Genomic DNA, 113531 nt, shown 5'->3' on the forward strand with positions numbered 1-113531 from the left:
TCGGCAGCTTTGCCATCGGCTGGGCCGGATATCTCGGTGTCGTCCTGATGGTGGTGGTGATCGGTGCGCTGACGGCCGCCACGTCCCATGCCACGGTGATCGCCTATCTCAGCGATCTCGATACGCGCCAGACCGACGGTGGCTGACGGGGGCGGCGATGACGCAGTGCGGCCCTGAAATCAGTTCGCGGGAGGGTGCTTTCTCCTACCAAAGGCCGCAATTCCGCACTAATCATGGAGGCATGAAAAGTCGCGATTCTGCCGATATGGCCGAAGCCGCGCCGGACACGTTCCGCGTGTCGCGCGGCGCGTCCCGGCTGCGGCGCGTGCTGCGCAACATCGGCCTGCTCGCGCTGGTCGCAATCGTCGTCTATCTCCTGGGTTTCGGCTGGTTTGCAAGCCATGTCAGCCGGCTGACCACGCCGGCTGATCCTGAGCCGGCGGACGCCATCATAGTGCTGACCGGTGGCCAATCGCGGCTCGATGCGGCCATCAGCCTTCTGGAAACCGGCAAGGGCGCGCGTCTCCTGATCAGCGGGGTGCATCCGACGGCCAGCCGCAAGCAACTGCAGAGAGCGACCAAGGGCGACACCCAGCTGTTTTCCTGCTGCATCGACATCGATCGCGCGGCGCTCGACACGATCGGCAATGCCGAAGAAAGCGCCAAATGGGTCCAGACCCATGGTTACAGCCGCATCATCCTTGTCACCAACAACTACCACATGCCGCGCAGCCTGCTGGAGATGGGCCGATTGCTGCAGGGTGCCAGGCTGGTGCCCTATCCGGTGGTCAACAGCAATCTCGACAATGGCGGCTGGCTGATCAAGCCGGGTGCCTTCCGCGTGCTCTTCACCGAATACAACAAGTACCTGCTGGCGCTTGGCCGTGTCGTCCTGCCGATCCGGCCGGCTTTCGCCAGCCATGCGGGCGATTGACGCCTGCAATCTCCCGGCAGACCGGCTGAGGGAATACTAGCCCGGGGTTCCCGCGCGCAATCCGGCGATTTCCGCTTCCAGCACAGCAATGCGCTTGTCGCGCTCGCCCAGGATCGCCGCCACGTCGGCCGCGTCGAAGCGCTGGGGAATGTGCTGCGGGCAGTTCGCGTCCCAGGTCGACACGGTGAACAGGATGACCTGTTCGGGGCGTGCCTTGTAGTCTGGCGGCATCAGCCGGGTCAGAAGTTCGGGATCATTCTCGATGACACGTGCCTCGCCCCAGATCTTGATGCGCTGCCGCATCATGTAATCGATGAGGAAAAGGAAAGCCTTGCCGTTGTCGGCCAGGTTGCCCTGTGAAATGAACTGCCGGTTGCCCGAGAAGTCGGCGAAGCCGATGGTGCGATGGTCCAGCACATGCAGGAAGCCCGCCGGGCCACCGCGATGCTGGATGTAGGGTTGGCCTTCACCATTGGCCGTCGCGAAGAAGATGCTGGTCTGGGCCGCGATGAAGGCGGCGAGATCGGGCGTGATATCCTGGTTCCAGCCGCGTTCCTCCGATCGGGCATAGGCTTGCCGTGACCCCTTGCGGGCCTGGATTGCCTTTACCGCGGGAGTGAAGGCGACATCGCTTGCATAGGTGCGCGAACCGGCCATCGCAGGTCTCCTCTTCGTCTCTTGCCAGAGCAAGCACAACGCCTCCGCGAACGGCATGCCGACAGCAAATCCCGCCGAAGGTGGTATCTTTCGCAATCCAGAAGTAGATAAGGTTTCCGGAAAGCATTGTTCCGGATATTGGAAGAATGATGGATCGACTGGGTTCGATGGCACTGTTCGTGACCGTGGCCGAAGCCGGCAGCCTGTCGGCGGCTGGCCGCGGTCTCGGCATGCCTCTGGCGACCGTGAGCCGCAGGCTTTCCGATCTCGAAAGACACCTTGGAACACGGCTGTTCAATCGCTCCACCCGCAGGCTCGAGCTGACCGAAGCGGGACGCTCCTATCTCGCCGCCTGCCGCCGCATCCTGGAAGAGATCGAGGAGGCCGAACAGTCCGCCGCCGGAGAATACAGCCAGGCGCGCGGTGAACTTGTGGTGACCGCGCCCATCGTGTTCGGCCGCCTTCATGTGCTGCCGGTGGTGGTGGATTTCCTTGCCGCCTACCCGGAGGTGGATGTCAGGCTGACGCAGTCCGATACGTTGCGGCGGCTCGTCGAGGAGCATATCGACCTTGCCGTGCGTATCGGACACCTGCCGGATTCCAGCATGGTCGCGACGAGGGTGGGGTCGATCCGGCGCGTGGCTTGTGCCAGCCCGGCCTATCTCGAAGCTCATGGCGAACCGAAGACGCTGCAGGAGCTCAGCGCCCATCACTGCGTGACCGTGGAGCGTCTGGCGTTGCCGGCGGCATGGACGTTCATGGAAGGGCAACGGGAGATCGCCGTGCCGGTGCGATCAAGGCTGACGATCAACACCGCCGAAGCCGCCATCGATGCGGCGGTCGCCGGCGTGGGCATCGCCAGGGTTCTGTCCTACCAGGTCGCGGATGCTGTGCGCTCCGGCGTGCTGAGGCTGATCCTGGAGGATTTCGAACCCGAACCCTGGCCGGTCAGCCTTGTCCACACCGGACGTGGCCTGCTGCCACTCAAACTGCGCGCCTTCCTGGATTTCGCGGCGCCGCGACTGAAGGCCCGGCTGGCTGGGCTCGGCATCTGAAGATCGACAAGCGTCGTTTCATCGGCATGGTCATTGTTCACGAAAGCCCGCAGCTTCCAGCTTCGCCGACGTTTGGCTTGTGCTCACGCCGGGCAAATCGTGCCGTCATTCCTTTTTGCCCGTTCATGGTGTAACGAACACGCGCTTCCTCATCAGGCTTCCCGAATGCTCTATATCCGCTCGCTGGCGTTCAACTTCGTCTTCTATCTCAGCCTCATCGTTCAGATGATTCTGTGGACACCCTATTATTTCCTGTCGCCGCGCGATCGCGCATGGTTCGTGCCGAAGTTCTGGTCGCGCACCAGCATGTGGCTCTACAAGGTCATTGGCGGGACTGACAGCGAGATCACAGGCACGGAAAACCTGCCCGAAGGCTCCTTCATCCTGGCGCCGAAGCACCAGTCCTTCTGGGACACGATAGCGTTCTTTCCATATCTCAGCGATCCGCTCTACATCCTGAAGCGTGAGCTGACCTGGATACCCTTCTTCGGCTGGTACATCATGAAGATGCGCATGATCCCGGTCGATCGCGGCAGCCGCTCGAAAGCGCTGAAGGCCGTGATTGCCGCCACCAAGGCGGAACTGGCCCGCAATCCGCGCCAGCTGATCATCTATCCCGAAGGCACGCGCCGCGCGCCCGGGGATGAACCCGCTTACAAATACGGTATCGTCGAGCTTTATTCACAGCTCGGCGTGCCGGTGGTGCCGGTAGCCCACGTAGCCGGCCTCTATTGGCCGCGCCGCAAGTTTCTGCGCTTTCCGGGCACAATCAAGGCACGCTTCCTGCCTGCGATCCCGCCGGGCCTGGACAGGGAGGAGTTCATGCAGCGGCTGATCGGCGAAACGGAAGCGGCCTGTGACGAATTCCTGATCGAAGCAGCGAAGTCGGACAACGCGCCACCACTACCGCCAACCGCTGCCAAACGGCTGGCCGAGCTGGGCGTCACCACCAAAGGCTGATCCCTCGGCCACTGGCCGAGGTTGCACTTATTTGAGGTTGAGCAACCGCTCCAGATAGCTGCGCTCGATGTCGGGGCTCAGTGCGTTGCCGAGGCGTTTGCGGATCGCGTCCAGTATCTCGCGGGCGCGTTGCATGTCGATCTGGTCGGGAACCTTGACCGAACTGTTTTCGTCAGGGCCGTCGGACCTCGTCGGCCTGTCGAGCGGATCGCGGCTGCCGCCGCGATCCCGGCGACCCTGGGTGTTGCCGTCATCGCCCTGCATCGCCTGCAATTGCTGCATCATATCCTTGGCGCCACGTCGCAAAGCTTCCAGAGCGCGACCTTGCTGCCCGACGGCGGCGCCGCTTTCGCCGCCGCCCAGGGATTGTTCGGCGTCGCCCATGGACCGGCCGGCTTCGCCGAAGCCTTCATTCGGCTCCATGCCCATGCCTTCCAGATCCTTCTTCAGCTTCTCCAGATCGCTCTTGAGCTTGCCCTGGCCTTCCTGCAATTGCTTCAGCGCATCGGCGAATTCTTCCGGTGTCATCGGCTTGTCGCCACCGGCACCATTCTGCTGGCCTTCGTTGCTGTCCGGCCGCTGCTGGCCTTGCTGGCCGGGCATATCCTGGTCGGTCCCTTCCTCACCGTTCTGCCTGCGCTGCTGCCGGTCGGTACGGTAGGTCTCGTTCATCATCTCCTGCTGGCGGCGCATGATATCGCCAAGCTTGTCCATCTGCTGGCGCATCTCGCTGTTCTGCTGGTTCTGGTTCTGCCGGCGGGCGGTGCGCAGATTGTTCATCATGTCCTGCAGCTCGGACAGCAATTGCTGCGCCTTGTCGCGATCGCCGGATTTCGCCAGATCCTCGATCTGGTCCATCATGCGCTTGAGGTCGTTTTCACTGAGGACGCGGGCGTCGTCCGGCAGAGGCTGTTCCTTGCCCTGCGGATTGCGCTGCGCCAGCTCGCGCATGAAATCGGCCATCGCCTGGCGCAGCTCCTTCATGAGCTTGTCGATTTCCTCGTCGCTGGCGCCATTCTGCAGCGCATCCTGCAGGGCCTGCTGGGCCTGACGCAATCGTTTCTCGGCGTTCGACAGGCTGCCATTCTCAATGCCGAGCGCGAGATCCCACAGATAGGAGACGACGCCACGTAGCTCGTCGTCGGTGCTGGCAAGTTTCAGCCGGCTGCGGGCGCTCGTCAGTCCAAGGTAGTTCGACATCGAATCGAACGTGTCCTCAGGACGGAGCGTGATCGCATCCATCAGGTCGAGGACGCGCGGCCTGGCGTTGGCGTCGAGCGCAAGCAGCCGGCGCTGCTCGATGACGGCCCGTGCCAGCGGATTGGCAAAGGGCCTTTCCGGCAGTGTCCAGGTCTTGGTTTCGCTGCGGGCGGTCTGGCCGGCGCCGTCTGTCGCCTCCAGCGTCACCTTCACGCTGGCACCCGCCCAGACATGGTCCGTCAGGTCCTTGGTGGTGCGTGCCGCGTTGTTCTTGGCGCCGCGCCGCGGCAACGCCAGCGACATCTCGGGTGCACCGTAGAGCGGGCGTGCATCCGGTGCCTGCTGCTCGGCCAGCTTGAACTCCGCAAGCGCCTTTGCCGGACCATAGTCGTCGTCGATCTGGTAGTTGATTTCCGCGGTGCCGTTCGCGGCACGCCGCGGCTCGCCAGCGAAGCGGATCTGCGGCGCAATGTCCGGAGTCACCGCGAATGCCCAGCGCCCGAGCTCGTCATTGCCGGATTTCAGCACAAGCGCGCCATCCGTGATGAGCTTGCCGTTGAACTGGTGCACCGCATTTGCCGGTGCGGGACCGTTGGCAGCGGTGTCGGTCTTGGCCGGAGCATCGGGCTTGATCTCACGGCTGTTACCATTCGTCTCGGCATAGACGACCGTTTCGTCATTCGCTCCACCGGTAATGCGCACAGTGACGTCGCTGCCTTGCGGCACCGTGAAAGTCCCGTCCTTGCGGGTGGCGTCGGTGCTCAGGAAGATCGGCGGCTTGCCCGTATAGCCGGGAGGTGTCACCCAGGCGTCGATGCGCGGTGGCACGGCATCGCGCGTGCCGGCCGCGCTGAAGGCATCGCCGATGCGGCCGCCTTGCGGGCCATAGGAAAACGCCAGGGAAACCACAAGCAGCAGGGCGACAACCGCGCGCACAGCCCAAGGGTCGCGTCGGGCTACACCGGTGGCAGGGAGGTCGGTGCCCAGCGAATCCAGTCTGGCAGCCATGCGTTTCTGATGCTCGCGCCACAGCGCCTGCGCAAACTCACCGGCTTCGCCGCCGGGCCGATCCGTCTGGACGCGCAACGGGCTGTGAAGGAGCGCGTTGGCGGCCTCGATACGAGTGTCGATTTCGGATGCCGTCGGCAGGCTGAAGAAACGCAACGGATAAAGTGCGGCAAGCGCTGCGGCACCGAACAGGGCGACAACGGCAAAACGGGCTATGTCCGGCAGCCGCGCGAACAGGCCGAGCCAGGTCACGGACAGGAACAATGCGACAACGAGCAGGAGGGGCAGGAGCAGCGGCCAGGCGCGCTCCACCACCATGACGGCACGCGTCGCCAGCCTGCTGGCGGCCAGCCGCACCGCCAGGTTGCGCTCGGTGCCGGATGTGGGTCGCTCTGTCATCGGCTCTCCGGAAAGCCGGCCGGAATGGCGCGGCCTCACGATTCAAAATCATAGCAGCAAACACGGCAAAGGCGAGGCGGCATCGCGAAAAGCCGGTTCACGTTGTCGTCGCCTCCGGCATCGGCCGTGGCGTTATCGCAACACGACAAAAATGCGATCGCAAAATTCGTCGATCATACTTGACTCAAATAGTCATATTTGTGAGGCGAGGCTGCACTCAAAAAAGGAGACAAGCATGGGGTCGCAGTCACTGGTTCGCCGGTTCGAGATTTTAGCGCTCGGAGGCGCACTTGGGCTTGTGTCCCTACCGGCTGCGAAAGCCCAGGAAGGCAATGCCACCCTGCTTGAGAAAATCACCCTCGAATCCGAGAGCGGCGACACGCTGAAACAGAATGGCTACGTCGCCAAACAGGACCGCGACGGCACCAAGGTCGACACGCCGATCGTGCAGATCCCGCAAGCGATCACCGTCATCACGCAAGACCAGATCGAAGACCAGAAGCCGCGTTCACTGAACGAAGCGCTTAACTATACCGCCAGCGCCAACCCCAACGCCTATGGTTCTGACAGCCGTTATGACGCCTTTTTCCTGCGCGGCTTCCAAGCCTACTACAACGGCATGTTCCGCGATGGGCTGCGCCAGTACAACGGCCCTTCGGCCTGGTTCAAAACCGAGCCCTATGGCATCGAGGGTGTCACCATCCTGAAGGGGCCTGCCTCGTCACTTTATGGCGTCAGCGGCCCAGGTGGCATCGTCAACGTCATCACCAAGCGTCCCAAGGACGAGAATTTCCGCGAGATTGAAGTGCTTGGCGGCGAATACAACCGCTACCAAGGCGCTTTCGACATCACCGGCCCGGCGAACGAGGACAAGACCCTGCTGTATCGCTTCACCGGCCTTGCCCGCAAAAGCGGGACGGAACTGCCGGGATACCCAGACGACAAGGCCTATTTCGCACCGGCGTTCACCTTCAAGCCGGACGAAGACACCAAACTCACCATCCTTGGCGAACTGTCGCGCTCGGTCACCGGCGGCACGGCCTCCTTCTACAATCCGTCCTATGGCGTGCGTTCCGATCTCTATGAAGGCGATCCTGCCTGGAACGACTTCCGCCAAAACCAGGGCCGTGTCGGCTACGAATTCGAACACCGCTTCAGCGATCTGCTGACGGTGCGGCAGAACCTTCGCTACAACGCCGTCGACACCGACATGGAATACAGCCTCCACTACGCGCCGGCGCCGAACCAGCCCCTGAAACGGTACTGGGGGCACTACCGCGAGGACATGAAGAACTTCGTCGTCGACAACATGGCGCAGTTCACCTTCGACACCGGGGCAGTCAAACACACCGCTGTTGCCGGCCTCGACTACAGCTGGGCGCGTTATGGCTCGCACAGCGCAGTGTCTTACATTTCAGCTGCGGACGTTGCCGCGCAACCGGTCCCCTTCACGCGCGGCCAGGAACTCAACCAGACCGGTGCCTATCTGCATGACCAGATGGAGTGGAACAATTTCACTTTGTTCGCGTCGGGCCGCTATGACTGGGTCGACACCGCGTCAAGGGATGCCGAATACAACAAGAGCAAGCAACGCGACCGCGACTTCTCCTGGCGGCTCGGTCTTTCCTACCGCACCGACTGGGGCATCATTCCCTACGCCAACTACTCGACCTCGTTCTCGCCCAACATCGGTTACGTCTATGACCCTGTGAGCAACATCCGTCGTGTGGCGCGTGCGACCACGGCCGAGCAGATGGAAGTCGGCGTCAAATATGAGATCCCCGACACCAACGCGGTGCTCAGTGCCGCCTATTTCGACATCAGCCAGAAGGACGGCCTCGTCTATGACGGCACCTTCGACGAGCAGGGCAACCAGCGTCAGCGCCAGCTCGATCTCAATTCGCGTGGCATCGAGCTGGAGGCGAATGCGTCCTTCGACAATGGTTTCGGCCTGATCGCCTCCTATACGCATCTGCGCATGAAGATCGAAAAGGGTGCCGCCGGCACGATCGGCAAGGAATTGTCGGCGACGCCAAACGACGTGCTGGCTCTTTGGGGCAACTACAAGTTCGAGGCCGATGCCCTGGCCGGGCTCGGGCTCGGCGCAGGCGTCCGCTATTCCAGCGAAAGCTATGGCGACGACACCAACAGCTTCAGGAACGCCGCGCGCACCTATGTGGACGCCGCGCTTTCCTATGACTTCGGCTATCGCAACCCCGATATGCAGGGGCTGACGCTGCAGGTGAACGCCAAGAACCTGTTCAACAAGCAGGGCACCGTCTGCCAGGCCGGCAACTGCTATCGCGACGAAGGTCGGTCCGTGTTCGGCAGCCTGAGGTATCGGTTCTGATGCACGGCAACGTCTCAAGGAAAGGGGCATCGCCGTTTGCGGTGCTGACAGCGGTTGGCGGGCTCTACATCGCCCAGAGCGTCATCGGCGGGGTTACCTGGATCGGCCTTCCCGCCATCATGCGCAGCGAAGGCGTGCCGCTCGATCGAATCGGTCTGGTGTCGCTGATCGTGCTGCCCTGGGCGTTGAAATTCCTGTGGTCGCCGGCGGTGGAGCGTTACCGCCTGCCTGCGAACGGCGGCAATCGCACAGCCACGATCGTGCTGGTCGGTGGCCTCATTTCGGCGATCGGCCTGTTTGCAGTCGGCGCGATCGGCCCGGCCGCCGTTCTGCCGGTGCTTGCCTTGCTCACCATCGTCGCGTTCGCAGCCTCCACGGTCGACATTGCCTGCGACGGTTATGCGGTGCAGAGCCTTGCCAAGGAATATCACGGCTGGGGCAATGCCGCACAGGTCGGCGGCGCCTATTTGGGTTCGGCGCTGGGCGGCGGGCTCTTCCTGATGCTGGTCGGTGCCTCCGGCTGGCAGATCGGTATCTGGGCGATGGCAGCGCTGCTGCTGCTGCTCGGCCTGCCATTCCTGTTTGCGCCGACGCCGGTCCTGCCGGACGACGCGCGCGGGCACGTGCCGTCGCTGCTCACCGCGCTCAAACGGCCGGAGATCCGTCGGGGTCTCGCAGCCGCGGCAATCTATGTGATCGCCCAGAAAGTGGCGCTCGGCATGCTGGGTCCTTTCCTCATCGATGCCGGGCTCGACCTGACCGCCGTCGGTCTCGTCAACGGCATAGGGTCGATGTTCGTCGGCGTTGCTGCGGCCCTTTTCGGCGGCGCCCTGGTGAAATCCTGGGGCATGCGCAACGTACTGGTGCTGGCGCTGGCGCTGCAGGCGGCGGGGCTGTTCTTCTTCGCCTGCTACAATCTGGTCGGCGGCATCCCGCAGCCCGTGCTGATCGTCGTGGCCATCTTTGCTTCGTCGGGTGTCATGGCGCTCGGCTTCGTCGCACTTTATGCGCAGTTCATGCGCTGGTCGGATCCGAAGCAGGCCGGCGTGGATTTCACCCTGTTCCAGTGCATGGATGCACTGGTCGGCATGGCTGGCGGTGTCATTGCCGGCTATGCCGCGCAACATTTCGGCTACGGCATCTTCTTTGCCGCCGCCGGTGTCATTGCGCTGGCCGCGATCCCGGCGATTTCCATGGTCGCTGACCGGCGCTGAGGCGAGGCTGGAGCGATTCCAGCAAAGAATGCGTGGCAGTTTCGCGACCGGAATTGCCTTGAAAACAAAGAGCTGGAGGTTTCCGTGAAAGACGGAAACGCTCTAGTCCTCGCTTCTCACGCCTTCCTCGCCCGACGTTCCACGCCGCCAGTAGGCGACGATCAGCTGCCGGTCTTTCTTCAGGCCCCATTCCTTGCGCACGATCCGGCGCAGTTCGCGGAAATCGCCGAACTCGCAGCCGGCCCAGACGAAGACGTCATCGGCCAGTGATGCCCGGTCTATACCCCGCAACGCCTGCGAAAGCAGATTGGCGGTGCCGGGTTCGCCGCCGTGCCGGTAAAGCCAGGTGATGCTGATGTTGTCGCCTTCGGCCAGCGGCAAGGTATCTGCGGGGCTGTCGACCTCGACGAAGACGTCTGCCCGGCTTTCCGGAGCGAGACTGTCCAGCATACGCCCGATCGCTGGCAGCGCAGTGTCATCGCCGAAAAGCAGCAGGTTGCGTTGGTCGGACGCGTCTCCGCCGCCCGGGCCGATCAAGCCGATGATTTCGCCGGGTCTGGCGTTGGCAGCGAAGGTCGCGGCCGGTGTGTTCTCGCCCTCATGAAGGACAAAGTCGACGTCGAACCATCCGGCCACGGGGTCGATGGCGCGGATCGTGTAGACCCGAACGGTCAGCGCATCGTCACCCGATGGCCAGACCATCAGGCCGTCGGCACCCAGCGTCGGCCAGACCGGCTTGCGGCCTCTGGGGGGTAAGAGCAGTCGCATGTGCAGTCCACCGCTGGCGAAACGAGCGAGATTGTCGCCGGTGAAGCGCACCCTCTGCATATGCGTCGATATGCGGGTTGAAGACTGGACGGTGATTTCACGGAAGAACACCGGCGTGCCGGCTTCGGCCCCGTCGCCGTTCCAGCGCAGGCCGCGCGTGCTGCCGAGATACTCGGCGATGTGACCGGCAACGACCATCTTCATGTAGGACAGGCAGGTCTCATCTTCGGCGGAAACACGGATCGATACGCTGCGATCCGCCAGGACGGCGCTCAGCGAGCCGTAATGCGTCTCGAATTCCCATTGATGCTCGACACCGGTCTCGACGGCATATTCCTCGTGCTCGGCATGGAATTTTTCCATCGCCATGCGGATATTGTCGTCCTCGACGAGGGTTTCTGCGGTGAGTTGGCTCATGGGGCTGTCCATTCGAATGCGGCATGGATGTCGGGCTGCAGGCCTGCGCCTTCGCCCGATACGTCTCCCATGCCACAGTCGATGACAGGTTTCCAGTAAACTTGATGTTTTAAATCATGTTTATATGGCCGACGAACTTTACCGGCTGCCGGTCCGGCTAGAATTGCACCGCCGTGGTGTTGGCACCGCAGACCAGCACAGCCACGCGTTCACCCGGGGCCGGCTGGTACCTGCCCGAGAGCAAGGCGCTGAAGGCGGCGGCTCCGCCGGGTTCAGTTGCAACCCGCACCGCATCCCATAACGCTTTCTGCGCCGCCACGATGTCGTCGTCGCTGACCAGGATCGAACGCTCGATGTAGTTCTGTGCGATCGGGAACATCAGTGAGCCGACGCGCTTCGGCGCCAGCGAGTCCGCAGCGATGCCCTCTGTCGGGGCATCGACGGGCTGGCCGGCGGCAAAGGCGTTGTGCAATGTCGGTGAACCTTCGGGTTCGACGGCAACGATCCGCACGCGTCCGTCAAGCCAGGCAGCAATTCCACCAATCAGCCCGCCGCCACCGACCGCAACCAGCAGGGTGTCGATGTCAGGCAGATCCTGTTCGATCTCGAGCCCGAGCGTGCCTTGGCCGAGCATTGTTTCGACCTGCTCGAAAGCGTGCACGGACATGGCACCGGTCCTGGCGACATGGGCTTCGCTGGCCGCGAGCGCGTCGGCGTACCGGTCGCCGGCGATCACCAGCTCGGCGCCATAGCTGCGAATGCGATCGGTCTTGGCTTTTGGCGACACGCTGGGCACGAAGATCGTTGCAGGAACACCGAGACGCATGGCGGCGTAGGCAACGGCGGCGCCGTGATTGCCGCCGGAAGCCGCGGCGACGCCGGCCTTTGGAACATCACGCTGCAGCAGGTTGGAGAAAGCGCCGCGCGCCTTGAAGGAACCGGAATGCTGCAGGCATTCCAGTTTCAATCGCACCGGAAAGGCGGCGTGGCCAAAATCGACCATGTCGATGGACAACACCGGTGTGCGCCTGACATGCGGCCTGATCAGCGCCTCGGTCCGGCTGATGCGTTCGGGCGTGATCTGGGTTTCGGCTGACATTGCAAGGCTCCGACATTCTGCTGTTGACATGAATTAGTAACTTGGCAAAATGACTAAATGCAAGAGGCTGAAATTTTCAAGGCAATCGCCAATACCCGCCGGCTGCAGATCCTCGATTGGCTCAAGGATCCGGTGGCGCATTTCCCGCCACAGGTGGACGGCGATCTTGTCGCGGATGGCGTCTGCGCTTTGCTGATCGCCGACAAGCTCGGCATCACGCCGGCCACGCTCAGCGAGCACATGCGCGTGCTTTCGCAGTCAGGGCTGGTGCGCTCCAAGCGCATCAAGCAATGGATCTTCTACCAGCGCGACGAAGACAGGATCGGCGCGGTCAAGGCCATGGTGCTGGAGAGCCTGTGAGGACGGCAGCGCCAGCCGATCCCGGCCGACCAGGTCTTCTCAGAGTCCGGCGCGCGCATCCTCGGCGACGGCATCAGCGGTTCGATCCGCGTCCGAGTTTTCATCTGCATCTCCACCGAGAGAGTTCTCAGTCGGAAATCGACAGCGCACGGTCATGTTCGATTTTCGAAAGGGAATGAATCTTGAATATCGCGGGCCAGGAGCTCGGGCTGTTCAAGCGCGGCGAAATGCCCGCCCTTCGGCATATCTGTCCATCGACGCACATTAAATATGCGCTCGACCCATGAGCGCGGTGGAGTGGGCAGTTCCTTCGGGAAATGTGCGAACGACATCGGCACGTTTACGCTTGAGACGCCCGGAAACGAAAAAGGCTGCAGCCTGTTTTCCTTGTACATTCGAAGGGACGAGTCGATGGTGTTTCCAAACCAGTAGATCGAGACATTCGTCAGCAGCGCATCTGCAGATATCACCGTCTCGAGATCGCCGTCACAGTCGGACCAACTTGCAAATTTTTCGGCTATCCAGCCCAGCAAACCGATCGGGCTATCAGACAAGGCGAACGAAAGCGTCTGCGGTTTGGTCGCCTGCAGCAGCGAATAGGCACCTTCCACGCTTGCGAACATCGTGGCCCGATCCAGGAACTGCTGTTCTTCACTTGTAATGGCCGGGTAGTCCGCCCCCAATGGCGGTCGAAAACTTCCGGGAATGTAATTCAGGTGAACCCCTTCGACGGAGCCCGGATAGAGAGCAGCAAGCCAGGCCGATACGCCCGCCCCGATATCGCCACCCTGCGCAAAATATCGCTCATAGCCAAGTTGAAGCATCAGCTTCTGCCAAAGTCCGGCAACCCGTCGGGCACTAAATCCAGGTTGCCTTGGCGCTGCTGAGAAGCCGAAGCCAGGAAGCGAGGGCACCACGACGTCAAATGCATTGCGCGGGTCACCTCCGTGTGAGCCCGGGTCCGTCAGCAGTGGTATTATTCTTTCGAACTCTACGAAGGAGCCTGGCCAGCCGTGCGTCAATATAAGGGGGCGCGCATTCGGTCCCGCGCCCTTCTTGTGGATGAAATGAATGTCTTGCCCGTCGATATCGACGGTGAATTGGGGCAGCTCGTTCAATTGCGCTTCCCGCGCGCGCCAATCAAACTCGTCCGACCAACGTGTTGCGAGCTTTTGAACGAGTGCGAGGCTTACCCCATCCTCGTCTCCGCTCTGAAATATCGAACCGGGCCAGCGCGCTTGGCGCACTCGTTTTTTCAGGTCCTCGATCTGTTCATCGGCGATACTGATCTGGAAGGGCTTCATGCAGCAATTCCTTCAATAGCCTGCCCGGTACTTGCAAATTCTGCTACGTTTCGGCGACTGCGCGAAACGCTTGCCGCATCCTCAAGGAGTTGGTCTTCCATGGCCTGGTCTGGTTGGCGTGCACGTGGAATCTAAGCCGAACTCCGGCAGAAACGCCACTTGGGCTCCCTGTGAAGATCTTGCGAGCCACACTCGGCGAACATATGCGCGTGTTCGCAGTCAGGGCCGGTGCGCTCCAAGCATCAAGCAATGCATGTTCTATCAGCGCGACGAAGACAGGATCGGCGCCGTCAAGGCGATGTGCTGGCGAGCCTGTGAAGTTGGTTGGCGCGAAGACCCGATCCGACCTTCAGGCCGTTCAGGTCAGCCAATCCGGGATCGCATCCAGGCCGATCAGATCTTCATAAGTCCGGCGCGGGCGCACGACGGCGAAACGATCGCCGTCGACCAGCACCTCCGGCACCAGCAGGCGCGTGTTGTAGGTGCTGGACTGGGTCGCGCCATAGGCTCCGGCCGTACCAATCGCAATCAGGTCGCCGCTTTTTGGCTTCGGCAGGTCGCGGTCATGCCCCAGATAGTCGCCGGTTTCGCAGACCGGACCCACCACATCGCCGCGGATGCGCGGCCCGTCGGCCGGACCCAGACGAACCGGGCGAATGTCATGGTAGGCGTCATAAAGTGTCGGGCGGATCAGGTCATTCATCGCCGCGTCGATAATGACGAAATTCTTGGCTTCGCCCTCCTTGAGGTAGATCACCTCGGCCACCAGGATGCCGGCGTTGCCGACGATCAGGCGGCCCGGCTCGAAGATCACCTTCAGCCCCAGTCCGCCGACATGCTTCTTCACGATGCCTGCATAGGCATCCGGCAATGGCGGTGGGTTGTTGTCGGTCTTGTAAGGGATGCCCAGGCCGCCGCCGAGATCGATGTGCTCGATGGCATGACCATCGGCGCGCAGCGTCATGGCGAGTTCGGCGAGCAGCCGATAGGCATCGTCGAAAGGTTGCAGTTCGGTGATCTGGCTGCCGATATGGGTATCGATGCCGATTGCCTTGATGCCCGGCAACTCGGCCATACGCTTATAGACCTCGCGGGCCCGCTGCCAGGGCACGCCGAACTTGTTTTCGGCCTTGCCGGTGGAGATCTTCTTGTGTGTCCTGGCGTCGACATCCGGATTGACGCGCAGCGACACCGGCGCTGTCTTTCCCGCCGCCACGGCGCGCGCCGACAGCAGTTCGAGCTCCGGCTCGGATTCGACATTGAAGCAGTGAATGCCGGCGGCGAGTGCAAAGTCCATCTCGCGCGCCGTCTTGCCGACGCCGGAAAAGACTATTTTTTCGGCCGGGATGCCGGCTGCGAGCGCCCGGCGCAGTTCGCCTTCCGAAACCACGTCCGCGCCGGCACCGAGCTTGGCCAGCGTGCGCAGCACGGCCTGGTTGGAATTCGCCTTCGGCGAGTAGCAGACCAGCGCGTCGAGTTCGGCGAAGGCTTCGGAGAAGACCCGGAAATGGCGCGTCAGCGTCGCCGTCGAGTAGCAGTAGAACGGAGTGCCGACGCTTGCCGCGATCGCGGGTATCGCCACGTCCTCGGCATGCAGGATGCCGTCACGGTATTCGAAATGGTTCACGGGAAACTCGTCCGGAAGGCTACTGGATCAGCTTGTCGAGAATGAACGGCTTGTCCGTTTCCGGTTTGGTCGGCTCCGGTGGCAGCGGCTCCTTGGCCTTTGCGGCATCCTTGCGAGCCTGCACGGCGGCTTCGTAAGGCGTGTCGAGCCCGGCGCGGCGTCCGCAGGCCGTCACTGCCGTTACCGCTGCTAGAACCGTCAGCGTCACCAGTATCCTGCCTGCCGTCATCGTTGTTTCCGTCCGTGCGTTTCGAGCAGTCGCTTGTAGCGGAGTTTCTCGGGCATTGCATCCGGCATCACGCCTTGGCGAGGCGCTTTTTCCAGTAACGGATCTGTTTGCGCACCTCCGACGGCGCGGTGCCGCCGAACGAAGTGCGGCTCCTGACCGAGTTCTGCACGGACAGGACCGTGAAGATGTCCTCGGTGATGCCGTCGTGGATCGACCGCAGGTCTTCCAGCGTCAGTTTTTCGAGGCCGACCTTCCTGGCTTCGGCAAGCGCCACCGCGCGGCCGGTGACGTGATGTGCTTCCCGGAACGGCAGGCCGAGCGTGCGCACCAGCCAGTCGGCGAGGTCGGTGGCGGTCGAATAACCGGAGCCGGCTGCCTTTTTCATCGCCGTTACGTTGACCGTCATGTCGCCGACCATGCCGGTCATCGCGGCAAGCATCAGGTCGAGCGTCTCGGCAGCGTCGAAGACGGCTTCCTTGTCTTCCTGCATGTCCTTGGAATAGGTCAGCGGCAGACCCTTCATGACGGTGAGCAGGCCGACGAGATGGCCGTTGACACGGCCGGTCTTGGCGCGCACCAGCTCGGCCGCATCGGGGTTCTTCTTCTGCGGCATGATCGAAGAGCCGGTCGAGAAGGAATCCGACAGGCGTACGAAGCCGAACTGCGGGGTCGACCAGATGACTATTTCCTCGGCCAGCCGCGACAGATGCGTGGCCGAGATCGCCGCCACCGACAGGAATTCCAGCGCGTAGTCGCGGTCGGAGACGCTGTCGAGCGAATTGCGGGTCGGTTCGCGGAAGCCAAGAGCCTTGGCCGTCTTGTGGCGGTCGATCGGGAAGCCGGTGCCGGCCAGGGCGGCCGCGCCCAGCGGGCTTTCGTCCATGCGCTCGATAGCGTCGCGCACGCGCGACAGGTCGCGCGCGAACATTTCGACGTAGGCCAGGCAGTGATGGCCAAAGGTCACCGGCTGCGCGGTCTGCAGATGGGTGAAGCCAGGCATGACGGTGGCGGCATGTTCCTCGGCCCGCACCAGGAAGGCGGCGATCAGTCCCTTCAGGGCTTCCGCCACGCGATGAAACTCGTCCTTCACCCAGAGCCGGAAATCGAGCGCGACCTGGTCGTTGCGCGAACGCGCGGTGTGCAGTCGGCCGGCTGCAGGTCCGATCAGCTCGGCAAGACGCGCTTCGACATTCATGTGGATGTCTTCCAGCCGGGTCGAGAACTCGAAGTGGCCGGATTCGATCTCTTTCAAAATCGTGTTCAGGCCGTGAGCGATCTTCTGTTGATCGTCCGTCGAAATAATGCCTGTTTCGGCCAGCATCTCACTGTGGGCGAGCGAACCGCGGATGTCCTGTCCGTAAAGTTTGCGGTCGAACGAGATGGATGCGTTGATCGCTTCCATGATCGCGGCCGGGCCCGAGGCAAATCGTCCGCCCCACATCTGGTTGCTGGCCTTCTTGTCGCTCATCGCTATAACCCGTTTCCCGGAGACATCTTTAGACATGGCAGACGGCAAGAAACTCTTTCCCGCCCCACGGCTGATCCTGGCCGCAATCATCGCCGGCGTGCTGGCCGGTGCGGTCGCGGTATATGTCAGGCAGAGCGGGTCTGGCAACAATGAGCCGGGTTCGGCTGCAACGGCTTCTGCCGGCCAGGATGACACGGTCTGCACCGCCAAGGCCGACCGCGCCAAGAAGGTGGCTGCCGCGGCGACCGGCCAGGTCGCGGCCCTTCTGCCGGCCGATCCGCCGCAGTCCCTGAAGACACTCGCCTTCAACGGCCCTGACGGCAAGCCGATGACGCTGGCCGACCGCGCCGGTAAGACCGTGCTGGTCAATCTCTGGGCAACCTGGTGTGCGCCATGCCGTGCAGAGATGCCGGCGCTCGATGCGCTGCAGAAAGAAAAGGGCTCGGACAGGTTCGAGGTGATGACGGTCAATGTCGACACCGGTGATGATGCCAAGCCAAAGGCTTTCCTCGACGAGATCGGCGTGAAGTCGCTCGCGCATTACCGCGACGCCTCGATGGACGTGTTCAATGACCTGAAGAAACGCGGGCTGGCGCTCGGCCTGCCGGTTACGCTTCTGGTCGATGGCGAGGGCTGCCTGATCGGCCACATGAACGGTCCGGCCGAATGGGCGGGCGACGATGCCAAGCGGCTGATGGACGCAGCGCTGGCTAATTAAGCGCCCGATCCCGAGCGAACCGGCGGCAAGCGAGCAGGCCCGACATTTCGGATATCGGCCAAAAGCCGGCATGCGTGATGTCGGCTAAGGAATTTCTTGCAATTCGAAAGCCAGTCGCAAGCCAAACGCTACTACGATAGTCGCACTCGAAACAAAAACGTTGTCGGCTCATCGTATTCGACCCATACTCCTGTCTGCGGACGTTTGCGTTCGCCAATGGATAAGGGAGAGAGACATGACGTTTCGCGGTCTTGCGGCCGGGGTCGCCGCCACATTCGTCCTTGGCACCACCACAAGCTCGGCCTTTGCCGTCACGCAGATCAGCTGGTGGCATGCCATGACTGGCGCCAACGCCGAAGTCGTCGACAAGATCGCCAAGGACTTCAACGCTAGCCAGAAGGACTACGAGATCGTCCCGGTGTTCAAGGGCACCTATCCGGAAGCGCTGAATGCCGGCATTGCAGCTTTCCGCGCCAAGCAGGCTCCCGATATCCTGCAGGTGTTCGATGTCGGCACGGGCGTGATGATGGCCGCCGAAGGCGCGGTAAAGCCGGTCGCGGACGTGCTGACTGAGTCAGGCGCGCAATTCGACAAGGCCCAGTATCTGCCCGGCATCGTTGCCTACTATTCGAAGCCGGATGGCACCATGCTGTCTTTCCCCTACAATTCCTCCTCGCCGATCCTTTATTACAACAAGGATATTTTCCAGAAGGCGGGGCTGGACGTGAGCAAGCCGCCGAAAACCTGGAACGAGGTCTGGGAAGCCGCCAAGAAGATCAAGTCGAGCGGTGCCGCCGCATGCGGCTACACTTCGACCTGGCTGACCTGGATCCATACCGAGAATTTCGCGGCCTGGAACAATGTCTCGTGGGCGACGCAGCAGAATGGCCTCGCGGGCGGCGACGTCGAACTGAAGATCAACGCGCCGATCTATGTCAACCATTTCCAGGCGCTGGCTGATCTTGCCAAGGACGGCACCTTCAAATATGGGGGCCGCACCTCGGAAGCCAAGCAGCTCTTCCTTGCCGGCGAGTGCGGTATTCTCACCGAATCCTCCGGTGGCCTCGGCGACATCGTCAAATCGGGCATGAACTATGGCATCGGCCAGTTGCCTTATGACAGCGATGCACCGGGCGCACCGCAGAACACAACACCGGGCGGCGCAAGCCTGTGGGTCTTCGGCGGCAAGTCCGAGGAACAGTACAAGGGCGTGGCTGCCTTCTTCACCTATCTGTCGAAGACGGAAGTGCAGGAGTTCCTGCACCAGAAGTCCGGTTATCTGCCGGTAACGCTGGCTGCCTATGAGGCGACCAAGAAGTCAGGCTTCTACGAGAAGAACCCCGGCCGCGAAACGCCGATCCTGCAGATGATGGGCAAGGAGCCGACCGACAATTCCAAGGGTGTCCGCCTGCCCAACCTGCCGCAGGTCCGCGATATCCAGAACGAGGAATATGAGAAGATGCTTGCCGGTCAGCAGACTGCTCAGCAGGCGCTCGACAATGCGGTCTCGCGCGGCAATGCCGCCATCAAGGAAGCGCTCGGGAACTGACACGCTTGCAGCGCCCAGTCCTTCGTTCGCTGATCTCCACCGGCTCGCTTCTCCACCGCGCTTCCTGGCCGGCGGAGATACACGGGGCTTTTGAAGCGCGGGGTGGCGCATGACCCCCCGCGTCGTCTTTCCCAACAGGGTGCTGCCTTACCTTCTGGTGGCACCGCAGCTCGCGATCACGCTGGTGTTCTTCTATTGGCCGGCGGCGCAGGCGCTCTACCAGTCGATGCTGAAGGAAGATCCTTTCGGTCTGAAATCGAAATTCGTCTGGTTCGACAATTTCAAGAAGGTGCTGGCTGACCCGAACTATCTGCATTCCATCAAGGTCACCGTGGTCTTTTCGGTGGCCACGGCCGCGGTAGCCATGATCGCTGCTCTCCTTTTGGCGGTCATGGCTGAAAAGGTGGTGCGCAGCAAAGGTCTCTACCGCACGCTTCTGATCTGGCCCTACGCCGTGGCGCCTGCCATCGCCGGCATGCTGTTTCTTTTCCTGTTCAATCCGTCGATCGGTTCGCTGGCGATCCTGCTGCGCAAGATCGGCATTGCCTGGGACCCGGTGCTCAACGGCACCGATGCGATGATCCTGCTGGTGGCCGCCGCTGCCTGGAAACAGATCAGCTACAACTTCCTGTTCTTCGTCGCTGGGCTGCAGGCGATCCCCAAAACGTTGATCGAAGCCGCCGCGATCGACGGCGCAAGAGAGACGAAACGCTTCTGGACGATCGTTTTCCCGCTGCTTGCGCCGACCACTTTCTTCCTGCTGGTCATCAACACGACCTATGCCTTCTTCGACACGTTCGGCATCGTGCATGCCGTCACCGGCGGCGGGCCGGGCAAGGCGACGGAGACGCTGGTCTACAAGGTCTACAATGACGGCTTTGTAAACCTGCTCCTCGGCTCCTCCGCGGCACAGTCGGTCATCCTGATGATCATCGTCATTGCACTTACCGCCATCCAGTTCCGCTATGTGGAAAGGAAGGTGCATTATGGCTGAGCCGAAGGTGCCCGTCAGCGGGCATGACAAGCTGATGATCGGCCAGTCGGCGCGTGGCATCTATGTCGCCCACGCCATCCTGATCCTCGGCCTGGTGATCGTCGCCTTCCCGATCTACTACACCTTCGTCGCGTCCACGCAGACATTGCAGACGATCCTGAGGCCGCCGCTGCCGCTCGTGCCCGGCGGCGAATTCTGGAACAACTACAGTGAAGCGCTTTTCGGCGGCGCCGGGCGCCTGGGGGGTGTGGGCGCCGGTACCCTGCTGTGGAACACAACGGTGATGGCGCTGGGCATCGCGGTCGGCAAGATCGTGATCTCGATCCTGTCCGCTTACGCCATCGTGTTCTTCCGGTTTCCGTTCCGGATGGCGATCTTCTGGCTGATCTTCATCACGCTGATGCTGCCAGTCGAGGTCCGCATCCTGCCGACCTACAAGGTCATGGTCGACCTCGGCCTGATCGACACCTATGCCGGCTTGATCATTCCGCTGATCGCTTCAGCAACGGCAACGCTGCTGTTCCGTCAGTTCTTCATGACCATTCCGGGCGAACTGGTCGAGGCCGCGCGGGTCGATGGCGCCGGCCCCTGGCGTTTCTTCTTCGATATCCTCTTGCCGCTGTCGCGCACCAACATAGCGGCGCTGTTCGTCATCCTCTTCATCTACGGCTGGACGCAGTATCTGTGGCCGCTGCTGGTCACCAACCGCAATGACATGACCACCATCGTCATTGCGCTGAAGAAGATGGTGTCCTTTGCCGACGCCGATACGCAATGGCATCTGGTGATGGTGACGGCGATCCTTGCCATCGTGCCGCCGATCCTGGTCGTCGTGCTGATGCAGCGCTGGTTCGTGCGCGGTCTCGTCGATACGGAGAAATGAGAATAGATGGCGACAGTTGACCTGAAGGACGTGCGCAAGGTCTACCCCGGCGGGGTGGAGGCGGTGAAAGGCGTGTCGATCGCCATACCCGACAAGGAGCTTTGCGTGCTGGTCGGCCCATCCGGCTGCGGCAAGTCCACGCTGCTGCGCATGATCGCCGGCCTGGAGACCATCTCGTCAGGCACCTGCGCCATCGACGGCAAGGTGGTCAATGCCGTCGGGCCGACCGAGCGCGACATCGCCATGGTGTTCCAGAACTATGCGCTCTATCCGCACATGAAGGTCTACGACAACATGGCCTACGGCCTGCGCAACCGCGGTACGCCGAAGGACGAGATCGATTCGCGCGTGCGCTCGACCGCCAAAGTGCTGGAATTGTCGCATCTGCTCGACAGGCGGCCACGCGAGCTTTCCGGGGGCCAGCGCCAGCGCGTCGCCATGGGGCGCGCCATCGTGCGCAATCCGAAAGTGTTCCTGTTCGACGAGCCGCTTTCCAATCTGGACGCCAAGCTGCGCGGGCAGATGCGCGTGGAGATCAAGAACCTGCAGCGCTCGCTGGGCGTCACCTCGGTCTATGTCACGCATGACCAGCTGGAGGCGATGACACTGGCCGATATCCTTGTGGTGATGAATGCCGGGCTTGTCGAACAGATGGGTGCTCCCCTCGACATCTACGAGAAACCGGCCTCGACCTTCGTCGCTTCCTTCATCGGCGCGCCGCCGATGAACCTGCTCGCCGTATCGGCCAAGCCCGACAGCCCGGCCGATACGCCGGAGAAGTTCTTCGCCAATGGCGCAGGACTGGGGGTGACAGCGCCGGCGCATGCTGCGACGCTTGGTTTTCGCCCGGAAGATGCCGATGTCCTCGGGGAAGGAACGAAGCCGTCCGGTTCCCTCAAACTGTCAGCCATCGTCGAAGCGGTCGAGCCGGTGGGTGCCGAAAGCTTCCTTTATTGCGCCGCCGCCGGTGGCCGTATCGTCGTCAGGGTAGCGGGTCGTGCCGCCGCCAGGCCGGGTGACGGCCTCGAAGTCCTGGTTCCGGCCAGTAAGCTGCATTGGTTCGATGGCGCAGGGAAGCGAGTCTAGAGCGTCTCCGTGAGAGACGGAAGCGCTCCAGGGCTGGACAAGGGGCCTGGGTGAGCCGTTGTCAGCTGAACACGTGCGCCTTGCCGACGACGCTGATGCGCACGAGGTCCCCGACCGAGGGTGCATCGACGCCGGGCTTCTTCAGGATCAGCGGCGTCGAACCGATGGCGGCTGCTTCGGGCGGATCGGGACTGTTGAGCAGTTTGATGGCGACAGCGCATGCCGCGCCGCCGAATTCGGATTCGGTGACTTCACCGAAGAGTACGCCAGGCTTCGCAACAGCAAGTTCCGCGCGCGTCGCTGCGGCAAGCAGAACCTGCTCGGGCCGCAGCATGATGCGGGCGACCTCGCGCCGTTCCCGGCCGTCGACGGCAATGCGGCCGAGCGTGGATTCGGCATAACCGTTGGCGATCTTTGCCGACAGAACGATGGCGTCGCCGAGGAATTCGGCGATCATGCGGTCCTTGGGCCTGAGATAGAGGTCCCGGGGCGTGCCGATCTGCGAGAACCGGCCCTCGCGCATGACGGCGACCTGGTCGGCGAAAGAGAGTGCTTCGGCCTGGTCGTGTGTGACCAGGATGGTGGTGATGCCGGCGCTTTCCAGCATTTCAGCCACCGCCTTGCGCATGGAGGCGCGCAGGCCGGTGTCCAGCGCCGAAAAAGGCTCGTCGAGCAGCATCAGGCGCGGCTTCATCGCCATAGCGCGAGCCAGCGCCACGCGCTGCTGTTGGCCGCCCGAAAGCTGATGCGGCCGACGGGTGAGAACGCTTTTGTCCAGGCCGACGATGTAAGCCAGCTCAGCAATGCGTTCGTCGCGCCGGGGTTCCTTGCGGTCGAGGCCGAAGCCGATATTGCCGGCGATGGTCAGATGCGGGAACAGGGCGCCATCCTGCGCCACCAGGCCGATCCCGCGCAGGTGTGCGGGCACGCTGGTGCCGCCATTGGCGAGCAGCTTGCCGTCGAGCGTGATGTGGCCGCCGTCCGGCGCCTCGAAGCCGGCGATGAGGCGCAGCAACGTGGTCTTGCCGCAGCCGGAAGGACCGACGATGGCGGTGCGGCTGCCGGCTGCGACGGCAAGATCGATGCCGGCAACGGCAGCAACCGGGCCGTAGTTCTTCGACAGTGAGGCGATTTCCAGGAAACTCATTGGCCGGCCATTCGCTTCGACTGCACATACAGCAGCCAGGTAAGGGGCAGCGACATCAGCACCATGATCGCCGCATAGGGCGCAGCTGCCGCATAGTCGATCTCGCCGCTGTAGTTCCAGAAGGCCATGGCCAGCGTACGCGTGCCGTTGGGGGCCAGCATCTGGGTAGCGGTCAACTCGTTCATGATGCCAAGCGCCACCAGCGCCATGCCAGCGGCAGCACCCGGCGCCGACAGGCGGATGGTCGTTGCCCAGAGCGCTTTCAGCGGCGAACGGCCCAGGCTGCCCGCAGCACGTTCCAGTTCCACCGGCGCCTGCGCGATCGAGGCACGCAGCGACACCAGCGCGCGCGGCAGGAACATCAGCACATAGGCAAACAGGATGGTGGCAAGCGTCTGGTAAAGCGGCTGGACGACGCGCACCGCGATGGTGACCAGCGCCAGTGCAACCACAACGCCGGGTAATGCTCCGACCACATAGTTGCAGCCTTCCAGGATACGTTGCAGGCGGCCGGGGGCGCGGATCGACAGCCATGCCATCGGCGTCGCGGCGATGGTTGCCAGCACGCCCCCCGCTACGGCCAGGAACAGGGTCTGGCCGAGTGCCAGGCCGATCTCATCCATGCGCCAGACGTCACTGCCGCCGGCGATGAGCCAGCGGCCGATGGTCAGGAACGGCACGCCGATGGCCAGCAGCGTAACGACGACCGGCAACGCCAGGCAAGGCAAGGTAGCGCGGCCGAGTGCCGTACGCTGCTTCAGGCGAGCGGCACCGGAACCGACACGGGCATAGCGCTCCTCGCCTCGCACCAGTATCTCGAGCGTTAGCAGCACAAGACAGCAGGCAACCAGGACGCCGGCCAGCATGTTGGCGGCTGGGCCGTTGAAGGTCGACTGGAACTGGTCGACGATCGCGGTGGTGAAGGTGTCGAAGCGGACAAAGACGTAGAGGCCATATTCGGCAAGCAGGTGCAACCCGACCAGCAGCGCGCCGCCGCATAGTGCCAGGCGCAGTTGCGGCAGCACCACCCGGAAGAAAACACGCCAGGGGCTGAGGCCCAAAGAAGCGGCGGCATCTTCCAGAGCAGGATCGAGACGGCGGAAGGCGGCGGAAACCGGCAAATAGAGGAAGGGGAAATAGGCGATCACCGAAACCCAGGCACCGGCGAACAGGCCATTGAGATCCGGCCAGAAGGTGATCCAGGCGTAGGAATGCACAAAGGCCGGTACCGCCAGCGGTGCTACGGCAAGCCATGACCACAGCCGCGCACCAGGCAGATCGCTGCGCTCCGTCAACCAGGCAAGCGCCACCGACAGCACCGCGCAAATCGGCACCGCCAGTAGGACGAGAAGGACGGTGTTGACGAGCAGTTCGCCGACGCGTGGCCGGAACACCAGTTGCACAACTGTCGCCCAGCCGGTCTGGATGGCAATGAAGACCACGAAGGCAAGCGGCAGCAGCGCCAGGATGGAAATGACGATCGCCGTCAGCGTGATCAGCGGAAAGGCGCGGGCTGGAGCTCGCCGAAAGGGCATGCGAGCCGGCGCCTCGGTCTGCGCGAGTTCGCCCGAAGCCATCAAGTCACCCGCGCTGTCCCGCCATGCGGCGGGCCTGGATGAGGGGAAGGGCTATGGGCTGCTTGGCCATCTGGGGAGTTGGTCTCTGAAACGAAATGCTCCCGCGGGGACCGCGGGAGCGTTGTCTGTGCGGTCCTTATTAGGATGAATGCCGGCTAAAGCAAGCCAGCAGCCGTCATCAAATCGGTCACCTTCTTGGAGTTGAGCTTCTGCGGGTCGATCTTGGGAGCCTGCAGGTCGGTCAGCGGCACGAGTTTGGCGTTCGATTCCGCACCATTGCCGACGGCATATTCGAAAGAGGTGCCGGTTTTCAGGATGTCCTGGCCATCCTTGCCGGCGAGCCACTTCACGAAGGCCTGGGCGTCCTTGGCGTTCTTGGACGAGGCGAGTACGCCGGCACCGGAAACCGAGACGAAAGCGCCCGGATCCTGGTTCTTGAAGTAGTACTGCACGACGTTCTTGCTGTTCTCGCCGGTCTTATTCTGGTCGCCGAAATAGTAGTAGTGATAGATCACGCCGCCATCGACCTGGCCGGCATTCACCGCCTTCAGCACCGTGCTGTTGCCCTTGAACGGCTTGAAGTTCTCCTTCATGGCCTTGAGCCAGGTGGCTGTCGCCTCTTCGCCCTTGATCTCGAGCAGGGCTGAAACGATTGCCTGGAAGTCGGCGCCGGATGGCGATGCGCCCCAGCGGCCCTTCCAGTCGGCGTTGGCGAGGTCGAGCAGCGACTTCGGCAGCTGGTCTTCCTTGAGCTTTTCCTTGTTGTAGACGAAGACGGTGCTGCGCGCTGCGATGCCGACCCACTTGCCGTCGGACGGGCGATACTGTTCCGGCACCAGCGCCAGGGTGTCGGCGTCGATCGGCGCAAACAGGCCGGCCGCATCGACCAGCGCCATGGCCGGCGAATTCTCGGTGAGGAAGACGTCGGCCGGCGAAGCCTTGCCTTCCGCCACGATCTGGTTGGAGAACTCGCTGTCGCCGCCATTGCGCAGCGTCACCTTGATGCCGGTCTCCTTGGTGAAGGCTTCAGCCCATTCCTTGGCAAGGCTTTCATGCTGGGCGTTGTAGACGACAATGCCGTCGCCGTCCGCGGCCATGGCCGGGAACACGGCAACGCTGATCGTGAGTGCGGCAGCACCCGCCAGCATCGAAAGAATGGACTTCATCAAGGTCTCCTCGGTTGAGCGATCCAGTGTCGGGAGCAGCTATCGATACATGATCGGCCGAGTCAACATTTTGTCAAATGAAACGGCTGCGGCATGTCGCCCGGCGTGGCCGACACCCAAAATCACATGGGCGATCACATCATCCTGACACTTGCTGCCAGAATTTTTGGGCATTTGGTTCCAGCATGTCGCGGAGCGCGTCGGATTTTGGTTGCGCGATTGTCTGCTGACAGAAGCCGTACCCGCCCGGTGCAATCTGCCGCTTTGTTTTCGCGAAGAGATTGCCGAAACGGCGTCTGCGGATATGGCAGGGAAGAGACGCTACGCGGGTCAGTAGAAAATTCTGCATGACTTTCAAAGGATTACGAGCAAGGCAAGGGATCTGAAAAGCTGATCCGGCAGAGACGTCAGTGACGACTGATCGGTGTTAGGGCGCTTTGTTCGCCAGGCAAGGGTCCAGTGCGTCCCGACTGTCTGACGATGCTTGCTGCGCGCCGTCGGCAAGGTGGCGATGGGCATCGAAATTTCTTTTCGCGTCGCAGTAAAAGCCCAGCCGTTTTTTGCGAAAACCACGATCTGGTCGTGTCTAAACGACCCCTGACGAGCGTTCGTCCCTATTTTTACCACTGTCTAATAAGAGCGATTCATGTAGAAAGCGCGCTCCGCCGATCACGGTAAATTGAAGATCGCACCGCGCGTTCCCATATCGAGTTCGCGCCGACCGGAGACGCGGCGGGGGTTCACGTTTTGCCGGATGGACGACGATGCCGAAAATGAGGTTTCACAAGGTCGCAGCCATTGTGGTGCTTGTTGGCTTTGCGGCGTGGATGGGTACTGGACATTTCTCCTCCGTGGGCAGCGCCGCCGCGGAGCAGCCCAAAGCCGAGGTCAAGCCTGAACAGGCGGAGCAGAAGGCTTCACTGCGTATCGTCAAGGTGGTGACGCCGCCGCGCAGCGAACATGCGCGGGCGATCCGCATTTCCGGCGTCACCGAAGCCGACAAGCGTGCCGTGCTTGCCACGCGCGTGGCCGGTATCATCAGCGAGTTGCCGGTCAAGCAGGGCGATCACGTCAAGATCGGCGACATCGTACTGATGCTCGATGCCGAAGAGAAGATCTCCGCGGTCGAGAATGCTCGCCAGCTGAAAGGTCAGCGCCAGGCCGAACTCGATGCTGCCGAGCGGCTCGCCAAGACCGGTAATCTAGCCAAGCTGCAGCTCGACAGTGCGCGTTCAGCGCTCGCGCTGGCGACATCGCAGCTCTCCGCCGCAGAATCCGAACTCACCCGCAAGGAAGTAAAGGCGCCGTTCGATGGTGTCATCGACCGCGTGCCGGTCGAACTCGGCAGCGCCGTGCCATTGGGCGGCGAAGTGGCGACCATCCTCAGCCTTGACCCGGTGATCGCGCGCGGCGAAGTCAGCGAACGCGACCTCGGCTATCTCAAGATCGGCGACAAGGCCAATGTGCGCCTTGTCAGCGGCCAGGTCGCCGAAGGCACCGTGCGCTACATCAGCAGAGACGCTTCGGCGGCAACCCGCACCTTCCGTGTCGAGATCGCCATTCCGAATGCGGATAATGCCATCCCCGCCGGCATGACCGCCGAAATCACGCTGTCGGCCAAACCGACCGATGCGGTTATGCTGCCGCGTTCGGTGGTGACTCTGGGCAAGAAGGGCGACCTGGGTATTCGCGCTGTCGACAAGGACAACAAGGTCATGTTTTTCCCGATCGACCTGGTCGACGACATGCCAGGCGGCCTTGTGCTTGGCGGTATTCCTGCGGATGCGCGCATCATCGTCGCCGGCCAGGAACTGGTGACGGAAGGCGACGTCGTGCAGCCGGTCGCGGCTGATCCGCAGGAAATCAAGAAGCTGGTTGGCGACAACGCCATCGGTGGAACGCTCTAACTCTTTGTTTTCACGCAATTCCGAACGGAAAGCCGCTACGCACTTTTCCTGGAATTGCTTTAGCCGTCGTATCGAAATCCGATTTCGGGATCTGCCCCATGGATATCGTCAAGCTTGCCATTCAGAATGCGCGGCTGACCATTTCGGTGTTGCTGTTTCTGCTGCTTGCAGGCGCCATCGCGTATATGTCGGTGCCGAAGGAAGCCGAACCCGACGTACCGATCCCGATGATGTACGTCTCCCTGGTCTATCAGGGAATTTCGCCCGAGGATTCGGAGCGGCTGCTGCTCAGGCCGGTCGAGACCAAGCTCAAGAGCCTTAAGGGGCTGAAGGAAATGCGCTCGGCCGCCTATCAGGGTGGTGGCTATGTGCTGGTCGAATTCGACCCGTCGACCAATCTCGCGCAGGCGCTGCAGGACACGCGTTCCAAGGTGCAGGACGCCAAGGCGGATCTGCCGCAGGCAGCCGAAGAACCGACGGTCAACGAAGTCAACATCTCCGAGTTCCCGGTGCTCGTCGTCACCCTGTCCGGCAATGTGCCGGAGCGGGTGCTGGCCAAGGCTGCGCGCGAACTGCGTGACCGCATCGAGGAAGTTCCCGGCGTGCTGGAAGGCACGTTGCAAGGCTCGCGCGACGATCTCGTCGAAGTTGTCGTCGATCCGGTCAAGCTCTCTTCCTACGGACTGCAGCTCGACCAGCTGATGCAGGGCGTCGGCCAGTCCAACAGCCTGGTTGCCGCGGGTAATATCGAGGGTTCGGAAGGCAAGTACGCGGTCAAGGTGCCGTCGCTGATCGAAACGCCGGAAGATGTCGCCAACCTGCCCGTGGTGGCGCGGCCGAACGCGGTGGTGCAGGCCAAGGACGTCGCTTCCATCCGCTCGACCTTCAAGGATGCCGAGACCATCACGCGCCTGGACGGGAAACCGGCCATCGCCATCGAAGTGAAGAAGCGTATCGGCGCCAACATCGTCGAGACGATCGAGGGCGCCAAGAGGGTCGCCAACGAGTTCGTCAAGATCGCGCCGGCTGGCATGGAAGTCACCTATACACAGGACAAATCTGTCTTCGTGAAGCAATTGCTGAACGATCTGCAGAACCACGTTCTGATTGCCGTCATCCTGGTCTTCATCGTCATTCTCTACGCACTTTCCGGTCGTGCCTCACTGCTGATCGGCCTGGCGATTCCGTCATCCTTCCTGATCGGCATCCTGTTGCTGGCGCTGATGGGCTACACGATCAACATGATCGTGCTGTTCAGCTTGATCCTGGCGGTCGGCATGCTGGTGGACGATGCCATCATCGTCACCGAATTCGCTGAAAGGCGCATGACGGAAGGCATGGCGAAGGAAGAGGCCTTCGCTCTGGCCGCCAAGCGCATGGCCGGTCCGGTCATCGCCGCCACGATGACGCGTATCGCCGCCTTCTCGCCGCTGCTGTTCTGGCCAGGCATCATCGGCGACTTCATGAAGTATCTGCCGATCACGCTCATCGTCACGCTGGCTGCGTCGATGCTCTATGCCCTGGTTTTCACGCCGACACTGGGTGCGATCTTCGCCAAGGCAGAGGTCCACAGCGAGGAGGAGCGCAAGGATGGCGCCTATATGGCGGTCGTGCGCAAGGCGGTGCAGTATCCGAAGACCGTTCTGGTGATGACCGTCGTGTTGCTGGTCGGCATTCAGGTCGGCTACTCCAAATATGGTGCCGGCGTCGAGTTCTTCCCGAATGTCGAACCGGATTATGGCCTGCTCTATGTGCACGCCCGCGGCAACCTCTCGCTTGCCGAAATGGACGCTGCGACGCGCACTGCTGAGGAGAAGCTTCTGGGCTGGCCGGGCGTGAAGTCGGTCTATACGCGCGTCGGCAAGACGCGGGGTGGTGGCGCAGACGTTCCCGAGGATGTCGTCGGCGTCATCCAGTACGAATTCGTCGACTGGCGCGAGCGCAAGGCCGCGAACCAGATCCTCGACGACCTGCGCAAGGCAACCGCCGGCATTCCGGGCGTCGATGTCGAAGTGCGCGTGCCTGAGGCTGGCCCACCGACCGGCAAGCCGATCCAGGTGCGTATCTCGGCTGTCGATCCGGCCGGCATTGAAAAGGTGGCACGCGATGTCGCAACGCACATCGCAAAGGTACCCAGTGTCATCGACGTCACGGATGGTCTGCCGCCACCCGGCATCGACTGGGCACTCGAGGTCGACCGCAGCAAGGCAGCGCAATACGGCGTCAACCCAACCTCCGTCGGCACTGTCGTGCAGCTCGTCACCAATGGGCTGAAGCTCAGCGAATACCGCCCGGCCGGTGCCGACAAGGCGGTCGATATACGACTGCGTCTGCCGGAGGACCGGCGGACACTGTCGACGCTGGACGAATTGCGCGTGCAGACCAGCCAGGGCTCGGTGCCGATCGCCAACTTCGTCATCCGCAAGCCGGAACCAAGCGTCGGCACACTGAACCGTATCGATGGGGCCCGCACCGTGGTGGTTCAGGCCAACGTCGCGGCGGGAGCGCAAGTGGCGGCGGTGCAGGCAGAGGTGACCAAGGCGATCGCCGACATGGGCCTTCCAGACAACTTCCGCTGGAAGCTGGCCGGCTCCAACGAAGACAGCGCGGAAGCGAGTGCGTTCCTGTCGAAGGCATTCGGCGCTGCGATCTTCCTGATCTTCCTGGTGCTGTTGGCGCAGTTCAACAAGTTCACATCGGTGTGGCTGGTGCTCTCCTGCGTGGTCATGGCGACGATCGGCGTGTTCCTCGGACTGATGATGACCGGCCAGCCGTTCGGCATCGTCATGTCCGGCATCGGCGTCATCGCACTGGCCGGTGTCGTGGTGAACAACAACATCGTGCTGATCGACACCTACGATCGGTTGCGTGAAGAAGGCTGGGACAAGACGGAAGCGGTGCTGCAGACCTGTCGCGAACGCGCCCGTCCGGTGGTACTGACCGCCGTGTCGGCGATCCTCGGCGTGCTGCCGATCGCGTTTGGTCTCGGCCTCGAGATTTTCCACCACGAAACGACGATCAACGCGCCGTCGACGCAATGGTGGATTTCGCTGTCGTCGGCGATCGTGTTCGGCCTGTCTTTCGCGACGCTGCTGACATTGTGGTGACGCCGGCCATGCTGATGGTTTTCACCCGCGCCAAGCGCAAGCCCGGTCAGCGCAGCTGGCTGGGCCGGTTGTTCCGCCGGGGCAAGGTCGCGTCCAATGACGACGTGCCGGATCTCGGTGCAGGGGCATTGCCCAAGGCTGCGGAGTAAGGCCGTCGCGACAACATCAAAAGGCCGCCGGGTAGACCCGGCGGCCTTTTTGTTTTTGTGGTCCCATGATCGTCATGCAGCTTCCTTCTGCGCCGCGAGGCTTGCGACAGGAATGCCGAGATCGGTCAGCGCCTCGGCGACAGCGCGGTCGAGCGGTGTGTGCGGGATCGATCCGATCACATCTTCCAGACGGTTTGATGCCAGGCGGTGTGGTTGGAAGCGCAGATAGGCCATCTGCAGCATCGCCTTCCACATCGGCATGAAGGGTGCGCCGATCTTGAACACCCACCAGGGTAGCGAAGACATTGCGAGTTTCTGGCCTACGGCCCTTTCCATGGCGGCCTTCATCTGCAGGTCGGTGATGGCGTGGCCCGGGAAATGGAAGGTCTCATAGTAACCCAGCTGATCCTGTCGGTCCGCCAGTTCGACAAAGGTCGCGGCGAGATCGGGCAGATATGCCCATTCATGCACGATATCGGCCGGGCCGGCGGCGGTGTAGACGCCCTTCTGGATCTTCGATGCCATGCCGAGGTCAAACCACGAGCCGGTGCCAGTGCCACCGAAGAAATCGCCGGCGCGGAGCAGGATGGTGCGCAGGCGTCCGGCGTCGGCTTCCGTGCGCAGCATGGTTTCCAGCGCAACGCGGATGCGGCCCTTCTCGGTCGTCGGGTTGAACGGCGTGTCTTCGGTGATGATTTCCGGGAGCGGTGAGCCGTAATTGTAGATGGTGCCGGGGAAGAGCAGGATGGCACCATTGGCTTCGCAGGCAGCGACCACATTCTCGGCCATCGGCAGGACACTGCTCCAGTCGGAATAGACCGGGCTCAGGCCGTGGAAGATGATGTCGACGCCGGCGGTGGCGCGCACCAGGGCCTCGCGGTCGAGGGCGTTGGCGGCGATGCCGGTGGCGCCGGCGAGATCTGCCGGCAGCTTGCCGCTGCGGGTGATGCCGCGGACGTGGTAGCCGGCCTGGATGAAGGCCTTGCCGACAGCGCGGCCGAGCCGTCCATTGGCGCCGAGGATTGCGATGCTGGTCATGTCGGATCTCCTTGTCGGTGTTGCAATGTCCCTATTTTTGCCATTTCATCGACGAATGGAAATTGACTGTTTTTGGCTTTGTGATATTCATTTTTGAATGAAAGACGTCGACTGGAACCTGATCAAAAGTTTCGTGGCGGTGGCTGAAACCGGCAGTCTGTCGGCTGCTGCGAGAAAGCTCTCCTCAAGCCAGCCGACGCTTGGACGCCACATTTCGGAACTCGAGCAGGCGCTGGACGTCACGCTGTTCCGGCGCGGCCGCCAGGGACACGAACTCACCGAGGCAGGTGCGCTTCTTTACGAGAGAGGTCAGGCGGTTGCTGAACAGGCAACGGCTTTTTCACTGCTGGCACTGGGGTCTGTCGAGGCAGTCGAGGGAACGGTACGGATCTCGGCCAGCGAGGTGGTTGCGGCCTTTGTCCTGCCGGAAATCATCGCCAGGCTCGGCCTTGAGGAACCAGGCATCGAGATCGAGGTGGCGGCTTCCAACCAGGTCGAGAACCTGCTGCGCCGCGACGCCGATATCGCCATTCGCATGGTTCGGCCCATGCAGAACGAACTGGTCGCCCGCAAGGTCACCGACATTGCGCTGTGCGCCTGTGCTGCGACCAGCTACATCAAACGGCGCGGCCGACCTGAATCCGTCGCGGATATCGTCAACCATGACATCGTCGGTTTCGACCGTGACGACGGCATCATTCGTGGTTTCGCTGCGGCGGGCATTCCATTGGACCGCAGTGCCTTCCGTTTTCGGTGCGACAACCAGATCGTGCATTGGCAAGCGGTGCGCGCCGGCAATGGTATCGGTTTCACACAGCGGCCGCTGGTCGATCGGGACCCACATGTGGAGCCGTTGCTGCCTGACCTGGAGCTGCCGGAACTACCGGTATGGCTTGCGATGCACCGTGACGTGCGTGGCTCGCTGCGCATCCGCCGCGTCGTGGATTTCCTGCACGAGGCGCTGAAGCGCTATTCCGCCGGCTGAGCGACGAAATCGGCGGCGTGGGCGAGGTTGGACATCAGGAAGACCGCCGCCAGGAAGCCGGACAGCACCACGAAAACCGCTGTAAAGCCGACATGCTCGGCGACGAAGCCGATCAGTGACGGCGCCAGCAGAATGCCCGAATAGCCCATGGTCGTGACCACGCTCATGCCCGTGCCCGATGCCATGCCGGGCTGATTGCCACCGGCTGAAAAGGCGATCGGCACCATGTTGGCAATGCCCAGGCCGGCAAAGGCGAAGGCGGCGATTGCCAGCCATGGCCAGGGCGACAGTGCGGCCACCAATATGCCGGAAGCCGCGATCAGCGAACAGACGCGCAGCGTCGTTACCGCGCCGAACCGGTTGCGCACACCGTCGCCGGCGAAGCGCATCGTGGCCATGGCACCGGAGAACAACGCATAGGCGAGGCCGGCGGTGGCGAGATCGGCGCCAAGCTCCTGGTTCAGGTAAAGAGCGGCCCAGTCCAGCACAGCGCCTTCCGGCACCATCGTGATCAAAGCCATCAAGCCGATCAGGTAGATGCCGGGGCTCTTCGGAAACGTGAATTTGTGATGTTCTTCATGCGCCAGCTTCTTTGGATCGCTGACCAGATAGCGGGCAGCCACGGCAAGCAGCACGATGGCGATGATGGTGACGCCGACGGCATGTGTCAGATGGCCGTAGTTCTGGATGACGAGTCCACCGACACCGCCGCCGGCGAAGCCGCCGAGGCTCCAGAAACCGTGCGAGGAGGACATCACCGCACGCGAAAGACGGCGTTCAACCGAGACGGCGTTCGCGTTCATTGCCACATCCATGCCGCCGATCAGCCCGCCGAACAAGAACAGGGCGACGGCCGCCAGTGGCAGGCTGGGCGCCAGCGCCACCAGCAGCAGGCCGAACACGGCCACGCTGGCAAAGCCGCGCACAGCGGCGCGCGAGCCGTGTTTCGACATGAGGTAGCCGGACAGCGGCATGAAGACCAGCGCGCCAAGACCGAACAGCAGGATCAGAACGCCGAGGGTGAATTTGCTGATGTCGAGCCGGGTCAGGAAAACCGGGATCTGTGGTGCCCAGCTACCGGTCAGGAAGCCGTTGACGAAGAACATCGCCGCCACAGCCCAGCGACCGCGCGCGGCATCTTGCAGGGAGGAAACTGCGGTCATGACAATGGCTCGAGCAAGAATTGGAACGATTCAATCGTTAGATCGATTCAAGACCATCGTCAAGCAGTTAAGGGGATCGAAGCATCCGAAAAGCAGGCCGCGAGCTGCTGGAAGGGCGTGTCTGCCCTCGATACCTCAGTGATCTTTCGGGCGATTGATCTCGAAGGCAGTTTTCTGAGCGTCCGATGCTTCGGTCTGGTGGCGCGCCTGCCATTCGCCATAAGGCATGCCGTAGACGATCTCGCGGGACTGGTCCTTTGAGAGTGGAATGCCTTCTGCTTCTGCTGCCTCGCGATACCAGTTGGACAGGCAATTGCGACAGAAGCCGGCGAGGTTCATCAGATCGATGTTCTGCACGTCGCTGCGTTCGCGAAGGTGCTCGACCAGCCGGCGAAAGGCTGCAGCTTCGAAGTCGCGCTTCTGTTCGTCGCTCAGATCGGTCATGGCGGTATCCTCGTCTTGGCGCGTCAGAGCAATTCCAGGAAAAGTGCGCCGCGGTTTCCGTCCGGAATTGCGTAAAGCAAACAGTTAGAGTGGCCCGGTGCGTGAACCGAACATCTTCACAGCCTGTATATCGGGACGCCGGTTGATCGCGTCAACGATGGGAGCCAGCCTTTCCGCCCAGGCGAGCGCGCCTTTGGCGTCGGCGATCAGGTCCTGCCGTATCTCGATCAAGGCGTGTGGGAAGCCGTTGACGATGGCATGGCGAAACATGGTGTCGCCGCGCAGGGCGCCGTCATACGGTTCGTTGTCACCGACCACGAGATCCTTGTCTGCAGCCAGCGCTTCGATGAGCGCGTGCGGCGCGCGATCGTCGAGATCCCACAATACGCCGACGTGCCAAGGCCTGGCGCGGCCCTGCATGACTGGGGTGAAGGAGTGAACCGAGAAGACGAAAGGCGCGCGCCCGGACTTCTGCGCCACCGAGGCGACAACCGCGGCGACAGCATCATGATAAGGGCGGTAGAACCGCTCCAGTCGCCTTTCGCGCTCCTCGGCCGGCATCGGATAGTTGCCCGGTACGATGGTGCCGTCATACAGCTGGCGGATCAGCGTCGGGTCGTCTTCGCCGCGATTGGGGTCGATCAGCAGGCGTGAAAAATTGGCGAGCACTGCCGGCACGCCAAGCAGTGAGGCCAACTCGCGCGTCACGACTTCAACGCCGATATCATAGGCGATGTGGCGTTCGAATTCGGCTGCCGGCAGGCCGAGCGCTCCATATTCCTCCGGCAACTCGCGTCGCGCATGGTCCGCCACCAGCACGATGCCGCGGCTGCGGTCGCCCTCGATCAGATCAAATGGCGCAAAAACTGTGGATCGGGTCATGGCACGGGGAAAATCAAGCGGTGGCGTCTCGGGGCGGGATGGTAACGTGATCCCATGAAGCGGAAGTCCGCGCAATGCCGTTGTTTGGTCAAGGTTTTTGCGAAAAACTTTCATCCTCCGGCATAGCATGCGCCGGCTTGCCAATTAAATCGATTGGATTCACAGTGGGGCGCGCGTTGACATGCGCCCGGACATCTTCGAAAAGGGCGCCTGATCATGCAAGTTTCACTCAGCGAGGGGTCACGAATGGCATCCGCCAGCCGGCAGCGTACGCGAAAGGGCCTCGCCCTCTTGCTGCCGCTGTTCGCCCTGTTCGCGGCGCCTCTGGTGATGGCTTCTCCGGCCAGGGCCGATTTCCGTGTCTGCAATGCCACGCAGAATCTGGTCGGCGTCGGCATAGGCTATCGCGCCAAGACGGGCTGGATCACCGAAGGCTGGTGGCACATCGAAGGTTCGACCTGCAAGACGCTGATCGAGGGGCCGCTGTCATCGAGGTTTTATTATCTCTATGCAGAAGATGCCGAGCGCGGCGGTCGTTGGGATGGTCCGATCTCGATGTGCGTTGCCGAGAAGGAATTCAAGATTGCCGGCGTAACCGATTGCGTCGCCCGGGGCTTCCAGCGCGCCGGATTCCAGGAATACGACACAGGCGAGCAGGCGAGCTGGATGGTCCAGCTGACCGAGCAGCCCACTGCGGATGGCACCCCGGCCGCTCCGCCAAGCAATGGTCAGAACAATCAATGAGACGTAGCCGCAAGGTCAAGATCCTAGCCACCATCGGTCCTGCTTCCTCCGATGAGGCGATGCTGAAAAAGCTCTTCGAAGCAGGTGCGGATGTGTTCCGCATCAACATGAGCCATTCCGATCATGACCTGATGCGCACGCTTGTTGCTCGCATCCGTTCGGTAGAGGCCGCGGTCGGTCGTCCGATCGGCATCCTGGCCGATCTGCAGGGACCGAAGCTGCGCGTCGGCAAATTCGCCAATGGCAAGGAAGAACTGACCGTCGGCCAGACCTTCACGCTGGACGACAATCCGGAACTCGGCGATTCCACTCGTGTTCACTTGCCACATCCCGAAATCCTGCGCTCGGTCGCTGTTGGCGACCGGCTGCTGATCGATGACGGCAAGGTCGAACTGAAGGCCGTGAAGGTCGATGGCCATGCCATCGTTGCCACCGTGGTGGTCGGCACCAAGATCTCCGACAAGAAGGGCGTGTCGCTGCCCGATACCGAGCTGCCGGTCGGCGCGCTGACCGAGAAGGATCGCGCCGATCTCGACGCGGTGCTGGCCGCAGGCGTCGACTGGGTGGCGCTTTCCTTCATCCAGCGTCCGGAGGACCTCGCCGAGGCACGCAAGATCGCGCGCGGCAGGGCGTTGCTGCTTTCCAAGATCGAGAAGCCGCAGGCCGTGGCGCGGCTGGCCGAGATCATCGAGCTGTCGGACGCGCTGATGGTGGCGCGCGGCGATCTTGGCGTCGAATTGCCGTTGGAAGCAGTGCCGGGCATACAGAAGCAGATCACCCGTGCGGCACGCCGGGCCGGCAAGCCGGTGGTGGTGGCGACGCAGATGCTGGAATCGATGATCTCCGCGCCGGTGCCGACCCGTGCCGAGGTGTCGGACGTGGCGACCGCCGTGTTCGAAGGCGCCGATGCGATCATGCTGTCGGCTGAATCCGCCGCCGGTTCCTATCCAGTCGAAGCGGTGGCGACCATGAACCGCATCGCCGAACGCGTCGAACGCGACCCGACCTATGCCGGTATCATCAACGCCCAGCGCTCGGAGCCGGAGGCGACCGGCGCCGATGCCATCTCACTGGCAGCGCGCGAGATTGCCGAGACGCTGAAGCTGTCGGCGATCGTCACCTACACCGCTTCCGGCACGACGGGCCTGCGTGCGGCCCGCGAGCGGCCGCAGGTGCCGATCATCGCACTGTCGCCGATCCTTGCCACGGCCCGGCGCCTCTCCTTGCTGTGGGGCACGCATTGCGTGGTTTCGGAAGATGCTACCGATCTCGACGACATGGTCGATCGTGCCTGCCGCATCGCTTCGGAGCAGGGCTTCGGCAAGGCGGGCGACCGCATCATCATCACCGCGGGCGTGCCGCTGAGGACGCCAGGCTCCACCAACATGCTGCGCATCGCCTATCTCGGCGCCGATGGGAAGCAGTGAAAGACCAGGCAGTAGGGAATAGGCAGTAGGCAGTCGATAAATGACGAGTAGAGACTAGGTGGCAAGCAAAAGCGGCCGGATCACCTTCCCTACTGCCTACTGCCTACTGCCTTTAGATCGCTTCTCCCGCCAGTTCCTCCGACAGCTTCGATACCTGATCCTGCGCATTGCGCAGCATCGGGTAGAGGTCAAGCACCTTCAGCCAGGCATCCAGCGCGGCCGGCTTGCGTCCGGTTTCGGTCATGATCTGCGCTATGCCTGACAGGGCACCGAAATGACGCGGTTCCAGTTCCAGCGTCTGCTCGATGTCGGTCATCGACTTGGCATAGTTCTTCATCAGGAAATGCGCGGTGGCGCGGCGGTTCCAGCCCTCGGCATATTTGGGCTGCAGCGTCACCACCTGGTCGAGGAAGTCGAGCGCGACGTCGAATTTCTTGTCTTCGATCGCTTTCTGTGACCACTGCATCATCAGGTCGACCGAGGCGCTGCCGGACCGGTTCCATTCATTCCAGATACGGCCGGCAACGAGTTCGGCCGATTTGGGACTGCGCGCATGTTTGAGGTCGGTGAAAAGCTGGTCGATGCGCTGTTCGCGCGTCTGTGCTACCGCAGGTTTGACGCTGTCGTCGGCAGCAATGGCTGGCAGCGAAAGAGAGAGGGAAAGAGCCGTACAAACGGCGAGTAACGTCCGCATTCCCGGATTCTATCTCCGGGATGCCGGACGTTCAAACTGAATCTGAGTTCAGCATCATCATGCGGCGCTCAATACGCGCCACAGCAGGATCAGCCCTGGCGCGCCTTGTAGCGCGGAGCGGTCTTGTTGATGATGTAGATGCGGCCCTTGCGGCGAACCAGGCGGTTGTCACGGTGACGCGCCTTGAGCGCCTTGAGCGAATTCTTGATCTTCATGGTCTTGCCCGTCGGTCTTAAGCCCGGTTTCGGGCTGAACTTGAAAGGCGCGCCCGAAGACGCGCCCTGTTGCGATCGGCTCATACCGGTGTGCCCGGTGCATGTCAACCTCGCAGGCGACTTGATAACGCTTTCAGCCGGCAAATGGGCGGATGCGGGTGAAGTGCCCCATCTTGCGTCCGGGCCGGGCCTCGGCCTTGCCGTAGAGATGCAGCATCAGGTCCGGTTCTGCGAGCAATGCCGGCACCTGGTCGATGTCGTGGCCGATCAGATTCTGCATGACGCAATCCGAGTGCCGGCCGGCATCGCCGAGCGGCAAACCGGCAACGGCGCGGATATGCTGCTCGAACTGCGAAACCGTGCAGGCGGCCTCGGTCCAATGACCCGAATTGTGCACGCGCGGCGCCATCTCGTTGGCGAGCAGGCTGCCGTCGGGGAGCACGAAGAACTCGATACCGATGACACCGACATAGTCGAGCGCGGTGATGATCGCCATCGCCGCCTGCTTGGCAGCATCCGCCGTGGCGATCGAAATGCCGGAAGGCACGGTCGAGGTGTGGAGAATACCGTCGCGATGCACGTTGCGGGCCGGGTCATAGACGGCGAGGGCACCATCGGTGCCACGCGCTGCGATGATGGAGATTTCATAGTCGAAGGCGATCAATTCTTCCAGGATCAGGGGGACATTGCCCATCGCACTGTAGGTGCCTTCGATGTCCTTGACGCCGCGCAGCACGCGCTGACCCTTGCCGTCGTAACCGAGGCGCCGTGTCTTGAGCACGCCATTGTTGCCAAAGGCGTCGAGCGCTGCGGCAAGATCGCCATCATTGTCGACGGCGCGGAAGGCGGCGGTGGCGACGCCGATATCATTGAGGAATTGCTTTTCGATCACGCGGTCCTGGGCCACCTGCAGCGCCCGTGCCGAAGGTCGCACGGGTCGAGCCGCTGAAAGACTCTCGGCAGCTGCGACCGGAACATTCTCGAATTCGTAGGTCACGACCGAGCAGGCGGCTGCAAGTTCGGAAAGGGCGGCCGGGTCGTCATAGGCTGCAACGATCTGCCGGTTGGCGACCTGGGCAGCCGGGCAGTCCGCTTGTGGTTCGAGGATGATGGTGCGGTAGCCGAGTTTTGCCGCAGCCATTGCCAGCATTCGGCCAAGCTGGCCGCCGCCGATGATGCCGATGATGGAGCCTGCGGGAAGAGTTGTGGTCACGGCTGATCCACCGGCTCCACGGCGACCCTGGCGGTCTGGCCAGCGCGCCAGCCGTCGAGCCGTTCGGCCAAAGCCTTGTCGTTGAGCGCGAGCACAGCCGCGGCCAGCAGCGCGGCGTTCGCCGCGCCGGCCTTGCCGATGGCCAGTGTGCCGACGGGGATGCCCGCCGGCATCTGCACGATGGAAAGCAGGGAATCCTGACCCGACAGTGCCTTTGATTCCACCGGCACGCCAAACACCGGCAGAGGGGTCATCGCCGCCGTCATTCCAGGCAGATGCGCCGCGCCGCCGGCGCCGGCGATGATCACCTTGTAACCCGCCGCCTTGGCGCCGTTTGCGAATTGGTAGAGCCGGTCCGGGGTGCGATGAGCCGAGACGATCAGCGCCTTGTGCGGGATCTCCAGCACCTCCAGCAATTCAGCGGCATGGCGCATGGTCGCCCAGTCAGACTGGCTACCCATGATGATCGCGACATCAGCTTTGTGCTCGGCCAAGTTGCTCTCCCCGGAGGCAAAGTGGCGAGGTAGCGGAATTTGCCCTGTGGAGCAAGGATTGCGGTGACGCCGGACAAGCTCAGGCGATGATATCGGGAATGATGCGGTCTTCGAGTGCGCTCAGCCGGTCCTTGAGCGCCAGCTTCTTCTTTTTCATGCGCTGCACCTGCAGGGGGTCACAACCCGTGGCGATCATCGCATTGATGGCCGCGTCGAAATCGGCATGTTCCTGTTTCAAGCGTGCAAACTCGAGACGAATCTCGGCCTGTTCCTGTTCCGACATATCCACCGTTCTGCTGGCTCCGGCGCCCATGCGCGCCTGATGGGCGGGGTCCGCCAGCCTTCGCCAGCGGCGCGCACGCATTATCACATTTCACGACGCGGTGGAATGCTACCACATGCCATTCGACAAGGCGAAGCAATGGTGGCACACTGTCATCTGGCCGTCACGCGGGCGCCCGCGGTGGACGTCGTGCGTCGGTCGCTGGCAAGGAATATGAAAGGGAGAACCATTCATGTCTCTAGCGTCCCATCTTGAAGAGCTTCAGCGGAAACACAGCGACATCGAACGCGAGATCGATGACGCGCTGCTGCATCCGTCGGTGGACGATCTCGAAATCGTATGCCTCAAGCGACGCAAGCTGGCCATTAAGGACGAAATGGAAAAACTGAGGGGCAGACCCTCGACTCACTAAATCAGTCCCCAATCGGCGCAAATGCTCCCGGCGGCGTGCAGCCGCCGGCCAGGCGCCCTTCAAGTATTCTTGCCGGGCATTGCTTGGGGAGATACGGGGTTTCAACCTGATTTTTCTCGTTCGTTGCCGCGTCGTGAGTGCCGGAAACTGTTTCTGCGCGTCGATTTGACAGGCCGCAATCCAGCTTGCCATTGACAAGGCTCTGTTGCTCCTCCACCTCATGCCCGGACGCATTTCTCATGAGGCGACCGGCATGACCGGGTATTTTTCCTCTCCATTTCCGCGCCGGCAGTCGGTCGGTGTCGACGTCGGCGGCGTGATCGTCGGCGGTTCTGCGCCTGTCGTCGTGCAGTCGATGACCAACACCGACACGGCTGATATCGACCAGACGGTGGCCCAGGTTGCGGCACTTCATCGTGCCGGTTCGGAAATCGTGCGTATTACCGTCGACCGCGACGAAAGTGCCGCTGCGGTGCCGAAGATTCGCGACCGACTGGAGCGGCTGGGCGTCAACGTGCCGCTCGTCGGCGACTTCCACTATATCGGCCACAAACTGCTGGCCGATCATCCAGCCTGTGCCGAAGCGCTGGCAAAATACCGCATCAACCCTGGCAATGTCGGCTTCAAGGACAAGAAAGACAAACAGTTCGCCGAGATCGTCGAAACGGCGATCCGCTACGACAAGCCGGTTCGCATTGGCGTCAACTGGGGGTCTCTCGATCAGGAGCTGTTGACCCGGCTGATGGACGAGAACCAGGAAAAAGGCTCGCCGCTGACGGCGAACCAGGTCATGCGCGAGGCGATCGTGCAGTCGGCCGTCCTGTCGGCCGAGCTTGCCGAGGAAATCGGGCTTGGCCGCGAGAAGATCATCCTGTCGGCCAAGGTCAGCGGCGTGCAGGATCTGATCGCCGTCTACACCATGCTTGCCACCCGTTCCGATCATGCGCTGCACCTCGGGCTTACCGAGGCCGGCATGGGGTCGAAGGGCATCGTCGCTTCATCGGCGGCTATGGGCATCCTTCTGCAGCAGGGCATCGGCGACACGATCCGCATTTCGCTGACGCCCGAACCGGGCGGCGACCGCACCCGTGAGGTGCAGGTGTCGCAGGAACTTCTCCAGACCATGGGGTTCCGTCAGTTCGTGCCGATCGTGGCGGCCTGCCCCGGCTGCGGTCGCACCACGTCGACCGTTTTCCAGGAGCTCGCGCAGTCGATCCAGGAAGACCTGCGCAAGAACATGCCGGTCTGGCGCGAGAAGTATCCTGGCGTCGAGGAACTCAAGGTCGCGGTGATGGGCTGCATCGTCAATGGGCCCGGCGAATCCAAACATGCCGATATCGGCATTTCGCTGCCGGGTACCGGCGAGACGCCGAGCGCGCCGGTGTTCGTCGACGGACGCAAGGCAGCAACCTTGCGTGGGCCCAATATCGCCGCTGATTTCGAGAAAATGGTCGCTGACTACATCGAACAACGGTTCGGCAGGCACGGCCAGGCGGCGGCAGAATAAGATCGATGCGGCGTGCTGCCGGTCTTGCCTTGCTTGTCTTGCTCGCACTGCCGGCGGTGTCGCCGGCAAAGGCCGATCCGCCTCATACGCATTCGGCCCAGAAGCGGCTGATCGGGCGCGTCTGCGATCTCATCGAAGTGCATGCGACCGAACAGGGCCTGCCGAAGGATTTTTTCGCACGGCTGATCTGGAAGGAAAGCCGGTTCGATCCGAACGCCGTCAGCCCCGTGGGTGCCGAGGGCATTGCCCAGTTCATGCCGGGCACCGCCAAGATGCGTGGCCTTGCCAATTCCTTCGACATCGAACAGGCGATACCGGCTTCCGCCAAATACCTGTCGGAGCTCAAGTCCAGCTTCGGCAATCTGGGGCTGGCCGCGGCGGCCTACAACGCCGGTGAAAACCGGGTGGCGCGCTGGCTGGGTTCCGGCGGGTTCCTGCCGCTGGAAACGGAAGAGTATGTGCTCGACGTCATGGGCGAGCCGGCCGACAAGTTTTCCGACAAGGCCTATGCCGGGGTGGTGTTGCCCCTTGACGCCAGGCAGCGGAATTTTTCGATCGCCTGCCGGCGATTGCCGGTGAGCAAGGCAACGACGGTGCCGATGGCCGCTGTGCATGTGAAACCCTGGGGCGTGCAGGTAGCAGGCAATTTCCGGCGTTCCGCTGCCGTACGGCAATGGCAAAGGGTGCAGGCACGGTTCCCGGCCGTGCTTGCCAATATCGAACCTGTCGTCAGTCGCGTGCGGACCCCGATGGGGCGACGGGGCGTCTATGCCGTGCGCATCGGCGCCGACGACCGCAAGGCGGCCAACGCGATCTGCGACAAGCTGCACAGCGTCGGCGGCTCGTGCGTGGTAATCAGGAACAGGTAGCAGCCTGGTGAGAGCAAACGTGACTGTCGATCCTCTCTACAGCGACGCGGCCTTGGTCGATTTCTATGACCTCGTCAACACAGGCGATATCGAACTCAGGCGCTGCCTGGCGTTGGCCGGCGACGCGCGGTCGGTGCTCGATCTCGGCTGCGGTACAGGCCAATTGACTGCAGCTCTTGTCGACGGCCGCACCGTGGTCGGTGTCGATCCGGCTGGAGCAATGCTCGATGTGGCGCGGCGGAGACCGGGCGGCGAGAAGGCGGAATGGATCGAGGCCGACGCCCGCACGGTCAGGCTTGGACGCAAGTTCGATCTGATCGTGCTGACCGGGCATGCCTTCCAGGTCTTCCTGACCCAGGAAGACCAGTTGGCGGTGCTCGCGACGATTGCGGCGCATCTTGCACCGGGGGCGCATTTTCTCTTCGACAGCCGCAATCCGACTGCCGAGGCGTGGCGCGAGTGGGTTCCCGAACGATCTGAGGAAATGGTCCACCACCCACGATTCGGTACGGTGAAGGGATGGTATGATTCTCGCATGGGGGTGGACGGCATCGTCACCTATCGGACCTGGTACGAAGTCACCGCAACCGGCCAGACGCTGACAGCGGAATCGAGGATCGCCTTTCCGTCGAAGGAAGACATCGCCGCCGGCATTGAAGCGTCGGGTCTCGTTGCCGAAAACTGGTTCGGCGACTGGGAGGGTGGTGCATGGACGCCGGCCTCGCGGGAGATCATCCCGTTCGGTCGGCTTCGCTAAAGCGACTCACTGTTTCATGGAAACCGCGACCCGCTCCGCCTGCCGCTCGACGCAGGTCCCGACGGAGAATCGCCGAACGCCGTTCATGCTGTCGCTGAGGGAGAGCCGGCTCAGGCGGTCTTGGCCACTGTTTCGCTGAGCCATGTTCCGATCTTGGCGCCGAGCCGGTCCGGCGAGACCGGCTTGGCCAGGTAGTCATCCATACCGGCTTCGATGCACTTGTCACGATCGCCCTTCAAGGCATGTGCGGTGACACCAATGATCGGCGTGCGGGTGCCGTTGGCTGCTTCGATCTGGCGGATGGCACGCGTCGCTTCGTAGCCATTCATTTCAGGCATCGAAACATCCATCAGGATCAGTTTGGGATTCAGCGTCTTGTACATCTCCACAGCGGTCCGGCCGTTGGCGGCGATGCGATAGTTCAAGCCCAGCCCGTTCAGAATCTGCCCGAAGACCATCTGGTTCACCTCATTGTCCTCGGCGATCAGGATATCGAGCGGACGGGCAGGATTGGCGATGGCCTCCGGCTTGGGCGCGGGAGCGGGCGTACCGCGAATGACCGTGAAAGCTGGCTGCACGGGCGCCGTGGCATGCACCGGCTCGCGCACGAAATGTGCTTTTCCAGCCTGGTTGCGAGCCCTCTGGATGACGGAAATCACATTCCCGAGCAGGACTGCTGAACGCGAGGGCTTGGTGAGGTGTGCGGCGATGCCGAAGTCAAGGATGAGCTTGGCGAAGTCGATCTGATCGACCGAGGTCAGCAGGATGACGGGGATGGAGGACAGCCGGCTGTCTGCGGCAATCGCCCTGGCAACGTCAGCGCCGTTCATGCCAGGCATCTGATAGTCGAGGATGATGCAATCTACCGATGCGCCGAGCTGATGGGCACGATCGAGGAACGCAAGGCCGACCGCGCCACTTTCCGCCGCCGCGCAATCGAAGCTCCAGCTGCGCAACTGTTCCAGCAGGATCTCGCGGTTGACCGGATTGTCATCGATGACGAGCACGCGCGCACCGGTGACGTCGACTGGCACGATGTCTTCATTGCCGGTCGCTTCGTGAGCCGGAAGCGGTACCGCGAACCAGAACACGGAGCCGCGGCCGATTTCACTCTCGACACCGATCTGGCCGCCCATCAGATCGACCAGGCGGGCGGCGATAGCCAGGCCCAGACCCGTACCTTCATGGCGCCGGGTCGAAGAGGAATCCACCTGAGCGAATTTTTCGAACACGTTCTGCAGCTTGTCGGCGGGGATGCCGATGCCGGTGTCTTCGACGCGGACCTTCATCTGAACGTTACCGTCCATGACCTCACCGGAAACGTCGACCAGCACATGTCCCTTCTCGGTGAACTTCACGGCATTGCCGAGCAGGTTGGTGATGATCTGGCGGAAACGGCCGACGTCGCCGACGACATGATGCGGCAGGCGTGGGTCGACGCGGACGATGAGTTCCAGGTTCTTTTCGGCGACACGCGCCGAAACCAGCGTCGCGACATCTTCGACGGCTTCGGCGAGGCGGAAGGGTGCCGGGTCGAGCGTCAACTGGCCGGCATTGATCTTGGAGAAGTCGAGAATGTCGTTGATGATGGTGAGCAGCGCGTTGCCAGACTTCACGATGACGTCGGTGAAGGTCTTCTGGCGCGGATTGAGTTCGGTCTTGGCGAGCAGTTCGGCCATACCGAGCACGCCATTCATCGGTGTGCGGATTTCATGGCTCATATTGGCCAGGAATTCCGATTTGGCGCGGTCGGCAGCCTCGGCCTTGAAAAGTGATTCCGCCGTCTCCGTGAAAGCGCGGCGGATCGCCTTTTCCATCGGCCGGAAGATCCAGACGGCAACGGCGAGCAGCGCGGCGCAGAGCGACAGGCTCACCCACAGCAGAAGCCGATCGCTGCGTGCTTCCGCCATACGGCGTTCGACGTCCATTGCGGTCCTGGCGCGCGCCAGCATGGGCTGGGCGAACAGGTCGTTCTGGTTGCGGATCTCACGATAGTTCCAGTCAGTGGCGCGTGTTGCGCCGATCATCAGGTCGAAGTTGCGCAGGATATCGCGCGCCGACCACAGCAGGTAACCGTTGACGGAAGCCGCATTCAATTCGTCCTGGGTCGGTTTGGAGAGCTTCGGCGTGATGGCTGCAAGCTCGGCATTGAGCGATTCCATGCCTGCCTTGAGGCGTTGCGCGTGGTCCTTGGCGGACTTGGCCAACTCGAGACGTGTGCTCGGGCTCCACGTGCTGACAGCTGTTTCAGCAAAACCGGTGGCGTTGTTGAGATCTCGGGCGAAGGTGACGATGTGGCCACTCAATGCATCGATTTCGGCGCGATAGGAGCCGGCACGGTTCAACGCGAAGATGGTAGCACTGACGGCAACTGCCAGTATCAACAGACCGGAAAGATAGCGAATCCGGATCGACCGGATGAAGGACGAATATTCAGGCATGCGTAACCCCAACCCATACGCATTTTAACGGCCGGGATTACGCTCTATTACCATTAAGATTTCGTTCCGGGGCTAGAGCGTTTCCGTTTTTCACGGAAGCGCGGAAACGCTCTAAATTTTTTCGCCGCATTTTTGTAACGCCAAGTGATTCCACTTGGCTACAAAATGCTCCAAGCGCCTTCAGTTGTTGCGGTTCGCGACGAACGCCGCGGCCGCCTTCAGCATGGAAGCCTGCTCGCCAAAAGGCTCGAGCAATGCATGGGCCTGCCCGACAAGTCCCTCCAGCTGTCTGCGTGCCCAGGCTTCGCCATGCAGGGCAACCAGCGTACCCTTTCCCGCGGCCGCATCCTTGCCGGTTGCCTTGCCCATTGTTCCGGCGTCGGCTGTCAGGTCGAGCAGATCGTCGGCAAGCTGAAAGGCGAGGCCGATGGCCGAGCCGAACTCCGCCAGCCGTTCGCGATCGGTCGCGGAAGCCCCGGTCAGGATCGCACCTGCCTCGCAAGCGAAGCGGATGAGGGCGCCTGTTTTCATGGCCTGCAGGCGGATGATGCCGGTCTCGTCCGGCGTGGACTTCTCGGCTTCGATATCGAGCATCTGGCCGCCGACCATGCCGCCCGTACCGGCAGCGCGCGCCAGCGCCAGCACAAGAGCGGCGCGGCGATCGGCGGGCAGGCCAAGCGCCTCGTCCGCCAAAGTATCGAAGGCAAGCGTCAGCAGGGCATCGCCGGCAAGGATCGCGGTGGCGTCGTCGAAAGCCTTGTGCACGGTCGGTTGGCCACGGCGCAGGTCGTCATCGTCCATGGCCGGCAGGTCGTCGTGGATAAGCGAATAGCAGTGAACGCATTCAAGTGCGCTGGCCACCGTCAGCGCCGGCGCTTCGTCATGACCTGGCGCCAGCAGTGCCGCACTTTCCAGCACGAGAAAGGGGCGCAGGCGCTTGCCGCCATTCAGGACACCATGGCGCATCGCAGCGACCAGGCGCTGCGGGCGAACGATCTCTCCCGACAGCGGACTGCTGTCGAGCAGCGTGCGCAGGCGCGCCTCGACCTGCTCGGCCCGCACAAGCAAGGCTGCCTCGAAAGGAATATCGGTGTCCATTGCCATGGTGGCGAGCGGTAGCCGACAGTCAGACGTTGCGCAAGAAGCCAAGCGCCTTTATGCGGGAGAGAACTGTGACAGGATTGGGCGGGTGGCAGAGCCGATCATCGATCACGAGACCGAAGGGTTGGACATGGCGTCGCGACCGAGGGGCAGACGCGGTGATTACCAGCGCTGGCTTCGGCGAGCGTTGCGTGTTGCCATTGTGCTTGCCATCATTCCGGCCGTGCTGACTTTCCTCTACATGCCTTCCTTCGTGCATCCGGTCTCGACGCTGATGCTGAAGGATCTCGCCACCTTCTCCGGCTACGACCGGCGCTGGGTGTCGATCGATGATGTTGCGCCCGTGCTCGCAAATTCCGTGATCATGTCGGAGGACGGACAATTCTGCTTCCACAGGGGTGTCGACCTCGGCGAACTCAAGGGCGTTGTCGACGATGCGATGGCCGGCGAGATGACGCGGGGTGCTTCCACCATCACCATGCAGACGGTGAAGAACCTGTTCCTGTGGTCGCGGCCGCTGGGCACCGTGCGCAAGGTGATCGAGCTGCCACTCGCGGTCTATTTCGACGCATTGATGTCGAAACGCCGGATCATGGAAATCTATCTCAACATCGCGGAATGGGGTCCCGGCATCTACGGCATCGAGGCGGCTGCGCGTTATCATTTCGGTGTTTCCGCCAAAAACCTGTCGCGTCGGCAGGCTGCGTTGCTGGCGGTCGCGCTGCCCAATCCGATCACGCGCGACCCCGGCAAGCCAGGGCCGGGCCTGAGACGGCTCGCCTCGCTGATCGAGCGCCGGGCATCACGCTCGGGTGCATATGTCGGGTGTCTTGATTGAGGCGATTTCGAAGAACTACCGCACCGGTTTTGACCCCAGGTCTCACCTGGCGGATGGTTGGCCTGCGGCAGGTGGATACGATCGGTCTTGGAAATCACCTCGGCCGGTTCAAAAAAAGTCGCGGCAACACTGGCCAAAAGGCGATCAGCCGTGTATAGGCACGCCACTTTCTTCTAGAACTCGGCTGTACGCGGCCCTTTCACGAGGGCGTTGCGGGCCATTGACCGATCGAATGGAGCATATCCATGGCTGTGCCGAAACGAAAAACCTCTCCGTCCAAGCGCGGCATGCGCCGTTCTGCTGACGCCCTGAAGACCCCGACCTATGTCGAGGACAAGAATTCCGGCGAAATGCGCCGCCCGCACCACGTTGACCTGAAGACCGGCATGTATCGCGGCCGCCAGGTCCTGGAGCCGAAGGAAAGCTAAGCAGCTCTCCTTTACGGGACGAATAAAAAGACCGGCCGTTGGCCGGTCTTTTTGCGTTTGTGCGGCAGCCGAGGTGTTCAGCCGGCGTCCGCGGTCAGGCCGGCTGTTTCGATGCCGGCGATGGCGGCAGTCTCGTCATTGTCGGATGTGTCGCCCGAAATGCCCACGGCCCCGATCACGGTGCCCGCGGCGTCGCGGATCAGGACGCCCCCGACCACCGGCAGGATCTTGCCGCCCGAGAGATCGGAAACGCCAGCCGTCAAATGCGGTCTTTCCCTGGCGATGGCCTCGACACGACGGCCGCCCATGCCGACCGCGAGTGCTGCATAGGCCTTGCCCGAGGACATCTGCGGCCGCAGGAACGAAGCGCCATCCTGACGCTGGAAGGCAACGAGATGACCGCCTGCGTCGAGAACGGACACGCCAAGCGGTTTCAGTCCCAGGGCTGCTGCCCTGGCGAAGGCGCCGGCGATGATCTGGTTGGCCTTGTCGATCGGAAAACTGGTCATGAGAGAGGCTCCTGCGGTCAACGGAATGCTCGGCACGACGATCGCCGATGCTCGCGATCTTCCGGCCCAAGGATTTTGCGGGCAAGCCGCCATCCGCTTGAAACTGCTTCGCGCCGCTTCGGTATCCGCAGTCGAGCCGCAGGCTCAGGACGCTCTGCGTGCCTGCGCGTCGACGACGGCCTGATAGGCCGCCCGCAGTCTGGCACGCACCGTGGTTTCAGTGGCCTTGGCCGAGCCAATGCCGAGATGTTCGAACCGCAACTCGTCCATGAAATCCTGCCACAGCGACGGGCCGCCTTCCTCGAGCAGCTTCGCTCGGATGGACAATTCTTCTGTGACGGGCAGCCAGACCCGGCCCCAGGCACCGAGTTGCGCCATGATCGGCACCAGGGTGATCGACATTTCGGTCAGACTGTAGATCGCCTTCTGCTTGTGGCTCGGATCGTCGGCCTTGGTCAGCATGCCGAGTTCGACCAACCGCTTCAGCCGGTCGGCGAGGATGTTGGAGGCGATGCCTTCCATCGAGTGGTTCAGCAATTCGCGGAAATGCCGCCTGCCGCCGAAGATCATGTCGCGCAGGATGATCAGGCTCCAGCGGTCGCCGAAAACCTCCAGCGAAAGATTGATCGGGCAGCCGGAACGGCGATCGAGTGTCATGACTGCATCTCTCAGAAAAACCAGTTGCATTATAGGATCGGTTTTATTATGGTTCAACTACTTGCAAAATGCAATCAGTTGGAGGATGCCATGCAGTCAGAGATTGCCCGTCCAGGCGGGGTGCGGATCGCAACGCAAACGTTTGGTGAGGCGCGCAATCCGTCCGTGCTTCTGATCATGGGCGCCATGGCCTCGATGCTGTGGTGGCCGGACGACTTCTGCCAGGCTCTCGCCGAGAGGGGGCTGCATGTGGTCCGTTACGACAACCGCGACACCGGACTCTCCACCAAATACGAGCCAGGCAAACCCGGTTACACATCCGCCGATATGGTCGACGACGCCGTCGCTGTGCTCGACGGCCATGCCATCGCCAGTGCGCATGTCGTCGGCATGTCGATGGGAGGCATGCTGGCGCAGATGCTGGCGTTGCGCTATCCGGCGCGTGTTGCATCCCTCTCCGTGATCAGCACCTCACCCATAGGCGTCGATACATCGATGCTTCCGGGGATGACGCCCGCCTATCAGGAGCACTCGGTAAAGGGGGCCGACGTCGACTGGTCGGACAGGGCTCAGGTGATCGAGTTCATGATCGAGGACAGCCGCATGCTGGCAAGCACGGCCCATCCATTCGACGCCACGCGGCTGCGAGACTTCGTCAGTCGCGACTACGATCGGGCAGGAGGTCTGGCGAGCGCCTCCAACCATTTCATGGTCATGGACGGTGTCGCAAGCGAGAGTATCCGCGATCTCTCGATGCCGCTTCTCACCATCCACGGTACGACAGACCCGATCTTTCCGGTCGAGCATGGTCGAGCCCTCGCGGCAAACGTGGAGGGGGCCCTGCTGGTCGAGATTCCCGGTGGCGGGCATGAGCTGCATCGCAACGATTGGCCGATCATGATCGATGCCGTCGCGGCACATGTACGAGCAGGGTAGAAGCCTGAAGCGAAAGCTTGCGAGAACTGCGGCTGGGTGTTTCCCGGCCGCAAACTTCTTGGATTGCCTTATATTAGCTAGTCTTCACTCTTCCCAGAACTGGTCGAGCCAAAGGTTCAATCTGAAGAAACCGCCATTGGCAACGGCGTAGACGCGCCTCGTGCCTTCTGGCCGTGCGCTGACCAGGCCTGCCTCGAGCAAGACCTTGAGATGCTGGGAAACCGCGGGCCTGGAAACAGGCAGGCCCGAGGCCAATTCGTTGACTGTTTTGGGGCCTCGTCTCAATTCTTCCAGAAGATAACGCCGGTTCGGATCAGCAATGGCGACGAAAGCATCGGAAAGCATCATGCCCCATTTGTGAGGCAAGTTGCAGTAAATCTCAACAGGAAACGTTTAGGTTGTTTCAGGTTTCGTGCGGGGGTCCAATCGCACCGCTTCCGGCGTCACCGCACGCTCCGCCGGCTGGGTCTTGAAGGCCTCGCGTGCCTCGACCGGAACCGGAGCCCGACGGCTGATGCGCAGTGCCGTATAGCCGGCAAGCGCGATGTGCGCGAAGGCGGTTGCCAGGAACAGTCCTTCCGGACGGACCCAGTCCATCAGGGCTGCCGCTAGCAACGGTCCGATCATCGTGCCGAAGCCGTAGAGCAGCAGCAGACCGCCGGAGACCTTGACGAATTCTTCCGGAGAAGCGTGGTCGTTGGCGTGGGCGACGGCGATCGAATAGAGCGTGTAGGCGAAGGCGCCATACGCGGCGGCGAAGGCGATCACCAGCGTGCCATTGCGGAATTCGAACAGGAACATGACGAGCGCGCAAAGCGCTGCGCCAACCGCTGCCGCTGCCAGCACGTAGCGACGGTCGGTACGGTCCGAAAGTCGTCCCGCGGGAATCTGCATGGCAGCACCCGCCACCACGACAAGGCTCATCATCAGCGCGATCTGGGCCGTCGAAATGCCGATCCGTGCACCATAGACCGCGCCAAGCGTACCCCAGGCACCGTTGGCGACGCCGATCAGCACGCAGGCCACCGCCGACACAGGCGAGTTGGAGTAGAGGCCTTTCAGGTCGAGCTTCACATCCTGCAGCGGCTTGGGGTGCGAGGCGCTTGAGACTGCGGTCGGGATCAGCGAAAGGCAGAAGAAGATGCCGGTGATCATGAACAGCGAAGCGGACTTCACATCGCCGCCGGCCACGATCATCTGTCCGCCCATGATCGAGGCGTAGGTGACCATCATGTATAGACCAAAGACAGTGCCGCGATTTTCGTTGGTGGCCTTTTCGTTCAGCCAGCTTTCGATGACCATGAAGGCGCCGGCCATGGTGAAACCGGTGAAGGCTCGTAGTGCGATCCAGGTATATTCGTCGATCAGCAGACCGGTGAGCAATGCGATGATGGCGCCTACGGAAGCGAAGGTGCTGAAGGCGCGCACATGGCCGGCGCGGCGCACCAGGCGCGGCGCGAAGAAGCAGCCGGCGACGAACCCGCCCGCCCAGGCCGTGCCCATCAGGCCAAGCGATGTGGTCGAAAAACCTTCCACCTGGCCGCGCAGCGGCAGCAACAGGCCGTGCAGGCCCGAAGCCGCGAGCAGGAACGCAGTGCCGCGAAGCAGGGAGAGGATCGGTCTGTAGGCTGCGAACATCAGGTCGGTCCAGTGCGCGAATCAGGCAGAGCCAGTGGAGACGATGTTTTCAGGCATTTCGGCGGCATGTTGCCGCCGTTGCGACGATCAGCGGCGAAACAGCGCCTCGGCGGCCGACTTCGTTGCGCCCTTCTGCTGGAGTTCGGCCTCCAGCCGCGTGATCTCGGCACGCAAGAGGTCAATCCGCTCGGTCAGTTCGCCGACGGAAAGCAGGGCCAGATCCTGCCCGACCTCATGTTTGGGGGCCTTCTTTACGGGCTCATCTTCGAAGATCGCCATCGTCGCTCCTTCGCTTTTTTGCGGTTTGCCTGATCCGCCTATCCGCATACATAGGAAAAGCATACATGGGGCAGGGGGTAAAATCATCCCGCCGCACGAGCGGAGCAGATTGGTAGGGAACATGGTGAACGGACAGAAAATCCCGGCAAAGATGACAGCGGTGGCGATATCGACCCCCGGCGGCCCGATGGTGCTCAAGCCGGAGAAGCGCGATGTGCCGACGCCCGAAGCCGGCGAGATCCTGATCCGGGTTCACGCTGCCGGCGTGAACCGGCCGGACGTGATGCAGCGCAAGGGCGCTTATCCGCCGCCGCCGGGTGCCTCGGATCTGCCAGGGCTGGAGGTGGCCGGCGAGGTTGCCGCACTGGGCGAAGGTGCCGCGCGCTGGCGTCTCGGCGATCAGGTCTGCGCGTTGACGCCCGGGGGAGGCTACGCCGAATATGTCAGGGTGCACGCGTCCAATGCGCTGCCCTTGCCAGCGGGCTTTACCTATACGGAAGCCGCCGCCTTGCCGGAAACCTATTTCACGGTCTGGCACAATGTCTTCGAACGCGGTGCTCTGAAAGCTGGCGAGACATTGCTCATTCACGGTGGCTCGTCCGGCATCGGCACCACCGCCATCCAGCTCGCCTCCGCGCTGGGCGCCTATGTGATCGCGACTGCCGGCAGTGCCGACAAGTGCGACGCCTGCCTCAAACTGGGGGCTGATCGTGCGGTGAACTACCGCGAGGAGGACTATGTCAAGGCGGTCAAGGACGCGACGGGCGGCAAGGGTGCCGACGTCATCCTCGACATGGTCGGTGGCGACTACATCGGGCGCAACTACGACGCCGCGGCCGTCGAAGGCCGCATCGTGCAGATCGCGACGCAGGCCGGCGCGGTCGCCTCGGCCGACTTTTCCAAGCTGATGGTCAAGCGGCTGGTTCATACCGGCTCGACGCTGAGGCCACGCACCATCGAATTCAAGGGTGCCGTCGCCGCGGCGCTGGAAACGCAAGTCTGGCCGTTGCTGGCCTCCCGACGTGTGGCGCCGGTGATGGACATGATCTTCCCGCTCAAGGAAGCCTGGCGTGCGCATGAGCGCATGGAAGAAGGCGACAACATCGGCAAGATCGTGCTCGACGTCGGATAACAGCGACAAGGCCGGTCAGGCCCGGTACGCCGGCCAGAATGCCTATGCGGCCCGCGGTACAACCCGGTAAGCACAGCGGCGGGCGCCCGCCAGGATATGGTCCAGTCGCTCGACATCGGCATCCGGGCCGATGACCTCCTGGAAGACGGCGAGTTCCGAACGACAGAAATTCTGGCAGGCGATGGCGGCAGCGCAGATCGGGCAATGATTCTCGATCAGCATGAACGCGCCGTCCTCTTCGCTCCATTCGGCCATGTAGCCTTCACGCGAGCGGATTTCGGCGAGCTTCGACACGCGCTCCTTCAGACTGGCGATGCCATCCATCTCGCGTCGGTAGCCCGCCAGCGTCTCGCTTTCGCGGGCCTCGATCAGTTTTTCGAGGCCGGCAGGTCCGAACGTGCTTTGTACCGCGCGCAGCAGTTGCACCGTCAATTCAGCATGTGCATCGGGGAAACGGGCATTGCCGGCCTCGGTCAGCTGCCACAATTGGACTGGCCGGCCGACGCCGCGCGTTTCAGCGTGTGCTTCGACAAGACCTTCGGCTGCCAGCTTGGCAAGCTGCTGGCGCGCGTTTTCTCCAGTCGTGCCCAGGGCCGCACCGAAATCCGAAGCCGTCTGCGGCCCCCGTGTCTTCAGCAATGTCAGCAGCCGGTCAGCTGCCGAGCGTGGGGTTCGTGATTTTTCCAAGTCATCGCTTGACATATTCGGGGTGTGCTCAATATTTACCCAAGTCTTATCTTTGAAAATAGTCAACGATGGCGGCCTGCGCAAGCTTGCGTCGTCCGAGGATCCTCCCATGTCCCAAGAACACGAAACCGGCTGGGGTGCTTTGCTCTCCGGCTCGAATGCCGTCGCCTCGCTGGCGCTTGCCGGCGGCGTGGCGCTGCACGCCATCAACGTCTATGTCGCCACCACCATCCTGCCCTCTGTGGTCAAGGATATCGGCGGTATCGACTATTACGCCTGGAACACGACAATCTTCGTCGCGGCTTCCATCCTGGGCTCCGCCCTTTCGGCCAAATTGCTCGGCGCGGCGGGACCGCGTGGCGCCTACCTGGTGGCCGCCCTTGTCTTTGCCGCTGGCACGCTATTGTGCGGTTTCGCGCCCTCCATGCCGGCGTTGCTCGCCGGCCGCGCGGTGCAAGGGTTCGGTGGCGGATTTCTGTTCGCGCTTTCCTACGCCATGATTCGCATCGTCTTCCCGGAAGGGCTTTGGCCGCGTGCGATGGGGCTGATATCGGGCATGTGGGGCGTAGCCACCCTGGTCGGTCCGGCGATCGGCGGTGTCTTTGCCGAGTTCGGCGTATGGCGGGCGGCCTTCTGGTCGCTAGCGCCGATCGCCATCCTGTTTGCCATACTGGCGGTTGTCGTTTTGCCGGCGCAAAGCCCCGACAGGAATGAACGCACGACGGTGCCGATCCTGCAACTGGCGCTGTTGCTTGGTGCGGTGCTCGCGGTGTCAGCCGGCAGCGTGTCCGCCGATCCCGTCTATAATCTTTACGGGCTAGGCGTGGCCGTCGTGCTGATCGCGTTGTTGATCACTGTCGAAAGCCGTGCCCGCAACCGCCTGCTTCCGCGTGGTTCGTTCCGGCCTTCGACGGCGCTTGGCGCTCTTTTCGCCACCATGGCATTGCTTGGCGTCACGGTGACCGGGTCGGAAATCTTCATCCCGCTTTTCCTGCAGGTGCTCTATGAACAGACGCCGCTGATTGCGGGCTATCTCGCCGCCATCATGTCGGCCGGCTGGACGCTGGGCTCGATCTGGAGCTCGGGCGCCGAGGGCAAGGGCATAGATCGCGCCATCTTCGCTGCACCCCTGTTCAGCTTCGTCGGAATGGCGGGACTCGCCGTGCTCTTTCCTCTCGGAGGTGGGCACGACTGGCTGTTGCTGGCACCGATCTGCGTGGCCTTCGCGGCCATCGGCCTGGGTGTCGGCATTGCCTGGCCGCACATTCTGACACGCATCTTCAAGGCGGCACCCGAGGATGAACAGGACATCACATCGGCCTCCATCTCGACCGTCACGCTGTTTGCGACGGCATTCGGAGCGGCGCTCGCCGGCATGGTAGCCAATCTTGGTGGCTTGCTGGACCCCGGTGGACTGGCAGGCACGGCCAGCGCATCGCGCTGGCTGTTCGGGCTGTTCGCGCTGGCACCGCTCACCTGCTTCATCACCGTCCGGCAGGTGGCGCGTACGTGTCCTGTGAAAGGCGACCGCGCTGCAATCGTGGCGGAGCCAGGGGCGGCCTGAGTTGGTCGCGACTGAACTGGTTAACGCCCGGGCTGGCAACGGCTCGGGCGTTTTCCTTTTGGTAATGTTGCAATGCAGCAAAGCATTGCTGCCATGCAAAAGCGTCTGTTCAACAAATGAGCAGGAATGCCTATTTGAGCGTCATACAGATGATTGTGAAACTTAGGAGGGACAGATGAACCTGATCCGCAGCTACAAGAATTGGCGCCGTTACACCCAGACCGTTCGCGAATTGAGCCGTCTCAACAACCGTGAACTGGACGATCTCGGCATCAGCCGCTCTGACATCGAAAAGGTCGCTCGCGCGGCTATCTAAGCAGAGCCGACGCCTGGCGCGGTTTATCTGCGCCGCCGGTTCCGAGCCCGCTGGACCCCGTCCGGCGGGTTTTGTTTTGGCACGAGCCTTCCGGCTCCCATTCCAACAAAAATGGCCACGACATCGCTGTCGTGGCCATTTTTTTGCTCGGGCGGGAGGTCACCCGGGGCAGGGAGGTCAAGGCCGCACTGTTTCGTGGAAACGGCGACTTCTCTATCTCTGGTTTGCCGCAATTCCGGACGGCAAACCGGCAACACTTTCCTGGAACTGCTCAGTTCGTCTTGACGCTGTTGCCGAGGTTCAGGAACAGGGTCTCGCCGGAGGAGTCGTCGACGCCGTCATTGTCGGTGACGACATAGGCGTTGCCCTGCTTGTCGATGGTGAAGCCTTCGACCTTGTCGACGACATAGCCGTTGGTGGCCGATTTCAGATCGGGCAACAGGTCACGCACCAGGGTCTTTTCGACCACCGGCAATTCGCCACCGAGTTTCGCCGGCTTGAAGCCGTCGAGCGCCACGCTGTAGATGCGTTTCACCTTGGCTTCCGAACCGATCAGGTTGTCACGCTCGATGACATAGAGCTTGCCGTCATGGGCGGTGATCTCAGACAGTCCCATCCAGCCCTTTTCGGCCTTCTCCAGCGGATAACGCACGGCAGACCATTCCTTGGCCTTCGGCTTGTAGGCGAGCAGCTTCACCTGGCCCTTGGGGTCGTCCTTCCACTCGCGCTGGACGGCAGCGACCAGGGTGAGGTCGTCGCCCTCGCCAATGGTTGTGATGCCTTCGAGGCCGAAGCGCGTCTCGTTGGGCAACAGTTCCGCCGGGAAGGGGATCTCCTGCTTGATCTCGCCTTTTTCGTCGACGCGGTAAATGGCGTGCGGCACCAGCTTTTCGCTGTTGCCCTCCGAAGCCAGCCAGAAACCACCCTTGCCGTCTGGCGTGATGCCTTCGAGATCGAGCTTCTGGGCCGGGTTGCCGTTGCGGGTAACGACGATCTTGCCGGTGATCTTCGCTGGCGTCTGGGTGGCGTCGATCGTGTAGACCGCCGGCTGGTTGCCGTAAACGGAATCCGAAACCGCATAGAGCTTGCCGGCCGTTTCCGGGTCCGCGGCAAGACCGGACAGTGCGCCCCAGCCGAGCGGCACGCCCTTGTCGGTCAGACCGGCACTGATCGTCGGATAGGCAGGTTTGCCTTCGGCCCGTTCGAACACCATGACATGCGAGCGGGCGAGGCCGTCTTCGCCGAGGTCGGTTTCATTGGCTGTCACGAAGAGGTTGCGCGCCGGAATGGCAAGCAGGCCTTCCGGGCCGATGCCGGAAGGCAGGGCCTGCAGGAAATTCGGCTCGGCGCCGGTGTCCTGATAGACGCCGACGAGAGAGGCGCGCTCGGCGCCGACGAACAGCAGCTTGCTGTCACCATAGGTGCCGACTTCGACGCCTTCCGGCTCGATGCCCTTCTTGTTGCGATGCTCCGGATAGTGGCCAAGATTGGCGGCCTCATATTCGAAGCTCGTGCCGGATTCGTAGAGCACCTCGCCCTTCTTCGAGAAGATGGTGAAACCGCGCGAGCCGCCCTTCCAGTCGCCTTCATTGGCAGTGACGAGACGATCATTGTCCAGCCACTTCACCGCATCGGGTTCACGCTTCTGGTTCTCGACCTTGCCGGTGAAGTTGAAGGCGCCATCCTTCTTGGTGTCGACGTTTTCGAGTGTGACTGCACCCGCCGAGAAATGCGAGACGACTTTGGCGGTCTTTGCGTCGACGATGACGATGTGGTTGTTTTCCTGCAGTGTCAGCGCGATCTCGCCGGCCTCGTTGAAGGCGACGAATTCCGGCTCGGCGTCTTCCGGCGCGATTTCGGACAGGCCGGTGACCTCCACGGTCTTGATGCCGGCGCAATCCGGCACGCCGTCGGCAACCGGCACGATCTTGAGGTTGCCCGACGGCAGCTGCGGCAGCGCGCCTTCGTTGATTTCCTCGTCGCGTTCGTTCTCGATGGCGATCGCCAGGAACTTGCCATCTTTGCTCAGCGCCACGGAATCAGGTTGGCCGCCGAGGTCGCAGCTCGCCTCGATCTTCTTCGATGCGATGTCGATAACCGTCAGCTTGCCCGATGGCTCAGCCTTGCTTTTGGACGTGTTCACACCGGCCAGAACCTTGCCTGCGGCAACCGTGACCGAGGTTGGCTCGCCGTCGACCTTGACGAGGCCGCCGGCCTTTGGCGCCTTGGCATCGGTGATGTCGATGAAGCCGACCGCGCCATAGGGGCTGTCCGAGTACACCAGCGTGTTGCCGTCCTGGCTGGCGGAAATGATTTCGGCCGAGGTCTTCGCCTTCTTGTCGGCGTCGGCCGGCAGATTTTCGGTAACGGCGAAGGTTGCGATGCGATTGAAGACCTGATCGGCATGGGCCGGCAAAGCGGCCGAAGCGGCAAGCGCTGCAGTCAGCGCCAGAAGGACGGAGGAGCGGTGCATCGTTGATCTCTCGGAGAGCGTGGAACCCACCCTCCCATGGGCGAGCCACATTTCAGCGGCATGACGAAAAGATGAAGCTTCAATGACAATCCGGATCGATGGCAGGTTGCCATCAGTCGGCGTTTTCCAGAGGATCCGTAAAAACGTTGCGATCAGGTCCGTTAACGGCTATATACGGCGCGATTTCCCTTACTGGTGGCCTCAAACCACCGCCCGCGCGGGAACGCGGGCGAACGAGAAGGATATTCTAAAATGGCCAACACGCTTCTGATGCCCAAGGCGACCGCTGTCTGGCTGGTCGACAATACCGCGCTTTCCTTCGACCAGATCGCGCAGTTCTGCTCGTTGCATCCGCTCGAGGTGAAGGCGATCGCCGATGGCGAATCCGCGCAGGGCATCAAGGGCATGGATCCGATCATGACCGGCCAGCTTTCGCGTGAAGAGATCGCGCGCGGCGAGAAGGACTCCATGCACCGCCTGAAGCTGTCGGACCCGAAGGTCCGCGTGCCGGAATCCAAGCGCAAGGGCCCGCGCTATACGCCGCTGTCCAAGCGTCAGGATCGTCCGAACGCCATTCTCTGGCTGGTGCGCAACCATCCGGAATTGAAGGATGCGCAGATTTCTCGTCTCGTCGGCACGACCAAGTCGACCATCGAGCAGATCCGCGAACGCAAGCACTGGAATTCGGCCAATCTGGCGCCGATGGATCCGGTGACTCTCGGTCTGTGCTCGCAGATCGATCTCGACCTTGAAGTGCAGCGCGCCTCGCGCGGCCGCGAGCAGGTTCAGCCGGTCGGCGACACGTTGCTGCCGGCAGCGCTCACCGAGCGCCTGGTGCCCGAGATGGACAAGCCGAAGGCAGAGGACGAGGAACTCGACGCCAATGCCGTCTTCGCCAAGCTCTCGGCGCTGAAGGGCAAGACCGAAGACGAAGAAGAAGAGGAATAGCAGGCGCTTCCCTGGCAGCGTGCTGTCAGGGACTGTTTCTCGCGGCGTAGCCGTCCATGAACGCCGACACCGCGGCGGCTACACTCTGTTCGATCTCGGATTCGCTCGGCGCCGGCTGGATGTTCCAGATCGTGCGCCTGAGAACCCATCCGGCGCACATTTCGAGAAACTGCTCGATTGCGATCGCCGGGTCGGCGCGACGCAGCACGCCGGCGTCCATTGCGTTGGCGAAAATACCGGCGGCCATGCGATATCCCGGCGCGATGGCGTCGTCGAAGGCCTTGCCAATGTCCGGAAAACGCAGCGCCTCGGCAGCCGCGAGCCGCTGCAGGGATATGTAGTCCGGTGACGTGATCCGCTTTACCGTTGCGACCCCGAACCATGCCAGCCAGGCGCGGAATTCCGAGGGCTCGACACTGGTGTCGTAGACACTTCCTCCCGCCTCGACGACGCTGTCCACGACGGCCAGCAGCAACTGCTCCTTCGATTGGAAGTGATTGTACAGCGTCGTCTTGGAGCCTCCGACGGCCGCGGCAATCTGGGACATCGACGTGCCGGCATAGCCAGCCTGAAAAAACAGTTGCCGGGCGATCGCCACGATTTCCGCCCGCTTGCGAGCCACGCTCGAGGAAAGAACGCTTTCCTTTGTCATCGAATGCTCCGCGCATAAACTCTTGACTGGACCGTACCGTACGGTTTAAAACCGTACGGTACGGTCCATTTTATAGCGCTGGATTCCGGGATTGTCGAGGCCAGAGACAGCTGGCTGTCGGCTTCGCTTTGCTGCGTCCGCGCCAGGATCGTAATTGGCCCTGCAAGGAGAAGATCAATGCGAATTGAACCCTACCTCTACTTCAACGGCCGTTGCGAAGAAGCGGTCGAATTCTATCGTCGGTCGGTTGGCGCTACACTGAATGTCCTGACGCGTTTCAAGGATGTTCCCGGTTCACCAGCACCGGTTGGTGCCGAGAACAAGGTCCTGCACGCCGACTTCAAGATCGGCGATACCACCATTCTTGCTTCGGACGGTGAGTGCGACGGGAAACCCAATTTTCAGGGCTTTTCACTCGCCATCACGGCGGGGAAGGATGCTGAAGCGGATCGACTGTTCGAAGCGTTTTGCGATGGTGGCCGGATCCAGGTGCCGCTGACCGCGACACCATTTGCGTCGCGCTTCGGCATGGTGGCCGATCGCTTCGGTGTGTTGTGGACGATCGTTGCCTACGAACAAACCACCAACGTCTGACGCTGGCTCGTTCAAGAACCACGCGGTTTGCCTGCAGACGACACAGCGGGCCAAAAGTCACTTCGGTTTCTGGTCCGCTGTCCTGGATGCAGGACAGTCAAGGAGAGCTATGCTCCTCTCGCGGTGGGGCCCATGCCGTACGCTTCGCTGCGCTCTACCGCGCGGTAGAAATCGGCCAGCTGTTTGCCGCGTTCCGGTTTGAAGATGCGGCCGGCAATATCGAGCGAGGCGATGCGGTCGATGCGGAAAGCGCGGAAGTCATCACGCATCTCGCACCAGGCTACCAGCGTCCAGACCTTTCCCCAGAACCACAATCCCAGCGGGCGCACATCGCGTGCCGTGCTCCGTCCCGCTTCATCATTGTAGTCGATGGTCAGCACCTGGCGCTTCTCGATCGAACGCTCAATCAGGTCGATCGCCTCGCGGGCAGCGTCGCTTACCACCCACATCGGCGTGTGGATTTCGGTACGGGCAATGCGGTCCTTCTCCGTGTCGGGCAGGACGGCGCCGATCTTGACCAATGCTTCATCGGCGGCGCGTGCCATGGTCGCCCCGCCAAAGGCGCGAACCATGCGGGCACCTGCCACCAGTGCCACGATCTCGTCACGGGTGAACATCAGCGGAGGAAGGTCGAAGCCTTCCCGCATCATGTAGCCGACGCCGGCCTCACCATCGATCGGTACGCCGGTCGACTGCAGATCGGCGATATCACGATAGATGGTGCGCTCGGATACCTCGAGCCACGTGCCGAGCTTCTGCGCGGTGACGAGACGGCCGCCACGCAGATGCTGGACGATCTGGAAAAGCCTGTCGGCACGTCGCATCGTCTTGATCCCATCCGTTCGAACGAAGAGCATTCGTTCCATTCTGTCAGTATGGCATTGTGCTCCTGACAGCATATTGTCAGGAGCTTGCACCGTACTCCCGCGCAAACAGCGTGCGCATCTCGGTCAGCTCGGATTGTTTGTCAGGATACAGCGCACCGATGAATTCCTTGGCGAAGGTGCCTGGCGCCGACCCGGGTGCCGATATGATCGCCTGGTCAGCCACGGCATGCGGCAGGTCGTTGTATCGCTCTGCGCCCGCATAGGTGGGCAGATGGTGGAGTATCCAGTCGCGGCCATTGCTGGTGTGGGCGCGGTCCCTGAACAGGCCAGCGCGCGCGAGCACCAGTGTACCGGCGCAGATACCACCGACAACGCCACCGCGCGCTGCAACGGCGTTGACGAGGCCGGACGCGTCCGGTGCGCCGTCGCCGGTCCACACATCCGAGCCTATGATGGCAACGGCGTCGAGGTCGGTGTTGTCCGCACTGTCGATCGACCGCTGCGGCGTCAACTGAAACCCGCTCGTCGAGGTGACAGGCTGCCCGCCCGGGCTGAGGGATATGGCCTCAGCGCCGAACCATTCGACGGCCGAGGCTGCCAAAAGCCCGTATTCCCAATCGGCGAAGCGATTGATGAAAACGAAGCCGATCTTCCTGGTGTCTGGCACGTCCATCCCTCCTAAGTGCCGTCACGCGCGCTTGTGTGCGTCGTCGTCCCAAAATGACTGGCACACACCTCCCAGTCTGTATTCCAAGTGGATCGCGCGGCGGCCATGGTTCCTTACTTGGGTGTGACAATCTGTCAATCCAAGAGCTTGCTAAAAAAAGTCGTTCGAGCTTGAGAAGTATGCAGCGGCTTTCTGTCCGGAATTGCGCAGCAGCAGAATGTCAGAGCGATTCCGCGTTTCTGTGAAAGCGCAAACGCCTTAGTCCTCGCGGCGGCGTAGGCCGCTATACATATCCGGCCAGCCGATGTCGGAGCGGATGTCGGCCGACAGGCTGTTCAACAGCCGCTCGGTGCGGATCTCGTTGCGGATCGTGCGGATCTTGCCGACATAACGATGCAGCGAATCGATGATGGCAAAACGGTTCATGACAGCCTCCTTCATTTGATGGAGACATCATCGCATACCCCTGCTGACAGCAGTCTGTCAGGAGTGCCGAGTGTGATTCAGCTACCTATCCCGCGCGCCTTCAGAGCCTGTGTGATCTCGTCCAGAATGGCAGGATCATCGATGGTCGCCGGCATTTTCCACTCTTCCTTGTCGGCGATCTTCTGCATGGTGCCGCGCAGGATTTTTCCGGAGCGCGTCTTGGGCAGCCGCTTGATGGTCACCACCGTCTTGAAGGCGGCGACCGGGCCGATACGGTCGCGCACCAGCGCCACGGCTTCCTTTTCGACCGCACCATCCTCGCGTGCCGCGCCGGCATTGAGAACGACGAGGCCAAGCGGCACCGTCCCTTCATCGCATCGGCGATGCCGATGACGGCGCATTCGGCGACGTCGGGATGTTCCGCCAACACCTCCTCCATGGCACCCGTCGACAGGCGGTGGCCGGCGACGTTGATGATGTCGTCCGTGCGGGCCATGACGAAGAGATAGCCGTCCTCGTCGATCATGCCGGCGTCGGCGGTTTTGTAATGGCCGGGGAATTCGTCGAGATAGGACTGGCGGAAGCGTTTGTCCGCTTGCCAGAGCGTCGGCAGGCAGCCGGGCGGCAGCGGCAGCTTCAACACGACATTGCCCAGTGTGCCTTTCACCAGCTCGTGGCCGGCATCGTCGAGCACGCGGATGTCGTAGCCGGGCATCGGCACGCCAGGCGAGCCGTATTTCACAGGCAGCATGCCGAGGCCCACCGGGTTCTGGGTGATCGGCGCGCCGGTTTCGGTCTGCCACCAATGGTCGATGACCGGTACTTTCAGATTGCGTTCTGCCCATTTGATGGTTTCGGGATCGGCGCGTTCGCCAGCCAGGAACAGGGTGCGGAACTTCGAAAGGTCATAGCCCGGGATCAGCGCGCCTTGCGGGTCCTGGCCCTTGATGGCGCGAAAGGCGGTCGGAGCGGTGAACAGCGCCGAGACACCGTGGTCGGCGATGACGCGCCAGAAGGTGCCGGCGTCCGGCGTGCCGACCGGCTTGCCTTCGAACATCACCGTCGTGCAGCCGGCAAGCAGCGGCGCATAGACGATGTAGGAATGACCGACCACCCAGCCGACATCGGAGGCTGCCCAGAAGATCTCGCCCGGCTTGACGCCGAACTCGTTCTCCATCGTCCATCGCAGCATGACCATGTGGCCGCCATTGTCACGCACCACGCCCTTGGGCTGGCCGGTGGTGCCGGACGTGTAGAGCACATAGAGCGGGTCGGTCGCAGCGACGCGAACACAGTCGACCCAGGCACCGGCAGCGCGTTCGCGCGCCACCTGATCGGCAAGATCGAAGTCGCGGCCGGGGTTAAGTTCGCAGCGCAGTTCCTCGCGCTGAAGCACCAGGCAGGCGTCCGGCTTGTGGCGAGCCAGGTCGATGGCGCCATCGAGCAGCGGCTTGTAAGGGACGACGCGGCCGGGTTCGATGCCGCAGGACGCAGACATGATGACTTTCGGTGTCGCATCGTCGATGCGGGTGGCGAGTTCGCGTGCGGCAAAGCCGCCGAAAACCACGGAATGGACGGCGCCAATACGGGCGCAGGCGAGCATGGCGATCGCCGCCTCCGGCACCATCGGCATGTAGATGATGACACGGTCGCCCTTCCGCACGCCGCGGTTCCATAGCGCAGAGGCAGTCGCCACCACCTCGCGCATCAGTTCGGCATAGGTATAGCGTGTGACCTTGCCGCTATAGGCACTGTCATGGACCAGAGCCAGTTGATCGGCACGGCCACCGGTGACGTGGCGGTCGACGGCGTTGTAGCAGGTGTTGCAGACGGCGCCGGTGAACCATCGTCCATAGGCGTCCTCGCGCGGATCGAAGACGCGGTCCCAGCGACGATACCAGTCGATCGCCTCCGCCGCGGCGGCCCAGAAGGCGTCGGGATCGCGTTTCCAGTCGGCATAAACTTCCGCGTAGCGTGACGCCATCCGCTCCTCCCTTGTTCTTGTCGCGAATTTAGCGCCTGCGCGCAGGGCGCGTCTATCTGACTAAGGGCGGTGATGAGGTTCGTGCAGCCTTTGACAGCAGGCCTGCGTCCTGCTCAAAAAGCGGCCATGTCGAAGCTGCTCGCGCTCATCATTCTCGCCATGATGGCCATCCAGGTCATCAAGCCGCTTGGCCTGCCAGGGCTGAGGCGCCGGCGTGACTGCTGGAAGCTTGCGGTTGCCGCTCTCGCGGCCATTTCACTGACGGCCCTGCTCGGACACCAGTGGTAGCTACAAGTGCCGTCAGGCGCCTTCGTCATCCCCAACCACAAAGCGCAGCAGATGTTCGGCCCAGGCGCGGTAGCCGGCCGCGGAGGCGTGGAAGCCGTCACTGGCGAAACCTGCCTCGGGGTTGGTGATCGGCAAGCGCGATGCGGGAACCGCACCGCGCTCGTAGCACAGCCGCGTGCCCATGCGGTTCATTTCCTGGGCGCGGATTTCCAGGATCTTGCCGAGCAACGACGGCATTGCCGGTGCACGCGTGAACTCCAGTACCGGCGACCAGACCACGCGTGCTTCCGGCCACTTGGCGCGCAAGGCATAGAGCAACCCGCCAAATTCCTTCTTGAAGCGCGACACCGAGTGGAAATTCTTGGTGTCGTTGGTGCCGATGCAAAGCACGATGTGGGTCCAGGCATCGGCCGAGAGATTGGGCAGGACGTGATCGCGAATCTGGCCCGATGTCGCCGAATTGAAGCCGGCGGCGCGCCAGCGCACGGCTTGCCCGGTCTGCTCGGAGATCAGCGTGGCCAATTGCGCCGCCAGACCATCCTCGGAACGGCCGATGCCGACCGAGGCGGCGGAGGAATCACCCAGGACCAGAAGGGAGAGGGGAGGCTTCCTGCCGGTGATCTCATGCATGACCGGACCCGAGGCCGGCAACATGCGCGTGGTTCTGCGGCGTACGCCAATGCCCTGCCAGACATAGACGGGCAGGGCGAACCAGGTAAGCAGGGCGGCGATACGGGACATGGCAAGCTCGATGCTGGAGCAATTCCAGGAAAGGTGCGTAGCGGTTTTCCGTCCGGAATTGCGTAACACAAAGGGTCAAAGCGTTTCCGCGTTTCCGCGAAAAACGGAAACGCTCCAAGGACGAGCAAAGCCTTAGCGCAGGACAGGCGACAGATGAATAGGCAGCCCGTGCTTCGCCTGCTGCCGTTGCGTCAGCGCATCGACGCAGATGACACCTCTAATGGCAACAATTGCCTTCGCCCGACGTCGCCTCCTCGTATTCGTCGTGCAGGCGCACCCAGTCGATCATGCCGTAGTAGGGGCCATTTTCATTGCGGCCCTTCGGGGTCATGTCGAGATAGTCGTAGGTGGTGATCAGCGGTTCGCCGCCGCGAGCGCGCGACGTAAAGGTGAGGAAGATGTTGCCGGCGTCGTCCTTGAAAAAGACGCTGATGCCCGGCAGGTCGCGAATGGTGATCGGGCGGGTCTCGAAATTGTAGACCGTCTCGCCGGCTGCGATCTGCTTGTCGGTATAGGACACCTGCATGTCAAAGTTGAAGTCGCTGGCGTAGGACGACACCATGTCGAACTTCCAGCCCATACGCTTCCTGAATGGCAGCAATTCGGTCAGCGGGGCGCGTGCCACCACCACAAGCGACACGTCGTGATGGCGCAGGTGCTGGTTGGCACCGTCGATGTGATCGCACAGAAACGAACAGCCTTCGCAATAGTGGTTGTCGCCCGGTCCCAGCATGAAGTGATAAACGATGAGCTGGCTGTTGCTGCCGAACATGTCGGCGAGGTCTCTCGGCCCGGCCTCGGTCTCGAAGACATAGTCCTTCCGTATCCTCAGCCATGGCAATTCGCGCCTCTCCGCCGCGATCTTGTCGCGCAGGCGCGTCAGTTCCTTCTCGCGTTTCAGGTGTTCGCCGTGGGCTCGAAACCACTCGTCGTGCGGGACGATCTTGCGCTTGGACATGGATCTACTCCTTTTCCCATCGCCCAAGGACGTCTGGGCACCGTCCGTTTCGACATCCGCTACGAAATATTTTCAGCCGATCCGACCGCGCCCATCCGCAAAACAAAAAACCCGGGCGCGAGGCCCGGGTTTCGAAACATTATCCGTGTTGTCCTGAAGCGTTTCCGTCTTTCGCGGAAACGCCCGCTTTTTGTTGAATTGCTCAGGCCGCCTTTTTGGCGCGCGACGCTTCGAAAATGCTGTCGATCGCCGAGCCCAGCGCGGCGTTGAACTCGCTGTCGCTCTGGCCCGCCGACAGACCTTCGGTCAAGGCACGCGAGAAGCTGGCGATCATGCCGTCATTCTGCTTCAGCTTGGCGTTGGCATCGTCGCGCGAATAGCCGCCGGACAGGGCAACCACGCGCATGACGCGCGGATCGTCGACCAGCGGCTTGTAGAGGTTCGGCTTGGTCGGCAGCGTCAGCTTCAGCATGACCTGCTTGCCGGCGGGCACCTGGTCGAGATGCTTGCGGATTTCCGCCAACAGGATGTCCTCGGCTTCCGCCTTGTCCGGAATAGAGATCGTGACTTCCGGCTCGATGATCGGCACGAGGCCATGCGCCAGCACCTGCCTGCCGATCTCAAACTGCTGGTCGACGACGGCGGCGATGCCCTTCGGGTTTGCCGCGTCGATCACCGACCGTTCCTTGGTGCCGAAAATTCCCTTGGCGACGGCACGCTTCAGCAATGCATCGAGGGTCGGCATCGGCTTCATCAGCTTGACGCCGTCCTGAGCCTCGGCCAGGCCCTGGTCGATTTTCAGGAAGGGCACGACATGGCGCTTCTCCCAGAGGTACTGCGCGGTCGGCGTACCATCGATGTCGCGATCCATTGTCTGCTCGAACAGGATCGCACCCATGACCTTGTCACCGGTGAAGGCGGGCGACTTGATGATGCGTGCGCGCATCTGATGAACGAGGTCGAACATCTCGGCGTCGTTCGACCAGGCGCTTTCATCGACGCCGTACAGCTTGAGCGCTTTTGGCGTGGAACCACCCGACTGATCGAGCGCTGCAATGAAGCCGTCCTTGTGTGCGGCCTGCGCAGCCATGTCCTTGTTCATCTCACCACTCATCTATTGCCTCCTGATTGTCTGCCCGGGCGAATATCAGAAGAGTTTTTGCGATGGAATGCCAGCAAAAACCTTGAATCGATTGAAAGATATCACTTGCGATGTGGAAGTGTTTCAGCTGGCAGGGGAAGATGAACGCAGACGTTAGAGCGTTTCCGTTTTTCACGGAAACGCGAAAACGCTCTAACTCTTTGTTATTACGCAATTCCAGGCGCAAAACCGCTGCGCACTTTTGCTGGAATTGCCCTAGGCTTTGAGAACCTCGACACCCGGCAACGGCTTGCCTTCCATCCATTCCAGGAAGGCACCACCGGCGGTCGAGACATAGGTGAAGTCATCGGCCACACCGGCATGGTTGAGCGCAGCGACCGTATCGCCGCCGCCAGCCACCGAGACCAGCTTGCCGGCCTTTGTGCGGGCAGCCGCATGCCTGGCGGCCGAAACTGTCGCCTTGTCGAAGGGCTCGATCTCGAAGGCACCGAGCGGGCCGTTCCACACCAGCGTGGCGGCGCGGTCGATCCACTGATTGACGGCCTCGACGGTCTTTTCACCGACATCCAGGATCATGGCGTCTGCAGGCACGTTGTCGATGGCGACGGTCTCGTTGGCCGCGCCCGCCTTGAATTCCCGCGCGACAACACCGTCCACCGGCAGGATGATGGCGCAGCCGGCGGTTGCCGCCTCGATCATGATCTGCTTGGCCGTGCCGGCAAGATCGTGCTCGCACAGCGACTTGCCGACGTCGGTGCCGCGGGCGGCGAGGAAGGTGTTGGCCATGCCGCCGCCAATGACGAGAGCGTCTACCTTCTTCACAAGGTTCATGAGCAGGTCGATCTTGGTCGAGACCTTGGCGCCACCGACAATGGCGATGACCGGCTTGACCGGTGCGCCGAGACCTTTCTCGAGGGCTTCCAACTCGGCCTGCATGGTGCGGCCTGCATAGGCCGGCAACGCGCGGGCGAGACCTTCGGTAGAGCAATGAGCGCGATGCGCGGCCGAAAACGCGTCGTTGACATAGATGTCGCCGAGTGCGGCGAACTGTTCGGTCAGCGCCGGGTCGTTCTTTTCCTCACCCTTGTAGAAGCGGGTATTCTCCAGAAGCAGTACATCGCCATTCTTGAGGTCATCCACCGCCTGCTCGGCCTTTTCGCCAACGCAGTCGGCGGCGAAGGCGACCGGGCGACCGAGCACCTCCGCGGTTGCAGCAGCGATCGGGCGCAGCGACAGTTCCGGCGACGGACCATCCTTCGGGCGGCCGAAATGGGCGAGCAGGATGACCTTCGCGCCCTTGTCCGACAGTTCCTTGATGGTCGGCACGACGCGCTCGATGCGGGTGAGATCGGTGACCCTGCCGTCGGCGACCGGTACGTTGAGGTCGACGCGGACCAGGACGCGCTTGCCGCTCACGTTGCCGAGGTTGTCCAGTGTCTTGAAGCCAGCCATGCGGTTCCCTTTGGAGCAGTTCCAGGAAAACTGTCTAGCGGTTTTCCGTCTGGAATTGCGTAAAAACGAAGTGTCAGAGCGTTACCGCGTCTCGGTGAAAAACGGAAATGCTCGCGTGAAAAGATGCCGGACCTTACCGGCCAAAATCGGGGATGCAAGGCCACATGACGGCGCGGCGGAAAATATCTCGCCACAAGCTGACTTCAGGCCGGCTGCTTGGCGTCGTCGTCCTTGTGGACAGGCTCGTCGGAACCGGTTGGTGATCCTCCGCTGTCGGCAACGGTTTCCGATCTGCCGGGTTTGCGCAGGTTGCGGATAAAGCCGCCTATCCGATCGAAAAGCTCGCCGCCACTGAGGAAGACGGGAACCCGCGCGACGGGCGCAGTCGGCTCGAAGGAAAGACCAAGGCTGGTGATACGGCCCTTGTCGTCGACGTCGCGCACGATCAATTCGATCGATCCCAGCGACACGCGATCGGCATATTCGACGTGGCCGTCCAGTCGCTCCGTCACCAGGGCGCCGATGGTAAGCTTGCGCTCTTCCTCGGTCAGGCCGGGGCCATAGGCAAGTTCCAGTTCCTCGGCTGGTCGCGCAGGGTCGACGGCGAAAGCACCGAAGAAATCCGCATCCTCGGGGTCGACCACCGCTCGGCTGGCGAACAGCTTGTCGATCAGGCGCGGATAGCGGTCCGGCACGAAGATGTAGACGTTGTCGCCGGCCTGCAGGCGGCCCATGTCCTGGAAGCGCATCGAGCGGCCGTCGCGCACCACCAACGAGGGGCGTGCCCAGCGCGGGATACGCTCTCCCCGCGCCACCGGGCTGCCGGCCACGACTCGATAGGCGAGCAGTTCGTGGTGGGCGGAACCTGGCAGTTCGAGCTCGACCTTGTCGAGCGGGCCGATGCGCGCCGGCACGATGAGGCCGAGGCGACGCGCCAAGGGGCCGACGGTCCAGCCCTGCACCACCAGCGAGACCAGCACGATGATGAAGGCGACGTTGAAGATCATGCGGCCATGCTCAAGCCCGCCGAGCAGCGGGGTGATGGCGAGCAGGATGGAAACGGCGCCGCGCAGCCCGACCCAGGAGACGAAGGCGACCTCGGGGCGCGGCAGTCGGAAAGGCAGAAGACAGAGCCACACCGCCAGGGGGCGGGCAATGAAGATCAGGAACAGGCCAAGCAGGATGGCAGGCAGCAGGATCGCCGGGAACTGCGACGGCGTGGCGAACAGGCCGAGCACCAGGAACATGATGATCTGCGCGAGCCAGGACATGCCGTCCTGGAAGCGTTTCAGGATGGTGACGGCACGGATGTCGGAGTTGCCGGCGACGAGGCCGGCCAGATAGACGGCAAGGAAACCGGAACCACCGATGGCGCCGGCCGCGGCGAAAACCATCAGCGACAGGGTCAGAACGAAGATCGGCAGCAGGCCGTGGTCGAGGTTGAGCCGGTCGACGAGGCGTACGATGGCCATGCCACCGACGATGCCGACGGCTGCCCCCAGGCCCATGTTCAGCACGAAACCCAGAACAAGATCTGCGATCAGCACCGGCGCTTCCGGATTGGCCCCGGCCGCGATGACCTCGACGAGGGTGATGGTGAGGAAGATGGCGATAGGGTCGTTGGTGCCGGATTCCACTTCCAGTGTGGAGCGCACGCGTTCGCGCAGATTGATCTCGCCGGCGCGCAGCAGGAAGAAGACGGCGGCCGCGTCGGTCGAAGCCACCGAGGCGCCGAGCAGGAAGGATTCCAGCCAGTTCAGGTCGAGCAGATAGAAAGCGGCGATGCCGAATACGCCGGTGGTCAGGATAACGCCGATGGTGGCCAGCGAGAGAGCGGGGCCGGCCGCCTGGCGCAGCACCTTGAGTGGCGTGCCGAAGCCGGAATCGAACAGGATGACGGCGAGTGCCAGCGAACCGATGAAATAGGCGACGCTGGCATTGTCGAAGGCGATGCCCAACCCGTCGACGCCGGTCGCGAGGCCGATGCCGAGGAAGAGCAGCAGCAGGGGAGCGCCGAAGCGGAAGGCGATCAGGCTCGAAAACGCGGCGGCGACCACCAGTCCGGTGCCGATCAGCGTCGCGAGGTAGATCGCATGCTCCATCCGGTCGTATCCCCTCACTTGCTCCTGATTTCCGCTTTACGGGAGAGTGGGGCGAAGACATGGCCGGTGCAAGGCGTGACGATGATTTTTTGACCCGGAGCAATTCCAGGAAAAGTGCGTAGCGGTTTTCCGTCCGGAATTGCGTCAAACCAAAGAGCGAGAGCGTTTCCGTTAAAAACGGAAACGCTGTAGCACGCTGACTTTGATGCTTTTTTTGCCCCGGCGACGCTCCAACGAAAAACGCCCGGCTCAGCCGGGCGTTTTTGCAAGGAATAAAAGCGAAGCTTCCGATCAGGCGATCGTCTTGGCCATGGCGACAGCGGTGTCGGCCATGCGGTTGGAGAAGCCCCATTCGTTGTCGTACCAGGACATGACACGCACCAGATTGCCTTCGATGACCTTGGTCTGGTCGAGCGCGAAGGTCGAGGAGTGCGGGTCGTGGTTGAGGTCGACCGAGACGAGCGGATCCTTGGTGTAGGCGAGGATACCTTTCAGCGAGCCGTCGGCGGCGGCAACCAGCGCGGCGTTGACTTCTTCGACGGTGACCGGCTTCTTGGCCACGAACTTGAAGTCGATGACCGAGACGTTCGGGGTCGGCACGCGGATCGAAACGCCGTCGAGCTTGCCCTTCAGTTCCGGCAGCACCAGGCCGACGGCCTTGGCCGCACCGGTCGAGGTCGGGATCATCGACATCGCCGCGGCGCGGGCGCGGTAAAGATCCTTGTGCATGGTGTCCAGCGTCGGCTGGTCGCCGGTATAGGCGTGGATCGTCGTCATGAAGCCCTTTTCGATGCCGAAGGCGTCGTTGAGGACCTTGGCCACCGGCGCCAGGCAGTTGGTAGTGCAGGAGGCGTTGGAGATGACGATGTGATCCTTGGTGATCTTGTCGTGATTGACACCGTAAACGACGGTGAGGTCAGCGCCGTCGGCCGGAGCCGAGACGATCACGCGCTTGGCGCCGGCGGTCAGATGCGCCGAGGCCTTGTCCTTCGACGTGAAGATGCCGGTGCATTCGAGCGCGATGTCGACATTGAGTTCCTTCCAGGGGAGCTGGGCAGGATCCTTGACCGCGGTGACCTTGATCTTGTCGTTGCCGATGACGATCTGGTCGCCGTCGACTTTCACCTCATGCGGGAAACGGCCATGCACGCTGTCGTAGCGCAGCAGGTGGGCGTTGGTCTCGACCGGGCCGAGGTCGTTGACGGCAACGACGACGATGTCCTTGCGGCCGGACTCGTAGATGGCGCGCAAAATGTTGCGGCCGATACGGCCAAACCCATTGATGGCAACTCTGACGGTCATGTGTTTCTCCCGGGGAGCGTGAAAAGGCGGATGAAAGGTCCGCCGCCTCAATAAAGGCGGGCAGCTAAAATATCCAGCCGCCCGGCCTGTAGGCTAATCGTTTCAGTCATCTGGTGCGACGAAACGGCCCGGCGGATGGCCGCCGGGGCAGGCATTACTTGGCATGCAGACGGGCTTCCGCTGCCTTGGCCGCGTCCTCGGCGGTGATGCCGAAATGCTTGTAGAGCTGTTCGATCGTGCCCGAGGCGCCGAAGCCGGTCATGCCGACGAAGATGCCGTCGGTGCCGATGATCGGGTCCCAGCCCTGGCGTATGCCGGCCTCGATGGCGACCTGCACCTTGGCCTTGCCGATGATCTTCGCGCGGTAAGCCTCATCCTGCTGGAAGAACAGCTCGAAGCAAGGGATCGAAACGACGCGGGTCGGGTGGCCATGACCCTGCAGCAGGGTGCGGGCGCCGAGCGCGATCTCGATTTCGGAGCCCGTGGCGAAGATGGTGACGGCAGCTTCGCCGCCCTCGGCCGCGGCCAGTTCGTAGGCACCGAGCCGGCACAGGTTCTCCGCCACATAGTCCGTGCGCACTGCAGGCAGGTTCTGGCGGGTGAGTGCCAGCGTCGACGGCGTCTTCTCCGATTCCAGAGCCAGCTGCCAGCATTCCGCGGCTTCCGTCGCATCAGCCGGGCGGAAGACGAGGTGGTTCGGAATGGCGCGCAAGGCAGCCAGATGCTCGACCGGCTGATGGGTCGGACCGTCTTCGCCGAGGCCGATCGAATCGTGCGTCATGACGAAGATCGAGCGGATGCCCATCAGCGAGGCGAGACGCATTGCCGGACGGGCGTAGTCGGTGAAGCACATGAAGGTGCCGCCGTAAGGGATGATGCCGCCATGCAGCGTCAGGCCGTTCATGGCCGCGGCCATGCCGAGTTCCCGGATACCGTAGTGCACGTAGCGCTGGCCGTAGTCGTTTGGCGTGATCGCCTTGGTCTGGCTGGTCTTGGTGTTGTTGGAACCGGTGAGGTCGGCCGAACCACCGATGGTCTCTGGCACTGCGCCGTTGATGACTTCCAAAGCCATTTCGGACGATTTGCGGGTTGCTACCTTCGGTTTGTCGGCAGCCAGCTTCTTCTTGTAGTCGGCGATGACGGTGTCGAAATCCTGCGGCAGCTTGCCGGCGTTGCGGCGCTCGAACTCGGCGCGCTGCTTCGCATCGGCCTTGGCGAGGCGACCTTCCCATTCCGTGCGCTTCTTGGCGCCGGCTTCGCCGACGGTGCGCCAGGCGGAGAGGATGTCGGACGGAATTTCGAAGGGTGGCGATTCCCAGTTGAAGAATTTGCGGGCGCCAGCGATTTCTTCGGCGCCGAGCGGTGAGCCGTGCACCTTGTTGGTGCCTGCCTTCGTCGGTGCGCCGAAGCCGATGGTAGTCTTGGCTGCGATCAATGTCGGCTTGTCGGAATGGCGCGCAGCTTCGATGGCGTAGGCGATTGCCTCCGGATCATGACCGTCGACATGCATGGCATTCCAGCCCGAGGCTTGGAAGCGCGCGACCTGGTCCGTGGAATCGGCCAGTGTGACCGGACCGTCGATGGAGATGTTGTTGTTGTCCCAGAACACGATCAGCTTGTTCAGCTTCAGGTGGCCGGCGAGCGAGATCGCTTCCTGGGAAATGCCTTCCATGAGGCAGCCGTCGCCGGCCAACACATAGGTGTAATGGTCGACGAGGTCGTTGCCGAAGGCGGCATTCAGGATGCGTTCGCCGAGTGCGAAGCCGACCGAATTGGCGATGCCCTGACCGAGCGGGCCGGTGGTGGTCTCAATGCCCGAGGCATGGCCGTATTCGGGATGGCCGGCGGTGCGGGCGCCCAACTGACGGAAATTCTTGATCTCCTCGATGGTCATGTCCTCGTAGCCCGTCAGGTAGAGCAGCGAGTAGAGCAGCATCGAGCCGTGGCCAGCTGAGAGAATGAAACGGTCGCGATCCGGCCAGTGCGGGTTCTTGGCGTCAAACTTCAGGAAACGTGTGAACAGGACGGTCGCGATGTCGGCAGCACCCATCGGCAGACCGGGATGGCCGGAATTGGCCTTCTCGACGGCGTCCATGGACAGAAAGCGGATCGCATTGGCCATCCGGTCATGTTGTTCACGCGAAACCATGGTTCCTCCAGCCGTTCGGTTCGGAAAAGATGCCGGGACACATAGCAGGCCAGCCGTCTGAGTCAATAAAACCTAAATCGATTTAATAGGCTTCTCGTCAAGGAAATTGTCGCTGTGGCCTCATCAATTCGGCGTTAGCGGGGGACAGGAGAGCCGGCTTTATTGACGCGGCCTTCACCCGCCGCCTAATGTTTCACGAATAACGCGTTCTGAACGCGAGCGATTCGGTGATGGGCACGGGCTGAGGACGAAGGCCATGACCGGGGAAACGACCCTTAGAGAAGTGATAGCGAGGCTGGGCAAGGCCATCGAAGGGCTGGAGGATGCCGTCGCCGTGAAGCTTGAAAGCGAGCGCGACTATTCCGAAGCCGAAGCCGAGGTCCAGCGCATGAACGCCGACCGTTCGCGTCTGGCACAGGAACTCGACAATTCCGAAGCGCGGGCCGAGCGGCTCGAGGACGCCAACAAGGAAGTGTCGCGCCGGCTGGTGACCGCGATGGAAACCATCCGCGCAGTGCTTGATAGATAGCGCAGGAGGTCCGGCATGGCGCAGGTCACTGTCACCATCGACAACAAGCAATACCGCATGGCCTGCGACGAGGGCCAGGAAGAACATCTGATCGATCTGGCGGAACGTTTCGATCGCTATGTCGCACATCTGAAGGATTCCTTCGGCGAGATCGGCGACCAACGGCTCACCGTCATGGCCGGCATCATGGTCATGGATGAACTGTCCGAGATGCAGAAGCGCATCAAGGGCATGGAGAGCGAGGTCCTGACCCTGCGCAAGACCCGCGACGACGCGCTGACCAAGGCGGACAAGAACGACCAGGCACTGACTGGTGCCCTCGGCTCGCTGGCGCAGCGCATGGAGGACCTCGCGGCATCGCTCGCGCCGCGCAAGGTAACGGAAACTCCTTCCTAGCAGGTCATTGGCGGGCCTAGCAGGTCATTGGCGGGGCTGGAGCGTTTCCGCTTTGCGCAAACGCGGAATTCCAACTCTTTGTCCTGCGCAATTCCAAAGCAAAACCGCTGCGCGCTTTTGCCAGAATTGCTCTGGGCCGACGCCGGCGAAACAATTTTCCAAACTATCTGGCGGGGTGCGGCAAAAATCACCTCCCTAACGTCATCTTTTTGGGGGAAGATGCGTCAATTGCCGGTTCGTAGCCGGCGGCCGTCATTCAATGCGTTTCAAGGGGTAGGTACGCCATGAGCCTTCGTATCAACAGCACCGCGCCGGATTTCGAAGCCGAAACCACGCAGGGTTCGATCCATTTCCATGATTGGATCGGCGACGGCTGGGCCGTGCTTTTCAGCCATCCGAAGAACTTCACACCGGTCTGCACGACCGAGCTCGGCACCATGGCCGGCCTCGAAGGCGAGTTCAGGAAACGCAACGTCAAGATCATCGGCATTTCCGTCGATCCCGTCGAAAGCCATGGCAAATGGCAGGACGACATCAAGACCGCCACCGGCCACGTCGTCGCCTATCCGCTGATCGGCGACAAGGATCTCAAGGTGGCCAAGCTCTATGAGATGCTGCCGGAGGAGGCGGGCGATAGTTCCGATGGCCGCACGCCTGCCGACAACGCCACGGTACGCTCCGTCTACGTGATCGGGCCGGACAAGAAGATCAAGCTGATCCTGACCTACCCGATGACCACCGGGCGCAATTTCGACGAAATCCTGCGAGTCATCGATTCCATCCAGCTCACCGCCAGGCATCAGGTGGCAACGCCGGCCAACTGGAAGCAGGGCGACGATGTCATCATTACCGCTGCGGTCTCCAACGAGGATGCGATCAAGCGTTTCGGTGCCTTCGACACGATCCTGCCTTATCTCAGGAAGACCAAGCAGCCAGGTGCTTGAATCCATCCCGGAGAGGTTGCCCGCGCGCATTTTTCGCACCTGAACGATTTGTGAGAAGTCTGTGCTTGACGGCTCTGACTTCGCAGACAATCGTACCCTTCATCGATCCCGGATTGGAAAACCATTCCGGATGAACGATGCGGGAGGCGCAGTTGGATGCATCCTTGGTCAGGCCACAGGTAACCGGCTTCTACGACAGGCCCACCGGCTCGATTCAGTATGTGGTGGCGGACAGCGCGACACGGCGCTGCGCCATCATCGATCCCGTTCTCGACTTCGACGAGAAGTCGGGAGCGACCTCCACCGGCAATGCGGACAAGCTGCTCGCCTTCATCGGCGAAAGCGGGTTCGAGCTGGAATGGATCCTCGACACCCACCCACATGCCGATCATTTTTCGGCCGCCCATTATCTGAAAGAAAAGACCGGAGCGCGAACCGCAATCGGCGAAAGGATCGTCGACGTCCAGGCTCTGTGGAAGGCTATCTACAACTGGCCGGAGTTTCGCGCCGACGGGTCGCAATGGGACAGGCTGTTCGCCGACGGTGAAATCTTCCATATCGGCTCGCTGCCGGTGCGGGTGTTGTTTTCACCCGGCCATACGCTGGCATCGATCACCTATGTTGCCGGCGATGCCGCCTTCATCCACGACACCATGTTCATGCCGGACAGCGGCACCGCCCGTGCCGATTTTCCTGGTGGCAGCGCCGTGCGGCTGTGGCGCTCGATCCAGCGCATCCTGGCGCTGCCCGATGCGACACGCCTCTTCGTCGGTCATGACTATCAACCGGGCGGCCGTGACGCAGCCTGGGAAACGACGGTCGCCGACCAGAAGCGCAGCAACTCCCATGTCCGCGTTCCAACGACAGAGATCGAGTTCGTGGCCCTGCGCGAGACCCGCGACAAAACCCTGCCGATGCCGCGGCTGATCCTGCATGCACTGCAGGTCAACATGAATGGCGGCCGGCTGCCCGAACCGGAAGCGAATGGCAAAAGATATCTGAAGTTTCCGCTGGACGGGCTGTAGCTGCTTCAGTTGCCGGCAACGCTGGACAAACAAAAAACGGCGCCGGTCTCCCGGCGCCGTTTTTCATGTGACTGTCAGAACCGTCAGGCGGCCGGCTGCGCGTCGATGGTGCGCAGCGCCTGGGCCTGGCGCTTGGCGGCGGCCTTGACCGCATCTTGCACCTTTTCGAAGGCGCGAACTTCGATCTGGCGCACGCGTTCGCGAGAGATGTCGAACTCGGCCGACAATTCTTCCAGCGTCAACGGCTCCTCGGCGAGGCGGCGTGCCTCGAAGATGCGGCGTTCACGATCGTTGAGGACCGACATGGCGCCGGCCAGCATCTGGCGGCGATTGTCCAGTTCGTCCTGTTCGATCAGCATGTCTTCCTGGCTGTCATGGTCGTCGACCAGCCAGTCCTGCCATTCGCCGCTTTCGCCCTCGGTCGCGCGGATCGGCGCGTTGAGCGAGGCATCGCCCGACAGGCGGCGGTTCATCGAAACCACTTCTTCCTCGGAAACGTTGAGGCGGGTGGCGATCTCGGTGATCTGGTCCGGCTTCAGGTCGCCGTCATCCAGTGCCTGAATCTTGCCTTTCACCTTGCGCAGGTTGAAGAACAGGCGCTTCTGGTTGGCGGTCGTGCCCATCTTGACCAGGCTCCAAGAGCGCAGGATGTACTCCTGGATCGAGGCCTTGATCCACCACATGGCATAAGTGGCCAGCCGGAAACCACGCTCCGGCTCGAACTTCTTGACGGCCTGCATCAGGCCGACATTGCCTTCCGAGATGACTTCACCGATCGGCAGGCCATAGCCGCGATAGCCCATGGCGATCTTGGCCACGAGCCTGAGGTGGCTGGTGACCAGCTTGTGGGCAGCGCCGGTGTCTTCATGCTCCTGGTACCGCTTGGCGAGCATGTACTCTTCCTGCGGCTGAAGCATCGGAAAGCGACGGATTTCTTCCAGGTAGCGGCTGAGGCCGCCTTCACCGGAAACGATACTGGGTAGTGACTGGGCCATGAATAGCGCCCTCCTCTCTTTTAGGAATGTCCCCGAAACGCGGCGGACATGTGACGCGCCTGCCTGACGGCACGATCGCGTTAGACAGATTTATACCGGAACAAACCCGGAAAATCCACGTATTTGTTCAAGGTGGAACAGTGTGTCACCGCTAAGTGAACAATACGAGTCAGGTTTTTTGGTGGCAGGTTCAGAGATTTCGAAAGCCGCCGACCAGATCCTCCATGTCCCCTGGCATCGGCGCTTCGAACCTCATCGTCAGATGGGTATCGGGATGGCTGAATTCAAGGAGGCGGGCATGTAATGCCTGGCGGGGGAAGGCGGCGACCTTGCCCTTCAGCGGTTCCGGCAGCCGGTTGGCCTTGGTGCGGAAAGCCTGGCCGTAGTCGGGGTCGCCGACCAGCGGGTGGCCGATATGCGCCATGTGTACACGGATCTGGTGCGTGCGGCCGGTTTCCAGCCGGCATTCGACGAGGCTGGCGGCTGCGAACTTGTCCTGTCCTTCGCCGAAGCGTTCCTCCACAGTGTAGTGAGTGATGGCATGGCGTGCGTCCTCACGATGTTCCGGCACGACGGCGCGCCGGATGCGGTCGGCGGCGCGGCCGAGCGGTGCATCTATGGTGCCGGCTGGACGCGGCGGAATCCCCCAGACCAGCGCGACATAGGCGCGTTGCAGATCGCCGGTGCGGCCATGGTCGGCGAAGGCTTCCGACAAGGCGCGATGGGCATGGTCGGTCTTGGCCACCACCATGACGCCGCTGGTGTCCTTGTCGAGGCGGTGCACGATGCCCGGTCGCCTTACGCCGCCGATGCCGGAAAGGCTCGCACCGCAATGATGGATGAGGGCATTGACCAGCGTGCCGGTCCAGTTGCCGGCGCCGGGATGGACGACCAGCCCCGCCGGCTTGTTTATGACGATCAGTGCGTCGTCCTCATAGAGAACGTCGAGCGGAATGTCCTCGCCCTGCGGTTCGGCCGGTTCGGGCTCCGGCATCTCCACGGAAATCAAGTCGCCTGCGGCGAGCTTGCGTTTGACCTCGTCTATCGGCTGGCCGGATAGGCGGACGGCCCCTTGCTTGATCAGCGCCTGGATGCGGCTGCGGGACAGCTCAGGCGCCAACTGCGCGGCGAGCCATTGGTCGAGGCGCTGGCCGGCGGCATCTTCGCCGGCTTCCAGCGCGATTGGCGCCGCCCCTATCATTTCTTCGGTGTCTTCGTTATCAGGTGCGGCCATCGAAACAGTTCCGGAATAGATCGCCCATGGCCCGGCCCCTTGCCGATGACGAGGAAGACAAGCCGCTCGATCCGAATGTGGACAAGCTGCGCAGGAAGCTGATCCGCTTCATGGTCGTCAATCTTGGCCTGTTGTTCTTCGCCCTTATGGTCGTGGTGGCGGCGCTTGTCTACAAATCCTACACCGCCAAGCCGACGGCGCCGATTGCCGGCGATATTCAGACGCCCGCTGGCGAGCCGCAGAGCGGGGATATTGTCCTGCCGGTTGGCGCCAAGGTGTTGTCGCAGTCGCTCTCGGGCGACCGCCTGTCGCTCGAGGCGGAGCTGTCGGACGGCAGCCGCGCGATCTTCGTCTACGACATCGCCGAACGGCGCATGATCGGCCGCTACACCTTGCGGCTGCAGTAGGCGCCATGAGCGACTTCGCCACTCAGCGCCGGGTCGCCACGGTCACGCTGGTCGTCGCCGGCTATGACGAGGCGATCCGCTGGTATGTCGACCGTGCCGGGTTCAGGCTGACGTCCGATGTCGATCTCGGTGGCGGCAAGCGCTGGGTGACGGTCGAACCCGCCGGTGGCGGGGCGCGGTTGTTGCTCGCAAAGGCCGATGGGGCAGGGCAGGTGGCCAGCATCGGCAACCAGACCGGCGGCCGCGTCGCGTTTTTCCTGGAGACCGATGATTTCGCGCGTGACCATGCCGCCATGCTGGCGCGCGGCGTGGAATTCCGCGAAGCACCGCGTCATGAGCCCTATGGCACGGTTGCCGTGTTTGCCGACCTCTACGGCAATCTCTGGGATCTGATCCAGCCAAAGCGATAGGCTGCTGCCGAAGCAGTTGCCCGGAGCTGCACTGCTCCGAAACGAAGTCAGCCGGACTGAGAAGGGCATCAAAACTTGCCGTTTCAGCCTGTTGCTTTTTCAGACAGGCCAGCCTATATCGCCGGTTCTCGGCTGCGCCCATCGTCTAGCGGTCAGGACGGCGCCCTCTCACGGCGCAAACAGGGGTTCGATTCCCCTTGGGCGTACCAACCTCTTCAAAGGGTTGGCTATCAAATACCCGTCGCACGAGCGGGTGCACATTTTCCATGGATATTGCGGCAGCCGAAGAAACCAATTTAGATCGCAGTTCGATCTGCTCTGCCCTGTTCCGCGGAGGCGTGTTTGCACAATCTGGATTTCAGTTCGTGGCACAGCGTGCTGGTGACATTCATTGGCCTGGCGCTGTTTACGCTCATCAGCATGGGCATCCGCCTTTTGATGATGATGACAATCCAGCAGCGCCGCGAGCGCATGAACAGGCAGATCAACGAACGGCTGCGCGTCCTGATCGCGGCTTACAAGACGTTGGGCGGGTCCTTTACGGGCGATCTTTCCGTCGATCCGACGCATCTGCGCGATTTGAAACGACGTTCCCAATCCACCGGAGACGCTGAAAACGGGCTGGAACTGGCGGACAATGGCGGTACCGGATCCGAGCGGACAAGACGCATCCGCGATGCCGTCGAAGCGGCTCTGTCGGATATCCTCCTGCTTGGAACCGAAGCGCAGGTTCGGTTGGCCGAGCGGGCAATACGAGAGCTTATTGCCGGCCGTCCCGTGCACACCCACGAACTCGTCGTCTCGCTGCGCGATTTCATTCGCGAGGCGCTGAGCCTCGACCCGATTCCGTCCGATCTCCAGATCCCCATGCAGGGTCCGACCCGGCCCTCGTCGGGTAGCAGCCGCAGCAAGGGCGAGCGGGAGGGCGGAGCGGGTCGCGGTAGTGGCGGCGCAGGCGGCGGAATGGGCATGGGTGGGATGGGCGGCGGTATGGGGGGCGGCACGTTCGATCCCGACGACCCTCATCGCCAGAGCTGACGCTGAACGAGTCCGGCTGAACAGGTGCGGCGGGTTCTGCTTGAGTCTGCCAAGGATTGACCATCCCCGAGAGCTCAGGCACCCTTCTTTTCGGCGGAAGGGCACCATCAGGTGATTGTCGATACGGTCGCCGGCTGGCTCTTGAAAGGCCTCTTCCCATGTCCAGGAACCTGAAAACAGCGATCATCGGCATCGTCGTTGCCCTGCTTGCCGGTCTGGCGGTCAATTATGGGCTCATCAGCCAGCAGACGGCGGACGAGATCAAGGCCAAGACTGATGAAGTCCTGACCAACGAGCGGACCGCTCAGCCCGAAGGCTCCCAGCAATCCGCGCCGCAGGCTCCGGATGCTCCGTCGGCCGAGCCGACACAAACACCGCCCTCTGCAGGCAGCCAGGAACCGGCCCAGCCATCGCCGGCCAACTAGGCTTCGGCATTGGCCTATAGCCAGCCGGCAATGGTGCTGCCCGGCATCCCTCAATGCCAGGTCTTTCCACCGGTCGCGGTTTCGAAAAAGATATTGACTAAATAGTTAGTAATAATAATCTCGCGATCGGGAAAAGACCAGCCAGCCGGCGCCTGCCGGTGAATGACTGACCCATGGGAACACGTAGCGAGACCGTCCGGCGTCATTTTGGGCCGCGGCGAAATGGGCCCGAAACCGACCGGGTCCCAAAAAGGGAGAAATGTGCATGAAGCTGAAAATGGCAGCCGCAGCGCTTGGCTTGTCGCTTCTGGCAGGGGCCGGTTCGGCCCACGCCGCAGGCGTGCTCAACATCTACAACTGGGGCAACTACACCAGCCCCGAACTGATCAAGAAGTTCGAGAAGCAATACGACGTCAAGGTCACCGTCACCGACTACGATTCCAACGACACCGCGCTCGCCAAGGTGCGCCAGGGCGCGTCCGGCTATGACATCGTCGTGCCGTCGGCCAGCGTGATCCCGATCTGGGTAAGTGAGGGACTGCTGCTCGAAACACGCCCCGACCAGATGGAGAACTTCAAGAATGTCGATCCGCGCTGGGTCGACGTGCCGTTCGACCCGGGCCGCAAATACACCGTGCCCTGGCAGTGGGGAACCACCGGCATCTCGGTCAACAAATCCGTCTATTCCGGCGACATCAACACCTCGGCGATCTTCCTCGATCCGCCGCCCGAGCTGGCGGGCAAGATCAATGTCGTGCCCGAGATGGGCGACATCCTGTATTTCGCCATCACCTATTTCGGCGGCAAGTTCTGCACCGAAGACAAGGCGCTCCTGAAGAAGGTGCGCGACAAGCTGGTCGAGGCCAAGGCGAAGTGGCTTTCGCTGGACTACGCTGCCGTCGATGGGCTCGGCCGCGGCGACATCGCCGCCGGCGTGAACTGGAACGGCATCTCGCTGCGCCAGCGACTGCAGAACAAGGACATCACCTACGGCTATCCGAAGGAAGGTTATCCGATCTTCATGGACAATGTCGCCGTGCTGAAGGACGCCAAGAATGTCGAGAACGCCAAGCTGTTCCAGAACTTCATCATGGATCCGGAAAACGCGGCGATGATCTCGGCTTTCGCCCGCTATGCCAATGGCATCAAGGGCTCGGAGAAGTTCATGCCCGCCGACATGAAGGATGCACCGGAGGTTAATATCCCCGCCGAGTTCCTGGCCAAGGGCGAAGTCATGCCAATCTGCCCGCAGCCGGTGCTGCAACTCTATACCAAGATCTGGACCGACATCCAGAAATAGCGCCCGTCACCAGCCAGTTCCGGGCGCCAACTGCGCCCGGACAGCCATCGCTGGAGCGTTTCCGTTTCTCACGGAAACACTCCAACTCCTTGTTTTCACGCAATTCCGGACGGAAACCGCACACACTTTTCCTGGAATTGCTCCCAGACCACGATCGCGATCGTCCGATCGCCGGAGACCACGCATGTCCGATCTCGACCTTTGCTACATGCCGGCCAACAAGGCGCTGCAGCTGTTCAGGGCCAAAAAACTTTCGCCGGTGGAGTTGATGCAAGCCACCATCAGGCGCGCCGAGGCTACGAAATCCTCGATCAACTGCCTGACGTTCACCTATTTCGATCAAGCCATGGCGCTCGCGAGGAAGGCCGAAGCCAAATATGCCAGGGGCGCCAGGACCGGCGCGCTCGAAGGCCTGCCGATTGGCATCAAGGACGAGAGCTACATCAAGGGCAAGCCGACCTCGCATGGTTCGCTGCTGACCCAGGGCGCCGTCAGCGGCCACACCTCCACGATCAACGAGCGCATCATCAAGGCCGGAGGCATCGTGCATGCGCGCACGGCAACGCCCGAATTCAGTTGCGCCGGCTACACCTGGTCCAGGCGCTGGGGTGTCACCCGTAATCCCTGGAATCCGGACTTCACGCCCGGTGGCTCTTCAGGCGGTTCGGGTGCGACGCTTGCCGCGGGCACGTCGGCGATCGCGACCGGCTCCGACATCGCCGGATCCATCCGCATTCCAGCCTCGGCATGCGGTCTGGTCGGCTTCAAGCCGCCCTATGGCCGCAATCCGGACGAGCCGCCCTTCAACCTCGACTTCTACTGTCACACCGGGCCGCTGGCGCGCAACGTCACCGACGCGATCCTGCTGCAGAACGTCATGACCGGACCGAGCCCGCTCGACATCTCCACATTGCGCCCGAAGCTGAGGCTGCCGCTCGACTACAAGCCGATCAAAGGCTGGCGGATCGCTTTCTCCATGGACCTCGGCTCCTTCGAGGTCAGCCCGGACGTGCGCAAGAACACGCTGGAAGCCTGCGAGGTGTTCCGTTCGCTGGGAGCGACGGTGGAAGAGGTCGATCTCGGCTGGGGCGACGAGGTGCTGAAATCCGGCATGGCTTATCTCGAGCATATCTTCGGCGCGTCACTCGCCGGGCTGCTCAAGGAGCACGGCAACGACATGACGAGTTATGCGCGGCAATTCGCCGAGGACGGACAGAAATCGAAGGCGACCGACTTCGTCGGGACGCTGGAAGTGGCGGGCCGGATGTACCAGAGCCTCGGACCCTTGCTGGAAAAATACGACGTCCTGATATGCCCGACCAACGCATTGCCGGCCGTAGCTGCCGAATTCGATCACTCGAAGGACACGGTGCAGATCAACGGCAAGACGGTGAACCCGTCGCTCGGCTGGGTGATGACCACGCCGTTCAACATGCTGAGCCGCTGTCCCGTTGTTTCGATGCCGTCTGGCCGGGCGACAAATGGCGTGCCGACTGGCATCCAGATTGTCGGTCGCACCTACAGCGATGCCGATGTATTCCGCGCGGCAATGGCCTATGAAACGGCTCGGGGCCAATGGTACGACGGCGCTGCGACGCGCCCGTCGCTGTGACGGCGGCTGGCCGCGAAAGGAATGAGCCGGCGTCGGGCAGGGTCGCCCCTCGCCGGTGCAGGGGACTGAAGCAAGATGGCACAAGGCAAGGCAGTCACCGCTGACATGCAGGCAAGCGTCGTCGCCGAGCGCCCGGCGGGCACGGGGGACCGTCGGCGTCAACGCGGCGAGGCCAGCATTCAGCGCATCATCGATGCAGCCATCGACCTCATCGCCGACGAAGGCCTGTCCAGCCTGACCATGCAGGCCATTGCCAAACAGGCGCGGGCCTCCAATGCGCTGGTGGTCTTCCATTTCGGCAACAAGGAGAACCTGCTGCGCGCGGTGCTGCAATATCTCAGCGATCAGTATGACGCGCTGTGGACCAGCATGGTGCGCGCGCCCGATCTGTCAGCGGTGCAGCGCGTGACGGGAGCAGTCGAATGCGGGCGCAGGTTTGCGCGCCAGCACCCCAAATGGGTTTCGGTCTTCGTCATCTTCGGCAGCGACCGCAAGAGCATGCAGATCTACAAGGAAATCGGACTACCCGGAGACCTGGCCTACAACGCGGAAGCCAGCGACTTGCTTGCCGAGATCGTGCGGCTCGGCGACTATACCGGCGTCGATCCAAGGACACTGGCGGAAAGTCTCAACTACATCGTCCAGGGGGCCTGGTATTGGGGGCACCTCAATCCCCCCGATCGCGAGTCCGAGATTCCAGCCAAGACGATCGCCACGCTGCTGCACCATGCTTTCCCACGGCATTTTGCCTCGGCATGAAGATGAACGAAGTGCCCGCAGATGACTATCTGAGGGCACTGCTCAGGCCTACAGCTCAGGCCGCGGCGGCGGTGCGTACGAAACGAGCCTTCTCGGCAAGCTGCCTGGTGGCATCGACCGTGTCCTGGGCGGCGTACCAGTAGCGTTCCTTCAGCTCGATGTTGAACAGAACCCCATCCGGGAATTCGCATTCGGTCATCAGTCTGTCCCAGGGTATATCGCCCCAGCCGACCGGCAGATGAAGGTCGCCGTGACCGTAGGCGATGCGTTCGCCATCGGTGAACATCCAGATGTCGTCCTGGCGGCCGAAGCTGTCATGAACGTGGAGATGGCGGGCATAGGGTGCCAGCGCCTTCACCTCCTCGACAAATTCGTCACGACGTCCGTCGAAATCGAGTTTCAGGTAGGCGTGGCTGAAATCGAGCGTCGCCATGACGTTCGGATGGTTGATCGCACCGAGTTCCGTGGCAAGCCGGGACGGCGAGGCAGCGAGCGCCTTGCCTTCGTAGCCGGCGAACAGGGTCTCGACGCAGAGGATCAAGCCATGCTGGCGGGCGACGTCACCGCTCTTGGCCAGCCACTCGCGCTGGCGCTGGTAGCCGGCTTCGACACCGTCGGCCTGCTGCATCGGCATCAGGCCGGAATGAATCACGTAATGCTCGGCGCCGACCTCGGCAGCCACTTCCAGCGACGCCTGCAGCACCTCGAAATGCCGCGGCAACCGATAGGCCTCGTCCATGAAGTTGATGGCGAGCGGGCCATGCACGGAGTAGACGACGTCGCGGCCGGCGCAGGCGCGCTTCAGGGCGGCAAGCTGCGGTTTCCTGATCTTGCCGCCGACAACAATATCCATGTCGTAGGTCGGCAATTCTATCGCCTCGACACCCAGCTCCTCGATCATGTCGAGCTCTTCGGCGAAGTCCGAAAGATCGTTGGCGCGCTTGTGGGCGGAGATTCCGGTGCCGGTGACGGCTGACATGGGCTTGGTCCTTCAGGCTTGTTGGATCTTGGCCGAGCGGTGCTCGGCAGGCTGTCCGCGACAATGGCGTGCTTTCATGTCCGGCATCTGACCGGCACGTGACACTTCGCTGACGTGACCTGGGGAAAACCACCGGCTGCCGGCTTCAATCAATGCTCGACAGCAGCCGGCAAATGTCATTGAATCGTCATCCGATCGTCATGGATGAGGATTCGGGCTTTGCGTGGCATGGCTTTGCATTCGGCAGTCCTGGTCGCTTCGCTGCTTGCCGCCGGCGAAACGAGCGCGGGCGATCTCACGTCGGCCGAGCTGAAGAACGAATTGGTCGGGCATTCCATCGCCTGGTGGGAGGACGGTGGCTGGCGTGGCGGCTCCCTGACCCTGGCACCGGATGGCTCCGCCGAGATCACGATTGACAATTCGGGCCGCAATTCGCTCCAGCAGGGCGACAAGGGCCATTGGGCGTTGCGCAATGGCGAACTGTGCACCGTGTGGAGCGAGATCCGTGACGGTGGCGAGAAATGCTACAGCGTACGCCGGGGCGAACGCGGGCGCTTCGTCACCAGTGGCGGCAATGTCTTTGAAATCCGTGATGCCGGTGTCTGAGCCGAAATAGCCGGTCAGCCACGGCCTTCGTCGCACTCTCCATCTCGGAAGCAAATAGAGACTGTTGTCCTGTGCCGGCGGGGATTGTCGTCATTTCATCACGAAACCACAACGCGGCTGTCATGTGATCTCTCTAGGGGAGGCGCCGTAGCGGGCTTTGCGCTCGCACAGCAACCTTCCTGTCTGGAGAGGACGAATGAAACGATTAATCCTGCTCGCGACGACGGCCGTCGTCCTTGCCAGCGGCGCCAACGCCGCTGAACGCACGAAATTCGAATTCTGGTACGGACTGACCGGCGACCTCGGCGAAGTGGTGGCCAAGCACTGCCAGCTGTTCAACCAGTCGCAGGACAAATACGAAGCTGTCTGCACCGGGCAGGGCGGCTACGACAAGGCCGAGCAGAACACGATCGCGGCCTATCGCTCCAAGCAGCATCCGACGATCGTCCAGATCTATGACGCCGGCACCGTGAACTTCATGCTGTCGGGCGCCATCTATCCGGCCACCAAGTTCGCCAAGGACTACAAGCTCGACATCGACTGGAAGTCCTATTTCCCGGGCATCGCCAACTACTACGCCACCTCTACCGGTGAGATGTGGTCGTTCCCCTACAATTCCTCGACCGCCGTCTTCTACTGGAACAAGGAAGCCTTCGCGAAGATCGGCAAGACCGAAGCGCCGAAGACCTGGGCCGAGTTCGGCGAAGACCTGAAGGCGATGAAGGCTGCCGGCGTCCCCTGCGGTTTTGCCTTCGATTTCGATTCCTGGATGGACCTCGAACAGTTCTCGGCAACCAATTCGATTCCGCTGGCCACGCTCGACAACGGCTATGGCGGTCTCGGCGCCGAACTCGCTTTCAACAAGACCGCCTTCGTCGGCCATATGAACGATTTCAAGTCCTGGCTCGACGCCGGCTATGCCAAGATCCAGACCAAGCAGATGGGCAAGGACGTGGTCCAGGCGTTCGCCGATGGCACCTGCGCCGCCACCATCACCTCGATCGCCAACCACGGCACCGTGCACAACACCCAGTCCAAGGACCTGAAGTGGGACGTTGCCATGATGCCGGTCATCGATGCGGCCAAGCGCACCAATTCGATGGTCGGCGGCGCATCGCTGTGGGTCATGGAAGGCAAGTCGCCGGCAGAATATGAAGCCGCCGCGGCTTTCCTGAAATACGTCACCGCTCCGGACACCGGCGAGAAGTACATCGCCGAAAACACCGGCTACATCCCGGTCACGACCAAGGGCTACGAGCTGCTCAAGGCTGACGGCTTCTACAAGGATCCGAAGCGCGTCAACCGCGATATCGCGATCGCTTCGCTGACCGCGTCGGACGTCACGCCGTTGTCGCGCGGCATCCGTCTCGGCAACTTCACCTCGATCCGCGCCGAGCTGCGCTCCGAGCTGGAAGCCGCCTTTACCGGCCAGAAGGACATGCAGACCGCCATCGACGCAGTCGTCGAACGAGGCAACCAGATCCTGCGCCGCTACGAGCAGACCTACAAGGGCGTCGCTCTGCCATAAGCAGGCCAGACCTTATCCGGGCGTCGCGGCTTGCCGCGGCGCCCCTTTCACAAACATGAGCGGCAAGGAGCATCCGCATGGAAAAGCGTGCGACTTTCTCCAATCTGTGGCTGGCGGCAGCCTTCATCGCTCCGCAGATGCTTCTGATCTTCGTTTTCTTCTACTGGCCGTCCGGTGAGGCGCTCTACTGGTCGCTCACCCTGGAGCCGCCTTTCGGCGGCAGCAACCAGTGGGTCGGCCTGCAGAACTTCATGACCGTGTTCGAGGACCCGAAATACTGGAACTCGGTGCGGGTTTCGTTGACGTTCGCCTTTTCGGCCACGGTGCTTTCGCTTGTGATTGCCGCGTTGCTCGCGCTCTTCGTCGATCGCCGCTTGCCCGGCCACCAGGTCTACAAATTCACCTTTTTCCTGCCCTACGCGCTGGCCGCGCCTGCCGTCGGCCTGGCGTTCCGCTTCATCTTCTCGCCGGATGCCGGCTTCGTGTCGGTCATCAACCATGCCTTCCCAGGTCTCTGGAACCCGGCACTGAACGGTTATGATGCCTTCACCCTCATCGTGCTGGCGCAAAGCTGGAAGATGGTGGGCTACAATTTCATCTTCTTCCTGGCGGCCCTGCAGTCGATTCCGCGCACGATCTCGGAGGCAGGCGCCATGGACGGCGCCAGTGTGCTCAGGCGGATGTGGGACATCCAGCTGCCGCTGATCACACCGACACTGTTCTTCCTGATCGTGATCAACATCACCGACAGCTTCGTCGACAGTTTCGGCATCGTCGACATCACCACATCCGGCGGCCCGGCGCGGGCGACCGAACTGATGGTCTACAAAATCTACACGGACGGCTTCCAGGGCAAGGACTACTCGCTCGCCGCCGCACAATCGATCGTGCTGATGGCGCTCGTCATCGCACTGACCTTCATCCAGTTCCGCTTCGTCGAGCGGCGCGTCCACTATCGCTGAGCGGAGGCCTGGCCGTGATCGAACGCACCCCCGTCCTCGATTTCTTCACCCACGCGCTGCTCATCCTCAGCTTTGTGGCACTGCTGATCCCGTTCTGGATCATCTTCGTGGCTGCGAGCCATGATTTTCACACGGTGAACCAGGTGCCCATGCCGCTGATGCCTGGCGGCCATTTCTTCGAAAACATGGCCACCGCCTGGGAGCGCGGCAATTTCGGCCGGGTGATGCTGAATTCCATCATCGTCGCCGGCGGCGTCACCATCGGCAAGATCGTCATCGCCGCGCTTTCGGCGTTCTCGATCGTCTACTTCCGCTACAAGCTCCGCATGGTGATGTTCTGGCTGATCTTCATCACCCTGATGCTGCCGCTGGAAGTGCGCATCGTGCCGACCTATGCGGTGGCAGCTGACGCGTTGAGACCATTCAAGGCGATCTTCGGACTGTTCGGGGTCTCGGTCGGTCTGCCGGAGTGGAACCTGCTCAATTCCTATTCAGGCCTGATCCTGCCGCTGATCGCCACTGCAACCGGTACATTCCTCTACAGGCAGTTCTTTCTCACGGTTCCCGACGAATTGACCGAAGCGGCCAAGATGGATGGCTCGGGTCCGGTCCGCTTCTTCCTCGAAGTGCTGATGCCGCTCTCCAAGACCAATATGGCCGCGCTCGCCACCATCATGTTCGTGTGGTCATGGAACCAGTATCTGTGGCCGCTCCTGGTGGTGACCGACCAGTTGAACTTCGCCACCGCCACCATGCAGCTCCAGAAGATCGTGCCCGGACCGGTATTCGGCGAGCCGCCGATCTGGAACGTTGCCATGGCCGCCAATCTGATCGTGCTGACCCCGCCGGTGCTGGTCACCATTTTCCTGCAGCGCTGGTTCGTGCGCGGCCTCATCTCCACTGAAAAATAAGGGACGACATCCCATGGCCGAAATCACCTTGCGCGACGTGCGCAAATCCTACGCCAAGAACGAGGTCGTGCATGGCGTGAACCTCGATGTCGCCAGCGGCGAGCTGATCGTCATTCTTGGGCCTTCCGGTTGCGGCAAGTCCACACTGCTGCGCATGGTGGCCGGTCTGGAATCGATCACCTCGGGTGAGGTCGCCATTGCCGGCCGTGTGGTCAACAAGCTGGAGCCGCGCGAGCGCGGCTGCGCCATGGTGTTCCAGAACTATGCGCTTTATCCGCATATGTCGGTAGCAAAGAACATAGGCTACTCGCTGAAGATCGCCGGACTGCCGAAGGCCGAACGCACCGAACGCGTCAACAAGGTCGCGGCCACGCTTGGCCTGACCGATTTTCTCGAACGCAAGCCGGCCCAGCTTTCCGGTGGCCAGCGGCAGCGGGTGGCGATGGGTCGCGCCATGATCCGCGAGCCGAAGGTGTTCCTCTATGACGAGCCCTTGTCCAATCTCGACGCAACGTTGCGCGTCGCCATGCGCGTCGAAATCCGCAAGCTGCACCAGCGGCTCGGCGCGACAACCCTGTTCGTGACGCATGATCAGGTCGAGGCAATGACCCTGGCCGACCGTATCGTCGTGATGAACAAGGGTGGCATCGAGCAGGTCGGAACGCCGAGCGAGGTCTACGGTCGGCCGGAAACCACCTATGTCGCCAATTTCATCGGCTCGCCCGGGCTCAATCTGCTGAAGGGTGCCGCTCATCCCGACGAGGGTGTCATCAAGCTGCCGGATGGCCAGCAGCTCGCCTATGATCGCAACCAGTGGCCGGAGATCGGCCATGGTCCGGTGATTGCAGGCTTCCGTGCCGAAGCGGTGAAATTCGGTTCAGGTCCGCTTTCCGCGCGCTTCGATTTTGCCGAAGAGCTCGGCATCGCCAAGCTGCTGCATGGCTCGTTAGGCGGACAGACGATGATCGTACACGTCGCGACACGTGCCGATCTGCAACCGGGCCAGCCGTTCTTCTTTTCGGTCGATCCCGCTGATATCCAGCTGTTCGACGCCGACAGTGGTCGACGGCTGGGAGAGGTCAGGGTGCCTGCTGTCGCAGGGAAACAGGCGGCGCCGGTGCAGATCACCGCTTGATGGAGGGATACCTCCTTCGGCTTACCTGCAATTTACGAGATACCGCTAGGCTTGCTCGCGTCCGATTCGCGAGGGAAGCGCCGTGAGCAAGATCGTTACTTCATTCGCCGTGGTTGCGGTGTTCTCCGCCTTGCTGATGGCGCTGAGCCTGGCGGTGGCGCAGCACGGCTATCCGTTCGGCGCCATCGGCGTGAAGCGGCTGGACGACATTGCGGATGCAACGACCTTCCTACCGCTCGCCGCGCTCTATTTCTTTTCGGCCATGTTGATGATGGTGCTGCCGCTACGCGCGGCGAGCATCGTTCTGCTCAATGCCGCCGATATCATCGTCTGGGCCGTCGTGGTGCTGTTCGCCAGCATTGTCGGATCGCTGGCGGCGCGCTGGGCCTTCGGCCAAGGCAGCGCGCTGTGGGCGCTGTGGAACTGGCGCTTCCTGTTCGTCGCGGCAGTGGTGGGCTGTCACCTCGTCATGAACGAGTTGAGGCGCAACGTCCTGCTGCGCAGCCTCTTCCTGGTCGTTTTCGCGGCGGCGACGCTCGCCTGCCTGTTCTGGTCCTTCACGCTTTGAACCGGGTCCGTCGCAAGGAACGCTCCAACACCTGAAGCTACGCACACCGTACTTGCCGAAATCGATTTCGATTTTCGGGCCGATGCGCTAGCTTGAAGGTTCCGGCGCGTGCGGGTTTACAGGCTATTATCCATTCCCGTTCATGCGATTTTATTGCGGTTAATTTAGAGGGAGGGCGAGGATAGCGCGTTCCTTCTTGGGTAGGGTGAGTATCGTGGGCGATGTGAAGTCGAAAATTCGTGAAATTCTGGCCGCGCGTGGCGGTTTGCCGGGTGGGATCGAGACGCTCGGCGACCAGTCGGACCTCTACGCGGCGGGATTGTCTTCCTTCGCCTCGGTTCAGATCATGCTGGCTCTGGAAGAAGCGTTCGATCTCGAATTCCCGGACTCGCTGCTCAACCGCAAAACATTCCAGAGCGTCGATGCGATCGCCGCGGCCGTAGAGGGCATCCTCAACGGGGCCACGGCGGCAGAATGAACGCGCCGGCCAGCACCCGTCTTGCCGAACGCGCCGGCCGCGTGGCGGCGGTCGCCGCCGCTCATGCCGATGACGTCGACATCAAGAGCCGCTTTCCGCAAGAGGCCGTCGATGCCATGCGGCTCGAACGGCTGCTCTCCATCCAGATCGCCAATGAGCTCGGCGGTGAGGACGCCACGATATCGGACGTTGCCGAGATCTGCTCGCTGATCGGTCAGTCCTGCGCCTCCGCGGCCATGGTTTTCGCCATGCACCACATCAAGCTCTCCAGCCTCGTCTCGCACGGCTCGGAGAGTGACTGGCATCAGGCTTTCATGCGTCGTGTCGCCGACGAACAACTGCTGCTGGCCTCGGCCACCACCGAAGGCGGCATCGGCGGCAATCTGCGCAACAGCATCTGCGCCATCGAAGTGAACGGGGCCGATTGCCATCTGGAGAAGGACGCCACGGTCATCTCCTATGGCGAATATGCCGACGCCATCCTGATCACCTCGCGCGCCAATGCCGAGGCGGCTTCGACCGACCAGGTGATGACGGTGTTCGCCAAGGATCAGTACACGCTGGAGCGTACCCAAGTCTGGGACACGCTCGGCATGCGCGGCACCTGTTCGGACGGGTACCTGTTCAAGGGCGATGCACCCGCGGTGCAGATCCTGCCGAAGCCCTTTGCCGAGATCGCAGCGCAATCGATGCTGGCGACGTCGCACCTGCTGTGGAGCGCCGTCTGGTACGGCATCGCCGTCAATGCCATGGCGCGCGCGCAGGGTTTCGTGCGCGCAGCCGCTCGCAAGAGCCCCGGCGCGCCGCCGCCCGGCGCGTTGCGGCTGGCCGAGGCGTCCAGCCTGCTGCAACTCCTGAAATCCAACATCATCGCCGGCCTGCGCGAGTTCGAGGCGGCGAAGGCCGATCACGATCGCCTGTCCTCGATCGGTTTCGCGGTGGCGATGAACAACGTCAAGATCGGCTCGTCCGAGACGATCCTCACCATCATCAACCATGCCATGCTGGTGTGCGGTATCCTCGGTTACAAGAACGGCACGCCCTACAGCCTTGGCCGCCACCTGCGCGATGCGCACTCGGCGCAGTTGATGATTTCCAACGACCGTATCCTCGGTAACACGTCCAACCTCCTGCTTGTGCACAAGCAGGACACGAGCCTGATGGGGTAAGCCATGGACCAGCAAACCTCGCTTCTGGACAGGTTGTTCGAGACCGGCCTGCTCATCGAAACCGGTGTCGAAGGGCTTTATGGCCGCAGCGGTCGCTTCGAGGACATCATCACCCGTTTCGAGGCGCTGATCGACAGCGTTGGTGGCGGCGACGGCGCCGAACCGATCCGTTTCCCGCCCGGCATGAACCGCGCCCATTTCGAGGGCAGCGGCTACATGAAAAGCTTTCCGCAGCTCGCCGGTACGATACATTCCTTCTGCGGCAACGAACTCGACCACATGAATCTCCTGCAATGCATGGAGACGGGCGAGGACTGGACCAAGACCCAGGAAGGCACCGACATCGTGCTGACGCCCGCGGCCTGCTATCCGCTCTATCCGACGGTGGCCAAACGCGGTGCGTTGCCGGAGGGCGGCGGTCTGTTCGACCTGCAATCCTATTGTTTCCGGCGCGAGCCGTCCAACGACCCTGCGCGCATGCAGCTTTTCCGCATGCGTGAATATGTGCGCATGGGCACGCCGGAACAGGTGATGGCATTCCGCAACGACTGGATGGAGCGCGGCAAGGCACTGATGGCTTCAATCGGCCTGCCTGTCGAAATCGATGTTGCCAACGATCCTTTCTTCGGGCGTGCCGGGCGCATGATGAAGAACAACCAGCGCGACCAGAACCTGAAGTTCGAACTGCTGATCCCGATCACCTCGACCACCAAGCCGACGGCCTGCATGAGCTTCAACTATCATCAGGATCATTTCGGCAAGGGCTGGGAAATCAACACGGCCGATGGTGAAGTCGCCCATACCGCGTGCGTCGGCTTCGGGCTGGAGCGCATCGCGCTGGCGCTGCTCAACCACCACGGCCTCGATATCGACGCCTGGCCGGCGCCGGTTCGCAAGACCTTCGGATTCTGATCTTGGCGCTGCCGACGGTCTTTGCCGGGCTCGACCCTGCCAGCTACAAGCCACATGCGCTGCACCAGGCGGAGCGCATGTGGCCCGAAACCAATTGTTATGTCGATCTGTGGATCGAGACGCTGCACGCCTTCGGCAGTGAGCCGGAGGCGATGCTGGGTTTCTCGCTGACGCAGGATTTCGAAGGCGACCAGTTCACCTTCTTCAAGGTGCCGCTGGAAGATCTCGAGGCATTGTACGGCATCCGTTGCACGGAGCTCGCCATCTACGACCGCGTCGAGGCGCATGTCGAAGAGCAGCTGAAGCGCGGCCGTCTGTGCCTTGTCGAGATGGACAGTTTCTACATGCCCGACACGCATGGTGTCGGCTACCAGCATGAGCATGGCAAGACGACCGTCGCGATCAACCGTCTCGATGTCGCCAGCCGCAGCATCGACTACTTCCACAATGCCGGCTTCTTCCGGCTGGAAGGCGATGATTTCGACGGCTTGTTCCACATGAACGACGGGCCGGAGGACCTGCCATTCCTGCCTTATACGGAATTCGCCAAGTTTCCGGCGCAACGGCCCGCGCACGACCATCTGCATTCGTATGCCGAGCGGCTGGCAAGACAGCATTTTGCGCGTCGGCCGGCCGACAATCCGGTGGCAGCCTTCGCCAGGATTTTCCCCGGCCAGGTCGAAAAGCTGGCGGAGCGGCCATTCGATTTCTTCCACAAATATCGTTCAACACGCTGCGCCAGCTCGGCGCGAATTTCGACCTGGCCGCAAGCCATCTCGACTGGCTGCGTCCCGACGGTTCTCTGGGCGATGCGGCCAGTCATGCGCGGCGTATTTCCGAAGTCGCCAAGGCGACGCAGTTCCAGGTGGCGCGCGCCCTGGCGCGGCGCAGGTTCGAGCCCTTGGCCACCGCTCTCGATCCGGCCGTCGAGGCCTGGGACGCCCTGATGCACGGCCTGGCCGGCAGGTTAGGCTAGAAGCGTTGTGGGCGCGGATACTCCCGTACATGGCAGCCGGAGCCGCTTTCTGGAGCAGGGTTGGCGGATGGTGCTCACGCCTGCTGGCGCATGGGACAAGCCGCCGCTGGATGTGGGGCCTTTCCAGACTGTGTCAGCGCCTGTTCCCGGTACTGTTGCCGGTGCGCTGGAGCGAGACGGTCAGTTCGAGCGCACCGCGCCGCGACCGCTGAACACGTCCGACGCCTGGTACTTTCTCGATCACCTGGGAGAGTCGCCTGGACCAGCCATGCTTCATTTCGATGGGCTGGCGACGGTCGCGGAAATCTACTGGAATGGCGATCTGCTCCTTACTTCCGGCTCGATGTTCATCGGCCATGACCTGGCTGTCACCTTGACCGGGAAGGACAGGCTGGCCATCTGTTTCCGGGCTCTCGCACCCCATCTGGAAAAGCGGGGGCCACGCGCCCGCTGGCGGCCGCAGATGATCACGCCGCCGGGGTTGCGCCTGGTACGCACCACCGTGCTCGGCTACATGCCCGGCTGGTGTCCGGAAATCCATGCCGCCGGGCCTTATCGCGCGATCCGGCTGGTCCGGCCGGAGAACGGCGAACCGCAGGATGTGCGCGTCGCCGCGACGCTGGATGAGGGCGGGGCCGGCCAGCTGAAGGTAAGCTTCAAGGCGTCCAGTTTGAGGGGCACTGTCCGCCTCATCTGCGCGGGCAGAGAAGTCGAGCTTTCAGGCAGGGACGGGCACTTCGAAGGTCGCCTGTCCATTCCGGATGTCGACGTCTGGTGGCCGCGCACGCACGGAACTGCGGCTCTGCACGATATCGAAATCATCGCGGGCGGCGAGCGTCGCACGATCGGCCGCACCGGTTTCCGGCGGATCGCCGTCGATCGGGGTTCCGACGGTCGGGATTTCGCCCTTCTCGTCAACGGTGTGCGTGTCTTCTGTCGCGGGGCGGCCTGGACCAGCGCCGACATCGTTGACCTTCCCGGTACGCGGGACCGCTACGCACCACTTCTCGAACTTGCGGCCGACGCGAACATGAACATGATCCGCATCGGCGGAACCATGCTCTACGAGACGCCGGAATTCTTCGCACTGTGCGATGAGCTCGGCATCATGGTCTGGCAGGACTTCATGTTTGCCAACTTCGACTATCCGATCGGCGATGCCGATTTCGCGAAGTCGGTGCGCCCGGAAGCGGAACAGTTCCTGCATGGTATTTCGTCATCGCCGTCCTTGGCGGTGCTGTGCGGCGGCAGTGAGATGGCGCAGCAGGCGGCCATGCTTGGGCTGCCGCCGGCATCATGGTCCGGTCCCCTGACGGATGAACTGCTGCCCGGCATTGCAGCCGCGATCAGACCGGATGTGCCCTACGTGCCGAACAGTCCATGCGGCGGGGCGATGCCATTTTCGCCCAGTGAAGGCGTCACCCACTATTACGGTGTCGGCGCCTACTGCCGGCCGCTGGAGGACGCGCGCCGCGCCGGTGTCCGTTTTGCCGCCGAAAGCCTGGCATTTGCCAATGTACCGGAACAGGTCCTGCTCGACAGCGCGTTGCCGGTGCCGGCCGTTCATGACCCACGCTGGAAAGCGCGCGTGCCACGCGATCGTGGCGCGTCATGGGATTTCGAAGATATTCGCGAACACTATCTGGCACTGCTCTACGATGTCGACCCTGCAAGGCTGCGCCGCGAGGATCCGGCCCGGTATCTCGACCTCTCGCGTGCCGTGACAGGCGAGGTGATGGAAGCGACCTTCGCCGAATGGCGCCGTCCAGGTTCCAGCTGCAACGGTGCATTGGTCTGGACGTTCCAGGATATGCTGCCGGGTGCCGGGTGGGGCGTGGTCGATGCCAGGGGCATGCCAAAGCCGGCCTGGTACGCCTTGAAACGCGCCTTTCGCCCGGCGCAGATCATGCTGACGGATGAAGGTACAAACGGCGTCGACGTGCATGTCGCCAATGATGGCGGCACGGACCGCGCGTTCATCGTCGAGATCGCCTGCCTGCGCGACGGGGTGCAGCCTGTGGTGCGTGGCACGCGGACGATCATGGTTCCGGCCCGACGAGGCATCACCTTGCCGGCGACGGATCTGTTCGGCGCTTTTTTCGATACCGCCTATGCGTTCCGTTTCGGGCCGCCTGCGCACAATGTCACGGTTGCCCGACTGAAGGAGGAGGGCGGTCAACGTCTTGTTGCCGAGGCATTTCATTTCCCGCTCGGGCGGACCGAAGCATTGACCCGGGCTGCCTTGACGGCTGTGGTCTCCGAGGATGAAGGGCGCTGGCTGCTGACACTCTCCGCCGATCGTCTGGCCCAGTCGGTTCATATCGAGGTGCCCGGTTTCCGGCCTTCGGACAACTGGTTCCATCTGGCGCCGGGAGATGCGAAGACCGTGCGGCTTGTTGCGCTTGGAAGCGCGGAAAAGCCCGCTGGCAGTGTCAGCGCTCTGAATTCAAGCGCCGTAGGGTTCTAACGCTACCTGGCGCATCGTCGCGCAAATCGAGCCCGACCTTCGGAAAATCATGCGCCGGCCGGAAATGTCGGGGCGTCGTTTACGTGTGTATTTGCACGTGCTCCGTCCGGCTCGCCTGCTTTCAACGCAGCCTGCAGGATGCGTTCGCGTACCACAGCCTTGGCAGCAGGTGGCGAGATGTTGTGGTCGGCATCGGCAATGATATCCAGCGTAGCATTGCCGTAGCGCTTCAACCCTTCGCCGTTCTTGCCGAAATGGAAGCGGAAGCGATCGAGGCCGATATCGGTGGCGCTGTAGATCAATGTCAGCGGCATGTGCCGCAGGGCGAGGCGTTTGAACAGGGCGTGCGTGGCTTCTCCCAGGCGGGCATACTTTGAGACCGGCGCCATCAGCGCCGGCATCATTCCGGCAATGCGCCGGGCGACCTGCTTGCCGATGCTGGTTACGGCACTGCGGACATCGATGCGGCCGGCGAACAGGCGGCGCAGCGTGTCGCCGCTGACCATGCGGCGACCATAGTCTTCAAGGGAGCGGGCATTGTAGCGCAAGGCGTCATCCACCGCCTCGTCCTTGTCCCAGACGAATGTGAAGGGATTGACCAGCACGGCGGCCTTGCAGCGGTCGTCGGCAAGGGCGCTGCGGAAGGCGAGATAGGCGCCGCTGCAGCGGCCGGCGAGCACTGCCAGACCGAGCGCCAATCCATCGAGCAGGTCGAAAGCGGCGATGACGTCGTCAACCTGATAGTCGGTGTACAACGTCTGTTCGGGTGCCCCGACCACCGGTGGACTGTCGCCGACGTCCGCCCCGTCGAAACGCAGGGAAGCCACGCCTTTGGCAGCCAGATAGCGGGCCGTTTCGACGGTCATGCGTGCCCAGCCGGCCTGGCGATCATAGCCGCTTCCGAGGCAGATGACGGTGGCGCCTCGTCTTTGACCACGAGGCTGGCAGAGAACACCGTAGAGGCGATCGTCAGCGCCGAAGCGCAGAGGGGTCTCCACGAAATCAGGACCTTCCAGTCGCGCTGTGCCGGGTACTTCCGATGCCTGCAGGTGCGCTTTCCTGCCTTTTGACTGCGTGGCTGCCTCGGACACCCACCCCACGACCTGACTGATGACCGCGAGTGGCTGTTTGGCGAGTGTCGGGTTTGAAACCAGATCATCGTAGCCGAGATAGGGCAGGCGAGTGACCTTGGCGCCCAGTGCGGCCAGGTGCTTCGAGAGCGCGACTTCCTTGTCGCGTGCCGGCCGCTCCAGCATCATGACGCGGCTTGCCGGTGGCGTTGGCAGTGCTTCGATGTTGAGCTTCTTGATCTCCGCAGCGACTTCGTCGGGCATGACCAGGCCCGCCACCGCGACGTGATCGGCAATGCGTTGATCCTTGCGAAGGCCTAGACCCTCATCCACCATCTTGGACCAGGCAGCCAGCTCGCGCAGATAGGAACGACCGCTGATCACCGGCGCCATCAGCACCGTTGCCTCGACGGTTCCGAGCTTTGGAGCGAAGCTTGCCGCCAGCGTCGCGCCGATGCCATGGCCAACCAGGATCAGCCTGGCGGCGCCGGAGAGGCGGCGCAATTCTTCGGCAGCGCCAAGTACGGCCTTCTCCCAGACGGCGAGACCTTCGGCGAAGTCGCCTCGGTCCAGCGCGTCACCGGTTCCCGGATAGTCGAAGCGCATGCTGGCGATGCCAGACAACGCCAGGCGCTCAGCGAGATCGCGCCAGAGCTTGCGCGTGCACATCTCCTCGAGGCCCCATGGACTGAGAAAAAGGACCGCACTGTCGTACTTCGTGGAATCATGTGCCGCCTCGGCGTACAGCCCGACGGTGCCGCAGAATGTCACGGGCTGGGCTGCGGCCTGCTGCCTGCGACTCCGGTTCTCGGTCATGCCTGGTGCTCGGCTCGATGAAACAGGAACAGAAGGAGCATTCATTTCGAAGCCTGTGAGGTGGAAGGCAGTGGTGCGATCAAACCGAACAACAATCGCGAGATTCGTCCGATGCCCGACGGAAGACGCGATTGCAGGCGATTGATGGCTGCCGCGTCTTCGGATGGTATGGCCGCCAGCAGACGCATTGCAAGCGCATAGACAAGCGCGCCGACCGCTACGCCGACAGCCAGTCCGAAAATCCCCTGCAAGGCGCGTGCTGCCAGATATGCGGCGACACCGCAAGACACAGCAGCCAGTGCGACCTTGAACACGACAAGAGCAAGGCCCGTCGCCTTGCCGTCGAGGGTGATGCGGCTTGCAAGGAGGACGCTCATGATGAGGAAAACGAGACCGCGAACGGTTGCTGCACCTGCAAGGCCCCATGAGGGCACCGCGACAAGGCAGCCGACAACCATCAGCAGCGCACCGATGCTGCTGATGACCAGGCGATCCTTTACCTGGTTCCTCGAGTAGAGATACTGGGTGATGAGCAGCATGAAGACATAGGCTGGCGAGCCGAAAGCCAGGATCGCCACTGCGATGGCAGCTGGCTCGAACGGACTGCCGAAGATGGCGACGACCAGAGGCGAGGCAATTGCGGCCAGACCGATGCAGAGCGGCAGGGTGATATAGGACAGCGAGCGGACCACGGCGGCAAACAGCTCGGCAGAGCTGATGTCGTGCTCGGTTTCGTGCCGTTCGGCATAGAACGGGATCAGGCTTCCCGCCAATTGCACCGGCAACTGTAGCGCAAGGTTCGCCAGAGACAGCGCGACCGCGTAGAAGCCGACATCTTGTGTGTCGCGGAAATGCTGCAGGAAAACCAGCTCCGGTCTGGTCAGGAAAACGGCCGTGATAAGAAATTCGAAGAATAGCAGGAGCGATGTTGCGGCAAGTGTGCGAGCGCTATGCCCGGCCTTTCGGCGCCGGGTCGAAAGAATGCGCAGGGTGTAGATGAAGAACACCGACTGGCCCGCCACATAGCCGATCAGGACGCCTTCGGTGCCTGCAAACAGCGCGCCGGCCAGGACGATTGCAAGCTGCAAAGCCGATGCAATGGCGGTGAAGATGAAGAAGGTGCCGAGACGCTTTTCGCCGATCAGGTAGTTCTTGGTGAAGGAACCGATCGACTGGATGAACAGCAGGGCGATGGCGAAGGCCGCGACACTGGCGGTTGAATTGCTCCATTCGAGGCCGCCGCCTTTCCAGCAGAACAATGCATAAAGCGCCGTCAGCAAGCTCGTGGCTAGAACGACAGGCATGGCCAGAAAAGCGGCGAAACCTCGCCGTTCGTCCGCATCCACGCCCTTGGCTTTCAATTGCGGCAGCAGCCTCAGCAACAGGATTCCCGTGCCAAGTTCGGCCACCAGCGAGCCGGTGGCCGCCACCCAGAGCGCGAAAGCGACAGTGCCGTTGGCAGCGGGGCCGAGCAGGCGTGCGACGATAACCGAGCAGGCGAAGCCGGTGACCAAGAGCAGCATGCCTGCTGCTGCATTGATCAACGAATTCGACATGATGCTTCTGCTCAAGGAGTTCCCCGCAATTGCGCCTCGCTACACCCCGATCCCGTTCTCAGCTTAAATGGAATGGGGTTTGCGTACACTTTACAAACCGCTTCGCGAAACCGGGGCGCCATGAGGCGAAATGGATGTTGGGGCAGTGCGCCAGCCGACCCAGCGGCCGGCGAAGATGTTCCAGGAGCGGCGTGCCATGCCCGGCTTGCCGGCAAATGCGTAGACGACGACACCGGCCAAGGGGCGCAACAACCGCGGCAGATAGTCACCAAAGCCATAGCCGTGCTTGCGCATGACATAGCCGAGGCCGGTAGAATAAAGTCGCATCCTGGCGACCGCGGCAGGCGTGGTCTGATCGGAGCGATCCTGCGGGTGGTGGCCGGTAAAAGCCGGATCGTACCATCCTTTTCGTCCGGCGGACAAAAGCCTCAGCACCAGATCCTGGATCTCATAAGCTCCCCACTGCGTACCGGAGCCAGGGCCAATGGCGACGTCGAAGCCGCCGGCGGCGGCGAAATCAGATCGTTTAACCACCAGCATCCACTCGATCAGTGTCGTCCAGACCGTGGCATGCTCGATCGGTTTGGCTTCCATAGCAAAATCGCCCATGATTGTTTCACCCAGCGCATTGGTGGCGCGGCCGCTGTAGAAGTCGGCGGGATGATCCTTCCTGAGGGCGTCCATGCGAGCGAGAAAGTCCTGCGGGTACCAGCAGTCGTCGTCTGGAAACATCAGCCACTGGCCTCGGGCCTGAGCAGCGCCAAGATTGCGCGCGCGGCAGACACCCTTCCTGTCGGTACGCAGGTGCAGGATGGACATCAGCCCGTCAAAGCCCGCCAGTACCGGGACCAGCCGATCGTCGGCATTTTGATCGACGATGATCACTTCGAAGTCGCGACGCTTCCCGGCCGCCAGGGAGCGCAGCAGTGCACTCAACTCGTGCGAACGGCCCAGCGTGGCAACGACCATCGAGGTCTCGATTTCCGGACCGTTCCGGGACATGCATGCCCTGTCTATGACGAGGTAGCGGGTGCGGGACTACGCCCGCGTCCAAATATCTTGGCTTCGACGCGTTAAATTGGCGTGAAACCAGCCTGGATCGGGCTTTATCGATTTTGCGTTGGAGAGCGACGCAGCAGCCTGCCAACCAGTGTGACCGCGGCGATGCCAATGAGCCCGGCTGCTGCTTTGACGACCATGTCTTCGATCCGCCCGTGGCGACCAGGATCGATCAACTGAAGCAATTCCAGCACCGCGGCGATGCCCACGACGAAGCCGGCGGTGCGTATCGTATGCCGCGGGAAGCTCAACGCCAGCGCACTGCCCAGCAGCATGTAAGCCAGGGCTCGCTCCAGATTGGCATCGCCGAGATGCGGTCTCAATCCGATCGGTGAGAGGGTGGCGAAGACGATCAAAGCCAGAAGGAAGATCGAGGCAAGACGGGAAAGAAGAATCATCGCGGGTTACTAGTGTCGGATTCAGGCGGTTTAAAGCACGCTTTTTGTCGCTGCCCAAGGGATGCCGCCGGTCAACAGAATTTTACTGCAGGCTGGAAGCGAGAGGATTCAAACGAGCAATTTAGCGGTTTGTTAACCATAAATTGGAACATTCGCGATACGCCGATTTGCGCGCGACAGTTCGTTGCGTGAGGCAGAATGGGGGTTAGGTCGTGCCGCTTGCCCAGGCTCAGGCGTAACGGCTTTTATCTCGGGGCACCATGGACATAGATATCCTTCAACTGCCTGGGGTTCTCAGACGCCGGTGGCCCTATGTCGTGCTGGCGGTGCTGGTGTCCCTGGCGTTGGCGGTGGCCTTCCTCGCCACCCAGAAGGCCTACTATCGTTCTACCGTCGAAATCCTGCTGGATACCAGCCGCGACGCTGCAACGGGCGGCGCCGGCTCGAGCGAAGGACAGGTGAGCACGCAGCAGACTCTCGCCAGCCAGATCTACATCCTCCAGTCACGCGAGATATTGCGCAAGGTCGTAAGCAAGCTCGATCTAACCAGCGATTCCTATCTTGCCGCTGGCAATGGCGGGCTGTTGCAGTTCTTCGGTGGCGATACGTCGATGCCGACCGATCGTACGGACGCGGTTGTCGACGCATTGGCGAAGAACCTGACTGTGATTCAGGCCGGAGATTCGTTGGTGCTGTCCGTGACCGTGAAGCATCGCGACAGCGCAACGGCGGCCAAAATCGCGCAGGAGATAGCGGATATCTATCTGAACAGCTCGGACAATGCGCAGACCGACGCCGAACAGCGCGCCAGCACCGCACTGCAGCTGCAGGCGGAAACATTGCGGAAACGGCTATCGGATGCCCTGGCCGCGGCCGAAAAATTCCGAAGCGAGAATGGGTTGATTACAGCCGGGCAACAGGGCCTGGTGACAGATCAGCAGCTTGCCGGCATCAATCAGCAACTGCTTGCGGCGCGGCAGGCAGCCGAGCAGCAGAAGGCGATCGCGGACCAGGCCAGCCAGCTCAACATATCCAATGTCGAGACCGGCGCCGTCGCAGAGGCGTTGCAGTCGCCGACGCTCATCGACTTGCGCAGCCGCTATGCGCAGCTGCTGGACAAACAGGCGGAAGTCGCCACCAGCCTCGGTGCGGAGCACCCGCAAATGCGGGCCGTACGTTCGCAGATCGCCGCCATGCGCATCTCGATCGAAAACGAACTCGAGCGTATCCGCAAGACGGCGCAATCCAATGCCGATCGCGCGCGCGCCAATCTCAACTCCTTGCAGACGCGCTTCGACGCCCTGGCCGAGATGAGCAGCGAGAAGGGCGATGTCCGGATCAAGCTGGCGCAACTCGAGAATGAGGCAGCCTCGATCAATTCCGTCTATCAGTCCTTCCTGACCCGCTCGGAGGATCTGGTCAGTCGACAGAACATCGGCAAGGGCGCTTCGCGGATCATTTCACCGGCCATCGCATCGACGAAGCCGGTGCAGGCGCCGAAGAGCCTGGTGCTCATTGCAGCGCTGCTGTTCGGTACTGCAGCAGGATCGGTGCTCGCGGTGTTGCGCGATGCGATCAGTGGCGCCGTCCGTTCGGAACGGGAATTGGTGGCAACGACCGGTGCTCCGGTGCTGCGCACGGTCACGCGCCTTACGGACAGCGGCAGGATCGGTTGGCGTCAGCGATTGAGCCAGATATTCCAGCTGCGACGCGCGAGCGATCCGCCTGCCGAGATGAAGGGTCAGCAGATACCGGAAACGGGGCTCGCCAGGATCAACAATCTGACAGGGCTGCGACGCTCCGATGGACTGCCTACTGTCGTCGTCGTTGCTGCAGCCGATCCGACCGCAGTCAGCGAACACGTGGCCCCAGGGATTGCCCGCCAACTGCACAACCTGGGAGAGGAGGTCTATTTCTTCCATGGTGCACTCCGCACCGAAGCGAAGGCAAGGCCAACGGGGCACGGCGCGGATCATCATCCGCTGAAAGACGTGCTGGAATATGAGCACATCAGCGACGACCCGACGCGTTCGCCCGCATTGCTTTCATTGGCTGCAGAGCTTGAGCGCGTCTCCGGCGCGGCGCCTCCTTTCTTTGTGGTCGATGCTTGCGGCACCGAGGCACAGGAGCTGCTGCCAGTCCTGCTCAAATTTGCCGACGGCATCATCCTGCAGTCCGAAATCGGCTCAACCCACAAGAACGAACTGGCCCTGCTGATCAGCGAGATCGAGCCGTGGCGCGAGAAACTGGTTGGCAACATCGTCGTCGGGAGAGCGGCGTGAGCATCGGGGCGAGATCGTGACTGCAGTTTCCGCCGCCGCCCAAGGCTTCAACCGCTCCCGGTCGATCACAGCAGGATCGGTCGATGACACGATACCCGGGCTGATAAGGTTCCTGGCAATCGCTGCGCTTATCGCGGCGCTGGTGTTCAACTTCTTCCTCTGTTTTGTGAACACCAAGCTGATGGGCATTGCCGACGGCTATGTGATCCTGTCGGAGATGGTTATTGTCGGTACCGCCTTTGTCGTCGCATTGACCCGGCGCGCCCCAATCTACCTGCTGCTGGCAGCCTTCATCAGCTACATGCTGTTCATCTTCGCCCTGCGGGGCGGTGAACTCAATCTGAAATCCGTGCGCGACATCCTGATCCCGATCGCCTTCTATTTCGCCGGCATGCGCCTGCGCGATCCGAAACTGGGCGACAACCTTGTGCTGGTCTCGGGGGTTATCGTGGTCGCTGCCGGCCTTTTCGAATATCTCGCTGTCGATACCTACGTCTCCTACTTCAACATCGTCGGCTACTACATTGCCCGCGGTACGATAACGGCCGACCAGCTTTTCGGTGTGAAGGAAGGTCTGTTCGTCTCCGGCATGCGACCTGAGCCGCGTACCATCCTGCCTTTCCTCGGCCAGCATCGCGTTTCGTCGGTGTTCCTCGAGCCGGTGTCGATGGGCAACTTCGCGGTCATGATCTATGCCTGGGCACTCTATCGTGGCCGTGCCTTCAAGGGTTTCTGGCTGGCGTTGATCATGGCGCTCGTGGTGATCGCGCTGGCCGATGCCCGTTTCGGTCTCTACACCTGCGTGCTGATTACCGTGTTCTATCCATTCTACAATCTCCTGCCGCGGCTTGCCTGGGCTGTCCTCCCCTTCCTGCTGTTGGCGGTTCTGGCGGCCTATGGCATCGCAAGCGGCACCGACGGTGGTGCAAACGATCTGGTGGGCCGCTTCATGGTGACAGCCCATATCCTGACGCAGTTGTCGCCGGCGGTGGTGCTCGGCTCGGAACAGACCTCGCAGTTCACGGCGGATTCCGGTCTGGCCTACTCACTCACTGCCTTCGGAATCTTCGGCTTCGTGGTGCTTTGGGCAATCCTGGTGTTTGCACCGGCGGCCGAAGCGCGTGCCTGGCGATTCCATTGCATGGTGATGGTCTATCTGCTGCTGCTGATGCAGATCAGTGACTCGCTCTACTCGATCAAAACCGCGGCGCTGCTGTGGTTCCTGCTCGGAACGTCGAATGCCTGCAAGTCGTTCTTCGCGGACGAAACCTCGGCCAGGCCGACTGTGAAGCGACAACCAATGGCCGCGCGATAGGATTTCCTGTCAGCGTTTCTTTTCAAGCGCCGGGCAAGAACCCTTCGCAGCCGGGATCACTCCTGCCGCCTCCAGGGCCCGCAGCTGCGGACGATCGCCTGCCTTGGTCGGCTGGATGTTGAGGTCCTCGCTTTCCGGCCACCAGTCGCCACCCGCCCAGTAGGTCCAGCCTGTCCATGTGTCCGGATTCTTGCCAACGAAATCGGCCATGGCAGTGATGCCGTCCATGCAGGCCTTGTTGGCGGCGCCGCCAAACTCGCCGAGGAAACCGCGCTTGCCGTTCTTCTGCAGCCATCCGGTGACATCCTTGAGCGCCGTCAAAGCATCAGCTGCCCGCGAGCACGTTTCGTTCGTACCGGAGAAGTCGCTGTCGAGATACTGGTGGACTTCGTAGGCGTAGTTGTTTGCGGTATCTTCGATACCCAGCATGACCGCGCCATTGGCCCGCTCCGGGTCATCACTCAGCCAGCTGTGCGCGCCGGTCCAATTGGTGCCCGGCACCAGGATCAGGTTGTCGGCACGGGCCTGGCGTATGGCGGAAATGGCGGCGTTGGCAGCCGAAAGCCATTGCGTGGCAGCGACATCATATGGCTCGTTCATCAGGCCGAACTGCACGGCCGGATCGTTGCGGTATTCGCTGGCAAGGCGCTTCCACAAATCCGCGAAGGCGGCATTGGGCACGGCTTCCGAGCCGATCAGCTGGCCGCGATAGCGGGCGTAGTTGTGGACGTCGAGAATGACGGTCAGGCCGGCGCCCTTGAGCCTCGCGATCGCATCGGTGAGACGTGTGTGTTCGGCCTTGTCGAAGGCTTTGCCGAGGTGTGGCTGCAGATGTTCCCATCGGAAGGGCAGGCGCACGGCGTTGAAGCCCTTGCCGGCGAAATAGCTGATCGTGGCGTCGCTCGGGTAGATGTAGTCCTTGCCGTAGACGCCATCGGCATCCCCGAATTCGGCGCCGGCCAGGTTGATGCCTCTGAGGCAGCCGGCCGAGGCCGCATTCGATGCCAGGATCGTGGATGCAACCAGGGTGGCCACGGTTTTCCAGGAGCGGGAGCAGGAGCGAGCCATGTGGATGTCTTATCCTGCTTCCGGTGCGACCGCCATGGACGCAACTGGTGCGCGTGCCCCCAGGACCTCGCGATAGACGGCGAGGTAGCGTTCGGAAACGCGGTCCCAGGAGTAGCCGCCAGCTGCTTGCATGGCAGCGGTGCGGTAGGCCGCCGTGTCCCTTGCGAGTGTGTCGAATGCAGCTTCCACCCTTACGGCGGTGGCATCGCTGTCCGCGAAATCGCTTATGCAGATTTCGGCATGCTGCGAAGCCAGATCGCTATAGGCGGTGTTGGTGTTGAGCAACGGCATCAGTCCGGCGCTCAGAGCCTCGACGGCAACAAGGCCGAAGCCCTCATAGTCCGAAGCCGAAGCGAAGAGCGAGCAGTTGCCGAGTATGCCGCGGATTTCTTCGTTGGAAAGGCCGATATGCATGGTGACATGGCGGCCAAGGTTGCGTGCGGCGACCATGCTTTCGACGTCAGCCACGCTCTGATCGCCTGGCACGCCGACGATATCGAGATGCCAATCTTCGGATCTTGAAACCAGCGCCCGAATGGCATCGAGCAGATTGTCCAGCCGTTTGTTGATCGAAAACCGGCCAAGCGTGACGATACGGCGCATCGCCCGACGTGAACCCGCATCGGCGAATTTTCGTGTGTCGACACCGTTGTCGATCTGAATGACACGATTGCCGGCAATGGCCTGGAACGTTCGCGTATCCTGGGCGCTGCAGCCGATCAAGCGGCGATAGGCAAGCGCGGAGAGCCGCGTCGCGGTGTTGAACCACACGGTTTTCAAGCCAGCGTATTTTTCGGTGTGGAAGAAGCCGCCATGGGTGGTGGCAATCATCGGCTTGCCGTGAAGGAGACGTGTCCAGGCCAGTGCGTCGAAGAAGAAATCGATAGCGTGCACGTGAACGATATCGGCGTCGCCGATATGCCGGAAAACCTGGGCGGCCAGCGGGTAACGCGGGCTGCCGGAGAACGGAATCCGCACCACCTCGACTCCGTTGATGATTTGCCTGGGCGGCAAGGTCTCGTGAAGTGCGGTAAACCGCCGGTCGAGCGTCACGACGCGAACCCTGTAGCCCTGTTTCAGCAACTGGTCGGCGAGATTGGCGACGACTTCCTCGAGCCCGCCCCTGTTGGGCAGATATTGTCGCACCACCTGCACAGCGAGCGGCGCGCCAGGGTCAAAAGTGAGCTTGTCGGCTGTCAAAGACATAAAGTTCTCAAGCTGCGGCGGCAGGCCTTGGCATAACGGATATCACAAGGGGCGGTGAGAGGCTAAGGCCGGGATGATCGAAGCAAATGCGACAGCTGCGAAATTCACCGCGGAAGACGGCGAGCCTACGCCGATACACCACCGCCTATTTGCAAGTCACATGCACTCGGCCGTCAGACTGTCTTGCTTCACCGCAGGCAATTGGCGCAGACGCCTGGGAAGCTGGGGGCTGACCATTCAGCCGTGGGGCGGATGCCGTCCGGGCAGGCCGACGCTTGCGCTGAACTGCTGGTCTTTGCGGCGCAAGCGGTTCTGCCGTCGGGCCGACCGGGAAGACTTCGGTGCCGCTTTCGACGGGTGGGGTCTGCACGGAGGGGGCGTCGTGCAGCCAGGCACGACGCATGTCCATGGATGGGGGAATAACGACGGTTCCGTCATCGGTGCGCGCACAGCCGCCCGCCGCCATGGGCAGGCAGACGATCATCACCAGAGCATAGGGCCGCATCCGCATCATTTCGAGGATATCCATTACTCATATGGCGCATCCCCCGCAACCGCCTATCGGACAGAACAGGCTGGCACCTGGGTCGGTTCCGATTTGTTAAGGTTAATCGCCCATTAAACCTTCTCGGGCAGATTTGGCCGCCGGCTTGGGGAAGGCGGTGAGGCTTTTTGGGCGAGGGGGTGGCTATGACGGATGAGGCGATCGGAGCAGGCTTGTCTCCGGCGGCAAACGGACATGGCGCGGCCCGTCTGGCGACCATCGATGAGGCCTTTTCCCGCGAGACCGTTCACGAGTTGATCGAGGCCGACTCCGCCTGGCTATGGGAGACCGATGCGGACCTGCGGTTCTCGTGGCTTTCGGAAAGCTATCGCGCAGCGACAGGCAACGAACCGGGCACGGTCATCGGGCATTTCCGCTTCGATTTCCTGGATCAGGTGCAAAAAGGCAGCGAGAACGCGGCCGCTCATCTGGAGAATCTGCAGGCGCGCCGCCCGTTCAAGGATTTTCTCTATCAACCCAAGGACAGTGGTCCCGGGTTTCGCTGGATTTCGACATCGGGATCTCCGAAATTCGATGCCGATGGCCGTTTCACCGGCTATCGCGGTATCGCCCGCAACGTCACCGGCATGGTCGAGGCATTGGAGGATGTCAAAGGGCTGTCGAACCAGCATGTCCAGCCGCGCGAAGAGCACATCGACCACATGATGGCAGCGCTCAACGCGATGAGCGATGCGATATGCTACTACGACGCGGAAGACCGGCTTGTGCTCTACAACCATGCAATGCCGGCGATGTATAGCGGCATTGCCGACATCATCCAGAAGGGCATCACGTTTCGCGATATCATAGAGGTCGGGCTGGAGCGCGCTTTCTGGGACACGGAAAGCCAGGGCCGTGACGAATGGCGCGATGCCGTGCTGGACAAGCGGCGCAACGCGCAATCATCGTCGTCGATACTGCGTTTTGCTGATGGTCGCATCATCATGCATCGCGAAATGCATGGTGCTGAAGGCGGCACCATCTCGATCTGCACCGATGTCACCGAGTTCGAGGCGAAACGTTCCGAAGCGGCAGCGGCGGGCGAGCGTGGCCGTGAATTGCAGTCGGATCTGCAACGAACCATCGATTCCATGACCATGGGGGTCATCATCCTCGATGCCACGATGAACGCGGAGATCATCAATCGCGCGTTCTATGACATCTGGAAGGTCACGCCCGAGCAGGTCGCCGTCGGCTGCCCGTTCCGTGCACTGATGGACGTCAATCGCTACAACGGGGTCTACGACATCGCCGACGAGCATTGGGAGGACTATGTCGCCTCCCGTGTCGCCGAAATCAAAACCGGCGACGTCGCCCCACGCGAATTCCGCCGGGCAGACGGCCACACCATGATCTATTCGGTAACGAAACTGTCAGGCGGCAAGCGGCTGATCTCCTATGTCGACGTTTCGGAGGTGAAGAAACGTGAAGCCGAAGCAGAAGAAGCGCGCCGCTACCTGGCAAATGTGCTGGAGTCGCTTCCAGCCAGCGTGTTGATCTACGATCGCGACGATCGTTTCGTCTTCGCCAACAGGAAACTTCTGGATTCGATCCCTGTGCTGCAGCCTGCCTGGCAGGAGGGCAGGACGTTCCGTGACTCGTTGGAACTCGGCCACGCCAATGGCTGCTTCCGCCTCAGTGGCGACCCTGCCATCGACCAGCTTTACGATGTCGATCCCGATGCCTGGCTGAAAGCCATGCTGGTCCGTTGCCGGCAACGTTATTCGAGCTTCGAACGACAGAACCCCGACGGGCGCTGGTATCAGGCCTTCGACATGCGCGCGGAAGACGGCACCTTCATCGGTGTGCGCGTCGATATCTCCGACCTGAAGGATCGCGAACGGGCATTGCAGGAATCGATGAGCGAGAACGAGGTGTTCCGCTCGCTGATCGACAATGTTCCGGTGTCGATCTACGCCAAGCGCTCGGACCTCAGGCTGTTCTACGTGAACGAAGGCTGGTGCGAGCTTACCGGTGTGGCTCGTGAGGATGCGATCGGCAGGACGGATGTCGAAATCTTCGGCGAGGAAGGCCAGCCCTTCGTTGAAGGAGATCTGGCGGTTCTGCGCACCGGCAAGACCTACGAGGTCGAGGAAGAAGTCACCGCGGCCGATGGCTCGACGCGTCATCAGTTCGCACGCAAGGGTGCCATGATTGCGTCGGACGGGTCGCTTTATCTGATCGGATCGACCACCGACATCACCGACCTGAAGGAACGCGAGGTCGAGTTGAAGGAAGCTCGCCAGCGTGCCGTGCTGGCCGACCGCGCCAAGTCAGAGTTTCTCGCCAATATGAGCCATGAGATCCGCACGCCGATGAACGGTGTGCTCGGCATGGCTGAATTGCTCGCCAAGTCCGATCTCGACCCCAAGCAGAAGACGTTCACCGATATCATCGTGAAGTCGGGCAACGCGCTGCTCACGATCATCAACGACATCCTCGATTTCTCGAAAATCGATGCTGGCCAGCTGGTGCTCGACCCGGCACCGTTCAATCTGGCGGAAGCCATCGAGGATGTGGCCACGCTGGTTTCAACGAGGGCCAAGGAAAAAGATCTCGAGCTGATCGTACGCGTTCAACCTGGGCTGGACGGGTTGTTTGTGGGCGATGTCGGGCGCATCCGCCAGATCGTTACCAACCTGCTCGGTAACGCGGTGAAGTTCACCGACAATGGCCATGTCCTGGTCGATGTCACCGGTCAGAAGCTGCCGTCCGGTACGAAGCTGACGATCTCCGTCACCGATACGGGGATAGGCATTCCCCAGGAAAAACTCAGCCACGTCTTCGAGAAATTCAGTCAGG

General features: G+C 62.1%; 102 protein-coding genes, 1 tRNA gene and 3 pseudogenes (2 of these 106 cut by a window edge). 56 read left to right on the forward strand and 50 right to left on the reverse strand.

Translation table 11 applies throughout. The features are described 5' to 3' along the window. Both C1M53_RS14225 and C1M53_RS14230 read left to right on the forward strand, forming a co-directional pair. Positions 1 to 146, forward strand: partial view of an ABC transporter permease gene (locus tag C1M53_RS14225; protein ID WP_129412834.1) — the 3' portion only. It extends 847 nt beyond the left edge of the window; the window shows 146 of its 993 coding nt (coding positions 848-993); its start codon lies off the left edge, out of view; its stop codon occupies positions 144 to 146. A 119-nt stretch (positions 147 to 265) separates the two neighbouring features. Continuing rightward, entirely contained in the window at positions 266 to 934 is a 669-nt protein-coding gene (locus C1M53_RS14230; RefSeq protein WP_245488601.1) for a YdcF family protein, read from the forward strand. Positions 935 to 970: 36 nt separating this feature from the next. Here C1M53_RS14230 and C1M53_RS14235 read toward each other — a convergent pair whose 3' ends face one another. Continuing rightward, a complete protein-coding gene (locus C1M53_RS14235) occupies positions 971 to 1591 on the reverse strand; it encodes a pyridoxamine 5'-phosphate oxidase family protein (protein ID WP_129412836.1) in 621 nt (206 codons plus the stop codon). A gap of 149 nt (positions 1592 to 1740) precedes the next feature. Here C1M53_RS14235 and C1M53_RS14240 point away from each other — a divergent pair, with 149 nt between their 5' ends. Continuing rightward, on the forward strand, positions 1741 to 2646 hold the full coding sequence (locus C1M53_RS14240; RefSeq protein ID WP_129416174.1) for a LysR family transcriptional regulator: 906 nt from the start codon (positions 1741 to 1743) through the stop codon (positions 2644 to 2646). A gap of 165 nt (positions 2647 to 2811) precedes the next feature. Beyond that, positions 2812 to 3606, forward strand: coding sequence for a 1-acyl-sn-glycerol-3-phosphate acyltransferase (locus C1M53_RS14245; protein WP_129412837.1), 795 nt, complete (start codon positions 2812 to 2814; stop codon positions 3604 to 3606). A 27-nt stretch (positions 3607 to 3633) separates the two neighbouring features. On the opposite strand, the gene C1M53_RS14250 is transcribed toward C1M53_RS14245, so the two are convergent. After that, complete coding sequence (locus C1M53_RS14250; RefSeq protein WP_129412838.1) at positions 3634 to 6213, reverse strand: TIGR02302 family protein; 2580 nt, start codon at positions 6211 to 6213, stop codon at positions 3634 to 3636. 235 nt (positions 6214 to 6448) lie between these two features. On the opposite strand from C1M53_RS14250, the gene C1M53_RS14255 reads away from it, so the two are divergent. Both C1M53_RS14255 and C1M53_RS14260 read left to right on the forward strand, forming a co-directional pair. After that, complete coding sequence (locus C1M53_RS14255) at positions 6449 to 8563, forward strand: TonB-dependent siderophore receptor (protein WP_129412839.1); 2115 nt, start codon at positions 6449 to 6451, stop codon at positions 8561 to 8563. Continuing rightward, a complete protein-coding gene (locus C1M53_RS14260) occupies positions 8563 to 9777 on the forward strand; it encodes an MFS transporter (RefSeq protein ID WP_129412840.1) in 1215 nt (404 codons plus the stop codon). Before C1M53_RS14255 ends, C1M53_RS14260 begins: the two co-directional genes overlap by 1 nt. A 102-nt stretch (positions 9778 to 9879) precedes the next feature. On the opposite strand, the gene C1M53_RS14265 is transcribed toward C1M53_RS14260, so the two are convergent. Together C1M53_RS14265 and C1M53_RS14270 are read right to left on the reverse strand one after the other, a co-directional pair. Further along, positions 9880 to 10962, reverse strand: coding sequence for a siderophore-interacting protein (locus tag C1M53_RS14265; RefSeq protein ID WP_129412841.1), 1083 nt, complete (start codon positions 10960 to 10962; stop codon positions 9880 to 9882). 157 nt (positions 10963 to 11119) lie between these two features. After that, on the reverse strand, positions 11120 to 12061 hold the full coding sequence (locus tag C1M53_RS14270) for a threonine/serine dehydratase (protein ID WP_129412842.1): 942 nt from the start codon (positions 12059 to 12061) through the stop codon (positions 11120 to 11122). A 57-nt stretch (positions 12062 to 12118) separates the two neighbouring features. Here C1M53_RS14270 and C1M53_RS14275 point away from each other — a divergent pair, with 57 nt between their 5' ends. Then, the gene (locus tag C1M53_RS14275; RefSeq protein WP_129412843.1) at positions 12119 to 12421 is read left to right on the forward strand and encodes a metalloregulator ArsR/SmtB family transcription factor; all 303 of its coding nucleotides are present in this window, start codon (positions 12119 to 12121) and stop codon (positions 12419 to 12421) included. 152 nt (positions 12422 to 12573) lie between these two features. Here the strand turns inward: C1M53_RS14275 and C1M53_RS14280 are convergent, their stop codons facing one another. The 4 genes from C1M53_RS14280 to argH all read right to left on the reverse strand — a co-directional run bounded on the left by C1M53_RS14280 (position 12574) and on the right by argH (position 17049). Continuing rightward, positions 12574 to 13725: an epoxide hydrolase family protein gene (locus tag C1M53_RS14280; RefSeq protein WP_129412844.1), complete on the reverse strand. Its 1152-nt coding sequence runs from the start codon at positions 13723 to 13725 to the stop codon at positions 12574 to 12576. A gap of 358 nt (positions 13726 to 14083) precedes the next feature. Beyond that, positions 14084 to 15352 carry a diaminopimelate decarboxylase gene (lysA, locus tag C1M53_RS14285; RefSeq protein WP_129412845.1) on the reverse strand — a complete coding sequence of 423 codons (1269 nt, stop codon included), beginning with the start codon at positions 15350 to 15352 and terminating at the stop codon, positions 14084 to 14086. A 19-nt stretch (positions 15353 to 15371) separates the two neighbouring features. Then, a complete protein-coding gene (locus C1M53_RS14290) occupies positions 15372 to 15581 on the reverse strand; it encodes a hypothetical protein (RefSeq protein ID WP_129412846.1) in 210 nt (69 codons plus the stop codon). A gap of 67 nt (positions 15582 to 15648) precedes the next feature. Then, positions 15649 to 17049 carry an argininosuccinate lyase gene (gene argH / locus C1M53_RS14295; protein WP_129412847.1) on the reverse strand — a complete coding sequence of 467 codons (1401 nt, stop codon included), beginning with the start codon at positions 17047 to 17049 and terminating at the stop codon, positions 15649 to 15651. 34 nt (positions 17050 to 17083) lie between these two features. On the opposite strand from argH, the gene C1M53_RS14300 reads away from it, so the two are divergent. From C1M53_RS14300 to C1M53_RS14320, 5 genes are all read left to right on the forward strand, one after another. Next, a complete protein-coding gene (locus C1M53_RS14300; RefSeq protein ID WP_129412848.1) occupies positions 17084 to 17767 on the forward strand; it encodes a TlpA disulfide reductase family protein in 684 nt (227 codons plus the stop codon). Positions 17768 to 18002: 235 nt separating this feature from the next. Continuing rightward, the gene (gene ugpB / locus C1M53_RS14305) at positions 18003 to 19316 is read left to right on the forward strand and encodes a sn-glycerol-3-phosphate ABC transporter substrate-binding protein UgpB (protein WP_129412849.1); all 1314 of its coding nucleotides are present in this window, start codon (positions 18003 to 18005) and stop codon (positions 19314 to 19316) included. Between the two features lie 109 nt (positions 19317 to 19425). Then, a complete protein-coding gene (gene ugpA, locus C1M53_RS14310; RefSeq protein WP_129412850.1) occupies positions 19426 to 20310 on the forward strand; it encodes a sn-glycerol-3-phosphate ABC transporter permease UgpA in 885 nt (294 codons plus the stop codon). Between the two features lie 34 nt (positions 20311 to 20344). Next, positions 20345 to 21193, forward strand: a complete 849-nt coding sequence (gene ugpE / locus C1M53_RS14315) for a sn-glycerol-3-phosphate ABC transporter permease UgpE (RefSeq protein ID WP_129416175.1) — start codon at positions 20345 to 20347, stop codon at positions 21191 to 21193. Between the two features lie 6 nt (positions 21194 to 21199). Beyond that, positions 21200 to 22279: a sn-glycerol-3-phosphate import ATP-binding protein UgpC gene (locus C1M53_RS14320; RefSeq protein WP_129412851.1), complete on the forward strand. Its 1080-nt coding sequence runs from the start codon at positions 21200 to 21202 to the stop codon at positions 22277 to 22279. Between the two features lie 61 nt (positions 22280 to 22340). On the opposite strand, the gene C1M53_RS14325 is transcribed toward C1M53_RS14320, so the two are convergent. The 3 genes from C1M53_RS14325 to C1M53_RS14335 all read right to left on the reverse strand — a co-directional run bounded on the left by C1M53_RS14325 (position 22341) and on the right by C1M53_RS14335 (position 26169). Next, on the reverse strand, positions 22341 to 23426 hold the full coding sequence (locus C1M53_RS14325; protein ID WP_129412852.1) for an ABC transporter ATP-binding protein: 1086 nt from the start codon (positions 23424 to 23426) through the stop codon (positions 22341 to 22343). Next, complete coding sequence (locus C1M53_RS14330) at positions 23423 to 24961, reverse strand: iron ABC transporter permease (protein WP_245488602.1); 1539 nt, start codon at positions 24959 to 24961, stop codon at positions 23423 to 23425. The genes C1M53_RS14325 and C1M53_RS14330 overlap by 4 nt, the downstream gene beginning before the upstream one ends. Positions 24962 to 25158: 197 nt before the next feature. Further along, complete coding sequence (locus C1M53_RS14335) at positions 25159 to 26169, reverse strand: iron ABC transporter substrate-binding protein (RefSeq protein WP_129412854.1); 1011 nt, start codon at positions 26167 to 26169, stop codon at positions 25159 to 25161. A 764-nt stretch (positions 26170 to 26933) separates the two neighbouring features. Here C1M53_RS14335 and C1M53_RS14340 point away from each other — a divergent pair. Beyond that, on the forward strand, positions 26934 to 28076 hold the full coding sequence (locus tag C1M53_RS14340; protein ID WP_207213109.1) for an efflux RND transporter periplasmic adaptor subunit: 1143 nt from the start codon (positions 26934 to 26936) through the stop codon (positions 28074 to 28076). Positions 28077 to 28174: 98 nt separating this feature from the next. Beyond that, positions 28175 to 31332 (forward strand): annotated as a pseudogene (locus C1M53_RS14345) (efflux RND transporter permease subunit). A 72-nt stretch (positions 31333 to 31404) separates the two neighbouring features. Here C1M53_RS14345 and C1M53_RS14350 read toward each other — a convergent pair. Beyond that, complete coding sequence (locus C1M53_RS14350; protein ID WP_129412855.1) at positions 31405 to 32370, reverse strand: NAD-dependent epimerase/dehydratase family protein; 966 nt, start codon at positions 32368 to 32370, stop codon at positions 31405 to 31407. Positions 32371 to 32467: 97 nt separating this feature from the next. On the opposite strand from C1M53_RS14350, the gene C1M53_RS14355 reads away from it, so the two are divergent. Beyond that, complete coding sequence (locus C1M53_RS14355) at positions 32468 to 33355, forward strand: LysR family transcriptional regulator (RefSeq protein WP_129412856.1); 888 nt, start codon at positions 32468 to 32470, stop codon at positions 33353 to 33355. Here the strand turns inward: C1M53_RS14355 and C1M53_RS14360 are convergent. The 3 genes from C1M53_RS14360 to C1M53_RS14370 form a co-directional block, all read right to left on the reverse strand. After that, positions 33340 to 34518: an MFS transporter gene (locus C1M53_RS14360; RefSeq protein ID WP_129412857.1), complete on the reverse strand. Its 1179-nt coding sequence runs from the start codon at positions 34516 to 34518 to the stop codon at positions 33340 to 33342. The genes C1M53_RS14355 and C1M53_RS14360 overlap by 16 nt on opposite strands. 135 nt (positions 34519 to 34653) lie before the next feature. Next, positions 34654 to 34962, reverse strand: a complete 309-nt coding sequence (locus C1M53_RS14365; protein WP_129412858.1) for a DUF1244 domain-containing protein — start codon at positions 34960 to 34962, stop codon at positions 34654 to 34656. 84 nt (positions 34963 to 35046) lie between these two features. Continuing rightward, positions 35047 to 35844, reverse strand: coding sequence for an N-formylglutamate amidohydrolase (locus C1M53_RS14370; protein ID WP_129412859.1), 798 nt, complete (start codon positions 35842 to 35844; stop codon positions 35047 to 35049). Positions 35845 to 36174: 330 nt separating this feature from the next. On the opposite strand from C1M53_RS14370, the gene C1M53_RS14375 reads away from it, so the two are divergent. Beyond that, positions 36175 to 36588 carry a DUF1036 domain-containing protein gene (locus tag C1M53_RS14375; RefSeq protein ID WP_245488603.1) on the forward strand — a complete coding sequence of 138 codons (414 nt, stop codon included), beginning with the start codon at positions 36175 to 36177 and terminating at the stop codon, positions 36586 to 36588. Further along, positions 36585 to 38015, forward strand: coding sequence for a pyruvate kinase (gene pyk / locus C1M53_RS14380; RefSeq protein WP_129412861.1), 1431 nt, complete (start codon positions 36585 to 36587; stop codon positions 38013 to 38015). The genes C1M53_RS14375 and pyk overlap by 4 nt, the downstream gene beginning before the upstream one ends. 112 nt (positions 38016 to 38127) lie before the next feature. Here the strand turns inward: pyk and C1M53_RS14385 are convergent, their stop codons facing one another. The 5 genes from C1M53_RS14385 to C1M53_RS14405 form a co-directional block, all read right to left on the reverse strand. Then, positions 38128 to 38709, reverse strand: a complete 582-nt coding sequence (locus C1M53_RS14385; RefSeq protein ID WP_129412862.1) for a hypothetical protein — start codon at positions 38707 to 38709, stop codon at positions 38128 to 38130. Positions 38710 to 38798: 89 nt separating this feature from the next. Further along, entirely contained in the window at positions 38799 to 38924 is a 126-nt protein-coding gene (gene ykgO, locus C1M53_RS14390) for a type B 50S ribosomal protein L36 (protein WP_040974291.1), read from the reverse strand. Between the two features lie 133 nt (positions 38925 to 39057). After that, positions 39058 to 40137 (reverse strand): 5-(carboxyamino)imidazole ribonucleotide synthase, encoded by a 1080-nt coding sequence (locus tag C1M53_RS14395; RefSeq protein WP_129412863.1) that lies wholly within the window; start codon positions 40135 to 40137, stop codon positions 39058 to 39060. Then, positions 40134 to 40631, reverse strand: coding sequence for a 5-(carboxyamino)imidazole ribonucleotide mutase (gene purE, locus C1M53_RS14400; RefSeq protein WP_129412864.1), 498 nt, complete (start codon positions 40629 to 40631; stop codon positions 40134 to 40136). The genes C1M53_RS14395 and purE overlap by 4 nt, the downstream gene beginning before the upstream one ends. A 79-nt stretch (positions 40632 to 40710) precedes the next feature. Then, the gene (locus C1M53_RS14405) at positions 40711 to 40914 is read right to left on the reverse strand and encodes a YdcH family protein (protein WP_024922779.1); all 204 of its coding nucleotides are present in this window, start codon (positions 40912 to 40914) and stop codon (positions 40711 to 40713) included. Positions 40915 to 41146: 232 nt separating this feature from the next. On the opposite strand from C1M53_RS14405, the gene C1M53_RS14410 reads away from it, so the two are divergent. The 4 genes from C1M53_RS14410 (at position 41147) to C1M53_RS14425 (ending at position 44459) form a co-directional block, all read left to right on the forward strand. After that, positions 41147 to 41326 (forward strand): DUF465 domain-containing protein, encoded by a 180-nt coding sequence (locus tag C1M53_RS14410; RefSeq protein WP_129412865.1) that lies wholly within the window; start codon positions 41147 to 41149, stop codon positions 41324 to 41326. A 253-nt stretch (positions 41327 to 41579) separates the two neighbouring features. Next, positions 41580 to 42833 (forward strand): flavodoxin-dependent (E)-4-hydroxy-3-methylbut-2-enyl-diphosphate synthase, encoded by a 1254-nt coding sequence (ispG, locus tag C1M53_RS14415; protein WP_129412866.1) that lies wholly within the window; start codon positions 41580 to 41582, stop codon positions 42831 to 42833. Positions 42834 to 42838: 5 nt separating this feature from the next. After that, positions 42839 to 43702, forward strand: coding sequence for a lytic transglycosylase domain-containing protein (locus C1M53_RS14420; protein ID WP_129412867.1), 864 nt, complete (start codon positions 42839 to 42841; stop codon positions 43700 to 43702). 19 nt (positions 43703 to 43721) lie between these two features. Continuing rightward, positions 43722 to 44459: a class I SAM-dependent methyltransferase gene (locus C1M53_RS14425; RefSeq protein ID WP_129412868.1), complete on the forward strand. Its 738-nt coding sequence runs from the start codon at positions 43722 to 43724 to the stop codon at positions 44457 to 44459. Between the two features lie 110 nt (positions 44460 to 44569). On the opposite strand, the gene C1M53_RS14430 is transcribed toward C1M53_RS14425, so the two are convergent. Continuing rightward, positions 44570 to 46900 (reverse strand): response regulator, encoded by a 2331-nt coding sequence (locus C1M53_RS14430; protein WP_129412869.1) that lies wholly within the window; start codon positions 46898 to 46900, stop codon positions 44570 to 44572. Between the two features lie 180 nt (positions 46901 to 47080). Further along, entirely contained in the window at positions 47081 to 48004 is a 924-nt protein-coding gene (locus C1M53_RS14435) for a polyprenyl synthetase family protein (protein WP_129412870.1), read from the reverse strand. A 76-nt stretch (positions 48005 to 48080) separates the two neighbouring features. Here C1M53_RS14435 and C1M53_RS14440 point away from each other — a divergent pair, with 76 nt between their 5' ends. Beyond that, positions 48081 to 48839, forward strand: a complete 759-nt coding sequence (locus C1M53_RS14440) for a transglycosylase domain-containing protein (RefSeq protein ID WP_129416176.1) — start codon at positions 48081 to 48083, stop codon at positions 48837 to 48839. A gap of 245 nt (positions 48840 to 49084) precedes the next feature. Then, entirely contained in the window at positions 49085 to 49267 is a 183-nt protein-coding gene (gene rpmF / locus C1M53_RS14445; RefSeq protein ID WP_129412871.1) for a 50S ribosomal protein L32, read from the forward strand. Between the two features lie 77 nt (positions 49268 to 49344). Here the strand turns inward: rpmF and C1M53_RS14450 are convergent, their stop codons facing one another. Then, positions 49345 to 49776, reverse strand: coding sequence for a heme-binding protein (locus C1M53_RS14450; protein ID WP_129412872.1), 432 nt, complete (start codon positions 49774 to 49776; stop codon positions 49345 to 49347). A gap of 144 nt (positions 49777 to 49920) precedes the next feature. Next, the gene (locus C1M53_RS14455) at positions 49921 to 50433 is read right to left on the reverse strand and encodes a helix-turn-helix domain-containing protein (RefSeq protein ID WP_129412873.1); all 513 of its coding nucleotides are present in this window, start codon (positions 50431 to 50433) and stop codon (positions 49921 to 49923) included. A 90-nt stretch (positions 50434 to 50523) separates the two neighbouring features. On the opposite strand from C1M53_RS14455, the gene C1M53_RS14460 reads away from it, so the two are divergent. Then, positions 50524 to 51369: an alpha/beta hydrolase gene (locus C1M53_RS14460; protein ID WP_129412874.1), complete on the forward strand. Its 846-nt coding sequence runs from the start codon at positions 50524 to 50526 to the stop codon at positions 51367 to 51369. A gap of 84 nt (positions 51370 to 51453) precedes the next feature. Here C1M53_RS14460 and C1M53_RS14465 read toward each other — a convergent pair whose 3' ends face one another. From C1M53_RS14465 to C1M53_RS14475, 3 genes are all read right to left on the reverse strand, one after another. Next, positions 51454 to 51717 carry a metalloregulator ArsR/SmtB family transcription factor gene (locus C1M53_RS14465; protein ID WP_129412875.1) on the reverse strand — a complete coding sequence of 88 codons (264 nt, stop codon included), beginning with the start codon at positions 51715 to 51717 and terminating at the stop codon, positions 51454 to 51456. A 45-nt stretch (positions 51718 to 51762) separates the two neighbouring features. Next, positions 51763 to 53007 (reverse strand): MFS transporter, encoded by a 1245-nt coding sequence (locus tag C1M53_RS14470; protein WP_129412876.1) that lies wholly within the window; start codon positions 53005 to 53007, stop codon positions 51763 to 51765. Between the two features lie 87 nt (positions 53008 to 53094). Next, the gene (locus tag C1M53_RS14475; protein WP_129412877.1) at positions 53095 to 53286 is read right to left on the reverse strand and encodes a DUF1192 domain-containing protein; all 192 of its coding nucleotides are present in this window, start codon (positions 53284 to 53286) and stop codon (positions 53095 to 53097) included. A gap of 121 nt (positions 53287 to 53407) precedes the next feature. On the opposite strand from C1M53_RS14475, the gene C1M53_RS14480 reads away from it, so the two are divergent. Further along, entirely contained in the window at positions 53408 to 54418 is a 1011-nt protein-coding gene (locus tag C1M53_RS14480; protein WP_129412878.1) for an NAD(P)H-quinone oxidoreductase, read from the forward strand. A gap of 42 nt (positions 54419 to 54460) precedes the next feature. Here C1M53_RS14480 and C1M53_RS14485 read toward each other — a convergent pair whose 3' ends face one another. After that, entirely contained in the window at positions 54461 to 55120 is a 660-nt protein-coding gene (locus C1M53_RS14485) for a metalloregulator ArsR/SmtB family transcription factor (RefSeq protein ID WP_129416177.1), read from the reverse strand. Between the two features lie 94 nt (positions 55121 to 55214). On the opposite strand from C1M53_RS14485, the gene C1M53_RS14490 reads away from it, so the two are divergent. Together C1M53_RS14490 and C1M53_RS14495 are read left to right on the forward strand one after the other, a co-directional pair. After that, a complete protein-coding gene (locus C1M53_RS14490) occupies positions 55215 to 56669 on the forward strand; it encodes an MFS transporter (RefSeq protein WP_129412879.1) in 1455 nt (484 codons plus the stop codon). A gap of 175 nt (positions 56670 to 56844) precedes the next feature. Further along, entirely contained in the window at positions 56845 to 56985 is a 141-nt protein-coding gene (locus C1M53_RS14495) for a DUF1127 domain-containing protein (protein WP_129412880.1), read from the forward strand. A gap of 271 nt (positions 56986 to 57256) precedes the next feature. On the opposite strand, the gene C1M53_RS14500 is transcribed toward C1M53_RS14495, so the two are convergent. Further along, positions 57257 to 59458, reverse strand: a complete 2202-nt coding sequence (locus C1M53_RS14500) for an esterase-like activity of phytase family protein (protein ID WP_129412881.1) — start codon at positions 59456 to 59458, stop codon at positions 57257 to 57259. Between the two features lie 252 nt (positions 59459 to 59710). On the opposite strand from C1M53_RS14500, the gene C1M53_RS14505 reads away from it, so the two are divergent. Continuing rightward, positions 59711 to 60406 (forward strand): DUF1013 domain-containing protein, encoded by a 696-nt coding sequence (locus tag C1M53_RS14505; protein WP_129412882.1) that lies wholly within the window; start codon positions 59711 to 59713, stop codon positions 60404 to 60406. A gap of 25 nt (positions 60407 to 60431) precedes the next feature. Here the strand turns inward: C1M53_RS14505 and C1M53_RS14510 are convergent, their stop codons facing one another. Further along, a complete protein-coding gene (locus C1M53_RS14510) occupies positions 60432 to 61004 on the reverse strand; it encodes a TetR/AcrR family transcriptional regulator (RefSeq protein WP_165358140.1) in 573 nt (190 codons plus the stop codon). A 231-nt stretch (positions 61005 to 61235) separates the two neighbouring features. Between C1M53_RS14510 and C1M53_RS14515 the strand changes: the two genes are divergently transcribed. Then, complete coding sequence (locus C1M53_RS14515; protein ID WP_129412884.1) at positions 61236 to 61652, forward strand: VOC family protein; 417 nt, start codon at positions 61236 to 61238, stop codon at positions 61650 to 61652. Positions 61653 to 61759: 107 nt separating this feature from the next. Here C1M53_RS14515 and C1M53_RS14520 read toward each other — a convergent pair whose 3' ends face one another. The 4 genes and pseudogenes from C1M53_RS14520 to C1M53_RS14530 form a co-directional block, all read right to left on the reverse strand. Then, complete coding sequence (locus tag C1M53_RS14520) at positions 61760 to 62476, reverse strand: YafY family protein (RefSeq protein ID WP_129412885.1); 717 nt, start codon at positions 62474 to 62476, stop codon at positions 61760 to 61762. Positions 62477 to 62555: 79 nt separating this feature from the next. Then, the gene (locus tag C1M53_RS14525) at positions 62556 to 63146 is read right to left on the reverse strand and encodes a DJ-1/PfpI family protein (protein ID WP_129412886.1); all 591 of its coding nucleotides are present in this window, start codon (positions 63144 to 63146) and stop codon (positions 62556 to 62558) included. Positions 63147 to 63404: 258 nt separating this feature from the next. Then, positions 63405 to 63572, reverse strand: coding sequence for a hypothetical protein (locus tag C1M53_RS31705; RefSeq protein ID WP_165358141.1), 168 nt, complete (start codon positions 63570 to 63572; stop codon positions 63405 to 63407). A 77-nt stretch (positions 63573 to 63649) separates the two neighbouring features. Continuing rightward, positions 63650 to 65556, reverse strand: a pseudogene (locus tag C1M53_RS14530) (propionyl-CoA synthetase). A gap of 126 nt (positions 65557 to 65682) precedes the next feature. Here C1M53_RS14530 and C1M53_RS31710 point away from each other — a divergent pair. Further along, on the forward strand, positions 65683 to 65844 hold the full coding sequence (locus tag C1M53_RS31710) for a hypothetical protein (protein WP_165358142.1): 162 nt from the start codon (positions 65683 to 65685) through the stop codon (positions 65842 to 65844). 12 nt (positions 65845 to 65856) lie between these two features. On the opposite strand, the gene C1M53_RS14535 is transcribed toward C1M53_RS31710, so the two are convergent. The 7 genes from C1M53_RS14535 to tkt form a co-directional block, all read right to left on the reverse strand. Further along, a complete protein-coding gene (locus tag C1M53_RS14535) occupies positions 65857 to 66585 on the reverse strand; it encodes an SGNH/GDSL hydrolase family protein (RefSeq protein ID WP_129412887.1) in 729 nt (242 codons plus the stop codon). A gap of 217 nt (positions 66586 to 66802) precedes the next feature. Next, positions 66803 to 67543 (reverse strand): thioredoxin family protein, encoded by a 741-nt coding sequence (locus C1M53_RS14540; RefSeq protein ID WP_129412888.1) that lies wholly within the window; start codon positions 67541 to 67543, stop codon positions 66803 to 66805. A gap of 202 nt (positions 67544 to 67745) precedes the next feature. Beyond that, on the reverse strand, positions 67746 to 68657 hold the full coding sequence (locus C1M53_RS14545) for a fructose bisphosphate aldolase (protein WP_245488550.1): 912 nt from the start codon (positions 68655 to 68657) through the stop codon (positions 67746 to 67748). Between the two features lie 243 nt (positions 68658 to 68900). Further along, positions 68901 to 70097, reverse strand: a complete 1197-nt coding sequence (locus C1M53_RS14555; protein WP_129412890.1) for a phosphoglycerate kinase — start codon at positions 70095 to 70097, stop codon at positions 68901 to 68903. Between the two features lie 203 nt (positions 70098 to 70300). Beyond that, the gene (locus tag C1M53_RS14560) at positions 70301 to 72199 is read right to left on the reverse strand and encodes a potassium/proton antiporter (RefSeq protein WP_129412891.1); all 1899 of its coding nucleotides are present in this window, start codon (positions 72197 to 72199) and stop codon (positions 70301 to 70303) included. 291 nt (positions 72200 to 72490) lie between these two features. Further along, complete coding sequence (gap, locus tag C1M53_RS14565) at positions 72491 to 73501, reverse strand: type I glyceraldehyde-3-phosphate dehydrogenase (RefSeq protein WP_129412892.1); 1011 nt, start codon at positions 73499 to 73501, stop codon at positions 72491 to 72493. 154 nt (positions 73502 to 73655) lie between these two features. Then, complete coding sequence (gene tkt, locus C1M53_RS14570; RefSeq protein WP_129412893.1) at positions 73656 to 75650, reverse strand: transketolase; 1995 nt, start codon at positions 75648 to 75650, stop codon at positions 73656 to 73658. Positions 75651 to 75906: 256 nt separating this feature from the next. On the opposite strand from tkt, the gene C1M53_RS14575 reads away from it, so the two are divergent. The 4 genes from C1M53_RS14575 to C1M53_RS14590 all read left to right on the forward strand — a co-directional run bounded on the left by C1M53_RS14575 (position 75907) and on the right by C1M53_RS14590 (position 78544). Then, complete coding sequence (locus tag C1M53_RS14575) at positions 75907 to 76179, forward strand: DUF4164 domain-containing protein (protein ID WP_129412894.1); 273 nt, start codon at positions 75907 to 75909, stop codon at positions 76177 to 76179. Between the two features lie 15 nt (positions 76180 to 76194). Continuing rightward, a complete protein-coding gene (locus tag C1M53_RS14580; protein WP_129412895.1) occupies positions 76195 to 76575 on the forward strand; it encodes a cell division protein ZapA in 381 nt (126 codons plus the stop codon). Between the two features lie 284 nt (positions 76576 to 76859). Continuing rightward, positions 76860 to 77519: a peroxiredoxin gene (locus C1M53_RS14585; protein ID WP_129412896.1), complete on the forward strand. Its 660-nt coding sequence runs from the start codon at positions 76860 to 76862 to the stop codon at positions 77517 to 77519. Positions 77520 to 77656: 137 nt separating this feature from the next. After that, on the forward strand, positions 77657 to 78544 hold the full coding sequence (locus C1M53_RS14590; RefSeq protein ID WP_165358143.1) for an MBL fold metallo-hydrolase: 888 nt from the start codon (positions 77657 to 77659) through the stop codon (positions 78542 to 78544). Between the two features lie 83 nt (positions 78545 to 78627). Here C1M53_RS14590 and rpoH read toward each other — a convergent pair whose 3' ends face one another. Both rpoH and C1M53_RS14600 read right to left on the reverse strand, forming a co-directional pair. Then, complete coding sequence (rpoH, locus tag C1M53_RS14595) at positions 78628 to 79539, reverse strand: RNA polymerase sigma factor RpoH (RefSeq protein ID WP_129412898.1); 912 nt, start codon at positions 79537 to 79539, stop codon at positions 78628 to 78630. Positions 79540 to 79729: 190 nt separating this feature from the next. After that, positions 79730 to 80773 carry an RluA family pseudouridine synthase gene (locus C1M53_RS14600; RefSeq protein ID WP_129412899.1) on the reverse strand — a complete coding sequence of 348 codons (1044 nt, stop codon included), beginning with the start codon at positions 80771 to 80773 and terminating at the stop codon, positions 79730 to 79732. A 26-nt stretch (positions 80774 to 80799) separates the two neighbouring features. Here C1M53_RS14600 and C1M53_RS14605 point away from each other — a divergent pair, with 26 nt between their 5' ends. From C1M53_RS14605 to C1M53_RS14640, 8 genes are all read left to right on the forward strand, one after another. Further along, entirely contained in the window at positions 80800 to 81180 is a 381-nt protein-coding gene (locus tag C1M53_RS14605) for a fimbrial protein (RefSeq protein WP_129412900.1), read from the forward strand. A 5-nt stretch (positions 81181 to 81185) separates the two neighbouring features. Continuing rightward, positions 81186 to 81590, forward strand: a complete 405-nt coding sequence (locus tag C1M53_RS14610) for a VOC family protein (protein ID WP_129412901.1) — start codon at positions 81186 to 81188, stop codon at positions 81588 to 81590. Positions 81591 to 81724: 134 nt separating this feature from the next. Beyond that, positions 81725 to 81799 (forward strand) — tRNA-Glu (locus C1M53_RS14615). Positions 81800 to 81932: 133 nt separating this feature from the next. Next, a complete protein-coding gene (locus tag C1M53_RS14620) occupies positions 81933 to 82628 on the forward strand; it encodes a hypothetical protein (RefSeq protein ID WP_129412902.1) in 696 nt (231 codons plus the stop codon). 158 nt (positions 82629 to 82786) lie between these two features. Continuing rightward, positions 82787 to 83053, forward strand: a complete 267-nt coding sequence (locus C1M53_RS14625; RefSeq protein ID WP_129412903.1) for a hypothetical protein — start codon at positions 82787 to 82789, stop codon at positions 83051 to 83053. A 265-nt stretch (positions 83054 to 83318) separates the two neighbouring features. Continuing rightward, complete coding sequence (locus C1M53_RS14630; protein WP_129412904.1) at positions 83319 to 84353, forward strand: extracellular solute-binding protein; 1035 nt, start codon at positions 83319 to 83321, stop codon at positions 84351 to 84353. Between the two features lie 184 nt (positions 84354 to 84537). Then, on the forward strand, positions 84538 to 85965 hold the full coding sequence (locus C1M53_RS14635; RefSeq protein WP_129412905.1) for an amidase: 1428 nt from the start codon (positions 84538 to 84540) through the stop codon (positions 85963 to 85965). Positions 85966 to 86040: 75 nt separating this feature from the next. Beyond that, entirely contained in the window at positions 86041 to 86724 is a 684-nt protein-coding gene (locus C1M53_RS14640; protein WP_129412906.1) for a TetR/AcrR family transcriptional regulator, read from the forward strand. Positions 86725 to 86779: 55 nt separating this feature from the next. Here the strand turns inward: C1M53_RS14640 and C1M53_RS14645 are convergent, their stop codons facing one another. Then, positions 86780 to 87703 (reverse strand): sugar phosphate isomerase/epimerase, encoded by a 924-nt coding sequence (locus C1M53_RS14645; protein WP_129412907.1) that lies wholly within the window; start codon positions 87701 to 87703, stop codon positions 86780 to 86782. Positions 87704 to 87931: 228 nt separating this feature from the next. Between C1M53_RS14645 and C1M53_RS14650 the strand changes: the two genes are divergently transcribed. The 11 genes and pseudogenes from C1M53_RS14650 to C1M53_RS14700 all read left to right on the forward strand — a co-directional run bounded on the left by C1M53_RS14650 (position 87932) and on the right by C1M53_RS14700 (position 99415). Continuing rightward, a complete protein-coding gene (locus tag C1M53_RS14650) occupies positions 87932 to 88309 on the forward strand; it encodes a hypothetical protein (RefSeq protein WP_129412908.1) in 378 nt (125 codons plus the stop codon). Positions 88310 to 88505: 196 nt separating this feature from the next. Beyond that, the gene (locus C1M53_RS14655; RefSeq protein WP_129412909.1) at positions 88506 to 89837 is read left to right on the forward strand and encodes an extracellular solute-binding protein; all 1332 of its coding nucleotides are present in this window, start codon (positions 88506 to 88508) and stop codon (positions 89835 to 89837) included. Positions 89838 to 89914: 77 nt separating this feature from the next. Continuing rightward, positions 89915 to 90799, forward strand: coding sequence for an ABC transporter permease subunit (locus tag C1M53_RS14660; RefSeq protein ID WP_129412910.1), 885 nt, complete (start codon positions 89915 to 89917; stop codon positions 90797 to 90799). Positions 90800 to 90813: 14 nt separating this feature from the next. Beyond that, entirely contained in the window at positions 90814 to 91710 is an 897-nt protein-coding gene (ugpE, locus tag C1M53_RS14665) for a sn-glycerol-3-phosphate ABC transporter permease UgpE (RefSeq protein WP_129412911.1), read from the forward strand. A 13-nt stretch (positions 91711 to 91723) separates the two neighbouring features. Further along, positions 91724 to 92845 (forward strand): sn-glycerol-3-phosphate ABC transporter ATP-binding protein UgpC, encoded by a 1122-nt coding sequence (ugpC, locus tag C1M53_RS14670; RefSeq protein WP_129412912.1) that lies wholly within the window; start codon positions 91724 to 91726, stop codon positions 92843 to 92845. An 82-nt stretch (positions 92846 to 92927) separates the two neighbouring features. After that, positions 92928 to 93413, forward strand: coding sequence for a hypothetical protein (locus C1M53_RS14675; protein WP_129412913.1), 486 nt, complete (start codon positions 92928 to 92930; stop codon positions 93411 to 93413). A 223-nt stretch (positions 93414 to 93636) separates the two neighbouring features. After that, positions 93637 to 93891 carry an acyl carrier protein gene (locus tag C1M53_RS14680; protein ID WP_129416179.1) on the forward strand — a complete coding sequence of 85 codons (255 nt, stop codon included), beginning with the start codon at positions 93637 to 93639 and terminating at the stop codon, positions 93889 to 93891. Next, positions 93888 to 95060, forward strand: coding sequence for an acyl-CoA dehydrogenase family protein (locus C1M53_RS14685; RefSeq protein ID WP_129412914.1), 1173 nt, complete (start codon positions 93888 to 93890; stop codon positions 95058 to 95060). The genes C1M53_RS14680 and C1M53_RS14685 overlap by 4 nt, the downstream gene beginning before the upstream one ends. 3 nt (positions 95061 to 95063) lie before the next feature. Next, complete coding sequence (locus tag C1M53_RS14690; RefSeq protein WP_129412915.1) at positions 95064 to 95972, forward strand: amino acid--[acyl-carrier-protein] ligase; 909 nt, start codon at positions 95064 to 95066, stop codon at positions 95970 to 95972. An 8-nt stretch (positions 95973 to 95980) separates the two neighbouring features. Next, positions 95981 to 96948 (forward strand): annotated as a pseudogene (locus tag C1M53_RS14695) (DUF1839 family protein). Positions 96949 to 97015: 67 nt separating this feature from the next. Next, a complete protein-coding gene (locus tag C1M53_RS14700; protein WP_129412916.1) occupies positions 97016 to 99415 on the forward strand; it encodes a glycoside hydrolase family 2 protein in 2400 nt (799 codons plus the stop codon). A gap of 47 nt (positions 99416 to 99462) precedes the next feature. Here C1M53_RS14700 and C1M53_RS14705 read toward each other — a convergent pair whose 3' ends face one another. The 4 genes from C1M53_RS14705 to C1M53_RS14720 all read right to left on the reverse strand — a co-directional run bounded on the left by C1M53_RS14705 (position 99463) and on the right by C1M53_RS14720 (position 104314). Beyond that, positions 99463 to 101301 (reverse strand): alpha/beta hydrolase, encoded by a 1839-nt coding sequence (locus tag C1M53_RS14705; protein WP_129412917.1) that lies wholly within the window; start codon positions 101299 to 101301, stop codon positions 99463 to 99465. Positions 101302 to 101342: 41 nt separating this feature from the next. Next, positions 101343 to 102857 carry an oligosaccharide flippase family protein gene (locus tag C1M53_RS14710; protein WP_245488551.1) on the reverse strand — a complete coding sequence of 505 codons (1515 nt, stop codon included), beginning with the start codon at positions 102855 to 102857 and terminating at the stop codon, positions 101343 to 101345. A gap of 90 nt (positions 102858 to 102947) precedes the next feature. Further along, complete coding sequence (locus C1M53_RS14715; protein ID WP_129412919.1) at positions 102948 to 103859, reverse strand: glycosyltransferase family A protein; 912 nt, start codon at positions 103857 to 103859, stop codon at positions 102948 to 102950. A gap of 104 nt (positions 103860 to 103963) precedes the next feature. After that, positions 103964 to 104314 carry a VanZ family protein gene (locus tag C1M53_RS14720; protein ID WP_129412920.1) on the reverse strand — a complete coding sequence of 117 codons (351 nt, stop codon included), beginning with the start codon at positions 104312 to 104314 and terminating at the stop codon, positions 103964 to 103966. Between the two features lie 260 nt (positions 104315 to 104574). Between C1M53_RS14720 and C1M53_RS14725 the strand changes: the two genes are divergently transcribed. Together C1M53_RS14725 and C1M53_RS14730 are read left to right on the forward strand one after the other, a co-directional pair. Then, a complete protein-coding gene (locus C1M53_RS14725; protein WP_129412921.1) occupies positions 104575 to 106596 on the forward strand; it encodes a GumC family protein in 2022 nt (673 codons plus the stop codon). Positions 106597 to 106612: 16 nt separating this feature from the next. Further along, entirely contained in the window at positions 106613 to 107911 is a 1299-nt protein-coding gene (locus C1M53_RS14730) for a UDP-phosphate alpha N-acetylglucosaminyltransferase (RefSeq protein WP_129412922.1), read from the forward strand. Positions 107912 to 107920: 9 nt separating this feature from the next. Here C1M53_RS14730 and C1M53_RS14735 read toward each other — a convergent pair whose 3' ends face one another. Together C1M53_RS14735 and C1M53_RS14740 are read right to left on the reverse strand one after the other, a co-directional pair. Continuing rightward, positions 107921 to 108979 carry a glycoside hydrolase family 5 protein gene (locus C1M53_RS14735; protein WP_129412923.1) on the reverse strand — a complete coding sequence of 353 codons (1059 nt, stop codon included), beginning with the start codon at positions 108977 to 108979 and terminating at the stop codon, positions 107921 to 107923. A gap of 9 nt (positions 108980 to 108988) precedes the next feature. Continuing rightward, positions 108989 to 110185 carry a glycosyltransferase family 4 protein gene (locus C1M53_RS14740; protein WP_129412924.1) on the reverse strand — a complete coding sequence of 399 codons (1197 nt, stop codon included), beginning with the start codon at positions 110183 to 110185 and terminating at the stop codon, positions 108989 to 108991. A 690-nt stretch (positions 110186 to 110875) separates the two neighbouring features. On the opposite strand from C1M53_RS14740, the gene C1M53_RS14745 reads away from it, so the two are divergent. Next, positions 110876 to 113531, forward strand: partial view of a response regulator gene (locus C1M53_RS14745; protein WP_129412925.1) — the 5' portion only. It continues 1106 nt past the right edge of the window; the window shows 2656 of its 3762 coding nt (coding positions 1-2656); its start codon is at positions 110876 to 110878; the stop codon falls past the right edge of the window.

The sequence above is a fragment of the Mesorhizobium sp. Pch-S genome (genome assembly GCF_004136315.1).
In the GTDB taxonomy this organism is placed as follows: Bacteria; Pseudomonadota; Alphaproteobacteria; order Rhizobiales; family Rhizobiaceae; genus Mesorhizobium.

What these genes read in the sequence shown, in the direction of transcription:
- C1M53_RS14480 (WP_129412878.1), top strand. Translation starts at nt 53,408, where the DNA reads ATGGTGAACGGACAGAAAATCCCGGCAAAGATGACAGCGGTGGCGATA.
- C1M53_RS14520 (WP_129412885.1), bottom strand. Translation starts at nt 62,476, where the DNA reads ATGCGACGTGCCGACAGGCTTTTCCAGATCGTCCAGCATCTGCGTGGC.
- C1M53_RS14325 (WP_129412852.1), bottom strand. Translation starts at nt 23,426, where the DNA reads ATGAGTTTCCTGGAAATCGCCTCACTGTCGAAGAACTACGGCCCGGTT.
- C1M53_RS14500 (WP_129412881.1), bottom strand. Translation starts at nt 59,458, where the DNA reads ATGCACCGCTCCTCCGTCCTTCTGGCGCTGACTGCAGCGCTTGCCGCT.
- C1M53_RS14645 (WP_129412907.1), bottom strand. Translation starts at nt 87,703, where the DNA reads ATGTCAGCCGTCACCGGCACCGGAATCTCCGCCCACAAGCGCGCCAAC.
- C1M53_RS14705 (WP_129412917.1), bottom strand. Translation starts at nt 101,301, where the DNA reads ATGACCGAGAACCGGAGTCGCAGGCAGCAGGCCGCAGCCCAGCCCGTG.
- C1M53_RS14455 (WP_129412873.1), bottom strand. Translation starts at nt 50,433, where the DNA reads ATGACACTCGATCGCCGTTCCGGCTGCCCGATCAATCTTTCGCTGGAG.
- ugpA (WP_129412850.1), top strand. Translation starts at nt 19,426, where the DNA reads ATGACCCCCCGCGTCGTCTTTCCCAACAGGGTGCTGCCTTACCTTCTG.
- C1M53_RS14700 (WP_129412916.1), top strand. Translation starts at nt 97,016, where the DNA reads ATGGTGCTCACGCCTGCTGGCGCATGGGACAAGCCGCCGCTGGATGTG.
- C1M53_RS14575 (WP_129412894.1), top strand. Translation starts at nt 75,907, where the DNA reads ATGACCGGGGAAACGACCCTTAGAGAAGTGATAGCGAGGCTGGGCAAG.
- C1M53_RS14495 (WP_129412880.1), top strand. Translation starts at nt 56,845, where the DNA reads ATGAACCTGATCCGCAGCTACAAGAATTGGCGCCGTTACACCCAGACC.
- C1M53_RS14485 (WP_129416177.1), bottom strand. Translation starts at nt 55,120, where the DNA reads ATGTCAAGCGATGACTTGGAAAAATCACGAACCCCACGCTCGGCAGCT.
- C1M53_RS14370 (WP_129412859.1), bottom strand. Translation starts at nt 35,844, where the DNA reads ATGACCCGATCCACAGTTTTTGCGCCATTTGATCTGATCGAGGGCGAC.
- C1M53_RS14365 (WP_129412858.1), bottom strand. Translation starts at nt 34,962, where the DNA reads ATGACCGATCTGAGCGACGAACAGAAGCGCGACTTCGAAGCTGCAGCC.
- C1M53_RS14410 (WP_129412865.1), top strand. Translation starts at nt 41,147, where the DNA reads ATGTCTCTAGCGTCCCATCTTGAAGAGCTTCAGCGGAAACACAGCGAC.
- C1M53_RS14465 (WP_129412875.1), bottom strand. Translation starts at nt 51,717, where the DNA reads ATGATGCTTTCCGATGCTTTCGTCGCCATTGCTGATCCGAACCGGCGT.
- C1M53_RS14655 (WP_129412909.1), top strand. Translation starts at nt 88,506, where the DNA reads ATGAAACGATTAATCCTGCTCGCGACGACGGCCGTCGTCCTTGCCAGC.
- C1M53_RS14505 (WP_129412882.1), top strand. Translation starts at nt 59,711, where the DNA reads ATGGCCAACACGCTTCTGATGCCCAAGGCGACCGCTGTCTGGCTGGTC.
- C1M53_RS14470 (WP_129412876.1), bottom strand. Translation starts at nt 53,007, where the DNA reads ATGTTCGCAGCCTACAGACCGATCCTCTCCCTGCTTCGCGGCACTGCG.
- C1M53_RS14540 (WP_129412888.1), bottom strand. Translation starts at nt 67,543, where the DNA reads ATGTCCAAGCGCAAGATCGTCCCGCACGACGAGTGGTTTCGAGCCCAC.
- C1M53_RS14685 (WP_129412914.1), top strand. Translation starts at nt 93,888, where the DNA reads ATGAACGCGCCGGCCAGCACCCGTCTTGCCGAACGCGCCGGCCGCGTG.
- C1M53_RS14450 (WP_129412872.1), bottom strand. Translation starts at nt 49,776, where the DNA reads ATGACCAGTTTTCCGATCGACAAGGCCAACCAGATCATCGCCGGCGCC.
- ispG (WP_129412866.1), top strand. Translation starts at nt 41,580, where the DNA reads ATGACCGGGTATTTTTCCTCTCCATTTCCGCGCCGGCAGTCGGTCGGT.
- C1M53_RS14335 (WP_129412854.1), bottom strand. Translation starts at nt 26,169, where the DNA reads ATGAAGTCCATTCTTTCGATGCTGGCGGGTGCTGCCGCACTCACGATC.
- C1M53_RS14460 (WP_129412874.1), top strand. Translation starts at nt 50,524, where the DNA reads ATGCAGTCAGAGATTGCCCGTCCAGGCGGGGTGCGGATCGCAACGCAA.
- C1M53_RS14490 (WP_129412879.1), top strand. Translation starts at nt 55,215, where the DNA reads ATGTCCCAAGAACACGAAACCGGCTGGGGTGCTTTGCTCTCCGGCTCG.
- C1M53_RS14710 (WP_245488551.1), bottom strand. Translation starts at nt 102,857, where the DNA reads ATGTCGAATTCGTTGATCAATGCAGCAGCAGGCATGCTGCTCTTGGTC.
- C1M53_RS14435 (WP_129412870.1), bottom strand. Translation starts at nt 48,004, where the DNA reads ATGGCAATGGACACCGATATTCCTTTCGAGGCAGCCTTGCTTGTGCGG.
- tkt (WP_129412893.1), bottom strand. Translation starts at nt 75,650, where the DNA reads ATGGTTTCGCGTGAACAACATGACCGGATGGCCAATGCGATCCGCTTT.
- C1M53_RS14600 (WP_129412899.1), bottom strand. Translation starts at nt 80,773, where the DNA reads ATGGCCGCACCTGATAACGAAGACACCGAAGAAATGATAGGGGCGGCG.
- pyk (WP_129412861.1), top strand. Translation starts at nt 36,585, where the DNA reads ATGAGACGTAGCCGCAAGGTCAAGATCCTAGCCACCATCGGTCCTGCT.
- C1M53_RS14590 (WP_165358143.1), top strand. Translation starts at nt 77,657, where the DNA reads ATGCGGGAGGCGCAGTTGGATGCATCCTTGGTCAGGCCACAGGTAACC.
- gap (WP_129412892.1), bottom strand. Translation starts at nt 73,501, where the DNA reads ATGACCGTCAGAGTTGCCATCAATGGGTTTGGCCGTATCGGCCGCAAC.
- rpoH (WP_129412898.1), bottom strand. Translation starts at nt 79,539, where the DNA reads ATGGCCCAGTCACTACCCAGTATCGTTTCCGGTGAAGGCGGCCTCAGC.
- C1M53_RS14545 (WP_245488550.1), bottom strand. Translation starts at nt 68,657, where the DNA reads ATGAGTGGTGAGATGAACAAGGACATGGCTGCGCAGGCCGCACACAAG.
- ykgO (WP_040974291.1), bottom strand. Translation starts at nt 38,924, where the DNA reads ATGAAGATCAAGAATTCGCTCAAGGCGCTCAAGGCGCGTCACCGTGAC.
- C1M53_RS31710 (WP_165358142.1), top strand. Translation starts at nt 65,683, where the DNA reads ATGTCGAAGCTGCTCGCGCTCATCATTCTCGCCATGATGGCCATCCAG.
- C1M53_RS14515 (WP_129412884.1), top strand. Translation starts at nt 61,236, where the DNA reads ATGCGAATTGAACCCTACCTCTACTTCAACGGCCGTTGCGAAGAAGCG.
- C1M53_RS14630 (WP_129412904.1), top strand. Translation starts at nt 83,319, where the DNA reads ATGAAGCTGAAAATGGCAGCCGCAGCGCTTGGCTTGTCGCTTCTGGCA.
- ugpB (WP_129412849.1), top strand. Translation starts at nt 18,003, where the DNA reads ATGACGTTTCGCGGTCTTGCGGCCGGGGTCGCCGCCACATTCGTCCTT.
- ugpE (WP_129416175.1), top strand. Translation starts at nt 20,345, where the DNA reads ATGATCGGCCAGTCGGCGCGTGGCATCTATGTCGCCCACGCCATCCTG.
- C1M53_RS14250 (WP_129412838.1), bottom strand. Translation starts at nt 6,213, where the DNA reads ATGACAGAGCGACCCACATCCGGCACCGAGCGCAACCTGGCGGTGCGG.
- C1M53_RS14255 (WP_129412839.1), top strand. Translation starts at nt 6,449, where the DNA reads ATGGGGTCGCAGTCACTGGTTCGCCGGTTCGAGATTTTAGCGCTCGGA.
- C1M53_RS14610 (WP_129412901.1), top strand. Translation starts at nt 81,186, where the DNA reads ATGAGCGACTTCGCCACTCAGCGCCGGGTCGCCACGGTCACGCTGGTC.
- C1M53_RS14625 (WP_129412903.1), top strand. Translation starts at nt 82,787, where the DNA reads ATGTCCAGGAACCTGAAAACAGCGATCATCGGCATCGTCGTTGCCCTG.
- C1M53_RS14245 (WP_129412837.1), top strand. Translation starts at nt 2,812, where the DNA reads ATGCTCTATATCCGCTCGCTGGCGTTCAACTTCGTCTTCTATCTCAGC.
- C1M53_RS14555 (WP_129412890.1), bottom strand. Translation starts at nt 70,097, where the DNA reads ATGGCTGGCTTCAAGACACTGGACAACCTCGGCAACGTGAGCGGCAAG.
- C1M53_RS14275 (WP_129412843.1), top strand. Translation starts at nt 12,119, where the DNA reads ATGCAAGAGGCTGAAATTTTCAAGGCAATCGCCAATACCCGCCGGCTG.
- C1M53_RS14290 (WP_129412846.1), bottom strand. Translation starts at nt 15,581, where the DNA reads ATGACGGCAGGCAGGATACTGGTGACGCTGACGGTTCTAGCAGCGGTA.
- C1M53_RS14720 (WP_129412920.1), bottom strand. Translation starts at nt 104,314, where the DNA reads ATGATTCTTCTTTCCCGTCTTGCCTCGATCTTCCTTCTGGCTTTGATC.
- C1M53_RS14230 (WP_245488601.1), top strand. Translation starts at nt 266, where the DNA reads ATGGCCGAAGCCGCGCCGGACACGTTCCGCGTGTCGCGCGGCGCGTCC.
- C1M53_RS14650 (WP_129412908.1), top strand. Translation starts at nt 87,932, where the DNA reads ATGGCTTTGCATTCGGCAGTCCTGGTCGCTTCGCTGCTTGCCGCCGGC.
- C1M53_RS14580 (WP_129412895.1), top strand. Translation starts at nt 76,195, where the DNA reads ATGGCGCAGGTCACTGTCACCATCGACAACAAGCAATACCGCATGGCC.
- C1M53_RS14350 (WP_129412855.1), bottom strand. Translation starts at nt 32,370, where the DNA reads ATGACCAGCATCGCAATCCTCGGCGCCAATGGACGGCTCGGCCGCGCT.
- C1M53_RS14640 (WP_129412906.1), top strand. Translation starts at nt 86,041, where the DNA reads ATGGCACAAGGCAAGGCAGTCACCGCTGACATGCAGGCAAGCGTCGTC.
- C1M53_RS14280 (WP_129412844.1), bottom strand. Translation starts at nt 13,725, where the DNA reads ATGAAGCCCTTCCAGATCAGTATCGCCGATGAACAGATCGAGGACCTG.
- C1M53_RS14635 (WP_129412905.1), top strand. Translation starts at nt 84,538, where the DNA reads ATGTCCGATCTCGACCTTTGCTACATGCCGGCCAACAAGGCGCTGCAG.
- C1M53_RS14735 (WP_129412923.1), bottom strand. Translation starts at nt 108,979, where the DNA reads ATGGCTCGCTCCTGCTCCCGCTCCTGGAAAACCGTGGCCACCCTGGTT.
- C1M53_RS14585 (WP_129412896.1), top strand. Translation starts at nt 76,860, where the DNA reads ATGAGCCTTCGTATCAACAGCACCGCGCCGGATTTCGAAGCCGAAACC.
- C1M53_RS14260 (WP_129412840.1), top strand. Translation starts at nt 8,563, where the DNA reads ATGCACGGCAACGTCTCAAGGAAAGGGGCATCGCCGTTTGCGGTGCTG.
- ugpC (WP_129412912.1), top strand. Translation starts at nt 91,724, where the DNA reads ATGGCCGAAATCACCTTGCGCGACGTGCGCAAATCCTACGCCAAGAAC.
- C1M53_RS14320 (WP_129412851.1), top strand. Translation starts at nt 21,200, where the DNA reads ATGGCGACAGTTGACCTGAAGGACGTGCGCAAGGTCTACCCCGGCGGG.
- argH (WP_129412847.1), bottom strand. Translation starts at nt 17,049, where the DNA reads ATGAGCGACAAGAAGGCCAGCAACCAGATGTGGGGCGGACGATTTGCC.
- C1M53_RS14235 (WP_129412836.1), bottom strand. Translation starts at nt 1,591, where the DNA reads ATGGCCGGTTCGCGCACCTATGCAAGCGATGTCGCCTTCACTCCCGCG.
- C1M53_RS31705 (WP_165358141.1), bottom strand. Translation starts at nt 63,572, where the DNA reads ATGAACCGTTTTGCCATCATCGATTCGCTGCATCGTTATGTCGGCAAG.
- C1M53_RS14265 (WP_129412841.1), bottom strand. Translation starts at nt 10,962, where the DNA reads ATGAGCCAACTCACCGCAGAAACCCTCGTCGAGGACGACAATATCCGC.
- C1M53_RS14360 (WP_129412857.1), bottom strand. Translation starts at nt 34,518, where the DNA reads ATGACCGCAGTTTCCTCCCTGCAAGATGCCGCGCGCGGTCGCTGGGCT.
- C1M53_RS14375 (WP_245488603.1), top strand. Translation starts at nt 36,175, where the DNA reads ATGGCTTCTCCGGCCAGGGCCGATTTCCGTGTCTGCAATGCCACGCAG.
- C1M53_RS14430 (WP_129412869.1), bottom strand. Translation starts at nt 46,900, where the DNA reads ATGCCTGAATATTCGTCCTTCATCCGGTCGATCCGGATTCGCTATCTT.
- C1M53_RS14405 (WP_024922779.1), bottom strand. Translation starts at nt 40,914, where the DNA reads ATGTCGGAACAGGAACAGGCCGAGATTCGTCTCGAGTTTGCACGCTTG.
- C1M53_RS14605 (WP_129412900.1), top strand. Translation starts at nt 80,800, where the DNA reads ATGGCCCGGCCCCTTGCCGATGACGAGGAAGACAAGCCGCTCGATCCG.
- C1M53_RS14560 (WP_129412891.1), bottom strand. Translation starts at nt 72,199, where the DNA reads ATGGAGCATGCGATCTACCTCGCGACGCTGATCGGCACCGGACTGGTG.
- C1M53_RS14535 (WP_129412887.1), bottom strand. Translation starts at nt 66,585, where the DNA reads ATGTCCCGTATCGCCGCCCTGCTTACCTGGTTCGCCCTGCCCGTCTAT.
- C1M53_RS14340 (WP_207213109.1), top strand. Translation starts at nt 26,934, where the DNA reads ATGCCGAAAATGAGGTTTCACAAGGTCGCAGCCATTGTGGTGCTTGTT.
- C1M53_RS14300 (WP_129412848.1), top strand. Translation starts at nt 17,084, where the DNA reads ATGGCAGACGGCAAGAAACTCTTTCCCGCCCCACGGCTGATCCTGGCC.
- C1M53_RS14715 (WP_129412919.1), bottom strand. Translation starts at nt 103,859, where the DNA reads ATGTCCCGGAACGGTCCGGAAATCGAGACCTCGATGGTCGTTGCCACG.
- C1M53_RS14660 (WP_129412910.1), top strand. Translation starts at nt 89,915, where the DNA reads ATGGAAAAGCGTGCGACTTTCTCCAATCTGTGGCTGGCGGCAGCCTTC.
- C1M53_RS14420 (WP_129412867.1), top strand. Translation starts at nt 42,839, where the DNA reads ATGCGGCGTGCTGCCGGTCTTGCCTTGCTTGTCTTGCTCGCACTGCCG.
- C1M53_RS14690 (WP_129412915.1), top strand. Translation starts at nt 95,064, where the DNA reads ATGGACCAGCAAACCTCGCTTCTGGACAGGTTGTTCGAGACCGGCCTG.
- C1M53_RS14385 (WP_129412862.1), bottom strand. Translation starts at nt 38,709, where the DNA reads ATGCGGACGTTACTCGCCGTTTGTACGGCTCTTTCCCTCTCTCTTTCG.
- C1M53_RS14270 (WP_129412842.1), bottom strand. Translation starts at nt 12,061, where the DNA reads ATGTCAGCCGAAACCCAGATCACGCCCGAACGCATCAGCCGGACCGAG.
- C1M53_RS14725 (WP_129412921.1), top strand. Translation starts at nt 104,575, where the DNA reads ATGGACATAGATATCCTTCAACTGCCTGGGGTTCTCAGACGCCGGTGG.
- C1M53_RS14740 (WP_129412924.1), bottom strand. Translation starts at nt 110,185, where the DNA reads ATGTCTTTGACAGCCGACAAGCTCACTTTTGACCCTGGCGCGCCGCTC.
- C1M53_RS14330 (WP_245488602.1), bottom strand. Translation starts at nt 24,961, where the DNA reads ATGCCCTTTCGGCGAGCTCCAGCCCGCGCCTTTCCGCTGATCACGCTG.
- C1M53_RS14475 (WP_129412877.1), bottom strand. Translation starts at nt 53,286, where the DNA reads ATGGCGATCTTCGAAGATGAGCCCGTAAAGAAGGCCCCCAAACATGAG.
- C1M53_RS14355 (WP_129412856.1), top strand. Translation starts at nt 32,468, where the DNA reads ATGAAAGACGTCGACTGGAACCTGATCAAAAGTTTCGTGGCGGTGGCT.
- rpmF (WP_129412871.1), top strand. Translation starts at nt 49,085, where the DNA reads ATGGCTGTGCCGAAACGAAAAACCTCTCCGTCCAAGCGCGGCATGCGC.
- C1M53_RS14240 (WP_129416174.1), top strand. Translation starts at nt 1,741, where the DNA reads ATGGATCGACTGGGTTCGATGGCACTGTTCGTGACCGTGGCCGAAGCC.